This window comes from Rhodococcus pyridinivorans (genome assembly GCF_900105195.1).
GTDB lineage: Bacteria > Actinomycetota > Actinomycetes > Mycobacteriales > Mycobacteriaceae > Rhodococcus > Rhodococcus pyridinivorans.
The window spans coordinates 1,712,106-1,825,949 of the sequence record NZ_FNRX01000002.1 but is presented as its reverse complement, the minus strand read 5'-3'; the positions used below and the strand labels follow the sequence as shown (position 1 = coordinate 1,825,949).

Genomic DNA, 113,844 nt, shown 5'->3' with positions numbered 1-113,844 from the left:
GCGCGGAGCGTCGCGGCGAGCGCGGCCGTCCGGCGTTCGAGTTCGGACCAGCAGACCTCGCGCCGGCGTCCCTCCTCGTCGAGGTGGACGATGGCGGCCTCGTCCGGGGGACGCTCCCGGAAGACGTACTCGGCGAAGTTCAGTCGCGCGCCCGGGAACCACACGGCACCGGGCATGGAGGCGTCGGCCAGAGCCGGGCCGGGGTCGGTGTGGGAGACGACGTCGAAGGCGTCCCACACTGCCTGCCAGAATGCGCCGGGCTCGTCGACGGACCACTGCCACAACGCCCGGTAGCCGGGCAGGTCGAGTCCGTGTCTCTCCTCGACGAACCGGGTGAATCCGGTGACGTTCGCCTGCTCGATGTCGACGTCCGTCGGAGTCCATTGCGGTTCCACCACAGTTCACCTCCCGGTCCGGGACCGTACCTGAACACGGACGAAGGCCCGCCCGGACCGGCCGGGAACCGTCGTGCACGGACGGACTGCCCGTGCACGACGTCCGAGACGTCCGAAACGGAGCCTCGCGCGAGGACTCTCGGCTACCGCCGCTCGCGCGTCGCAGACGTGTAGATGAGGGTGAGCACCACAGCGACGGCGATGGAGATGATCCAGCGGATCCAGTCGATGCCGGAGGTGTTCTCGTTCCCCTCGGACGAGATCAGACCCCAGATCCAGTAACCGATCAGCGCACCGATGATGCCGATGACGATGGTGATGAGCATCCCCATCGCCTGCTTACCGGGGATCACCAACCTGGCGAGGATACCGATGACTGCGCCGAAGATGATCGTGCCGATGATCTGTCCCATGGTGAGCCTCTCTGTTCGGCGCCGCACCCGGGGCGGCGCAACCTCGACGACCATGTACCCCATCAGTGTCGATCATGAACCCCTCACACGAGGCGGATTCGACGTGCCTGTCGAGTGAACATCCTTCTCCGGCAGGGCCGTGGTCTCACCGGCCCCCGTCCGCTCGTGTCGCCTCGAGCAAGGCGATCGCCTGCTCGCGCATCTCCACCTTGCGGACCTTCCCGGTCACCGTCATCGGGAACTCCTCGACCACGTGCACATAGCGCGGGATCTTGTAGTGGGCGAGCTTGCCGGTGCAGAACGTCCGGAGCGAATCGGCGTCGAGCGGTTCGGCGCCCTCGCGCATCCGGATCCACGCCATGAGTTCCTCGCCGTACTTCGTGTCGGGCACGCCGACGACCTGGGCGTCGAGGATGTCCGGGTGGGTGTAGAGGAATTCCTCGATCTCGCGGGGGTAGATGTTCTCCCCACCCCGGATGACCATGTCCTTGATCCGGCCGGTCACCGAGACGTACCCGTCCTCGTCCATGACGCCGATGTCGCCGGTGTGCATCCATCGGGCCGCGTCGATCGCCTCGGCGGTCTTGTCGGGCTGATCCCAGTAGCCGAGCATCACCGAGTAACCGCGGGTGCATAGTTCGCCGGGTTCGCCGCGCGGCACCGTCAGTCCGGTGACGGGGTCGACGACCTTCACCTCGAGATGCGGGCCGACACGACCGACGGTGCTCACGCGCCGCTCGATGCTGTCGTCGCTGCGGGTCTGCGTCGAGACCGGGGAGGTCTCGGTCATGCCGTAGCAGATGGAGACCTCGCTCATGCCCATCCGGTCGATCACCTGCTTCATCACCTCCACCGGACACGGTGATCCCGCCATGATTCCGGTCCGCAGACTCGACAGGTCGTAGTTGTCGAATCCGGGGTCGGCCAGTTCGGCGATGAACATCGTCGGCACGCCGTACAGCGACGTGCACTTCTCCTCGGCGACCGCACCGAGCGTCGCAGCGGGGTCGAATCCCGGCGCCGGCAACACGATGGTCGCGCCGTGACTCGTGCACGCGAGGTTGCCCATCGTCATCCCGAAGCAGTGGTACAGCGGGACGGGGATGCAGACCCGGTCGCGTTCGGTGTAGTGGCACAGCTCGCCGACGAAGAAACCGTTGTTGAGCACGTTGTGGTGACTGAGGGTGGCGCCCTTGGGGAAACCGGTGGTGCCCGAGGTGTACTGGATGTTGATCGGATCGTCGGGCGACAACGAGGCCTGGGCCGCGTCGAGCGGTGCCCGGTCCTCGGTGAGCGCGGCGCGGCCGGAGTCGACGAGTTCGTCCCACCGCGGCGAGTCGAGCAGGACGACGTCCTCGAGATCGGGGCAGTTGGGCCGGACGGTCTCGATCATCTGCGCGTAGTCGGAGGTCTTGAACGTCGGGGCGGACACCAGCATCCGCACACCGGCCTGCTCGAGGACGTACTGCAGCTCGTGCGAGCGGTAGGCGGGGTTGATGTTGACGAGGATCGCCCCGATCTTCGCGGTCGCGTACTGCACGAGCACCCACTGCCAGCAGTTGGGTGCCCAGATTCCGACGCGGTCACCCTTGGTGATGCCCGCCCGCAGCATACCGAGCGCGAGCACGTCGATGTCCGCGGCGAATTCGGTGTAACTCCAGCGCTTTCCGGCGGCAGAATCGACGAGCGCCTCACGGTCGCCGAAGCGGGCGGCGGTGCGGTCGAGGTTGTCGCCGATGGTGTCGCCGAGCAGCGGGACGTCCCAGGCACCCTGGGTATAGCTGGGCAGACGGTCGACGTCGAGGCCGGACATCGCATTCTCCTTCACGAGGCGGGGAAACGGCTGTGGTGGCGGTCGTCGGGCTGCTGCCGGACGACCGCCACCGGGGGTGGATCGGTGGGGCGGTGGATCAGAGGGCCCGGTCGCGGGTCTCCACGAGCGCCGCGGTGCAGACCAGGCTCACGAGGCCGATTCCGGCCAGCATGATCCCGATCGCGATACCGCCGTAGGAGGCGGCGAGCGGTGCGGCGATCATCGGCGGGATGGCGCCGCCGAGGACACCGGCGAAGTTGTAGCCCAGACCGGCACCGGTGTAGCGGTAGCGGGTCGCGAACATCTCGGGCAGCAGTGCTCCGCACGGCCCGTAGGCGATACCGAAGATCGCGAGGGTGATCATCATTCCGAGCACGAACGCAATCGGTGAGCCGGTGTCGAGGAGCGGGAACAACACCAGTGCCCAGACCACGGAGAAGGCGCACGAGACCATGATGACCTTCTTGCGCCCGAAGCGGTCGGAATACAGCGCGGACAGCACGATCGCGAGACCGAAGACGAGCGACGAGGCGATGCCCACCACCAGGACGAACGGCCGGTCGAATCCCAGCTCGGACGTCGCGTAGCTGGTCAGGTAGGCCGTGCCCATGTAGAAGAAGGCGAACATGATGGCCAGCGCGCCGCCGGCAAGGAAGATCTCCTTGGCCTGGTAGCGCAACGCGTCGAGGAAGGGCAGCCGGCGCGGGGCCTCGATCTCGGCGGCCGGGGCACTACGGCGGGCTTCCTGCTCCGCACGAAAGACAGGAGTCTCTTCGATGGCGAGGCGCATGTAGAGGCCGATGCCGACGAGAACGATGCTGAGCAGGAACGGGATCCGCCAGCCGTAGTTCAGGAAGGCGTCGTTGGTGTCGCCGAGGGCGAGACCGGTGAACAGGAAGGTTCCGCTCGACAGGGCGAATGCGATGGCGGGACCGAGCTGCGGGAACATCGCGTACAGACCGCGTTGGCCTGGTGGCGCGTATTCGGCGGTGAGCAGGGTCGCACCGGCCCACTCACCGCCCACTGCGAAGCCCTGGGCGAATCGCAGCAGCACGAGGATGATCGGGGCGGCGACACCGATGGTCTCGGCGCCGGGCAGGAGGCCGATGAGCAGGGTGGAGATACCCATCAGCAGCAGCGTGGAGATCAGCGTCTTCTTGCGTCCGATGCGATCGCCGAAGTGCCCGAACAGCATTGCGCCCACGGGGCGGGCGATGAAGGCGACGGCGAAGGTCGCGAAGGAGGCGACGGTACCTGCGGTCGATCCGAGCGCGGGGAAGAAGACCGTCGGGAAGACGAGCGCTGCGGCGGTGCCGTAGATGAAGAAGTCGTAGAACTCGATCGTCGTGCCCATGCAGCTGGCGACGGCGACGCGCCGGATACCGGGCCCTTCCTTCGAGGGGCCCGCGTGGCGGGGTGTGGATGGATCGGGACGCGAACGTCCCACCGGTCCGGCGACGGGGGGTTCGGCAGCCCCCGGGGTCGACACACTGGTCACGTGAGTCCTCCGTTGTCCGTTCGAACCGCGGGCGTGATCGCCTCGGCGGATGAACGAAACGTAGTGATGCCGGTCACCCCCGCACCACCCCCGAAAGGGGGGTAGAGGTGACCGGCATCACATAGTGCGCCGAACGAACGAAATTGTCAGCGGCCGGCGGCGCCCGCGATCTCCTGGCGCATCTCGCCCCACACGGAGGCGTAGGAGTCGATGTTGGCGGCCGTGGCCCACGCCAGCGAGCCGCCCTTGATCTTCTCCAGGGCCTCGGCGAACAGGTCCTGGTAGCGCGACAGGCGCGGCACGAACGCCGACACGTCGTCGAACAGACTCTGCGCCCGGCGGTCGAGGTCGATGAGGCCGTCGACGAATCCGTCGGCGTCCGCGTTCTCGAGGAGCGTGTTCAGCTCCTCGTCGAGCGGGAGGAACTGGTCGTAGAGCTCCGAGATCGAATCCTCGTCGATGGAGACCCGTTCGGCATCGAGCTGATCGTTCAGCTCGGAGGTGCCCTTGTCGGTGAGGCTGATGCCGCCGCCGTTCTCCGACGCCTTGCCCTGTTCGAGGAGCGCGGCCACCGCAGCCTGGCCGGCCGCCACCGACACACCGAGGTGCGCGGCGATCACCTCGGCAGTGACCTGCTTCTTCAGGCGCACCGTCTGCAGCAGTGCCAGTTCGTCCACGTTGCCTGCGAAGGCCATGCCCACTCCTCGTCGCACCCGCCGGGCGCCCACGTCGTCGTCCGGAATCCGGACGGATTCCGTCCCGATTCTGACGCACACCGGCAACCGGCAGGCGAGTCACCCTCCTCCCGATGGGATCACGCAGATGGGATCACGGGGACAGGCCGGGTACCGGGCACGCGTCGGCGGCCTCGGCGACCACGGTGGGCACATCGGACACGGCGGGCTCCACGCCGGCCTCCCGGTCCCGCCCGGTGAGTGGCCGGTGGGCTTCCAGGAGAGCCATTTCGTCGGAAGTGAACGCGCGCCCCCTGCTGAGGAACCGCACCCCCTCCGGACTCTCGAGGCTGAACCCGGAGCCGCGCCCGGGCACCACGTCGAGGACGAGACAGGTGTGCTTCCACGCCTCGAACTGCGAACCGGAGATCCACACCGGCACGGCGTCCGCGCCGACCGGCGGATCGGAGCGGGTCTCCCCTGCCCCGAGGCGCAGGTCGAGGACTCCGAGGAGCACGTCGCAGTCGCCGACGACGAAATCGCCGTCGGGATAACACATCGGCGCGGAGCCGTCGCAGCATCCGCCGGACTGATGCATCATGAGCGGTCCGTTGCGCTGCGCGAGGCGGCGCAGCAGGGCGACGGCATCGACGGTCGCCACGATTCGCGGGACGGTCACAGGCCTGCCTTTCCGTTGGGGTGCACGGTGTTCCGAGCGTATGGCAACGGCGCCTGCCACGTCGTGCGGACGTGACAGGCGCCGAAGTTCGGATCAGAAGAAGCCCTGTGCCTTGGGGGCGTAGGACACCAGGAGGTTCTTCGTCTGCTGGTAGTGGTCGAGCATCATGTGGTGGTTCTCGCGGCCGATGCCGGACTGCTTGTAACCACCGAAGGCCGCGTGCGCGGGGTACTGGTGGTAGGTGTTCGTCCACACCCGGCCGGCCTGGATGGCGCGACCGGCACGGTAGGCGACGCCACCGTCGCGGGACCACACACCGGCACCGAGACCGTAGAGGGTGTCGTTGGCGATCGAGATCGCATCGTCGAAATCGCTGAAGGACGTCACGGACACGACCGGGCCGAAGATCTCCTCCTGGAAGATGCGCATCTTGTTGTTGCCCTGGAAGATCGTCGGCTGCACGTAGTAGCCGCCCGAGAGGTCGCCGCCGAGATCGGCGCGCTCACCACCGGTGATGACCTTGGCACCCTCGCTCTTGCCGATCTCGATGTACGACAGGATCTTCTCGAGCTGGTCGTTCGAGGCCTGAGCGCCGATCATCGTGTCGGTGTCGAGCGGATCGCCCTGGCGGACGGCCTTGGTGCGGACCGCGGCGAGCGAGAGGAAGTCGTCGAAGATGTCCTGCTGGATCAGCGCACGCGACGGGCACGTGCACACCTCACCCTGGTTGAGGGCGAACATCGTGAAGCCTTCGAGCGCCTTGTCCTGGTAGTCGTCGTTCGCCGACAGCACGTCGGAGAAGAAGATGTTCGGGCTCTTGCCACCGAGTTCGAGGGTGACCGGGATCAGGTTCTGCGAGGCGTACTGCATGATCAGCCGGCCGGTGGTGGTCTCACCGGTGAACGCGATCTTGCGGATGCGCGGGCTCGACGCGAGCGGCTTGCCCGCCTCCACACCGAAACCGTTGACGATGTTGACCACGCCGGGCGGCAGCAGGTCGCCGATGATCGAGATCAGGTGCAGGATCGACGCCGGTGTCTGCTCGGCGGGCTTGAGGACCACCGCGTTGCCGGCGGCCAGGGCCGGCGCGAGCTTCCACACGGCCATGAGGATCGGGAAGTTCCACGGGATGATCTGGCCGACGACGCCGAGCGGCTCGTGGAAGTGGTAGGCGACCGTCTCGGAGTTGATCTCGGAGATCGAACCCTCCTGCGCGCGGATGGCTCCCGCGAAGTAGCGGAAGTGGTCGATCGCGAGCGGGATGTCGGCGTTGAGGGTCTCGCGGATGGGCTTGCCGTTGTCCCACGACTCGGCGAGGGCGATCGACTCGAGGTTCTCCTCGATGCGGTCGGCGATCTTGTTGAGGATCACAGCGCGTTCGGCGGGCGAGGTCTTCCCCCAGGCCGGCGCGGCGGCGTGGGCTGCGTCGAGCGCGAGTTCGATGTCTTCCTCGGTGCCGCGAGCGACCTCGGTGAACACCTGGCCGGTGACGGGGGTGACGTTCTCGAAGTACTCCCCCTTCACCGGGGGCACCCACTGGCCGCCGATCCAGTTGTCGTACCGGGACTGGAAGGACATGTGGGCGTCGGGCGAACCGGGGCGGGCGTACACGGTCATGTGCATCTCCTGCAGCGTCGAGCGGTCGGTATGTGATCCGAAACACTACGAACGCGAGGGTTGCAACTACGTTGCGAGCTGCCTGTCCAATCGGGTCAATGTGGCGTCGACCTGCGCGAAGCGGGGCGAACGGGGATCGATCGATGCCCGGTAGGCCGCCCAGGCGGTGATGTCCTCGCGGCCGTGGACGGACGCGGTCCATTGCGCGAGCAGATGCTCCTCGCCGCAGCGCAACAGCGCCGCCCGCACGCCCGAGCGGAGTTCGTCGCGGATCTCCTCGATGCCCGGCGCCACCGATCCGGGCAGGATCTCCCCGGTACAGAGGCGGACCGCCGAGGCCACGTCGCCGCGGTCGAGTGCGCGGCGCACGTCCGCGACATCGGTGTCGAGCGTGGTGAGCAGCCGGTAGGGCCGCGATCCGAGGTGTTCGGCCCCGAGCACCTTGCGCAGGCGCGACATCTCGGCGCGGATGGTCACCGAGTCGAGTTCGTTCTCGTCGAGCAGCATCGCGAGCCTGTCGGAGCTCAGGCCTTCGGGGTGATCGGCGAGGATCAGCAGGATCTCGGCGTGCCGGCGGGACAGGCCGACGCGTTCGCCTCCGCGGTGCAGGGCGGGCCGCCCGGCGCCGATCGTCTCGATGCGCGGCGTCGCCGACGGGAACAACGGGCGGCCGCTCAGGGCATGCAACCGCAGTTCGGCCTCCGCCGCCGCGACCGTCGCGCGGACGAGTTGCAGGACCTCGGGCGCGGCGACGCGGTGCCCACCGGTGATGTCGATGGCACCGAGGACCCGGCCGCTGGTGGGGTCGTGCACGGGAGCGGCCGAACAACTCCATTCGTGCACCGTGCGGTTGAAATGCTCGGCGCCGAAGATCTGCACCGAATGATCCACGGCGAGAGCCGTTCCCGGAGCGTTCGTGCCGACGCGGTCCTCACTCCAGTCGGCCCCTTCGACGAAGCTCATCGACAGGGCGCGGTCGCGCGCGGCGTGATCGCCCTCGACCCACAGCAGCCGTCCCTGTCCGTCGGTGATGGCGACGAGCAGTCCACTGTCGTCGGCGTCCTCGACGAGGAGCTTGCGCACCACCGGGCGGATCAGCGACATGGGGTGGCCGGCGCGGTACTCCTCGAGGTCGTGCCCGGAGAGCAGTGCGGGTTGTTCGACGACGTCGGGATCGATGCCGCGCTGCAGGCTCCGGCTCCACGAGTCGCGGACCACCGAGCGCACCCCGTCGAGCCGATCCTTGCCGCGGGCGGAGACGAACGTGCCGTGCGCGCGCAGTACCGCACGTGCGTGCGCGGCCACGTCCGCTCCCGGGTCGAGTGCCACCCAGGGGTTGGTCGTCGCGATTCCACGATCCGTCATGTACCGGCGCCTCCTCCCCCGACACTGTAGTCGGGATCACACCGTGTGGGGCAGGGCATCCCTCGCGGTCGCGGCGATGCGGTGGGCGAGCATCACCGCGGTGGCGTGCGGCCCACGGCTGGGGACCTGCGGAAACACCGAGGTGTCGACGACGCTCAACCCCTCGATCCCGCGCACGCGGCACCACTCGTCGACCACGGCGTGCTCGTCGTCGCCCATCCGGCACGTGCCGGACAGGTGCAGGGACGTTCCGAGCCTGCCGCCGCGCGCGTCCACGCTGCCGGCCTCGACGACGCCGGTGGTCGCGGCGAGGAGGTCGGCGGCGAGCCGGACACCCTCCTCCAGAGCTTGCCGGTCGGCCGGGTCGGTCAGGTATCGATAGTCGAGCAGAGGTGGACGTCGCGGGTCACGTTCGTCGAGCACGATGCGTCCGCGACTGCGTGGGCGCGTCAGGACGACGCCGAGCACCGGATCGGCGACACCGCTGCCGGGGATCGCCGCACCGAATGCCGCGGTGTACGGGCGCAGTTCGAGGTTCTCGGTGTGCAGGACCGTCTCGAGCAGCAGCGTGTGCGACGGGAGGCCCGGGCGGAATCGGTACGGGACGGCGAACTCCGGATGGTCGGAGAAATCGCGGCCCACCCCGGGAAGGTCGTGCAGCGGATCGACGCCGAGCCGGCGCAGTTCGTCGGCCGGTCCGATCCCGGAGAGCATCAGCAACTGCGGGGACCTCACTGCGCCTGCGGCGACGATCACGTGTCCGGCCGAGATAGTTCGTGGTCCGTCGGGTCCGGCGATCTCGACACCCACCGCGCGACCGCCCGTCATCACGACTCGGGTCGCGCTCACCCCGCCGGCGACCGTCAGATTCGGCCGGTCCAGGACGGGTGCCAGGTACGCGAGGAACGGACCCACTCTCGTGCCGTCGCGCATGTTCGACGGAACCGCACCCACCCCGTCGGGTCCGGGAGCGTTGAGGTCGGCGACCGGTGCGAATCCCGCACTTTCGGAGGCGTCGACGAAGGCACGCGAGAGCGGATGCATCCGTTCGCGCGGCACCCTGGCGACCGGTATCGGGCCGGAACTTCCGTGCAGGTCGCCGGGGACATCCGTGTCGGTCTCGACGGCCCGGAAGGACGGCAGCACCTCCTCGTACGACCACGAGGCGGGCCACGACGCGAAGTCGTCCGGCCGCGCACGCACGAAGTACGCGCCGTTGACCGCGCCGGAGCCCCCGAGCACCCGGCCCCGCGTCACGGTCGCCTGGACGTCCGAGGTCAACCGTCCGGGAAAGTCCGCCGTCCACGGGCTCTCCGGACCAACCGGAAGGACGGCAGCGTCACGGATCTCGCGCGGAACAGCGGACGCCGACCCGAACGCCGTGCCCTCCTCGAGCAGCAGCACGGTGCGGTCCGGATCGTCGCTGAGCCCGGCGGCGAGAACGCAGCCACAACTTCCCCCGCCGACGATCACCACATCGGCGTGCGCCGGGATCATGTCACTTCCGGATGTCGGGTACGAGCGCGGCCGCCGTGCGGGCGTCGAGCGCACCCTTCCACAGCCCCGCGCCGTAGGCGAGGTCGTCGAGGCGCTTGTAGAGCAGGTACCGGACGGGATCGAGGCCGCCGCTCTCGCGGTGCGTCTTCCAGTCCCAGATGCCTTCGGCCACAGCGCAAGCCAGAACCGCCCGCCGAACCTTGCGGGAGAACACCGCTGCGACGACCGTGACCGGCCAGTAGTGCCGGCACACCGCCGACGCCACCTGCCACAGACCACCGGCGAATCCCTGGGCGGTGAGCAGCGCGGCGATGCGGTCGGGCCGGTCGAGTTCGGAGAACATCCGCCGCAACCGCACGAAGGTGACCACCTGGGTGAGCACCGCTGCGATCACCCCGACGCGGGTGAAGGTCGCGATCGCGACGCACGCGAGGAGCGTCCAGATCGACATCACCATCGGTGGGACGGAACCCGGATGCCGCTCGGCGAGCGGAGCCGCACCGGTTCCGTAGAATGCCTTGCGCGTCAACCACGTCCGGAAGCGGGTGCGATGGTCGTGCGCGACCCGCGAGATGGGCTCGTACCGCAACCGCCACCCCGAGGTCTGCAGTCGCCGGCACAGATCGACGTCCTCGGCCACGTGCATCGTCTCGTCGAAACCACCGCAGGCGACGAGCGCGTCGCGACGGACGAGCAGCGCCGCGCTCGGCACGTACGAGACGGGACCACCCGCGACCACAGCGGATTCCCGGCTGCCGAGGTCGAGCGACGAGCGTGCGTGCTCGTACTTCGCGAGCGCGCTGCTGTCGGGTTCGAGGGCCACGACGCGCGGCGCGACGAGTGCGACCGCAGGATCGGTGAAGTGCCCCAGTGATCGTTCGAGCCAGCCCAGCTGCGGCACCACATCGGAATCGAGGAAGGCGACGAATTCCGTTGCCACCTGCTGCAATCCGGTGTTGCGGGCCGCCGCCGGCCCGCGTGCGGTCTCGTGCCGGATCACCCGGACGCGACCACGTTCCGGCGCCTCGACCGGTTTCTCGGAACCGTCGTCGACGACCACGACCTCGTGCCCTTCGACAGCGGCGAGGAGACGGGCGAGGCCGGACGGATTGTCCTTGACCGGGACGACGACGGTGACGGCGGAACTCGGCGGCAGCTTCGTCGGCCGGGGGTTTCCGATGCCCGAGTCGAGCAGGCGTCGCGCGACCGCGGCGCTCTGCGCGTCCACCACCTCGACGAAGTCCTCGTCGATCATCGCTACGGCGGCGGGGGCAAGTGTGAGCATGCGCGTGGGCGATCCTCCGACGAGGACGCGTCCTCCGGCGAAGCTGCGCACCCGCGCGTCGATGCGCACACCGAAACCGTCGGGGAGCCGGGTCGCCGAGGGCTGCGCCGCCTCCGGGGACGTCGCCTGTGGAGTGATCGCCCGACTCACCGAAGCCTTCCTTCCGTTCCCGGCTGCCACCGGGCGACCTGTGCACTCGCCCGCTCGACCAGACTCGCGAACAGGCGCGCGCCGAGTTCTGCGGTGGCCTCGGTGGGGTCTCCCAGCACTCCGTTCGCGGACACCGAGACGATACCGGCTTCGCGCAGTCGTGGCATCAGTGCTCCGATCGGTTCCGTTGCGCCGACCGCGGCCCGCGTCATGTCGACCGCCCCGGGCGCCAGGTGCAGCAGCAGACTCGTCTCGGTGACACCGGCGTGGGCATCGGATCCGGGCACCGCGCACGGAAGCCAGGCAGCGTCGCGGCCTTCGTATCGCAGGAGGCTCACCGCCTCGATCAGCGGATAGGCGTTGCCGCCGTGCCCGTTGACGAAGACGACCCGCTTCGCCCATCGGCACACCGACCTGCCGTATTCGACGATCAGCGCCTTCGTCACCTCGGCTCCGATCGAGACGGTGCCGGCGAAACCTTCGTGTTCCCCGCTGGCTCCGTAGGGCAGGGGTGGCGCGAGGACCACCTCGGGCAGCTCGGCGGCGACAGCAGTCGCGATCCGGGTGTCGGTGTCGAGGGGAAGGTGTGGGCCGTGTTGTTCGAACGCACCGATCGGGACGGCCACCGTCACCCGGTCGGGTTCGATGTCCGTCCAACAGGCGTCGGCGAGCTCCCGCATCACCGCTCCGATGCTAAGGGTTTCGCGGGCGTGCACGAAACCCGGAGGTCTCGGTGGGTCCGCCCGGACGCCGAGATCCGGTCGGTACGCTTTCCCGGTGCTGATCGAACCTCGTCCGCTGGACGATCCGGACGTGCAGGACCTCATCGGCGAGGTCCAACTCGAATACGTGCGGAGGTACGGCGGACCCGACGACACCGAACTGGCGCCGCACGAATTCGACCCTCCGCGCGGGGTGTTCCTCCTGGCGGTGGCCGACGGGGTTCCGGCCGGGATCGGCGGCTGGCGTGCACCGGAGCATGCTCATCGAGGGGTGCGCGACGATGATGCCGAGATCAAGCGGATGTACGTGCGGGCGAGCATGCGGCGACGTGGTGTGGCAGCACGGGTGCTGGGTGCGCTGGAGCGCACGGCGACCGATGCCGGTCGCCGTCGCATGATCCTCGAGACGGGCAGCGAGCAACCCGAGGCGATCGCGCTGTACGCGAAGGCCGGGTACGTGCCGATGACCGAGCGCTTCGGGCTCTACGCAGAATCACCGACGGCGATGTACTACTGCAAGGAACTGCCCCCGATCCGTCCGGCGACCGACGACGACCTGCCGGTGCTGCAGGAGATCGAACGCGCGGCGGGCAAGCCCTTCGCCGAGATCGGGATGGCGTTCGTCGCCGACGACGATCCTCCGTCCGTCGAGGAGTTGCGCGCTCACCGGGACGCGGGCCGCTGCTGGGCGTGGTTCGACGAGCAGGGACGAGCGGTCGCGTATCTCGTGGCCGACCTCGTCGACAACGGTGTCCACATCGAGCAGGTGTCGGTGCATCCCGATCACGCGCGTCGCGGGATCGGCCGCAAGCTGATCGACCATGTCGCGGGGTGGGCTCGGGACGCCGGGTTCGGATCGCTGACGCTGACCACCTACCGCGACGTGCCGTGGAACGGCCCGTACTACGCCCGTCTCGGCTTTCACACGGTCGCGGACGATGCCCTCTCCCCAGTTCTCACCCGGATCCGCGCGGAGGAACGGAAGCACGGCCTCGACCGTTGGCCGCGCATCGTCATGCGCCGCGGGCTGGAGGCGTAGGAGCCAGGTCCCTGGCGGCCCGCTCCCCCTCGACGATCGCGGCGTGCAGGCGGCGTGGCGTCACCGCGTCGCCCACACGGATCACTCTCGTGCCGGATGCCGAAAGCTCCTGCCACAGCTCGTCGACGGGATCCTGATGGGTGGCGACGACGACCGCGTCCACCGCGAGCGTCGCCGGTTCGCCGGTCGCGTGGTGGATCAGGGTGACCTCGGCGCCGTCCGGCAGGTCCACGACACCGCCGACGGCGACGCCGGTGAGTCGCTCGATCCGCTTGTCGTGGGCGCGGCGCAACCAGCCGTCGAGCTCGAGCGTCAGGCCGAGGTCCTGGCCCACGCGCATTCCCGGCGTGCACACTGTCACCGCACTCCCCCGGTCGGCCAGTAGTTCGGCGACCGAGGTCGCCTGGTGGAAACCGAGATCGTCGACGACGAGGACGCGGCCGGAGGGTGCGGTGCGACCGGTGAGCACGTCGCGCACGTCGCTCACCCGCGCCGACGAACCCGCCCAGGCGGGCCGGTGTGGGCGCGCGCCCGTCGCGACGACCACGACGTCGGGCGCGAGCGCGTGCAGCGTCGCGGCATCGGCGGTCACACCGGTACGCACCTCCACTCCCCTGCGGCGGCACTCGGCGTCGAGGTGGGTCACCGCACCGAGCAGTTCGGCACGGTGCGGGGCTGCAGCCGCCTCACGGATCTGGCCGCCGGTGCACCGGTTCCGTTCGAGCAAGGTGACCGAATGTCCTTCTCCGGCAGCCGTTACCGCCGCCTGCAGGCCCGCGGGTCCGCCGCCGACGATGACGACCCGGTGCGGTACGGCGGGCGCGGCAGGAGCGTCGGATTCGTACCCGGCCTGGGGATTGACCGCGCACGCGATGGGACGGTTGAGCCCGACCCGTCCGATGCATTCCTGGTTGCAGCCGGTGCACGGCCGTATCTCGTCGTCGCGGCCGGAGAGAGTCTTGTTCGTGAAGTCCGGGTCGGCAATCTGAGCACGCACGGCACCGACCAGATCGCACACTCCGTCGGCGAGCGCGGCACCGACCTGTTCGGGTCGGGTGAAGCGCCCGACCCCGACGACCGGCAGCGACACCGCTGCCCGGATCGCGTCGGGGACGAACAGGGAATAACCGTGCGGGGTGGACATCGGCGCTTCGACCAGATGCAGCGTCTCGGTCGCGACGCCCACGGACGTGTTGAGGTAGTCGACGTCGCCGCTCGCCTCGAGCATCCGCGCGACCTGCACGGCGTCGTCGATACCGACACCGCCGTCGGTGCCGTCGTGACCGGTCAGTCGCACGCCCACGACACGGTCGCGCCCGACGGCCGCCCGTACCGCGGACACGACCTCGAGCAGCAGACGGGCCCGCCCGGCGAGATCCCCGCCGTAGCGGTCCGTGCGACGGTTCGTCGCGGATGCGAGAAAAGCGCGCAGGACGGATGCCTGGGAGCACTGGATCTCGACACCGTCGAAGCCGCCCTCGGCACAGCGGCGGGCGACGTCGGCGTAGCCCGCGACGAGTTCGGCGATGTCGGATTCCGTCATCACGCGTGGGACCTCGCGGAAGAGCGGGTCGGGTTCGGGGCTCGGCGCCCACAGCGGTTGCCCCGTGTACATCGAGGTGCCCTGCGCGCCGTTGTGGTTGAGCTGCGCGAGGATCCGCGTGCCGTGTCGGTGGACGGCGTCGGTGAGGCGGCGGTAACCGGTGACGATGTCCGGGTCCCAGCCCCGGATCAGTTTCTCGTAGGGCCGGTCCGAGGGGTGCACGGTGTGCTCCTCGGTGACGATCATCGACGCGCCGCCTCGTGCTCTGGCTTCGTAGTACGCGATGTGGCGGTCGGTGACGGTGCCGTCGACCGAGAAGTTGGTCAGGTGCGCCGGGAAGACGATGCGGTTGCGCAGGGTGACCGGACCGATCCGCAACGACGCGTGCGGAACGGTGCCGGTCGCCGTGCGCGTCACCGTCAGACCTTCGAGTTGCCCTGGTCGATGGCCATCTGGCTGCCGGTGATCGTGGAGGCCCGATCGCTCGCGAGGAACAACACGGTCTCCGAGATGTCGTCGGGGTCGGCCGCAGGCTTCTCGGTGAGGATGGGGACGAAGTTCGGTCCCCACGACGGGTTCTTCTCGAACAGCTTCAGGACGCTGACGTCGGTGCCCATCGGGGTGTTCACGCCGTAGGGGTGGATGGAGTTGACCCGGATACGGTACGGGCCGAGTTCCTTCGCCGCTGCCTGCGTGATACCGACGAGGCCGAATTTCGCTGCCGCGTAGTTGATCTGGCCTGGCATCGCCTTGAGGCCCGCCACCGAGCTGACGACGATGATCGATCCGCCGTTCCCGGCCTCGATCATCGCGGGGGCAGCGGCCTTGAGGGTCTTGAAGACACCGGTGAGGTTGATGTCGATCAGCTCTTCGAACTGGTCGTCGGGCATTTCCCAGAAGCGGTTCCAGCTGCAGATGCCGGCATTGGCGACCACCACGTCGAGTCGCCCGAACTGGGCGACGCCCTCGTCGACGACGGCCTTCAGTGCGGCGCTGTCGCGCACGTCCGCGACACGGGCGAGGATCTTCCCGCCGGCCTGCTCCACGAGGCGGACCGTCTCGTGGAAGTCGTCCTCGGTGGCCTGCTCGTAGGTCACGTACTCCGATACCGGGGCCGCGATGTCGACGCCGATGACGGACGCGCCCTCACGCGCGAACCGGATGGCGTGGTTGCGGCCCTGCCCGCGCGCGATCCCGGTGATGAAGACGACCTTGCCGTCGAAATCTCCCATGTCGGCCCTTCCGTAGACCCAAATTAGAACGCGTTTCAGTGTGCCCCACGTTACAGCGCCGTGGCCACCCGGTATCCCTCTCGGACGGCCTCGCGCACGGTCCTCGGGGCCACCTGGTCGCCGATCGACCGCGATCCCGGCCACTCGGACACTTCTGCCGGTAACGGGGGTGCGCAGTCGACCAGGACAGCGTCCGCCACCGGCGTGGATTCCCCGGACACCCGGTCGACGAGCACGACGCCGTCGGCATCGACCGAACCGACCCGGCACCCGAGATGTCTCGCCACGCCCGCCCGCTGCATGCGGACGTCGAAGGCGACGAAGTCCCCCGTCGGCGCAAGTCGTGATCCGGCGACCGGGTCACCCGTCGCATAGTGGACCTCCGCGCCGCGCTCCACGAAACGGTCGACGACGGCACTCGCCACCGGACCACCCGTCGGATCCCACACGACCATCCGGGACGCAGGCGGCCGAATCCCCGACAGCACCTCCGCGGCGGTCGCGTACCGCTCGGGCTCGGTCACCGGAAAGGAGGGTGGACGTGGAAACCCGCCGGTGGCCTGCACGACCTCCGTACCCGCAGCGAGCGCACTCTCGATCTCGGCAGCGCTCACTTCCGTGCCGGTACGGATGTCGACGCCGGACTCCAGGCACTGCTGTTCGAGCCAGTCGACGAGCGCAGCGAAGTCGGGCCGGCCACCGCGCGAGACGGCGGCGATCGTCCCACCGACCCGTTCGTCCGCCTCGACCAGGACGACACGGTGACCGCGCGTCGCTGCCACGCGCGCTGCTTCCAGACCGGCGGGTCCAGCACCCACCACGAGTACGTCGCGTGCGGAGTCCACCGGTCCGGGAGAGCTCCGTGTCTCGTCGCCGGCCTCCGGGTTCGCGATGCACCCCACGATCGGGTTGTGGAAGTCGTCGACGAGGCACGCCTGGTTGCAGCGCACGCAGGGACGCGGCCGACGACCGCGACGGACGGCGACGACGAGGTCGGGGTCGGCGATCTGCGCGCGGGTCATCTCGACCAGGTCACACGCACCGTCGGAGAGGGCCCGCTGCGCGTGGCCGGCGTCGACGATGCTGCCCTGCAGAGCGATCGGGACCGATCCGGAGATCTCGTCCCGGATGCGGCGGCACAGGTCGTCGTTGAATCCGGCGGGGACATGTGCGTCGGGCCGATACGACTCGGGTGAGAACAATCCACCGCGCACCACGGTGAGCAGGTGGACCGATGATGCGATCGCGCGGACGTATCCGGCGGCGACGTCGGGTGTGATGCCCGCCCACGGCGCGTTCTCGTCGCACGAGAGTCTCAGTGCAACAATGTGATCCGAGCCGATTTGCGCGCGAACGGCGGCGATCGCCTCACGCAGCAGCCGCAGGCGTTCGGTGCCGTATGCGTCGTCGCGACGGTTGGTCAGCCCGGAGAGGAACTGCCGCAGCAGCGAGGTCGGTCCGGCGTCGAGTTCCACTCCGTCGAGACCCGCTTCCGCGGCGACGACGGCAGCACGGGCGAAGGACTCGACGAGCTCGGCGATTTCACGCTCGGTCGCCTCGGCAGGCAGTTCGCGTGTCACCGGATCCGGCACGCGCGAGGGTGCCCACAGCGGTGCCCGGGTCCACGCGCTCGAACCCTGCAGGCCGCGATGACCGAGGCCGGCGAGCACGAGTGTGCCATGCGGACGGCAGGCCTCGACGATCCGCCGGTAGCCGTCCCCGCAGCACTCGGCCAGCGGTGCGCGTTCGTAAGGGTGGTCGGACGGGTGCACCGACGCCGTCTCCGTGACGACGATCCCGCACCCACCCTGCGCACGTCGCGCGTAGTACGCGACGTGACGGTCCGAGAACGACCGGCCGTCACCGAGATTGGTGACGTGCGGACCGAAGATCACCCTCGACGGAGCGGTGCGTCCGGCGAGGGTGATCGGTTCGGTGAGCGCGGGGCTCATATCGTCGGTTCGGTCAGATGCCGAGATCGCGGCGGAAGCCGTCCGGCACGAAGACGTCGTCGGGGGTGAGCTCGTGGATCGAGTTCTTGCCCAGACCCATGAGGGCGGAACCGATTCCGCCGGAAAGGATGTCGAGGACGTTCTCCACGCCTGCCTGACCGTTCGCGGCCAGACCCCACAGGTACGCGCGGCCGATGAGCACGGCCCTGGCGCCGAGCGCGATCGCCTTGACGACGTCGCTGCCGCGGCGGATACCGCCGTCGAGCAGCACCTCGACGTCCTTGCCCACCGCTTCGGCGATCGCCGGCAGGGCCCGGATCGGCGCCGGGGTGCCGTCGAGGTTGTTGCCACCGTGGTTGGACACCGAGATGGCGGTGACCCCGGCATCGACGGCGCGCTTGGCGTCGTCGACGCGCATGACGCCCTTGAGCATGAACGGTGCATCGCCCCACTGCTCACGCAGCCACGCGACGTCCTCCCAGGTGGGCAGGGGCGTGGTCATCCACTCGCCGTAGGCGCCGAAGAAGGTCGGGGCCTGGCCGTCCGGCGGTGTGAGGTTGGGGGTGGTCAGATCCGGCACGGCACCGGTCTTCGCCCATTCGAGGAGCCACTTGGGCCGGGTGATGCCCTCGGGGGCGAACTTGACCATCGCCTCGAGGTTCATCCGCTCCGGGATGGCGGGGCTGCCCCAGTCTCGACCGTTGGAGAACGACCAGTCCAGGGTCATGATCAGACCCTTCGCGCCCGCAGCGCGGGCACGTTCCATGCGTTGGATCAGCGTGTCGCGGCTGCCGACCCAGTACATCTGGAAGAAGGTCTTGTCGTTGACCGCCGCGACTTCCTCGATGGACTTGCTCGCGAACGACGACAGACCCATCGCGGTGCCGCGGGCGGCGGCCGCGCGGGCCACGGCGACCTCACCGTCCGGGTGCACGGCCTGCACACCGGTCGGCGAGATCATCACGGGCAGGGACACATCCTGTCCCATGATGGTCGTAGACATCTCCCGCTTGTCCGACAGTCCCGCGACGTGCGGGGCGAACCCGAGTTCGCGGAAGGCGGTGGTGTTGTCGTCGGCCGTGATGCCGGCCTCGGATCCGGCGACGAGTGCGCCGTAGACGGACTTGGGCAGGCGTTTACGGGCGCGCTGCTGTGCGATTGCGACGGTCTCGAACCATGGGTCCTGGGCCCACGGATTCTTCAACCAGGAAGGCTTGGCCATCGTCGGTCGTCTCCTCGGAAGGTCTAGAGCCCTGCGAGCGGATTCTCGTCGCAGAACTTGGCGGGGGGCTTGGTGAGCAGGGTCAGCGGTACCGGTGCGGCCGGGGTGCGCCGTTCGGCGCGCTTGCCGGTGCGCGAGTGGTCGACGCTCGACTGCGGCACGGTGCGCTCGGCTTCGAGCGCGGACTGCCCGTAGCCCTGCACGCACTCGGGATCGGGTCCGTCCATCGGCAGGCCGGTGAAGAACTTCGCGGCCATACAGCCGCCGCGGCACGCGTCGAAGAAGTTGCACGAGCCGCACGCACCGGCGGACTGCGGTTCGCGCAGTTCGCGGAACAGCTCGGAGTTCTTCCACACCGACGCGAAACCACCGTCGGTGAGGATGTTTCCGGCGTGGAAGTTCTCGTGGATCGCGAACGGGCACGCGTAGACGTCGCCGACCGGGTCGATCAGGCACACCACGCGTCCCGCACCGCACAGGTTCAGTCCGGGCAGCGAGCCGCCGCCCTCGCCGCCGAAGGCGGACAGGTGGAAGAACGAGTCGCCGGTGAGCACGCCCTCGCCGTGGGCGACGAGCCAGTCGTAGAGCTGCCGCTGCTGCTCATGGGTGGGATGCAGGTCGTCCCACACGTCCACGGCGCGGCCGGACGGGCGCAGTCGCGTGATGCGCAGGGTCGCGCCGTAACGGTCGGCGAGAGCCTTGAATTCGTCGAGCTGGTCGACATTCTGGCGGGTGACGACGACGGAGATCTTCGCGTCGCGGAAGCCCGCCTCGGACAGGTTCTCCAGGGCACGCACGGCCATCGCGAACGAACCCGGCCCGCGCACGGCGTCGTTGACCTCGGCGGTGGCGCCGTCGAGGGAGATCTGCACGTCGACATAGTCGGAGGCGGCCAGCCGGGCGGCGACCTTCTTGTCGATGCGCACACCGTTGGTCGAGAACTTCACGCCCACCTGGTGTTCGGTGGCGTAGTCGACGAGTTCCCAGAAATCGGATCGCACGGTGGGTTCGCCGCCGCCGATGTTGACGTAGAAGACCTGCATGCGCTGCAGCTCGTCGATGATCGCCTTGCACTGTTCGGTCGACAGTTCACGCGGGTCGCGCTTGCCCGACGAGGACAGGCAGTGCACACATGAAAGGTTGCAGGCGTAGGTGAGCTCCCAGGTCAGGCAGATCGGGGCGTCGAGGCCCTTCTCGAACTGGTCGACGAGGCGACCGACCTTCGGTGGGGCGGAGGTTGTGGGCGGTTCGAGCAGCGAGGTCATGGGCTGGTCCTTACAGACGTCAGACAGGAACGATCATGTGCGAATCGGCCAGGGTGCCCAGGGCACGCACGTAGGGCCGCTCGGCGTTCTCGTCGATCCCGTGCGCTCGCAACGCGTCTCGCACCGACCCGTGGTCGCCGAGGGATCGGACGACGTCGACGATGACGGTGTTCTTCAGGAACGACAACTTGCGGGTGCCGAAGTGGTAGAGCAACGCCCCGAACGGCTCGGGGCGAAGCGCTACCTGCGGGTGGAGCCGCCAGCCGGCACCCGGATCGAACATCTCGGTGTCCGTTGCTGTCTCGGTGTCCATTGCCAGGGGGGACACGTCGGTGGCTCCGGGCGCGGTCATGTCAGTACACGCCGCACATGCCGTCGATGGAGACCTCTTCGACGAGGGACTCCTCGATCAGATCGGATTCGATCACGGCGTTGTCACGATCGGACATGTTTCCTCCTCGGTTTCTTCTCCTGGATCGGAGCCGGTCGTCACAGTGGGACTTGCGCTGTGAGACAGTTCACCACTGTAATGGCATCGAGTGCAGAATGTCACGCCTTCGGGAGGAAGAATGACGCGTAGTCGCGGGAAACCGTCCGCTCGGATAGGTCGCCGCCCGTCCACCACGAAGGAGGAACTCGCCGCAATCGGCATCGAGCTGTTCATGGAGGCGGGCTTCGACGAGACGAGCATCGACGACATCGCCGAGGAGGCCGACATCGCGCGACGCACCTTCTTCCGCTACTTCCCGTCGAAGAACGAGGTGGCCTGGGGAAACTTCGACGAACACCTCGCCGGCATGCGCGCGAGCCTCGAAACGATCCCCGAGGACGTTCCGCTCTCGGAAGCGCTGACCACCGCCCTGCACGACTTCAACACCTTCCCCGACAGTGAGGCCGAACGACACCGCGCGCGGATGGGTCTCATCCTGCACACGCCCGCGCTGCAGGGCTATTCGTCGGTGATGTACCAGGGCTGGAGACGTGTCGTCGCCGAGTTCGTCGCCCGTCGCATCGGGGCCGATCCCGACGACCACATCCCCCGCACCGTCGGCTATCTGCTGCTCGGTGTCGCGATCTCCGCCTACGAGGCGTGGCTCGACGAACCCGGATCGGATCTGCACGACTTACTGGCCACCGGGATGGGGACACTGACGGCCGGTCTCGACTACAGTGACCCGCACTCCCCTTCCACACCGCCCCCTTCCACACCTCCGAAAAAGGTTGCGAAACAATGACCCTGCTCGATTCGCTCGCTCCCTGCAGCCCGGGCCGGTGGACACACGATCACGTGACGGTCGAACGCGTACCCGCCGGGCCGCTGAACGTCCGGCGCGAGGACGACCGACTCCACGTCACGCATTCCCTCACGGCCGAGCAGATCAGCGAGCGACTCGTCGCCGAGGTCACCGCCTCGATCCAGGACATCGAGTTCGGTCAGGACGAGTTCGAGCTGACGATGGTGGGACTCGTCCGCTCCACGGTGCCCGGCGCCCTCGACTCGTGGGTCACCTACTACCGCAACTCGCTCGGCGAACTGCTCGACGGTACAGCCGATTTCGCGCCCATCCATAATCGGGCCGCCGAACTCGTGCGTGGGAGCGTGCTCGACCTGGGGTCGTGTTTCGGCTTCCTGCCGCTGCGGCTCGCCGCCGCCGGCACCACCGTCACCGCCACCGACATCCTGCCCGGCACGATGCGCCTGCTCGATGCGGTCGCACCGCGGCTCGGGCTGCACGTCGACACGCTCGTGTGCGACGCGGCGAACGTCCCGGTGCCCGACGGCAGCGCCGACACAGTCACCGCGATCCACCTGCTCGAGCACGTCGACGACGCCCTCGGTGCCACGATCCTCGCCGAGGCGCTGCGGATCGCCCGGCAGCGGGTGGTGGTCGCGGTGCCGTTCGAGGACGAGGCGACGGCCTGCCACGGACACGTGCGCACCTTCGACCTGCCCGCACTCGAGGAACTGGGCCGCAGTACGGGGCGTCCCTTCGAGGTGTTCGAACACCACGGTGGGTGGCTCGTCATCGGGTGATCCACCCGGGCCATCCGCCTGCCCGCCCATCCGTTTCCCGTCCGGCGACGAATACCCGGTATGTACGGAAGGAGGTGGCGTGATGGACCACATCGTCGAGAGCCACTTCGGCTGGACGACTCGTCGCGTCGTCCTTCCCCACCCCGGCGCATCGCGGGACATGTCGTGCGGAGTGGTGACGGACTGTCGGCCGCTCCCCGAGCGACCGGACGTGCGGCTGCTCGTCTTCCACGACGATGCGGACGACTCCGACTACGACGCCGTGGCGATCGGAAAGACCGAGGGCGCGAACGACATTCCGGTACTGACCACCGTCGAGGAGTGTCTGCTCGTCACCGCGACCCGGCCCGGTTCCGGTCCCGCGATCGTGCTCGCCGCGCCGCCGGGTGAGGACGAGGGCCGACGGGTCCGGGAGATCACCCGGCAGCTTCTCCGAGGCGGACCGCTACTGCGCCTGATCCTGTATACCGGCGCACTGTCGGTACTCGTGCCATTGCACTCGCCTGCTCCGACCGGACGCTGACGCGGTGTGGACGTCGGGTCCGTACCCGCCAGTCCCCCGTCGCCGTATTTGCGGACGCGGCCACGCTCGTCGCGGACACCGAACGCGAAACCGTTGGCCGTCGCCGCGTGGCTCGACGACTGGGGTGCGGCCTACAGCAGCAAGCTCACCGCGCAGAGCTGAGCCGCGGAAGGGGCCAGGCGGTCAGATCAGCCCCTGCTTGCTGGCGGCGTAGACCGCCTCGGCCCGGCGGCTCACCCCTAGCTTGCGCATGATGTTGCTGACGTGGAACTTCACGGTGGTGGCCGAGATGAAAAGCTGCTCACCGATCTTCACGTTCGACATGCCGGCGGCGAGAAGCTTCAGCACCTCGAGTTCCCGGCCGGTCAACTGTTCGGCGGATGTGCCCTGCCCGTTGAGCGAACGCACGACCGCCGCCGCGCTGCGCGAGTCGAAGGCGCTCTCACCGCGAGAGACCGCCCGGATGGCGCGCACCAGTTCGGTGGTGTCGACGTCCTTGACGACGTAACCACGCGCGCCCGCGTGCACCGCCCGCACGACGAGTTGTTCGTCGAGGAAGGTGGTGAGCACGAGCAGACCGATGCCCGGGTGCGCCGAGGACAGCCGCCCGCACAATCCCAGTCCCTCGAAGTCCGACCCGGCCGAGAGCTTGAGATCGAGCAGCACGATGTCGGGGCGCATGCGGTCGACGAGCGCGAGCGCCTCCACGTCCGTCGAGGCCTCCCCCACCACTTCGAGATCCGGTTCGCGATCGAGGATCGAGCGGAGTCCCTGACGGAGGATCGCGTGGTCGTCGACGAGTGCGATGCGCACCGTGCCGGGCCGCGCCCGCGGGGTCATCCGAGGCGGCGTGACGGTCATGACGGTTCTCCCACCTGTTGAGCTACAGCATTGTCCTGCAACGGGATACGGGCCGCGATTCGCACTCCACCGAACCGGGAACGACGCACCTCGAGGGTGCCACCGAGTTCGCGGGCGCGGGCCTGCATGTTCGCGAGACCGCGATGGCTCCCGTCGAGGTCGTTGGCGGCGAGTCGCAGCATCACCCGCAGACGTGCCGGGTCGCCGTCGCCGTCGTCAGCGACCGACAGCAGGACCGCATCGCGTCCATAACTGAGCCGCAGCACCACGCGACTCGCGTTGGCGTGCACCGCCGCGTTGAACAACGCTTCGCCGGCGATCCGGAGCAGGGCGTGCTCGGCCTCGCCGCTCAACTCGACCGGTGTGCCACCCATTCTCGTCTTGACCTCGAGTTCGCCCGGCATGTGGGCCACGCTGAGCTGTTCGAGCATCTCCGGCAACGACATCCGTTCGGAATCGGACGGCCGGTTCAGCGCGTAGATCGCGGATCGCAACTGCTCGACGGCACCGCGGGTGAGTTCCTTGGCGAGGTCGAGTCGTTCGCTGCGTTCGGCGTCGGGAATGTCGCTGCGGCACACCTCGATCTGCATGCCCGCCGAGAGCACGGCCTGCGTGACGCTGTCGTGGAGCTCGCGCGCGATGCGGTGGCGTTCCTCGTCGAGCGCCTGGTTCCGGTGGGCGACGCCCAGCTGCCGCTGCGTGAGAGCGAGTTTCTTCAGGGTCGCTTCGAGTTCCTCGTTGCGTGCCTGCAGATCGGCGGCGGAGCGGTTCGCTTCGCGGTAGGCCTGCTCGGCGCGTTCGAGCAGGAGTTGTCCGCGTTGGTAGAGCGCGGAGTTCTGCAGCGCGACCGCGGTCTGGCTGGCGAGGATCGACAGAACGGCGCGGTCAGTGGTGTCGAGGACGCGGCGGTCCGGCGTCCACGCGGCGATGGCACCGGCGACTCCCCCGTCCAGGACGATGGGGACGAACGCGTGGTGGTTCTCGACCAGCTCGCGACGTTCGACAGCACCGGTACGCACGGCGTCGAGCAGGGCCACGACCTCGTCGGGCAGGGGCGGTCCCTCGACGTTGTCGACGAGGAAGGGAGTGGCGTCGGGGCCGAGCACGAGCCTGCGCGGCCCGGCATCGGGAAGGACACCGTCGGCGAGGGCGAAGGCAACCCACGTCGCGCTCAGGTGCGCGCGAGCGGCTTCGGCGACGGCGCAGATAAGCGTCTCGGGCCCCTCGACCGTGCGCACCAACGCCCTGGAGATCAGTTCGAGTGCGTGGACGACGCGTTCGAGCCGTTCGGCGGCGCCGCGGTACTGCGGATAGAAGGTCGACTTCCCGGAGCGGAGTCCGGTCAGTGCCGACAGGTCGGGAGCACTCACAGCGCCGTCCGGAACAACTCGATCATCTGGTCGCGGGTCGCGGTGCGCGGATTCGTCGACATGCACGCGTCGCGCAGTGCTCCCTCGGCGAGTCGCGGCAGGTCTTCCTCCCGCACGCCGAGTTGGCGCAGTCCGCGCGGCACACCCACCTGACGGGCGAGGGCGTCGATGCGCGACGCGACGGCATCGACGGCCTCGGGCGCGGCACCGCGCGCCTCCTCCAGACCGAGGGTCGCGGCGACCTGGACGAACGGCTCGGGATCGTCGGCACCGTTGAACCGGATGACGTGCGGCAGCAGCACGCCGTTGATGACCCCGTGCGGCAGGTCGAGCAGACCGCCGACCTGATGGCTCATCGCGTGGGCTGCACCGAGGATCGCGTTGGTGAACGCGAGTCCGGCCTCGAGACTGGCCTGGGCCATGCTGGCGCGAGCGGGCATGTAGGTCGGGTCGTCGATCGTGCGCACGAGCGTGCCGGTGACCATGCCGACCGCCCGCAGTGCGTGATGGTCGGTGAGGGGGTTGTGGGCGCGGGAGACGAACGCCTCGATGCCGTGGGTGAGGGCGTCGAGTCCGGTGGCGGCGTTGAGGTCGTCGGGCATGGTGGTGAGCAGTCGCGGATCGATCACCGTGAGGTCGGGGACGAGCGACCGGCCGATGATGGTGATCTTGCTGCCGCGCGCGGTGTCGGTGACCACGCAGAACTGGGAGACGTCGGCTCCCGTCCCGGACGTCGACGGCACCATGACCATCGGCGGGATGGGCAACGGCGCTCGGTCGACGCCCTCGTAGTCGAGGATGTTGCCGCCGTTGGCGGCGAGGATCGCGACGCCCTTCGCGGCGTCGATCACCGAGCCACCGCCCAGCGCGACGAGGACGTCGCAGCCCCGCGACCGGTACACCTCGTGGCCGGTCGCGACCTCGTGGTCCTTCGGATTGGGGGTGAGACCGGCCCACACGGTGGCGTCGACCCCCTGATCACGCAGGTGCTGCAGGAGTTCGTCGACCCAGCCGGCTTCGATCAGTCCCGGGTCGGTGACGAGCATGGGGCGGACACCGCCGAGCCGGACGGCGGCGTGGGCCGCTTCGACGAGCGAGCCCTCCCCGAAGACGATCTCGGGGGCGTGGAACTTGACCAGGGCCGGCCCCGAAGCGGGGTGGCCGTCCCGAGGGGGCGCGGAAGCACGGGGATGGGTCGTGTTCTGGTGTCCCGGCATGACGACGGCCACTGTTCACTCCTGACGATCCGCACGATCCGCGCACCTGTGTGATCCAGCTTACGGTGCGCGGGTTGTCGGGCGCAGCGGGCACGGGACGCACCGGACCGATGGTGAGGTCGGCACCTATTCGACAGGGTAGGTCACGGGCGTCGATCCGCGCTCGACGGATATAGGGCGCCGATCGTCACTGCCCGCCGGTATCACCCATCACGGCGCCCTCGCGTCGGGGGTCGGCGCCACCGATCCATCCCTCCCCCTGACGCAGCAGCGCGCTCAGTCCACTGGACTGCGGGGCGACGGACACCTCGTGGCCCCTGTCGCGGAGCTGCTGCACGAGTGGATCGGTCGCTCCGTCGTCGGCACCGTCGATCGCCGGATGCTCGCCGCCGACCCCTGTGACGGGGGTGTTCGCAGCGCCGAACGACACGGCCGAGACGGCCTGCTGCGGGTCGAGTCCCCAGTCGAGAGTGTTCACGAGTGTCTTGACGACGAACTGGATGATCACCGAGCCGCCCGGCGACCCGACCACCATCCGGATGTCGCCGCGACCGCCGTCGGAGGTGCGATCGAAGACGAGCGTCGGGGCCATCGAGCTGCGCGGCCGCTTGCCGGGTTCGACGCGGTTGGCGACGGGCAGCCCCTCCTCGTCGACCGGTTCGGCCGAGAAGTCCGTGAGCTGATTGTTGAGGAGGACGCCGTCGGTCATGTGGAACGAGCCGAAGGCCGACTCGATGGTGGTCGTCATGGATGCGACGTTGCCGTAGCTGTCCGCGACCGAGATGTGGCTGGTGCCGTGTTCGGGGCTCTGCGGCGGCATGCCGAGCGGGACCGGACCGAAGTCGCCGGGCTGCGCCTCGCCCATGCTCTTGCCGGGGTCGATCAGCCCTGCGCGTTCGGACAGGTAGTCCGGGTTCACCAGGGTCTCGAGCGAGCCACCCGGCAGGGGCACGAAATCGGCGTCGGCGACGTACTTGTCGCGATCGGCGTAGGCGAGTCGTTCGGCTTCGGAGATCAGGTGCACCGCATCCGCGTCGGGGACGCCACCGTCGGCATCGACATCACCCGGCGGCAGCGACGCGAGGTCGAAGTTCTCGAGGATGCCGAGCGTCGCCGCGACCGCCATGCCACCCGAGGACGGGTTGGGCATCCCGCAGATCTCGTACTCGCGGTAGGGGGTGCACAGCGGTTGCCGTTCCTTCGCCTCGTAGACGGCGAGATCGTCGAGGGTCATCGTTCCGGGTGTACGCCCGCCCGAATCGGTGCCGGTGGACTCGACGATGCCGGCCGCGATGTCACCGGTGTAGAAGGCGTCGGCGCCGTCGGTGGCGATCGCCGAGAGCGTCTTGGACATCGCCGGATTCGTGAGGATCTCACCTTCGGGCTTGGGCGAGCCGTCGGCCTGCAGGAAGTAGGCGCGGGCCTCGTCGTCGACGGCGAGCTGTTCGGCGGAATCGGCGATCGACTGCGCCAGACGGTCGCTGATCACGATGCCCTGATCGGCGAGATCGATCGCGGGGCGGAACAATTCGCCCCAGGCGGCACTCCCGTGCTTCGCGTGGACGGTTTCGAGCATCCGCACGACGCCGGGCACGCCGATCGAGCGGCCGCTCGCACGCGCGTCGGGGCGGGGTTCGGTGCGATCGGTGTCGCTGGTCCAGCGCAGATAGTTCTCGGTCGCGGACATCGGTGCCGTCTCGCGGCCGTCGTATGCCTTCACCTCACCGGACTCGGCGTCGTAGTACACCAGGAACGCTCCGCCGCCGATACCCGACGACTGGGGTTCGACCAGACCGAGGACCATCTGGGCGGCGACGAGTGCGTCGGCCGCGGTCCCGCCGTCGCGCAGGACCTCGCATGCCGCTTCGGTGGATGCGGGATTGGCCGTCGACACGGCGAAGGAGGAGGTGGTCACCGCGGTCATGCCGGCGCGGTAACCGGTCGCGATCTCGGGGTTCGTGGAGATGTCGCGATCCCCGGTCTCCGTCGCCGGCTGCGTCTCGGCGATCGGGGTGCCGTTGGGTTCGGCGGTGCAGGTCGCGGCTGCCGCGGTCTCCTGCACGTCAGCCGTACCGCCCGACTCCATATCGTCCGACGCGGACGTACACGCGCCGAGGAGGGTGATCGAGACGGCCGCGGCGAAGGCCGCGCGGACACCGGACCGGGCTCTCGAGGGCAGGACCATTCACTGACCGTAGCCGGGCACGTGAGTGCCCGTAGGGAATTCGACCGCGATCCGTTTGCGCACGCGCGACGCCCAGCGCCGGCCCGTCCACCTGAAGCCCGCACGGCTGGAGATGCTGACCTCCTGGATCGACCGCTACCGGTTGGTGAAGGAACAGCAGTTCCGCGGTCTCGACGCCGTCGCGCAGTGGCTCGGCCCGCGCGGCCTGGAGATGAAGATCGAGGAGTACGACCTCCGCACCGGTGGGTCGTACCGCTACGAACACTCCGACGACAGCGGCAGCTACCGCTTCGCTGGTGTCTTCCACACCGTCCGCGAGAACGAGTTCATCGTCCAGACCTTCGAATATCTCGGGTTCCCTGATGTGGTGAGCCTCGAGACGCTCACCTTCGTCGACCTCGGGAACGTCCCTGCAAGCTGGTCGGCCATTCCGTGTACCCGAGACAGGAGGCCCGCGACGGCATGGCGGAAGCGGGTATGGAGACCGGCCTGACCGAGGGCTTCGAACGACTCGAGGAACTGCTTGCCGGGTCCGCGACGCGGTGAGCGCCGTTCACCGCAGGGCGTGGCCGAGTTCGGCGGCGCGCGCGAGCAGTTGCGCGCCGTCGCGGGCGACGACCACCTCGTCGCACAGTTCGGCGTAGCCGGGCATCGCGCAGGTCGCCTGCGTCCAGTACCGCTCGGGTTCGGGCGTGATCCACGCGAGGCGGTGCACGCGGCGACGGAGTTCCTCGAGCCGATCGGTGCGCGGGGGCAGGCCGTTGCAGCGCCCGTCCCCCACGACCAGCACCGACGTCCGGCCGTCGATCGATCCGGAGTGCTCGGTGAGCAGTTCGTCGAACATCCTTCCGTAGTCGCTGCTCGCCTCGAGATCGACGGCAGGATGGGCGAGTACGGCGGCCAGGGCACCGTCACCGCCGGCGGCGAGCAACTGTGTCGTCACGTCCACCGGACGATCGACGAAGGCGACCACCCGGCACCGGTGCGCCCGCCCGTGCATCGCCTGGGCGAGCCGGAGCGTGAACGATGTGATCGGGCGGACCGACAGCGAGACGTCGGCGAGGACGAGCAGCCGCACCCGGTCGGGGCGGGGTGCGCGGACGACGAGCCGGAACGGCACACCGTCGGTCCGCATCCCCGCCCGGGCGGTCCTGCGCATGTCGAGCCGTCCGCGGGTCCGCTCACGCGGATGGGGCCGGACCGGTCCGCGCATGCGGCGCAGCACCTCGTGGCACGCGAGCTCGATCTCGGCGCGATCGATGCCGGCGGCGTCGTGCGATTCGGGCGCCTCGACACCCTCGGCGCCCGGCACCGCGGCGGCGAGTGAGGCGACGAACGCCTCGACCGCGTCCACGAGTCGCGCGAGTTGCGATGCGGAGAGGGGTTCGTCGAGGACCTCTCCCCCGTAGGTGCGGTGCGGGTCGTAGGCGTCGAGCCACGCGAGGATCGACGCCGGGTCGTCCCACGACAGCGATCCGACGACCGCGGCACCCGGTTCACCGGACAGATCACCCACCGTCGTGGTCGCCGCATTCTCGACGTCGACGGTGTAGGTGACGCCGCGACGGCCCGAGTCCGCACCCGTGTCCACCGACAGATCGGCATCGGACGACGTCATCGACACATCGTCGTCGTCCTTGTGCGGGTTGAACCCCTTGCGGGCCTCCGGGGTGTCGAAGTGGTCGCCGACCTCGGCTGCGCGGTCGTTGTACTCGGCGTAGCGCGCGATGCTCGGGTCGTCGCCGATCTCGAGCGCCGCCGGCAGGGATTCGGCGAACTGCGCCCGGGCGGGACCGCCGCCGCTCGCGGCGACGGCGGCGTCGACCGCACCGAACAACTCGTCGAAAGCGCGCTCGAAACCGGCCCGCTCGTGCGGGTACTTGGCGCACACCGCCCGCAGGCACGAGCGCAGTGAATCCCGCTCGCGGACGGAGACCAGGTCGAGCACCCGGCGCACCTCGATGCTCTCGGCCGGTGACGCCGCGACACCGTGGCGTCGCAGGAGCAGGCCGAACACCGCCGCTACCACGTCGAGCACGTAGCGGGGGCGACGCTCGTCGAGCGCGGTCACCTGTGTGACCCGGGATGCGTGCATTGCGGGGTCACCCCCGCAGTCCGCTGCCCGCGGCGTCGCGACCGCCACCACCGCGTCCCCGGAAGACGGCCGTCGTGGTGTTCGCCGGTCGCGATGCGACCGTCACGCGTTCACGCGACGAAACAGATTCGTTCACAACAGCTTCGGGCGCACTCGCTTCGGGTGCGATCGGTTCGGACACCGCGGCTGCCGGTGCCGCACCGCCGAGCCGGGTCTTCGCGAGGTCGACGTCGCCGGTGTACTTGAGCAGCGTCGCCAGCAGCACGTCGCGCATGCCGCCCAGCGAATCCGGGTCGTCGGCGTCGTGTCCCATCACCGTCGCCGCACGTGCGGCGTCGATGACCTCCGAGATCGAGGGACTCTTGCGTAGCGGCAGATCGCGCAGGGTCCGGGACAGGTCGACGATCTGGTGAGCCGTTCCCGGGCGCACGTCCGGCACCCGCGCGGTGACGATCTCGCGTTCACGCTCGGGTGTCGGGTATCCGACGTGGTAGTGCAGGCAGCGACGCTTGAGCGCGGGTGACAACTCGCGAGTGTCGTTGGAGGTCAGGATCACCCACGGTGTGGACCGGGCCGTGAACGTGCCGACCTCGGGGATCGTCACCTGCCGTTCGGCGAGCACCTCGAGCAACAGTGCCTCCATGGATTCCTCGGTGCGGTCCACCTCGTCGACGAGCAGGACCACCGGCTCCTCCGAGAGCACGGCCTCGAGCAGCGGACGGACCGACAGGAAGGTCTCCGAGTACAGTCCGAAGTCCTGCTGCGCGAGGAACTTCGACGCGTCCGCGAGGTCGGCGCGACCGGCGAGCAGTTCGCCGATGCGGTCGCGCAGCATCTGCACGTGCAGCAGCTGTTTGGCGTAGTCCCACTCGTAGAGGGCGCGGCTGTCGTCGAGCCCTTCGTAGCACTGCAGTCGAACCAGTTTCCGGCCGCCGACCGCGGCGAGCGCCTTGGCCAGTTCGGTCTTGCCGACCCCGGCGGGGCCTTCGAGCAGTAGGGGCCGCTCGAGTGCGGTGGCGAGGTGCACGACGGTCGCGAACTCGTCGTCGGCGATGTAGTCGTGCCGGCGCAGCGCATCCTTCAACTCGGCGCCCGAGGCGAACGGGGTCATCCGGGGTCTCCTTCTGTGGCGTGGTCGCAGCGGAGCAGGGCGCTCCCGGGGCGCAGGGGACGCCCCGGGAGCGCGGGTTCTCAGTAGGACCGGTTGATGCAGTGGTCGACGACCGGGATCATCGAGTCGACGGTGACCTCGCGGGGGTTGCCCGGGGTGCACCAGTCGTCCTGGATGTGCTCGGAGATCGCCCGGACGGTCTTCTCGTCGCCGCGGATCGCGTCTCCGCGACCCGCATACTTCTTGGTGTTCATCTGGTTCTTCTCGTACGAGTCGGTGCGCACCTGCCCGAAGTTGTCGGGGATGCCGACGTCCTTCGCGAGCCGGATCGCCGCTTCGACGGCCGCGTCGGCGGCCTGGACGGTGGTCATGTTGCGGGTGTCCACGCCCATCGCGGTGGCGATGCGGGCGTAATGCTCGTAGCGGGAGGGCAGGTTGTACTCCCACACGCGCGGTAGGGCGATGGCGTTGTTGAGGCCGTGGTGGCTGTCGAAGAAGGCCGAGACGGCGTGCGAGATGGAGTGCACGATGCCGAGGCCGCCGGAGTTGAAGGCCTGCGCGGCGATGTACTGGGCGTTCATCATGCCTTCGCGGGCCTTGAGGTTGCGCGGCTCGAAGACCGCTTCACGCAGGTGCTTCGCGACGAGCTCGATCGAGTACAGGGCGTTGCCGAGCGACGGGGCGAAGTCCAGCCGGGAGACGTACGGCTCGGAGCCGTGGGCGAGGACGTCGAAACCGCAGTAGGCGGTGAAGTGCTGGGGGCAGCTGTAGTAGAGCAGCGGGTCGTCGATCGCGAGGGTGACGATCGTGGCCTCGTCGAAGCCGACCCACTTGTGTGGGTGGTCCATGTCGGAGGTGTCGGTGATGACGTAGGCCCAAGACGTCTCGGAGCCGGTACCGGCGGTCGTGGAGACGGCGATGTGCGGCGGGTTCTCCTTGTTGGTGGACTTCGCGAAGCCCTCGAACTCGTTGATGTTGCGGCCGTCGTGGGCGATCACGACGCGGGCGCCCTTCGCGGCGTCGTGGCTCGATCCGCCCCCGACGGAGATGATCGAGTCGCACTTCTCCTTCTGGTAGAGCGCCGCGGCCTCCATGACGTTGTAGTCCTTGGGGTTGGACTCGACCTTGTCGTAGAGGACGACCTCGACGCCCTGGTACTCGATCTTGCCGATGAGCTCCTCGATGATCCCCGATCCGCGCAGGCCGGTGGTCATCAGCAGGGCGCGCTTGAAGCCGAGGTTCTTCGCCTCGACGCCGAGGATGTCGTGGGCGCCGACACCCATCAGCGCGCGGGGGAAGGGGTGGAATTCCTTGATCGGGAAGTCCCAGATCTGATTGAGCTCGATTGCCATGGTGTATCTCCTCGCAGAGGGGGTGTACCGGATCGGGAGTGTGATGTGGACCTCATCCGCGATTCACCATCGACCAGAGCTGCGAGGCGTGAAAGACGCAGCGGCCGAAACCGTCCGGTCGCCGCGGGGGCACCACCCGTTCGGGTAGGGCACCTCCCGCTGACCGGGTGGGCGCCGCACCCGCCCGAGCAGTGCCGGTACCGTTTTCCTCATCCCATGTGCGCTGGTAACCTGAATTAGAACACGTTCTAGATTCGGTCGTGCGCGGCCATCTTTGCAGGAGAGGACGAGACCCACCCATGACGACTGTCGAGGTGCCCCACGGCTCACGCTCGGTGATCCTCACCGTGTCCGCCGTCGTCGAGGAGACCGCCGACACGCGGTCGATCGTGTTCGCCGTCCCGGACGAGCTGCGCGACAAATTCGCCTACCGGCCCGGCCAGTTCCTCACCCTGCGCATCCCGAGCGACCGGACGGGCTCGGTGGCCCGCTGCTACTCGCTCGCGAGCTCGCCGTTCACCGACGACGCCCCCAAGGTCACCGTCAAGCGCACCTCCGACGGCTACGGATCCAACTGGCTGTGCGACAACATCGCGGCCGGACAGACCCTCGAGGTGCTCCCTCCCGCGGGCGTCTTCACCCCGAAGTCGCTCGACCACGACTTCCTGCTGTTCGGCGCCGGCAGCGGCATCACCCCGGTGATCTCGATCCTCAAGTCCGCGCTCACCCAGGGCGGCGGCACGGTGGTGCTGGTCTACGCCAACCGCGACGAGAAGTCCGTCATCTTCGCCGAGGAGCTGCGGGCTCTCGCGGAGAAGTACCCGACGCGCCTGACCGTCGTGCACTGGCTCGAGTCCGTCCAGGGTCTGCCCACCGCCGACCAGCTCGCGGCGATCGCAACGCCCTACGAGTCGTACGAGGCGTTCATGTGCGGCCCCGGACCGTTCATGGACACGGTCCACCAGGCACTGAACACCGTGGGCATGCCCCGCGCCCGCGTGCACGCCGAGGTCTTCAACTCGCTGTCGGGCGACCCGTTCGCCGACCAGGCGCCGGTCGAGGTCAGCGACGAGGACGCCGCCGACGCCGCGACCGTCGAGGTCGAACTCGACGGCGAGGTCCACAAGCTCTCGTGGCCGCGTACGCAGACCCTCGTCGACATCATGCTCGCGAAGGGCATCGACGTGCCGTATTCGTGTCAGGAGGGCGAATGCGGATCGTGCGCGTGCACCGTGCTCGAGGGCAAGGTCGAGATGGAGAACTGCGACGTGCTCGACCCCGAGGACATCGAGGCGGGCTACATCCTCGGTTGCCAGGCCCGGCCGGTGACCGACCACCTCAAGATCGAGTTCTGAGCCGGCGGGTTCACGCCCCGCTGATCCCGCTCTCTGCGGAAGTGCCCGGCCCCTACGAACGGGCGGGGACGGGCACTTCCCGCATCCCGGCGGAGTCGGGCTTCGGCTTTCGCACGAGCACGCCGACCCCGGCCACGAGCGCCAGCACGGCGACGACCACGCCGTAGCCGACGGCGGTGGACATCAGGCCGAACGATCCGGCCGCCGCCCCGGCGGCCATCGCGGGCACCGAGAACGCGAAGTAGCAGACGACGAAGGTCGTTGCGAATATCCGGCCGCGCTCGTGGGGTCGGCCGAGCGAGCCGACCACGCCCATGGCCGCGACGAAGGTCGAACCCCAGCCGAAGCCGGCGACCGCGGTACCCGCGTAGTACGCCGCGACCCATCCCGTGAGGAGCGCGGTGATCACCGCGGCCAGTCCCGTCGCGAGCAACACGGCCCCGAGGATCACGATGCGATGGGGGTCGCGGCGGGCCGTGGTGGTCGCCGCGACCGTGCCCGCCGTGAACAGCGTGCCGATCGCCAGACCCGCGGCGAGGCGGTTGTCGATACCGAACACCGAGTCGACGATCGAGGGCCCCAGCGACATGTACAGCCCGCCGAGTGCCCACGCCGACATCAGACTGGGCAGGATGAGCAGATAGCGGCCCCGGACCTCACGGGGCACCGACGCGCTCGGCACCAGGCTCCGCAGGGCGTCGCGTCGCGACGGGAAACCCACCGACGGCGAGGTCTCCGGCACGAAGATCAGCGCGATCGCCAGCACGACGGCGAGAACGCCGACGACCGCATAGCTCAGGACCGTGGGGAGCGGCGCGAACTGTACGAGTACGCCGGCTCCCGCCGCGCCGAGCGCGAGGCCGAGCGACGGCGCCGCGGTGTTGATCAGCGGACCGATGTGCCTGTTCGGCTGCATCTCGATCACGGCCGCCGCCAGCGCGCTCGTCGCCGCGCCCACCGCGAGACCCTGCAGGATCCGCGCGACGATCAGCCACCCCACCCCCGGGGAGGCGATGAAGACCACCATGCTCGCCGCGAGCAACAGCAGGGCCGTCACGATCACGGGTCTGCGCCCGACGTGGTCGGACAGCGACCCCACCGTCACGAGCGCCGCGAGCAGTGCGAGCACGTAGACCGCGAACACCACCGTGAGCATCGCCGCGGAGAACCCCCACATCTGCTGGTAGACGGGATACAGCGGTGACGGTGCCGACGACGACGCGGTGAGGGTGAACGCTCCCAGGCCGACCACGGCGAAACCGAACGAGCGGATACGGCCGCGGGGCTGGACGGGAGCAGTCATCGAACCTCCAGAAGGTGATCGGCGCGTTCCACGCGAGAGACGAACGGCGTGTCCCACGCGGAAACGAACGAGCGCCTCCGCGCGAATTGGTGAACACCCCTTCAGCAACATACTTCGCTCGACGAAGTATTCCTCCGGCCATCCACCCGACGGCTCGGACACTCAGAGGGAGGTGGCGTCCTCGACGTCCTCGTCCCGCATGTCGCCGGGCGCCGCGAGCAGGGCGCGACCGGCAGCGAAGACCGTCGCTGCCAGCGGCAACTCTCCGGGCACACCGCTGCGGAAGACTTCGACACGGCCCGAACCCGAGGCGGGTCGCCCGAGCGCATCGATCCGGCGCAGCGTCTGCCGTGCGACGGCCTCGGCGCTGTCGAACAGGCGCACTCCGGCCGGCAGGTGTTCGATGATGGTGTCGGCGACAAGCGGATAGTGGGTGCAACCGAGAACCACACCCTGGACATCCCGAGGGGTGCGCTCGGCCGCGGAGGCGACCGCTGCGGCGACGGCCCCCCGATCACCCGCATCGATGGCGTCGGCAAGTCCGTGACACGCCACGCCGACGACCTCGGACCCGTTCGCGAACTGGTCGATCAGATTCGCCTGGTACCTGCTCGCGGTGGTCGCCGCGGTGGCCCAGATCGCCACCGAATCGCACGCCGCGGCCGCGGGCTTGACCGCGGGGACCGTGCCCACCACGGGCACCGCCGGACCGAGATCGGCCCGGACGTGTTCGAGGGCGGTCACCGATGCGGTGTTGCATGGGAGCACGACCACCTCGGCGCCCCGAGCGACGGCGCGACGGGCGGTGGTGACGACCCGGTCGATCACCCAGTCCGGAGACTTCGGGCCCCACGGGGCGCCGTCGGGATCCGTCGACAACATGAGGTCGAGATCGGGACGCAACCGTCGCAGCCACGCGGACGTCGGCAACAGCCCGAGACCCGAGTCGATGAGCGCAACGATCACCCTACGAATCTAGCGGGTCGCGCACGGCCGGCCCGACGGCGGTCGTTCCGGCGCGCAGCTCACTCCCCTAGACCGCCGCCGTGAGCAGCTCGTCGATCGGGGCGCCCGCAGCGATCTTCGCGCGCGACTTCATGACCAGCGCGGGCAGGCCGCCGCCCACAGCGCCGACGAACCTGCCGTCGCGCTCGTAGTACGCGAGGAACTTGCGGCCGTCGTCGCGCACGACGTGCACCGTGTCGTCGGCGGTGACCGCACCGAGGCCCTGGATCTTGATGTCGTACTGGTCGCTCCAGAAGTAGGGCACCTGTGCGGCGGCCCCGGCCTCGACGCCCATGATGGTCTTCGCCAGGACGGATGCCTGCTCGCCGGCGTTCGTCCAGTGCTCGATGCGCCTGCGCCCACCGGCCGGTACTTGCCAGGACGCGACATCGCCGACGGCCCACACGTGCGGGGTGGAGGTGCGGCCCGTGCCGTCGCACACGACACCGTTCTCGACTTCGACACCCGATCCCTCGAGCCACTCGGTGGCCGGGATCGAACCGATGCCCAGCACGACGAGGTCGACGTCGATCTCGCTGCCGTCGCCGAGGACGGCGGAGGTGACACGGCCGTCGCCGAGGACGGCGGAGGTGACACGGCCGTCGCCGCGGATCTCCGACAATCCGACGCCGGCACGCACGTCGACGCCCTCGGCGGTGTGCAGGCGGGTGACGAGAGCACCGACCTCGGCACCGAGCACCGATGCGAGCGGGGTGGGCTGCGGTTCGACCAGCACGACCTCCACCTCGCGCGCCCGCAGGCTCGCCGCGACCTCGCACCCGATGAACCCGGCACCGACGACGAGCGCGCGGGCACCCGGAACGATCGCCTCGCGCAGGGCGCGGCTGTCCTCGAGCGACCGCAGGACGTGGACCCCCGCCAGATCCGGCAGACCGGGGATGCGGCGGGGCCGCAGACCCGTGGCGACGACGAGTTCGTCGTAGCCGAGTTCGGTGCCGTCGCTGAGCGTGAGGATGCGCGACGCGGTGTCGACCGAGCGAGCCGCGGCACCGAGCATCAACTCGATGCGGTTCTCGCCGAAGAACTCGCTCGGCCGAAGAGTCGTGTCGTCGCGGTCGCCGCGCAGGACCTCCTTCGACAGGGGCGGGCGGTCGTAGGGCAGGTGCGTCTCGTCGCCGACGAGCACGAGTTCGCCCTCGTATCCGGCCCGGCGCAGCTCTTCGGCGGTACGCACCGCCGCCAGGCCGGCGCCCACGACCACGACGCGCTCCGGCGTACTCTCGGTCTCCCGCTCGTTCGACACCCTCGGCCCATCCTTCGCTTCGTCTGTTGTGACACGCATGCGCGTTCCGCGCGGTAGTGATGCATCCCACTCCGCGTCCCACGTTCTTACCAAACAGCGACGACGGGTGACAGACCTACGTCGGCCGTTAGAGTTCGAGGCACCGTGAGGACAATGGGATCCAGCACAGGATCGAGCACGGAACACGACCGGTACACCTACCTGGGAGCCCCTCATGACCAGCGACAGCGGCGCAGGTATCAGCCGCATACAGTTCGGCGCCGGAACCTCCTCCGGATCCGCCGACCCGCAGGGCCGCACGATCATCGCGGACGCGGTGGTGGCCAAGATCGCGGGGCTCGCGACCCGCGAGATCAGCGGCGTCATCGAGGTGGGCGCCGGCACCGCCCGCGTCGTGGGCGCACTGCGCGACCGCATCCCCGGTGCGCGCATCAACCACGGACAGGGTGTCGCCGTCGAGGTCGGTGAACGTCAGGCCGCGATCGACATCGGCATCGTCGCCGAATACGGCGTCGCGCTGCACGAACTCGCCGTCGCCATCCGGCACAACGTCATCGCTGCGGTCGAACGCATGACGGGACTCGAGGTCACCGAGGTCAACATCACGGTCTTCGACGTGATGCTCCACGAAGAGGCCGCGGCCCTCACCGACGACGCCAAACCCCGCGTGCAGTGAACCCCGGATCAGCAGCGCAGGCGAATGCGGCCGACCTGGTGGCGGACGCCGCGCTGTCCGTTCCCGGCGTCGTGGGTCTGCACCGCGGCGCATTCGGGGAGGTCGCCACCTATCTGCCCGGCCGACGGGTCGAAGGTGTGCGGCTGACCGATCAGCTGTGCGCGGTGCACATCGTCGTGCGGATCCCCGCCGATCTCCCGGCCGTCGCCGACGCCGTCCGCGTCCGGGTGTCCCCGCTGGTGGACGTCCCCGTCCAAGTGACCATCGAAGATGTCCACGCCGGTGAACGAGAAGGAGCCCCATCGTGAACCACACACCCGTCAGCAACACCGTCGTCGGACTCCTCGCGGGGCTGCTCCTGGCCCTCGCCGGCATCATCGGCGGGTTCAGCGGTCTGCTGTTCGCCGTGCTGCTCGGCGCGCTCGGTGCCGCGATCGGCGCCCATCGCGACGGCCACCTCGACCTCGGCGCCCTGTTGAGGAGTCGGGGCCGTGGCTGATCCCACCGCGTCCGACGTCGGGACATCCGACGACACCGGGACCGGGGTCGTTCCCCCGGGCGAACGCGGCAGCCTTGTCGTCAAGGACCGTGCGATCGAACGCATCGCCGCGGCTGCCGCGCTCGGCGTTCCCGGTGTGGTGCGGCACAGCGGAGGTGGGATCCTGCGTCTCACCGGCCGCGACCTGCCCCGGGCCGACGTCACCACCGGCGCGAAGGCCGTCGCGGTGAATCTCTACATCGCCGCCGAATGGCCGTACGACGCGGCGATGCTCACCCGCCGGGTCCACGACGCGGTCGAACGCCAGCTGAACGACCTGACGGGCATGCGGATCAGCGAACTCAACGTGCTCATCGTCGCGACCGCGCTCGTCGAGGACGGCGAGACCGACGAGGCGCAGCCACCCGTCGAGTACCTGGAATCCGACATCGTCGCGGCGCGGACCACTCCGCATCCCGACATCCCCACCGTCGCTCCCCTGCCACCGCTGGCGCCGCCCGCGGCCGCACCCGCCGCCGCGATCGTGGCGATCGCGGCGCTCGCCCTGTCGTTCGTCGCCGCCCGGGAACTGCTCATCGTCAACGGGACGTACGGCGGTGCCCCGTGGCTGCGCAACTCCTTCGAGTGGTTCGGCCGTCTGCACTGGCACACCTGGCTCGCACCCGTCGCGGGCGTCTGCCTCGTCCTCGGGATCGTCCTGATCGTCGTCGCCCTCAAACCCCGCCGCCGGACGCATGTGCCGCTGCAGGTCGCGGGGCCGGTGCCCACGGTGTGGATGCGGCGCACGGACGTCGCACGCATGTGCAGCGCTCACGCGTCCGCGCTCACCGGCGTGCGCACGGCCCGCACGGTCGTCGACCGTCGCCGTGCCGTGGTGCGCATCTCGATCGAGGACGAGACACCGGTCGACGAGATCACCGCGTCCGTGCGCGGCGCGGTCGCCCCGAACCTCGCGGCGCTCGCCGACCCCGTCGAACTCGTGGTGGAGGTGGCGCGGTGAAACTCCGTACCGTGCTGGCGAATCGGCTCGTCACCTTCCTGGCGGGCCTCGCCCTCGCCGGTGCCGGCGCATTCGCCCTGGCGTGGGTGTGGCAGGTTCCCCTAGCTCGAGAGCAACTCTCGCGTCTCGACCGTCCCCGCGTGACCGACGTCCCGGACCAGTCGTGGTGGACACCGGCCCTGTGGTCGGTCTTCGCGGGCGGACTCGTGCTCGGCATCGCGTTGCTCGCTGTCAACCTGTCGCGCCGGCGCACGTCGACCGTGCAGCTCTACGACCAGGTCACCGACGCCACCCTCGGTGTCGAACTCGGTCCCGTCGTCGACGGTGTGGCAGCCGAACTCGCCGCCCTGCCGGGCGTGCGGGCCGTGCGCGGACGCGCGGTCGTCGAACGCCACCTGCCGACGCTCTCGGTGGTGGTGCACGCCGACCCGACCATCGATGTCACCGAGCTGACGGAAGCTGCGGAGGATGCCGCCCAGCGGGTCGCGCGCGCTCTCGGCGGGGCGCACGTGGCGACGCAGGTCCTGGTACATCTCGACCCGGCTGTGGACGTCCACTGAGCCCACCCACCCCGGGCCGGAACCCATCCGGCCCGGGGCGGCTCAGCTTCGGGCCGCGTCCACGAGGTCGTGCTCGACGCTGTAGTCCACGCGCATCCGGTCCATCGCCACGTCGCGCACCTTGTACGCCCGCTGTGTGGTGCGTTCGAGGTCCGGATAGCGGAATTCCTGGACGCGGTCGACGAGCGCGAGCAGCGGCCCGACGCGTCCGAGGACGTGCTTGAGCGGGCTGTCGGGGATGTGCAGGGCGTCGGCGTCGGCGTCGCCGATGAACACCCGCTGCAGCGAGTGCATCACCGTGCGGGCGACCGTCGTCCGGATCGGTGCGGTGCCCGGCAGCAGGTTGGCCAGCTCCGGGACGAGATACTGCTCGGTCAGCGCGGTGACGAAATCCCGGTCCTCGTCGCTGGGGCCGGGCGAGGTGAGCCGGTACAGGTCCTCGACCGCGATGTGATCGCGTTCGGTGCGCAGGCCCAGTTCCTCGCCTATCCCGATCACGTGCCCGACGTAGCGCCACAGGTGGTAGATGTCGTCGAGTTCGCGATCGGTGAAGCGCACCCCGAGGATCTGCATCGCCTCGACCGCGATGTGCCCGAACTCGGCCATCGTGAGCGCCATGTACGACTGCGGGATCGGCACTCCCCAGGCGTCCTCGTCCCACACCCCGCTCGCGAGAATGCCCTTGCGCACGTGGGCGTGGATCAGGCGCACCCGCACCGTGAACGCGAATCCGCCTCCGTCGCGGCGCATTCCGCCGCGAGTGAGGACGTGCCGTAACCACTCCCCGACCTCGACCGACCGCACGGCCGGCTGACTCACATAGCGGCCCGTCAGTGCGAGAGGCTTTCCGGCGATGAAGTTTCCGGCACCGCGCAGCAGCGAGGCAGCACCGAGCACCATGCCGAGGATCGGCGTGTGCCGAACGAGCGCGTCGGCGGCGTTGTCGATGCGGTCGTGGTCTACCCAGGCGGGTTCGTCGTCGAGGAAGGCGAACAGCTCTCGCAGGGATTCGGGTGCGTCGGGGACCGCCTCGACACCGTGGGTGAGTGCGACGCGCACGGCAGCCGTCGCGGAGTTCGGACCGAAGTCGTCGTTCACCACGGCGTCGGCCGGCGGGTCGGCCTGCCACATGCCGTCGAGCCAGCGCTCGCCGAGATCTGCGTATCGGCGCACCGCAAGGTCGGCGTTGACGAGATCACGTGGGATGTGTCGCTCCATGCATCCATGGAAACACGAGGAATCCTCACTTACTATTCACTTTTCATGAGCTCCCCGCGCGGCAACAGAACCGCAGGCAGAATCCCTCGAAAGCGTCCTGTGCAGCAGCGAAGTCACGACACCCGCAAGTTGCTCCTCACCTCTGCGTACGAGTTGCTCGAGCGCAGCCCCACCGCGCGGATCAGCACCACGGCACTCGCCGAGCACGCCCACGTGAGCATCGGAACGGTCTACCGATACTTCCCCGACGTCGACGCCGTGCTCGACGAACTCCGCATGACCGCCGTCCACGCGATCACCACCTCGCTGTCCACCGCCATCGGGCGGGCGATGGACCAGCAGCCGGAGGACGCCATGGCGACGGTCGTGGAAAGCCTCACCGCCGCGTTCGAGAAACACGCCGCGGTGCTCCGGGTGTCGTACACCTCCGAGGAGATCGAGTTCGGACTCGCGTGGGCCGAGGTCGAAGGTCCGCTGCGGCCGCTCGGACGCATCATCCCGGCGCGGCTGCGACCCGATCTCGACGACGCAGCACTCGACGATCTCGTGTTCATCGTGATGGGAGCGACGGCGAGCCTGTGTTCACGGATCGCCCTCTTGCGGCCCCGGAGATCCGATCGGACCCGGATGATCGCGGTGACGGCGCGGATGCTCCTCGCCGCGATCGAGAGCGCCTGACGCACGGCGCATCGTGTACGACGCGCTCATCTCCGGGTTCGAAAAACAGACCCGACGTCCTGCCGAACGGCACATACTGATCACTGCCGTTCTCACACCGTCGTCTCGACCGAGGAGAGTGCTGTGCGTCGACTACCGATCGTGTTGTCCGCCGTGATCCTCACCGTCGCGGCCGCCTGCGGCAACGACACCTCGAGCGAATCACCGCTCGCCGCAACGTCCGAAGCGACCGCGACCGATGCGACCGCTACCGGCGCGGCGCCCGCCGACGAATTCCAGGACGTGCTCGACCGCGTCCGCGAGGAAGTCGGCTTTCCGGGAGTCGTTGCGCGCGTGGTCACCCCGGAATACGAGTGGACCGGTTCGTCCGGCACGATCGGTGCGGATCGATCGGAGGAACCCGGCCCGGACGACCACACCCGCATCGGCAGCATCACGAAGACGATGACGATCACCGCTCTACTGCAACTGGCGGAGGACGACCGCCTGTCGCTGGAGGATCCGATCGGCGGCTATGTGCCGGGCCTGCCGAACGGCGACGTCGCCACCCTGGGTCAGCTGGCCTCGATGGTGAGCGGCATCCCCAGCTACACCTTCGACGAGGAATTCCAGCAGCAACTCTTCGACGATCCGGAGGCACCGTGGACCCCGGACGAACTCCTCGACTACGTACGCGGTGACGCACCGAACTTCGCTCCCGGGGAGCGGTTCGAGTACTCCAACACCAACACGATCGCGCTCGGGCTGGTCGTCGAGCAGGTTTCCGGGCAGAGCCTGCACGAGTACTTCCGGGCGAACATCTTCGAGCCCCTGGGCATGGCCGACACCGTCATGCCCACCGACGCGGCCATCGCGTCACCGCACCTGTACGGGATCACCGAACAGGGACAGCCGGACGGGCAGACGGCCGATGCGACCGGTTGGAACCCGTCGTGGGGATGGTCGGCCGGCGCGGTGATCTCCACCGTCGACGACCTCGAACTGTGGGGCACGGCCCTCGGGACGGGCGAGGGCATCCTCTCCCCCGAGATGCAGCAGCTCCGTCTCGACTCGTTCCTGTTCGACGTCCCCGGTGCGACCGACACGCGCGCCTACGGCCTCGGGCTCGGTATCGAGAACGGCTGGCTCGGCCACACGGGCGAACTCCCCGGTTTCAACACCTACGTGGGATATCTGCCCGAGCGCCGGGCCGTGGTCGTCGCCGCCGTGAACAGCGACATCCCGACGGCCGACGGGGAGGAACCGGTGACCCCCGTGGCAAACCAGCTGAAGGAGATCGTCGGCTGATCGCTTGTGATCCAGAAACGCCGAACGGCGCCCACCCGGAGGGTGGACGCCGTTCGAGCGTCAGTGAGGACTAGCTCACTTGATGATCCCGTAGGCGGTGCCTACTTGATGATCCCGTAGGCGGTGCCTACTTGATGATCTTCGTGACGCGACCGGCGCCGACGGTGCGGCCACCCTCGCGGATCGCGAAGCGGAGGCCCTCGTCCATGGCGACCGGCTGGATCAGCTTGACGGACATCTCGGTGTTGTCACCGGGCATGACCATCTCGGTGCCCTCGGGGAGGGTCACAACGCCCGTCACGTCCGTGGTACGGAAGTAGAACTGCGGGCGGTAGTTGTTGAAGAACGGCGTGTGGCGGCCGCCCTCCTCCTTGTTGAGGATGTAGGCCTGGCCCTCGAACTCCGTGTGGGGAGTCGTGGTGCCCGGCTTGACGACAACCTGGCCACGCTCGACGTCCTCGCGCTTGATGCCGCGGACGAGGAGACCGACGTTGTCGCCGGCCTGGCCCTGGTCGAGCAGCTTGCGGAACATCTCGATGCCGGTGACCGTGGTCTTGGTCGAATCGGGGCGGATGCCGACGATCTCGACCTCTTCGTTGACGTTGATCACGCCACGCTCGATACGGCCGGTGACGACAGTGCCACGACCCGTGATGGTGAAGACGTCCTCGACGGGCATGAGGAACGGCTTGTCGGTCTCACGGACCGGGTCCGGGATGGAGTCGTCGACGGCCTGCATGAGGTCGACGATCGACTGGACCCACTTCTCGTCACCCTCGAGAGCCTTGAGAGCGGAGATCGGGACGACCGGAGCGTTCTCGTCGAACTCCTGCGAAGCGAGGAGCTCGCGCACCTCCATCTCGACGAGCTCGAGGATTTCCTCGTCGTCGACCATGTCGGCCTTGTTCAGGGCGACGAGGATGTAGGGAACGCCGACCTGGCGAGCGAGCAGCACGTGCTCACGCGTCTGGGGCATCGGGCCGTCGGTGGCCGCCACGACCAGGATCGCGCCGTCCATCTGGGCGGCACCGGTGATCATGTTCTTGATGTAGTCCGCGTGACCCGGGGCGTCGACGTGCGCGTAGTGGCGCTTGTCGGTCTGGTACTCGACGTGGGAGATGTTGATCGTGATACCACGAGCCTTCTCCTCAGGTGCCTTGTCGATCTGATCGAAAGCGAAGCTCTCGTTCAGGTCGGGGAACTTGTCGGCAAGCACCTTGGTGATCGCAGCCGTGGTGGTGGTCTTGCCGTGGTCGACGTGACCGATGGTGCCGATGTTCACGTGCGGCTTGGTCCGCTCGAACTTCGCCTTCGCCACTGGATGTCCTCCTGGACTGTTGTTGCTTGCTGTATGCAGCAGTGCGGTTTGTATTACTTGGTCGTGCAGGTGACCGAGGGATAACCCGGAGGCTACTCGCCGGTCGCCTTGGCGATGATTTCCTTCGCGACGTTCGAGGGAACCTCTGCGTAGGAATCGAACACCATGGAGAAGTTCGCACGACCCTGGGTCTTCGACCGCAGATCGCCGATGTAACCGAACATCTCCGAGAGCGGAACCAGCGCCTTCACGACACGGGCACCACTGCGTTCCTCCATGGCCTGGATCTGGCCACGGCGGGAGTTCAGGTCGCCGATCACTTCACCCATGTAGTCCTCGGGCGTGGTGACCTCGACCGCCATGAGGGGCTCGAGGATCACCGGGGCGGCCTTGCGGGCCGCTTCCTTCAGTGCCTGCGAACCGGCGATCTTGAACGCCATTTCGGACGAGTCGACGTCGTGGTACGCACCGTCGATGAGGGTGACCTTCAGGTTCACCAGCGGGTAGCCGGCGAGCACGCCGTACTGCATGGCGTCCTGGGCACCCGCGTCGACCGACGGGATGTACTCGCGCGGGATGCGACCGCCGGTGACCTTGTTCTCGAACTCGTAGGTCGCGCCGTCCTCGCCGACGAACGGCGAGAGGCCGATGATGACCTTTGCGAACTGGCCCGAGCCACCGGTCTGCTTCTTGTGCGTGAACTCGAGCTTCTCGACCGGCTTGGTGATCGTCTCGCGGTACGCGACCTGCGGCTTGCCGACGTTGGCCTCGACCTTGAACTCGCGCTTCATGCGGTCGACGAGGATATCGAGGTGGAGCTCGCCCATACCGCCGATGACGGTCTGGCCGGTCTCGTCGTCGAGCTCGACCGAGAAGGTCGGGTCCTCTTCGGCGAGCTTCTGGATGGCCGTCGACAGCTTCTCCTGGTCGGCCTTCGACTTCGGCTCGATGGAGACCTGGATGACCGGGTCCGGGAAGGTCATCGACTCGAGGACGATCGGGGCGTCCTGCGCGCACAGGGTGTCGCCGGTCGTGGTGTCCTTCAGGCCGATCATCGCGTAGATGTGGCCAGCGACCGCCTCGTCGACCGGGTTCTCCTTGTTGGCGTGCATCTGGAACAGCTTGCCGACGCGCTCCTTCTTGCCCTTGGTCGAGTTGAGCACCTGGGTGCCCGAGTCGATCCGGCCGGAGTACACGCGGACGAAGGTCAGCTTGCCGAAGAAGGGGTGCGCAGCGATCTTGAAGGCGAGAGCCGAGAAGGGCTCCTCCTTCGAGGGCTTACGACGCAGCTCCTCTTCTTCGTTCCCGACCTGATGGCCGATGACGTCGCCGATGTCGAGCGGGTTCGGCAGGTAGTCGATGACCGCGTCGAGCATGGGCTGGATGCCCTTGTTCTTGAAGGCGGAGCCGCACAGCACCGGGTAGAGCTCGGAGTTGACGGTCATCTTGCGGATGGCCGCCTTGATCTCGGCGACGGTGAGTTCCTCGCCGCCGAAGTACTTCTCCATGAGCTCTTCGTCGGACTCGGCGACCGTCTCGAGCAGCTTCTCGCGGTACTCGGCAGCCTTGTCGGCGAGGTCGGCCGGGATCTCCTCGACCGTGGCCTCGGTGCCGATGTCGGTGGTGCCACGCCAGGTGAGCGCCTTCATCTCGACGAGGTCGACGACGCCGTCGAAGGCATCCTCGGCACCGATGGGGAGCTGGAGGACCAGCGGCTTCGCGCCCAGGCGATCGATGATCGTCTGCACGGTGAAGTAGAAGTCCGCGCCCATCTTGTCCATCTTGTTGACGAAGCAGATGCGCGGCACGTCGTACTTGGCCGCCTGCCGCCAGACCTGCTCGGACTGGGGCTCGACGCCCTCCTTGCCGTCGAACACGGCGACTGCGCCGTCGAGGACGCGCAGCGACCGCTCGACCTCGACCGTGAAGTCGACGTGGCCGGGAGTGTCGATGATGTTGATCTGGTTCTTGTTCCAGAAGCAGGTCACAGCAGCGGAGGTGATGGTGATACCACGCTCCTTCTCCTGCTCCATCCAGTCGGTGGTCGAGGCACCGTCGTGCGTCTCACCGATCTTGTAGTTGACACCGGTGTAGAAGAGGATGCGCTCGGTGGTGGTGGTCTTGCCGGCATCGATGTGCGCCATGATGCCGATGTTGCGGACCTTGTTCAGGTCGGTCAGCACTTCCTGTGCCACAGGTAACCCCGCTCGTAGCTCGTGTCGGTCCTTGGGTGCGGACCACATGTTCTTGTGTTGTCAGCCGGCCTTTACGGGACCGACACAGTTGTGCGAGCAGCCGACCGGGAGGTCCGTGATGACGGCATCTCCCGGTCGGCGACGACTCACCAGCGGTAGTGCGCGAACGCCTTGTTGGCTTCAGCCATCTTGTGCGTGTCCTCGCGGCGCTTCACGGAGGCGCCGAGGCCGTTGCTCGCGTCGAGGAGCTCGTTGGCGAGCCGCTCGACCATGGTCTTCTCGCGACGCTGACGCGAGAACGTCACCAGCCAGCGCAGCGCGAGCGTGGTGGAACGACCGGGGCGAACCTCGACCGGCACCTGGTAGGTGGCACCACCGACGCGACGGCTGCGGACCTCGAGGGCGGGCTTGACGTTGTCGAGCGCGCGCTTGAGGGTGACGACCGGATCGGTACCGGTCTTCTCGCGAGCCTGCTCGAGCGCCTGGTACACGATGCGCTCGGCGGTGGACTTCTTGCCGTCCAGCAGGATCTTGTTGACCAGCTGGGTGACCAGCGGCGAACCGTAGACCGGATCGGCGATCAGCGGACGCTTGGGAGCGGGACCCTTACGTGGCATCAGCCCTTCTCCTTCTTCGCTCCGTAGCGGCTGCGGGCCTGCTTGCGGTTCTTGACACCCTGGGTGTCGAGCGAGCCGCGGATGATCTTGTAGCGCACACCCGGGAGGTCCTTCACACGACCGCCACGCACGAGCACCATCGAGTGCTCCTGGAGGTTGTGGCCCTCACCGGGGATGTAGGCGGTGACCTCGACCTGGGAGGTCAGGCGCACACGGGCGACCTTACGGAGAGCCGAGTTCGGCTTCTTCGGGGTGGTGGTGTACACGCGAGTGCACACACCGCGACGCTGGGGGCTGCCCTTGAGCGCCGCGCTCTTGACCTTGGCGGCCTTGTCGCGGCGGCCCTTGCGGACCAGCTGATTGATGGTTGGCATTAACCGGCTTTCTTCGTTGTCTGAAGCTGCTCACTTCGAGCAACCTCGGCTGTTCTGAAATTAGGGATCCATCGGTTGGGGCAAGAAAGCTGCTGCCCCGCACTCGCCCCTCGTGTGCACACGAGGTCGGGTGTGTCGCGTACCCCCACACAGGCAGCCGGGGGCTCGCTCCTGCAGATATCCACAGACCGCGCGCACGGCACTACCTCGCATAGGCACACAGACCGGCCCGGGCATGCCGGACACGACCCACAACGATACCCGGCGTGCGCGCATGAGGTCAAAGTGAGAAGCGCGCACCCTCCCGAGGATCCGCACACACCGTCAACTGCTGAGGTTCAGTGTGAGCCGGGCCAACGTAGCAGCAGCTTCACACGGGTCCGCTCCCCCGGAGGTGTACTGCACCCACCAGCCGAAGATGCCGGTCGTCGACGCCCCGGAACTGACCCCGCACGACAGCGGATCGCCGGGTCGGCGCATCTGCAGTGCCCGCCGGCCCTCGATGGTCGTGTTCTCGATCTCGTAACCGAGCCCCTCGGCGGCGGCGCGTTCGTGGTCGAGGGAACCGGTCTCGAACCAGTTGAAGGTGACCTTCACTACTCCCGTGGGTCCCTCACCGTCCCAGCGGCAGATCGCACCGAAGAATCCGCGATAGACGTAGTCCGCGCCCACGGCCTCGGCGATCTTCTCGTCGGCGACGGCATCGCACTCGGTGAGCAGCCGGGTGAACTCGGCGCCCGTGCCGCCGCCGATCCCCTCCGGGACGGCCCGCCCCTCGATGGTGCGGGTACATCCGGTGAGCAGAGCACCCGTCGTGAGGACGGTCGCGAATGCGGCGCACCAGCGGCGGGCGTTCACTTCTGCACCCTTTCCACACTCGTGGTGGCCAGGCCGCGAGCGACGACGCAGGCGTCGGCGACGGGCGTGAGGTTCGAGTACGAGACCGACCAGTGGACGAAGTCGCCGCCGAACTCCACGCCGATCTCGCACAGCGTCGTCTGCCCCAGGTCGTTCTGATAGGACCCCATGAAGCCGGACCGTCCCCCGATCTCGACGTCGGCGGCGGGCCGGCCGATGAGATCGGAGCCGGCGCGTTCGCGACCGATGGGACTTCCCCGGTACCACGAGAAGCTCACACTGGGGCCGCCGACGTAGATCTCCCACTCGCAGCCCACCGAGTTGCGCGTCACCGTCGTGAAACTGCCGAGACCGAAAGCCGCCGCCACCTCGTCGTCGGACATCGCGCCGCACTCGTCGAACAGCGGGCCGGGGTCGGTGACGGACGCGGTCGGCGAGGTCTCGACCTGTCCGGCGTCGTCGGAGTTCCCGCACGCCGCCGCACCGAGACCCACGAGACCGGCCGTCGCCACGGCAGCCGCCGTCCTTCCGATGCGCGGGAGAGGCATGGCGGGAAGACTACCGAGCCGGGCCCGCCTGTGTGCGACGACCCGAGGACTCCCGGAGCACCTCGTCGAGCTGCGCGGCCCAGTGCCGGACGATCTCCCGCCGGCGGGCCGAGTCGTCCGTCAGCACGTCGGCCAGGCCGAGGCCGCGCGCGAGATCCAGGGTCGCCTGCACCGTCCGGTGCACGACCGGGTCGGTGTCGTCGGCACCGAGCTGCTCGACGGCCACCGCGTGCGAGACACGGCCGAACTTCTCCTCGAGCGGCAGGAGCATCTCGCGCAGAGCCGGATCGGCCGCCGCGGCCGTCCACACCTGCAGGGCGGCCTTGAACATGTTGCCGGTGCATTGGTCGACGATGCGCTCGACCACCGCCTCCGTGCGGCCGACGCCCTCGGGCACGTCGAACGGTTCGGTGCGGACCCGCTCGATGCGACTGTCGAACATGAACTCGAGCGATGCGGTGATGAGATCCTCCCGGGTCGGGAAGTGATGCTGGGCGGCCCCGCGCGACACTCCTGCCCGCTCGGCGACCACACTCACCGTGGTTGCGGCCCAACCGGATTCGACGAGGCAGTCGATCGTCGCCTCGAGCAGTCGCCGCCGCGTGGCGCGGCTGCGGTCCTGCTTCGGTTCTCGCGCCATCGGGACTCCTGTTCCTGCCTGTCCTGTCACGACCCCGTGGTCACGACCGTTCCGTCACGACTGATCTTCCGCCGAACGGGTATTCGTGCGACCCCGAGACCGTACGCAAAGGTCATCATCCGTACACTCGTATAACAGGTCGGGGGGAAAGGGGAGCACCACGTGGCGACCACCGTCAGGCGCGAGGACTACTTCGACGCCGCGCTGGCCATCCTGGCCACCAACGACCATGCCGGACTCAAGCAGGCACGGTTGTGCAGTCACCTCGAGGTGACGACCGGCTCGTTCTACAACTATTTCGAGAGCTGGGCGCAGTTCAAGACCGAATTCCTCCAGCACTGGCTCGAGAGCCAGACGCTCCAGCTCGCCGCCGCGGCGCGCCTCGAGGGTTCGATGACCCGGCGGCTCCGGTTGCTCGTCGAATTCGCGTGCAGCCTCCCCCACTCCGCCGAGTCCGCCATCCGCGGTTGGTCGCACAGCGACTCCGGCGTCCACGAGGTGCAGAGCGAGGTCGACGACCTGCGGTACGCGGTGGTGGCCGAAGCGGTGGCCCAGTACCTCGGTTCGAGGGACCAGGCCGAGCGGTTCGCGCGGCTGGCCCTGTACACGCTCGTGGGCTACCAGCAGACCGTGCCGCTGCAGGACGTGAGCTCGTTGCGGTGGTCCCTCGCCTATCTGCTGGGGACGCTGCTCCCAGCGGAGGAGGCGACCGGTCTCTTCCCGCCGGATTCCTTCCCGCCGAACAACGGAACCTCCGGGTTCGAGGTGTCGAACCCCGAAACCTCGAACCCGGAAGCATCCGACTCGGAAGCGTCGGCCTAGTACGACTTCGGCAGGCCCAGCGAGTGCTGGGCCACGAAGTTGAGGATCATCTCCCGGCTGACCGGCGCCACGCGTGCGATGCGCGCGGCGCCGAGCATCGCCGCGAGGCCGTACTCCCGAGTGAGGCCGGCACCGCCGTGGGTCTGGATCGCCTGGTCCAGCGAGGCGATCGCAGCCTCACCCGCGGCGTACTTGGCCATGTTCGCGGCCTCGGCGGCCCCGAAGTCGTCGCCGCTGTCGTAGAGGACGGCGGCCTTCTGCATCATGAGCTTGGCGAGTTCGAGCTCGATCCGGCGCTGCGCCAGCGGGTGCGCGATGCCCTGGTGCGCACCGATGGGCTGCTTCCAGACGGTCCGCTCGTTGGCGTAGCGCACCGCGGCGTCGAGGGCGTACCGGCCCATACCCACTGCCATCGCCGCGCCCATGATCCGTTCGGGGTTCAGTCCGGCGAACAGCTGCATGAGCGCGGCCTCCGGCTCACCGACGAGTGCGTCGGCGGGAAGTCGGACGTCGTCGAAGAACAGGGAGAACTGGTAGTCCGGCTCGAGGATGTCCATCTCCATGGGCGTCTTCGTGAAGCCCGGGGCATCGGTCGGCACGATGAACAGGGCCGGACGGAGCTTGCCGGTCTTCGCGTCCTCGGTGCGGGAGACGACGAGCACGGCGTCGGCCTGGTCGACACCGGAGATGTAGACCTTGCTGCCGGAGAGGATCCAGTCGTCACCGTCGCGGCGCGCGATCGTGGTGATGTTGTGCGAGTTGGATCCGGCGTCGGCCTCGGTGATGCCGAAGGCCATGATGCAAGAGCCGTCGGCGAGGCCGGGCAGCCATTCCTGCTTCTGAGCGTCGGTGCCGTACTTGGAGATGATGGTGCCGCAGATCGCCGGTGAAACCACGACGAGCAGCAGCCCGGCGCCCTTCGCGGAGAGCTCCTCCTGCACCAGCGCGAGTTCGTAGATGCCGGCGCCGCCGCCTCCGTACTGCTCCGGAAGGTTCACACCGAGGAAGCCGAGCTTGGCCGCCTCCGCCCACAATTCGGTGAGCGGCTCGTGCGCGCGCGACTTGGGAAGTACGTAGTCGACGTAGTTGTAGCGCTCGGCCAGAGCCGCCACCGCAGCGCGTAGTTCCTTCTGTTCTTCGGTCTCGATGATGCTCACGGGGATGCCTTCCGGGTCGGGTGAGAGGACGCGCGGCCGTGGACGGTCGCATGAGGGAACAGGTGGGTCAGGCGCCGTAACCCAGCCGCTTGGCGGCGAGTTCGGTGAGGATCTCTGTGGTGCCACCACCGATGCCGAGGATGCGCATGTCGCGGTACTGCCGTTCGACCTCCGATTCGGCCATGTACCCGAGGCCGCCGAACAACTGAACCGCCTGGTCGGCGACCCATTCGCCGGCCTCGACCGCGGTGTTCTTCGCGAAACACACCTCGGCGATCAGGTCGGTCTCTCCCGCCACGGCGCGCTCGGTGACGTGCCGCGTGTAGACGCGCGCGACGTCGACGCGACGCGCCATCTCGGACAGGGTGCGCTGCACGGCCTGGCGGGTGATCAGCGGCCGGCCGAAGGTCTCGCGGTCGCGGCACCACGCGACGGTCAGGTCCAGGCACCGCTGCGCACCCGAATAGGCCTGGGCGGCGAGGGCGATCCGCTCGGAGACGAAACCCTGTGCGATCTGCCAGAATCCGGTGTTCTCCGCGCCGACGAGGTTGGTGACCGGTACGCGGACGTCGGCGAAGGACAACTCGGCGGTGTCCGACGCGCGCCATCCCATCTTGTCGAGCTTGCGGGAGACGGTGAAACCCGTTGTGCCCTTCTCGATCACGAGCAACGAGACTCCCCCGGCGCCGGGACCTCCGGTGCGGACGGCGGTGACCACGAAGTCGGCGCGGCATCCCGAGGTGATGTAGGTCTTCGCGCCGTTGACGACGTAGTGGTCGCCGTCGCGCACCGCGGTGGTGGTCAGATGACCGACGTCCGATCCGCCGCCCGGTTCGGTGATCGCGAGGGACCCGACGAGTTCGCCTGCGAGAGTGGGCCGTACCCACTTGTCGATCTGATCGGGATCGCCGGCCGCGATGAGGTGCGGCAGGGCGATGCCGCACGTGAACAGTGATGCGAACGCGCCGCCCGAGGCCCCCGCCTCGTGGAACGCCTCGCACACGGTGAGCGTGTCGGCGCCGTCGCCACCGGAACCGCCGACCTCCTCGGGGAATCCGGCGCCGAGCAGGCCGATCTTCGCGGCCTCGACGTGCAGTTCGCGGGGCAGTTCGCCGGCGCGCTCCCAGTCGTCGAGGTGGGGCAGGATCTCACGCTTCACGAAACCGGTGACGGTCTCGCGGAGGGCGAGACGCTCGGGGGTGGTCCACATGCTCACGATGTCTCCGATGGTGTTTTCGGTCGAGGATGGTGTTTCGGTCGAAGATGTCTCGGCCGGAGGTGTCTCGACTGTGGGGCGGGCGGTCTCAGGTGGCGGACGAGCCGGGCTCGCGCCCGGCGCCGGGGGCACCGGCGAAGGCCTGCGCGAGGCCGAGCCATTCCTCCGCGTCCGGGCCGTCGGCGACGAGGGCGGTGTCGTCGCGGTGGATGCGCTGGGTGACGAGCAGGCAGAAGTCCAGGGCCGGGCCGGTGACCGACTGCGCGGCGTCCTCCGGACCCCATTCCCAGCTGTCCCCGTCGGGGGCGGTAAGCACGACGCGGAACGGCTCGGCCGGGGGCTTCCGGTCGCGGATGACGTACGCGAAGTCGCGCGTCCGCACCCCCAGGTGCGCGACGTTCTTCAGGCGCGCGGTGGGCGTGCGGGTGACACCGAGGGCGTCGGCGACGTCACCCCCGTGCGCCCAGGTCTCCATGAGCCGCGCGGTCGCCATCGACGCCGGCGACATCGGCGGTCCGAACCACAGGATCTTCGTACCCCGCGGGAGTTCGGCGAGCGCGTCGGCGAGTTCGCGGCGGGTGTCGCGCCAGTCGGCGAGCAACTCCGCGGGCGGCCGCCCCGCCTGTTCCTCGGCACCGACGTCGACGAATCCCAGCGGGTCGCCGAATGCCGCTTCGACCATCTTCACGAAGGCGTCCGGGTCGCGCACGGCGGTGAGCGCCGCCCGGTCGGTCCACAACAGGTGACCGATCTGGTGAGCGATGGTCCAGCCCTCCGCCGGGGTGGGCAGTGCCCAACTCCCGTCGGGCAGGGTCGCGACGAGAGCGTCGAGATCGTCGCCCTCCGCGCGGAGATCGTCGAGCACGATGTACAGATCGGACATGCGGCAAGCGTCACACGCCACAGCCCCAAAATCAAGCACGTGTGATTGTTTTTTGCGGCAGGCGTCGTTCGTGCTCGTCGGACAGACTGACGAGATGGCCGACGATTCCCGCACGCACACCGTCGGCCCTGTCGTCGCGGTCCTCACCGCGGTGCTGTCGATGCAGTTCGGGGCGGCCTTCGCCGCGACCCTGTTCGACCGGGCTGGTGCTCTCGGCACGGTGACCCTGCGCCTGCTGTTCGCCGCCGTGATCCTCTGCGCGTTCACCCGGCCCCGGCCGTGGACGTGGACACCGGAACAGTGGCGGGCGGTGGTGACACTGGGCGCGAGTCTCGCGCTGATGAACACGGCGTTCTACGGAGCGTTGACGCGACTGCCGCTCGCCGCGACCGTCACCATCGAGTTCCTCGGCCCTCTCGGGCTGGCCGCGATCCTGTCCCGACGTATGCGCGACGCCCTGTGGGTGGTGCTCGCGCTGGGCGGGGTGGTCCTGCTCGGCGTCGGCGACGGTGCCGGGCTGTCCACCGGTCCCGATCCGCTCGGAGTCGCCTTCGCGCTGGTCGCCGCATCGGGGTGGGCCTGGTACATCGTGGCGGGCTCACGTGTGGCGACGACCCTGCCCGGATCGGCGGGGCTGGCCGGGGCGACGACGATCGCGGCCGTCGTCGTCCTGCCGTTCGGCGCGGCGACGGCCGGCACCGAGCTCCTCCGGCCCGGCCTCGTCCTCGCAGGACTCGCCGTGGCGCTGCTGTCGTCGGCGATCCCGTACACCCTCGAGATCCGTGCCCTGCGCGACCTGCCGAAGAAGGTGTTCGCGATCCTCATCGCGCTCGAACCCGCCGCCGCAGCGCTCGCCGGCGCTCTGGTGCTGAGGCAGGTCGTCGAACCTCTCGCCCTCGCGGGTATCGCACTCGTGGTGGTCGCGGGGGCTGGTGCGTTGCAGCACTCGCGCGCGTGACCCGGCGCCGGATGTAAGCCAGGTCAGCGGGTACGGGTGATCAGTCGGACCAACTCCCCCGCCGGACCGGACAACACCCGCGGCGGCCTCCAGACCGCGCGGAGCACACGCTGCAGGTCGAGTCCGTCCACCGCGACCGCGACGAGCCGGCCGGAGTCCAGATACTCCTCCACCGCCAGGGTGCTCAGCACCGCCGGGCCCGTGCCCCCGAGCACACTCGTGCGGACCGCGGCTCCGCTCCCGAGTTCGAGCAGCGGTGCGGCCCGGTCGTACTCCTGCAACGCGAGGTCGAGGGTGCGGCGGGTACCGGACCCCTCCTCGCGGACGACCAGTGGTGTCGCCGCGAATTCGGCCACGGTGAGCGGGCGCCGCCGCCGTGCCCACGGATGCTGCGGCGGGACGACCACGACCAGGCGGTCGCGTGCCACCGCGACACTGTGCAGTCCCTCCGGAACCGTCGGCCCCTCGACGAACCCGACGTCGCATCCGCCCTCGGCGACGACGTCACACACCCGCATCGAGTTGTGGACCTGCAACTGGATCTGGACGTCGTCGCGGAGCGTGCGGAAGGCGCCGAGCCACCGCGGGATGAGGTGTTCGGCGACCGTCATCGACGCCGCGACCACCAGTTCGGGTTGCTGTTCGACGCGCAGTGCTGCAGCGGCGTCGAGGAGGCGTTCCGCGTCGGCCAGGACCTCCCGCGCCCAGTGCGCGACCACCGTGCCCTCCGGGGTGAGCACCGAACCCGTGCGGCCCCGCCGCACGAGGACCGCGCCGAGTTGCCGTTCGAGTCGGCGCAGCATGCGGGTCGCGTTGGGTTGGGCGAGACCGGCCGCGCGGGCCGCGGCGCCGAGCCCGCCCCGGTCGTCGACCCCGACGAGCAGTTCCAGAGCGACGAGATCCGGCCAGCTGGTCATGCACGAACGATATGCCGCACTCGCCACTCATATCCATTCGATATGAGCTCATGTCCGATCGACGGCTGGTGCGGACACCGCTGCGGCGGAAGAGTCGAGGCATGCTCACCGTCCACGCGCCCGTGTCCCGGCCCACCGTCGTCCCGGGTCTCCTCGTGGCCGCGGCGGGCGCGGTCGTCGCACTGGGAGCGGCGCACCTGATCCCCGGGACGAGCCCGTTGCTCGTCGCGATCGTCCTGGGTGTGGTCGTGGCGAATATCGGTCTGCCCGCACCGGTGGTCGGCCTTCTGGAGCCGGGCCTGGGTACGGCGTCGAAGCGTCTCCTCCGAGTGGGCGTCGCTCTTCTCGGCGTGCAGCTCGCGGTCTCCGATCTCGTCGACCTCGGGTGGGGCACAGCGGTCGTCGCGGCGACCGTCGTCGTCGCGGGTATCGGCGGGTCGCTCGCCTTCGGCCGGTGGCTCGGGGTGGGCTGGACCCAGCGCCTGCTCATCGCGTGCGGTTTCTCGATCTGCGGAGCCGCGGCCGCGGCGGCGGTCGACGGTGTGATCGATTCGCGCAAACGCGAACTCGTCACCACCGTCGCATTGGTGGTCGTCTTCGGCACCGCGATGATCCCGCTCGTTCCGCTCGCCGCCGGGATGCTCGGGCTGACTCCCGGGACCGCCGGTCTGTGGGCGGGTGCGGCGATCCACGAGGTCGCCCAGGTGGTCGCGACCGGCACCGCCCTCGAGGCCACCGCCGGTGGGGTGCTCGCCGCGGCGGTGACGGTCAAGCTCGCACGGGTGGCACTGCTGGCCCCGGTCGTGGCGGTCGTCGGGGTCGTCGCTCGGCGGCGCGGTGAGGACCGCCGCGACGAGCGCACTCCCCCGATCGTGCCGGTCTTCCTGCTGGGTTTCCTCGCGTGCGTCGCACTGCGCTCGACCGGACTGCTCGATCCGATCGTGGTGGAGGCTGCGGGGACGGTGCAGCGCACGCTGCTGACCGTCGCGATGTTCGCCCTGGGCGCGGGGGTGCGCCGGGAAGTGCTCCGCGGCGTCGGATGGCGTCCGATCGCGCTCGCGGCAGCGGCGACCGTCTGGGTCGCGGCGATAGCCCTGATCGGCGTGTTGTCACTCAGCGGGCGGTGACGATCAGGACGGCCGACGAGATCGCGAGCACCACGACCGTGGCGGAGACCGCGACGTTGCGCCACCAGAAATAGGGCGCGCGACCCGCGACCAGACCGCGCACTCGCGCGCGGTGACCGATCCGGGAGGCGAGCAGCACCGCCAGCACGGGCACGAGGCAGATCAGGCCGATCGACGCGACCACGGCACCCGGGCCCGGCACGAACCGCATGAATCCGAGCACCACCGCACCGAGCACCGAGGCGGTGCGCAGCCACGCCAGACTCGTCCGTTCGGGCTGCAGACCGACGTCGCCGTGCCGCAGATCGTCCCGGCTCACGGTGCGGCTCGTCTCACCGGGCGATCGCGACGGCGAGCACGACCCCCGAGACCCCGAGGGCCACGGCGAGCAGATAGGCCACCCACGGCACCGGGAGTGCCCGTCCGGTGCGCATCGCGTGCTCGACGCGGTGCCAGCGGATCAGCGCGAACACCGTGAGCACAGCGGCGAATCCGAGCAACACGCACGCCAGCACCGTGCGGAGCCCCTCCGACACGATGCCGCCCGCGAAGGTCTCCAGCGCGACCGCCGCGGCGATGACGCCGAGCGCGGTCCGCACCCACGCGAGGAAGGTGCGCTCGTTGGCCAGCGTGAAACGAGGGTCCGGGTCCGTACCGTCACGCAGCGCCTTCGGGCGCCAACCGTGCAGCGCCTTCGGGCGCCGGCCTCCGCTGGTCTCCACGGAGCGGACTCTATCCCCGGACCGATCAGCCCACGACGAGATCGGACCCGCGGGCCGCCACGGGACGGGTCTTCAGCGGCCGCTTCGCCGGTCCTTCGACCGGCGCGCCGTCGAGGTCGTACCGGCTGCCGTGGCACGGGCAGATGATGCGATCGTCCTCGACACCGCTGAGATTGCAGCCCTGATGGGTGCAGATCGCGATGAACGCGCGGAAGTCGCCCTCTGCGGGCTGGGTGACGACGAGCCTCTTCGATTCGAGCATGACGCCTCCGCCGACCGGCACGTCCGCGACGGCGGCGACGACCTCCGCATCGGGTCCGGGAGGCGCCGTCGTGGTCGGTGCGGGCACCGCCGATCGCGCCTCGCCGGTGTCGCCGGACGATCCGCAGGCTGTAAGGGCCGCGCCGGCCGCCACCACACCGGCGCCGCCGATGAGGGTGCGGCGCGTGAGCGCCGTGCGGTCGAGGTTGTCGCTGCTCATGCACATGTCCGTTCGGGTCGGGATTCGGTTCTCCCGAGCCTATCGACGAACGTCCGGGCAGGCCGCGACCTGCGTCACCCGCGGCTGTGTCAACGACGCAACGAGGCGAGCAGCGGAAGACGGCGTCGGCGACGACCGAGTTCGACGAGGCTCTCGCGATCGGTGATCTTGACGCGCGGCCGACCCTGGGCTCGTCCGGCCTGCCGCTCGGCGGCGTCGATGGTCTTCCAGCCGTCCAGGTCCACCCGATCGGGCCTGCGCTGTGCGAGCAACCGGTTCAGCGCACGACGGTCGCCGCGGGGAGCGGCGAGTGCACCGGAGTCGAAGTCGGCCAGCAGCGCGGCGACGGTCTCCTTCGCGCATCCCTTGTTGGTGCCGATGACGCCGCTCGGGCCGCGCTTGGCCCACCCGGTGACGTAGACGCCGGCGTCCACACGACCGCCGGTGTTGGGAACGACCCCGCGGACGTCGTCGAAGGGCACACCCGGCAGGGGAACGCCGCGATAGCCGATCGACCGGAGTACGAGCGTGGCGGGCAGGTCCTCGAAACGGCCGGTGGGTCGGGCGGAGAGACGACCACTATCGTCGACGAGTTCGGTGCGTTCGATCCGCACGCCGGTCACGTGGTCGTCGCCGAGCAGGTCGCTCGGCGCGGCGAGGTACCGGAAGACGATGCGGCGGTGCCCGGGACGGACGGGCCGGCCGGCGTACTCGCTGGCGAGACGGACGCGCAGCGCGGTCGCCGCGTCCTCCTCCACGGCCCGGGCGCTCACCGGATCGAGTTCGAGGTCGGCGTCGTCGACGACGACGTCGACTCCGGTGAGGTCGCCGAGGGCGAGGAACTCCGGATTGCTGTACGCGGCCTGGGCCGGGCCGCGCCGGCCGAGCAGGACGACCTCGCGGATGTTGCTCTTCCGCAACGCCGTCAGGGCGTGGTCGGCGATGTCGGTGCGCGCGAGTTCGTCGACGTCCATGGTGAGTATCCGCGCGACGTCGAGGGCGACGTTGCCGTTGCCGACGATGACGGCGCGTTCCCCGGACAGATCGAAAGTGCGGTCGGCGTAGTCGGGGTGGCCGTTGTACCAGGCGACGAACTCGGTGGCAGCGTGGCTGCCGGGCAGGTCCTCACCGGCGACCCCGAGGCGGCGGTCGGACGACGCACCGGTCGCGTAGATCACGGCGTGGTGGTGCTCGAGCAGTTCGGCGTGGGTGATGTCGCGACCGACCTCGGTGGCAAGGTGCAGGGCGAACTCCTCGCGCCGGAACGACCATTCGAACGATTCCGTGACCGCCTTGGTCCCCGGATGATCGGGGGCGACACCGGCGCGCACGAGGCCGAAGGGAGTCGGGAGCCGGTCGAACATCTCGACCTCGACTTCGGAACGTTCGAGCAGTTCCTGGGCGGCGTAGCAGGCCGCGGGGCCGGCGCCGACGATCGCGACCCGCAGCGTTCCACGATCGCGCGGAGGCGCCGGGGTGGGCACGAGGGGCTTCCACCCCTCCGGCGCCGGGTGGTCCTCGTACCAGGCCGCGTTGATCTCGGCGAACCGCATCTGGGAGGGATCGAGCTTGTCGTCGGGCAGGATCGCCTCGACCGGGCACGCGTCGGCGCAGGCGCCGCAGTCGATGCAGGTCTTCGGATCGATGTGCAGCATCTCGGCGGTGGCGAACTCGGGCTCGCCCGGCGAGGGGTGGATGCAGTTCACGGGGCAGACTGCGACGCAGCTCGCGTCGTTGCAGCAGGTCTGGGTGATCACATAGGCCATGGGAAGGGTCCTCGGCAGCCGGGCGGAGCGTCCGCAAATTTCATGTAACGATCCGTAACAGTTAATTCGACTGTAGCGGCTGTCGCCGTGGGTTCGCAAGAGAACCTGCGACCGCCCACCGAAACTGCGAGAATCGCACGATCGGACATCCGACCCGGGGGGGACACATGGCCACGTCGACGCCGAGCACCGATCTGCCTCGGACGCGACCGCTCACGGAACTGCCCGAGCAGGCGAACCCCTTCTCCACCGAGCGCACCGTCCGCACCGGCGACGTCGACACCGATAAGCGACTGCGGCTCGACGGCATCGCCCGCTATCTCCAGGACATCGGCACCGACAACCTCGCCGCCGTCGGCGCGTCCGAGACCGACCCGCTCTGGATCGTCCGGCGCACGATCGTCGACGTGCACCGCCCCGCCGAGTACGGCCGCACGCTCCGGCTGCGACGTTGGTGCGACGCCCTGTCGACGCGGTGGGCGAACGTGCGGGTCCGCTTCGACGACCCCGGCGACGCCCCGGACGGCCCGCTGATCGAGACCGCGGCGTTCTGGATCGACATCGGTCCCACCACCGGCGCCCCCACCCGGATCAGCGACGGCCTGTTCGAGCACATGGCCCGCTACGCGCACGACACACGCCTGAAGTGGACGGCGTGGCTGCCCGCTCGCGCACCCGACGAGGTCGACGACGAACGCGTCTTCCCCCTACGCGCCACCGACCTCGACCCGTTCGGGCACGTCAACAACGCCGTCTACTGGCACGGCCTCGAGGAGCTCCTGCCCCTCCGGCCGGACATCCCGGACGCGCCGTACCGGGCGGTGATCGAACACCTGCGCCCCGTCGCCGCCGGCGAGACCCTCACACTGCGGACGACCCTGCGAGAGGACGGACTGACGGTCTGGTTCACGGTCGAGGATCACACTCGCGCGGTCGCGTGGATCGGCCGGAAACCGGACGCTCTACGGTGGACCCCATGACCCGTACCCTGATCTTGCTGCGCCACGGCAAGTCCGCGTACCCGGACGACGTGGACGATCACGAGCGTCCCCTCTCCCCCCGCGGACGCCGCGAGGCCGGACTCGCCGGTCGCTGGATCCGGGCGAACCTGCCCGAAGTGGACGCCGTTCTGTGCTCCACCGCGACCCGGACGCGCAAGACACTCGCCGAAGCAGCCGTGGAGGCTCCCGTCGAGTACCGCGACAGCCTGTACCACGCCGATCCGGAATCCCTGGTCGCCGAGATCCGGGGAACGGCCGACGACGTGCACACCCTGCTCGTCATCGGGCACGAGCCGACCCTCTCCGCGACCGTCCTCGGGCTCATCACGGATCACAGCACCGACGCTGCCCATCAGGTGGCCGAGAAGTTCCCCACCTCCGCGATCGCGGTCCTCACGGTGAGCGGATCCTGGTCCGAACTGTCGCGAGGCACCGCCGAACTCGTGGACTTCCACATCCCGCGCTGACCCGCGTCCCGAGCGACCCACCCCGAGCGGAACTGCCACGGGACGCTCGCACGCACGCCGTGACGGCATCACCGTCGAGAACAAATGACGAAGGTCCCGCCCCCGAAGAGAAGAGGGCGGGACCTTCGTCGTCTACTACGGCAGCGAACTACCGGTAGTCGTTGGAGTAACCGTAGTCATCCAGCGGCACTGCAGCGCCGGTGTTCTGGCCGAAGCCGTCCGGCGAGTAGTACTGGTCGTCGTACGCCGGGATGGCGTACGCGGCCGCACGGGCCTCCTCGGTCGGCTGGACCTCGATGTTCCGGTACTTGTTGATACCGGTACCGGCGGGGATCAGCTTACCGATGATCACGTTCTCCTTGAGACCGATCAGCTTGTCCGAGCGGCAGTTGATCGCCGCGTCGGTGAGCACGCGAGTGGTCTCCTGGAAGGACGCCGCCGACAGCCACGAGTCGGTGGCCAGCGACGCCTTCGTGATACCCATGAGGACCGGACGGCCGGCAGCCGGCTCGCCACCCTCCTGAACCACACGGCGGTTCGCAGCCTCGAACTCGCTGCGCTCGACGAGCGAACCGGGCAGGAACTCCGTCGAGCCCGAGTCGATGATCGTCACGCGACGCAGCATCTGACGCACGATGACCTCGATGTGCTTGTCGTGGATCGACACGCCCTGGCTCCGGTAGACCTCCTGGACCTCGTGGACCAGGTGGACCTGAACCTGACGCGGGCCCATCACGCGCAGCACCTCGTGCGGATCGGCAGAGCCCTCGAGGAGCTGCTGACCGACCTCCACGTGATCGCCGTCCGCGAGCACGCCCTCGGTGCCGTCGGCCTTGCGGATGACGTGCAGACGCTGACGCTTGGACAGCTTGTCGTACACGACCTCCTCGCCACCGTCGTCGGGGATGATCGTGATCTTGTAGAAACGATCGTCGTCCTCGAGACGGATGCGACCGGAGACGTCGGCGATCGGGGCCTTGCCCTTGGGGACGCGAGCCTCGAACAGCTCCTGGACGCGGGGCAGACCACCGGTGATGTCCTCACCGACGCCACCCTGGTGGAAGGTACGCATCGTCAGCTGCGTACCGGGCTCACCGATCGACTGGGCGGCGACGATACCGACGGCCTCGCCGATGTCGACGAGCTTGCCCGTCGCCATCGAACGGCCGTAGCAGGTCGCGCACACGCCGGTGCCGGTGTCGCAGGTCAGGACCGAGCGGACCTTGACCTTCTGGATACCGGCCTCGAGCAGCGCCTCGATCGCCGGGTCGCCGAGGTCGGAACCACGCTCGACGACGACGTTGCCGTTCGCGTCGACCGCGTCCGTCGCCAGCGTGCGAGCGTAGGTGCTGGTCTCGATGTGAGCGTCGCGCACGAGCTCACCGGTCGGCTGACCGGTCGCGTCGCGTGCGAGCTCGGCGATGGTCATCTCGATGCCGCGCGGCGTGCCGCAGTCGACCTCGCGGACGATGACGTCCTGCGAGACGTCGACCAGACGACGGGTCAGGTAACCCGAGTCGGCGGTACGGAGAGCGGTGTCGGCCAGACCCTTACGCGCGCCGTGCGTGTTGATGAAGTACTCGGCGACGGTCAGGCCCTCACGGAAGGAGGACTTGATCGGGCGCGGGATGAACTCGCCCTTCGGGTTCGTCACCAGACCCTTCATGCCCGCCAGCGAACGGATCTGGGTCATGTTGCCCGCAGCACCGGACTTGACGATCGTGGGGATCGGGTTGTCGTCCGGGTAGTGCGCCTCCATGACCTGACCGACCTCTTCGGTCGCTTCCTGCCACAGCTTGACGAGCGAGTCGCGACGCTCGTCCTCCGAGAGCTTGCCTCGGTCGTACTGCCGCTGGATGGCGTCGGCCTGGGTCTCGTACCGCTCGAGGATGTCCTTCTTCTCCGGCGGAACGAGCACGTCCGCCATCGAGATGGTGACACCCGAACGCGTGGCCCAGTAGAAGCCGGCGTCCTTGAGCTTGTCGACGGTCTGCGCGACAACGATCATCGGGTACCGCTCGGCCAGGTCGTTGATGATCGCGGCCTGGCGCTTCTTCGGCATGATGTCGTTGACGAACGCGTAGTTCGTCGGCAGCAGCTCGTTGAACAGCACGCGACCGAGGGTGGTCTGCGTGGTCCACGGCTCACCGAACTTCCAACCCTCCGGGAACAGCTCGTTCTCGACGTCGCGCGGCGGACGCAGCTGGGTCAGGCGCACCTTGATCGGAGCCTGGACCGACAGCACGCCACGGTCGACGGCCATCTGGGCCTCGGCCGGCGACGAGTAGACGCCCTGCTCGGGCTCGTCGGCGGTCGCGGCCGTGTAGGCGCCGGGGGCGTCCTCGACCAGACGGGTCAGGTGGAACAGACCCGTCACCATGTCCAGACGCGGCATGGCGAGCGGGCGGCCCGATGCCGGCGACAGGATGTTGTTCGACGACAGCATCAGGATGCGGGCCTCGGCCTGCGCCTCCGCGGACAGCGGGAGGTGCACGGCCATCTGGTCGCCGTCGAAGTCGGCGTTGAAGGCCTCACACACGAGGGGGTGCAGCTGAATGGCCTTGCCCTCGACGAGCTGCGGCTCGAACGCCTGGATACCGAGGCGGTGCAGCGTGGGAGCACGGTTCAGCAGAACCGGGTGCTCGTTGATGACCTCTTCGAGGACGTCCCACACCTGCGGGCGCTGACGCTCGACCATGCGCTTGGCGGACTTGATGTTCTGCGCGTGGTTGAGGTCAACGAGACGCTTCATCACGAACGGCTTGAACAGCTCGAGCGCCATCAGCTTCGGCAGACCGCACTGGTGCAGCTTGAGCTGCGGACCGACGACGATGACCGAACGGCCCGAGTAGTCGACGCGCTTACCGAGCAGGTTCTGACGGAAGCGGCCCTGCTTGCCCTTGAGCAGATCGGACAGCGACTTGAGCGGCCGGTTACCGGGACCGGTGACCGGCCGGCCACGACGGCCATTGTCGAACAGGGCGTCGACCGACTCCTGCAGCATCCGCTTCTCGTTGTTGACGATGATCTCGGGGGCACCGAGGTCGATCAGTCGCTTGAGGCGGTTGTTGCGGTTGATGACGCGGCGGTACAGGTCGTTGAGGTCGGAGGTCGCGAAGCGGCCACCGTCGAGCTGCACCATCGGACGCAGTTCCGGCGGGATCACCGGCACGGCGTCGAGAACCATGCCCATGGGCGAGTTGCCGGACTGCTGGAACGCCGCCACGACCTTCAGGCGCTTGAGAGCACGGAGCTTCTTCTGGCCCTTGCCGCTGCGGATGGTCTCGCGCAGCGACTCGGCCTCGGCATCGATGTCGAAGTTCTCGATGAGCTTCTGGATCGCCTCGGCACCCATGGCACCGGTGAAGTACTCGCCGTAGCGGTCCTGGAGCTCGCGGTAGATCATCTCGTCGACGATCAGGTCCTTCGGCTTCAGCTTCGTGAAGGTCGTCCAGATCTCGTCGAGGCGGTCGAGCTCGCGCTGCGCACGGTCGCGGAGCTGACGCATCTCGCGCTCGCCGCCGTCCTTGACCTTGCGGCGGACGTCGGACTTGGCGCCCTCGGCCTCGAGTTCGGCGAGGTCGGCTTCGAGCTTCTGTGCACGGGCCTCGAGGTCGGCGTCGCGCTGGTCGGCGACCGACTTCTTCTCGACCTCCATCTCGGCTTCGAGAGTGGAGAGCTCGTTGTGGCGCAGCTCGTCATCGACCGACGTGATGACGTACGCGGCGAAGTAGATGATCTTCTCGAGATCCTTCGGCGCGAGGTCGAGCAGGTAGCCGAGGCGGCTCGGCACACCCTTGAAGTACCAGATGTGCGTCACCGGAGCGGCGAGCTCGATGTGGCCCATACGCTCACGGCGGACCTTGGCGCGGGTCACCTCGACGCCGCAGCGCTCGCAGATGATGCCCTTGAAGCGGACACGCTTGTACTTGCCGCAGTAGCACTCCCAGTCCCGGGTGGGACCGAAGATCTTCTCGCAGAACAAGCCGTCCTTCTCGGGCTTGAGCGTGCGGTAGTTGATGGTCTCGGGCTTCTTGACCTCGCCGTACGACCAGTTACGGATGTCCTCGGCGGTGGCCAGGCCGATCCGGAGTTCATCGAAGAAGTTGACGTCGAGCACGTAACTTCCTTTCCCCTGTGCGGGTTGTATTGCTGCTAGTTGTCGCTATCGCTGCCGGGGCCCGACGCGGTACGCGCCCAGTGGTGTCGGGGTGCGTACCGCGTCGGCTCGGCTCCTAGTTCGCGAGGTCGTCGACCGTGGCCGACTCGTTGCGGGAAAGGTTGATGCCCAGGTTGGCGGCCGCCCGCTCGAGGTCCTCGTCGTCGCCGTCGGCCATCGCGATGGCCGCGCCGTCGCTGGAGAGGACCTCCACGTTCAGGCACAGCGACTGGAGTTCCTTGAGGAGCACCTTGAACGACTCGGGGATACCCGGCTCGGGGATGTTCTCGCCCTTGACGATCGCCTCGTAGACCTTGACGCGACCGACCACGTCGTCGGACTTGATCGTGAGCAGCTCCTGGAGGGTGTAGGCGGCGCCGTAGGCCTGCATGGCCCAGCACTCCATCTCACCGAAGCGCTGACCACCGAACTGTGCCTTACCACCGAGCGGCTGCTGCGTGATCATCGAGTACGGACCGGTCGAACGCGCGTGAATCTTGTCGTCGACCAGGTGGTGCAGCTTGATGATGTACATGTAGCCGACCGACACCGGGTACGGGAACGGCTCGCCGGAGCGACCGTCGAACAGCGTCGCCTTGCCGTCGGGGCCGACCATGACCTCGCCGTCGCGGTTCGGCAGCGTCGAGGACAGCAGACCCGTCAGCTCCTCCTCGCGGGCACCGTCGAACACCGGCGTGGCGATGTTGGTGTCGGGCTCGGCGGCGAGCATCTCATCGGAGAGGTTCTGCGCCCACTCGGGACGGCTGCCGTCGTCGGCCACCTGGATCTGCCAGCCGGCCTTGCCGATCCAGCCCAGGTGCGTCTCGAGGACCTGGCCGATGTTCATACGACGCGGAACACCGTGGGTGTTCAGGATGATGTCGACCGGGGTGCCGTCGGGCAGGAACGGCATGTCCTCCTGAGGGAGGATCTTGCCGATGACGCCCTTGTTGCCGTGGCGGCCGGCGAGCTTGTCGCCGTCCTGGATCTTGCGCTTCTGCGCCACATACACGCGGACGAGCTCGTTGACACCCGGAGGCAGATCGTCGTCGTCCTCGCGCGAGAACACGCGAACACCGATGACCTTGCCGTTCTCGCCGTGGGGCACCTTCAGCGAGGTGTCGCGGACCTCGCGCGCCTTCTCACCGAAGATCGCGCGGAGCAGGCGCTCCTCGGGGGTCAGCTCGGTCTCGCCCTTCGGCGTGACCTTGCCGACGAGGATGTCGCCGTCGCGGACCTCGGCGCCGATGCGGACGATGCCACGCTCGTCGAGGTCGGCGAGGACCTCGTCGGAGACGTTCGGGATGTCGCGGGTGATCTCCTCGGCACCGAGCTTGGTGTCGCGAGCGTCGATCTCGTGCTCCTCGATGTGGATCGAGGTGAGCACGTCCTCCTCCACGAGGCGCTGCGACAGGATGATCGCGTCCTCGTAGTTGTGGCCTTCCCACGGCATGATCGCCACGAGCAGGTTCTTGCCGAGCGCCATCTCACCGTTCTCGGTGCAGGGGCCGTCGGCGAGGACCTGGCCGGACTCGACGCGCTGTCCTTCGTCCACGATCGGACGCTGGTTCGAGCAAGTGCCCTGGTTCGAACGGTCGAACTTGCGCAGACGGTAGGTCTTGCGGGTTCCATCGTCGGCCATGACGGTGATGAAGTCGGCGGAGACCTCTTCGATCACGCCGCTCTTCTCGGTGACGATGACGTCGCCGGCGTCGACGGCGGCACGCAGCTCCATGCCGGTACCGACGATCGGCGACTCGCTGCGCACCAGCGGCACGGCCTGACGCTGCATGTTCGCGCCCATGAGGGCACGGTTGGCGTCGTCGTGCTCGAGGAACGGGATCATGGCGGTCGCGACCGACACCATCTGGCGCGGCGAGACGTCCATGTACTCGACCTGGTCGGCGGAGACGTACTCGATCTCCGCGCCCTTCTTACGGACGAGCACACGCTCGTCCGAGAAGCGGTTGTCGGAACCGATCGGCGAGTTGGCCTGCGCGATGAGGTAGCGGTCCTCCTCGTCGGCGGTGAGGTACTCGACCTCATCGGTGACGACACCGTCGACGACCTTGCGGTAGGGCGTCTCGATGAAGCCGAACGGGTTGACCCGCGCGTACACCGACAGCGAGCCGATCAGGCCGATGTTCGGACCTTCCGGGGTCTCGATCGGGCACATGCGGCCGTAGTGGGACGGGTGGACATCGCGGACCTCGAGGCCGGCGCGCTCACGCGACAGACCGCCGGGGCCCAGCGCCGACAGGCGACGCTTGTGGGTCAGGCCCGAGAGCGGGTTGTTCTGGTCCATGAACTGCGACAGCTGGGAGGTTCCGAAGAACTCCTTGATCGCGGCCACGACCGGACGGATATTGATCAGGGTCTGCGGCGTGATCGCCTCGACGTCCTGGGTGGTCATGCGCTCACGGACCACGCGCTCCATGCGGGACAGGCCCACGCGGATCTGGTTCTGGATGAGCTCGCCGACCGTGCGCAGACGACGGTTGCCGAAGTGGTCGATGTCGTCGACCTCGACGGGAACCTCGACGCCGCCGGGGACGGTCATCTTGTTCTCGCCCGCGTGCAGGCGCACGAGGTACTCGATCGTGGCGACGATGTCTTCCTCGGTGAGGGTGGACGCCTCGATCGGCTGGCCCGTGTTCAGGCCGAGCTTCTTGTTGATCTTGTAACGGCCCACGCGCGCCAGGTCGTAGCGCTTGTCCTTGAAGAAGAGGTTCTCCAGCAGGGTCTGCGCGCTCTCCTTGGTCGGCGGCTCGCCCGGACGGAGCTTGCGGTAGATGTCGAGGAGCGCCTCGTCGGTGCCCGCCGTGTTGTCCTTCTCGAGCGTCGACATCATGATCTCGGAGAACCCGAAACGCTCGACGATCTGCTCGGTGGACCAGCCCAGCGCCTTGAGCAGCACGGTGACCGGCTGACGACGCTTGCGGTCGATACGCACGCCGACGGTGTCGCGCTTGTCGACGTCGAACTCGAGCCAGGCACCGCGACCCGGGATGACCTTGACGCTGTGCAGGTCCTTCTCGGTGCTCTTGTCGACGTTCTTGTCGAAGTACACACCGGGCGAACGCACGAGCTGCGACACCACGACACGCTCGGTGCCGTTGATGATGAAGGTGCCCTTGTCGGTCATCATCGGGAAATCACCCATGAAGACCGTCTGGCTCTTGATCTCACCGGTGTTGTTGTTGATGAACTCGGCGGTGACGAACAGCGGAGCCGCGTACGTCATGTCCTTGTCCTTGCACTCCTCGACGGAGGCCTTGACCTCGTCGAAGCGCGGATCGGAGAAGGACAGGGACATCGAACCCGAGAAGTCCTCGATGGGCGAGAGCTCGTCGAGGATTTCTTCCAGGCCACCGACGACGTGACCGTCGCCGCGCTCGGCAGCCTTCGCGCGCCAGCGCTCCGAGCCGATCAACCATTCGAACGAATCGGTCTGTAGATCGAGGAGCCCGGGAACTTCGAGGGGTTCGCGAATCTTCGCGAACGACACCCTCGTCGGGGCTCCGGGGATTCCGGCTACTGCCTTGGTCTGGCTAGAGACTGCCAAGATGCGTCCTTCCAGCACCTCACGCGGGCCGCTCCAACCGGTGCGACCGCCGCTGTACCTGCTTCTTCATGTGGGGCGTTTTCGCTGGTCGCAACCCGAACGAGAACCCCACCGACGCACCGAAACGGTCTCGCTCGAAAGAGCGAATTCCGACTCGACGATCAGAAGGTGAACAGGAGGCAGCCAGCGCAAAGAACTAACCTACACCTGAGTAGGCGAAATGTCCACAGGGGTGCCTCAAAGAAACCTGGCAAACGACCTCGAGCGGCTCACGAGGAAGCCTTCAGTCGAACAGGCGTACCGATAGAGTGACCGCTCGCGTCGCCTGCGTCAAGACTGCGCGTCCGGAACGATCCGCGCGTCGCGGCCGCGGACGCCCCCGGTGAGGGGGCGATCCGCAGCCGTCGTCACCGGTCGCGGATCTCCGAGACCAGCCATCGTCCGTCCGACTTCTCCATCCTCACCAGCAGCGGTGCGGCCGCACTTCCCTGGGCGATCCCGTCGCCGGTGGCGCTGACGTTGATGTAGGCGGCGACCTCGGCGCGGGTGTCGTCGATCATCGTCACGCCGATGTGCTCGACCATCACCTCGGTGACCGTGCGGGTGTCGATCGCGGCCTTCTTGGTGACGTCCGCGGTCGAGTCGAACTCCTCGAGCCGCTCCGGGGTCAGCAACTCCCGGATCCGGCCGAAGTCCTCGTCGATGGTGCGGTAGTCGTAGCCGTGCATGGTCTCGATCGCGACCTTCGCGGCCTCGGTCACCTCGCGTGTCTCCGCGGTGTCGACCCACGCGACGTTCGAGATCTCGGCGCCGGGGCGGAAGGCTGCGACCGCGGCGATCACCGCGAGCACCACCGCCACCGCACCGACGACGATCACCGGACGCCACCCACCGGAGGCACGCGACCTGCCGGCGTCACCGGCGGGAGGCTCGGGCGGATCAACCGGCTCGGCCGGAGACTCCGTCGGGTGCTCTGCGGGAGTTCCGTCGCCGGCCGCCGGGGCCGGCTTCTCCTGCTTCTCGTCCTGCTTGTCGAGCGTCACCTCGGAGGGTCGTGACTGCTCGGCAGAAGTTTCCTCGGCAGAGTTTTGCTCTGCCCGGGTCGGGCGTTCGTCCTCTGCCCGGGTCGGGCGTTCGTCCTCTGCCCGGGTCGGGCGTTCGTCCTCTGCAGGGGTCGCCCGAGGCGGTCGGGACGTGCCGGCGACCTTCGGCCGACGGCGCGGGGGCCCACTGGGGCCGGTCTTCCGTCGCTGCGGGGGCACTACACGTTCTCCTTCGTCGACTTGCCGAACATCACGGGCCCGCCTCGCCCTCGGGCGCGGGCGCCCCGGAACCCTCGGGCGCGGGCGCCCCGGAACCCTCGGGCGCGGGCGCCCCGTCCGGTGCGGGCTGCGCGCCGGGATCGGGAGCCGGAGCACCGGGGACCGGTCCCGACTCCATCTCGACGGAGGCGAGCGGTTCGATGGTCTCGGCCTTCCACACGTCACCGTCCTTGCGCAGCGACACGAGCACCGGGACCTTGTTGGTCACGAAGTACTCGGGAGTCTGGGTGCGCACGGCCAGGACGACGAGCGCCTTGCCCAGGTCGTCGTCGGTGTTGAGTTCGGTGAGCGTTCCGAACAGCACCTCGGCCGACATGCTGGTGCCGGTCTCCGCGACCCGGGCCCGGATGTCCTCTTCGGTCGCCGCGAGATCGTTGCGCAGGGCGTCGCCGGTGATCGACGACCGCATGTTCTCGATCGACAGGTCGACGTCGTTCGCGTCGACGCTGTTCAGGTTGACGGCCGCCTGCATGGCTCCCGAGAGCGCGGCGTCGCGCGCCTCGGCAGCCGAACGGTCCACCAGGAGCGCGCGCCCCCAGCCGTAGCCGAACCACACCGCCGCCGCGAGGGCGACGACGGCGAGCACCGAGACGACGGCGAGGGCCGCCCTGCGTGCCCCGCCCGGCCCCCGCCCGTCCGCGGACGAGTTGCCGTCGGCGGAGGGGGGCGGGGTGGGCGGAGCGTCGGAGGAAATTGGTGCACTCACTCCACAAACCTACTAACTGCTCACTTCGGGGTGACTCCGAGCAACGGCGCGAGCTGCGTCGCGATCGGATTCAGGTTGAGCTTGTCGGGGTCCTTCTTCGGCTTGAAATCCCAGGGCTGGATCGTGTTCGGATCGGCGAAGACGATGCGGTTCGCGCTGCGCACGCCGGTGACACTGCCCTGCGGCACCTCGCACGAGGCGTTCGTGTTGAACGGGAAGTCCTGCTGGGTCTCGTCGAAGTTCGGATCCTGCGCGCGCATCTGCGCGAGGATCTCCTGCGTCCCCTCGTACCCGATGGTGCACGAAGGCGGATTGTTGGTCTCGAGCACGATGCCCTGACGCACCGCGCCGTCGCCCGGAGCGACCGTACTCGCACTGCCCGCGACGGCGGGAAGGAAGGCCAGCAGCGGCTGCAGAGCGATCGACTGCGGGGCTGCCGCTTCCGCCACCGCCGCGAGGTTGGCGAGGTCGGTGGTCAGGCCCGGGCCGGAGCCCTCGATCAGCTGGGAGAGCTGGTCGCTCGCGTCGGTGCCGGTGTCGATCAGGCGCCGCAGGTCGGGGTCGCTGTCGCGGAGCTGCGCGGTCACCAGATCCAGATCCGAGCTGAACTGCTGGATCGCCGACGACTGGGCGGACTGCGTGTCGAGCACCGTGAGGCTGTCGCGGATGAGCGTAACGGTCTGCGGCAGGTATTCGGTGCCCTTCTCGCTGAGACCGGCGAGCGCGTCGACGAGCACCTGCAGGTCGTCGCCGCGGCCGTCGAAGGCCGCGCCGAGCTCGGTGACGACGGTGCGCAGCGGCTCGAGCGGAACCGAGTACACGAGGTCGTTCGTGCTCAACAGCAGGTCTTCGACCGGCGTGGGCAGATCGTCCTCGGTGCCCTCGATGATGGAGCCCTGTTCGAGATAGGGGCCCTCGTCGTTCGGCGGCTGCAGATCGACGTACTGCTCACCGATCGCCGACCGGTTCGCCACGACGGGACGCGCCGACGCCGGGATCTGCGGTCCGCCGTTGTCGAGGCGCAGTTCGACGTTGATTCCGTCGTCCGTGAGGCTGAGCGCCCCGACTCGACCGACGGGCACCCCACGGTAGGTGACCTCGGCGTTCGGGAAGATGCCACCGCCGGTGGGGAACCGCGCGTCGACGGTGTACTGGCCGAAGCCCATGAGGTTGTCGAGCCGCACGTACCGGGCACCGACGAACACGATGCCGAGCAGGGCGATGACCACGAACAGCGCGAGCTGCACTTTCACCAGGCGCGATCTCACTGCCCACCCCCGAGTCCGAGCTGATTCAGCAAACCTTCCAGCGGCCCCGGCGGCGGGGCCTCGTCACCGTCGGTGCCGGTGCTGGTGCCGGTATCGGTGTCCGTACCGGCCTCGGTGACCCCCGGGATCTCGATGCCGTCGGGCAGCGACACCCCTTCGGGCAGGGTCACACCGGGCAGACGCGGAGTAGGAAGCACCGGCAGCAACGACACGGTGGGCCAGCCCGGGGCAGGTCCGTTCCCGTCGTAGTACGGGTTGGACGGGTCGACGAGCGGCTTCGGATTGCCGAACTTCGGCTGGCGGTAGACCGGGTCGCCCTGGCCCACACCGAGCGCGGCCAGCGCATCGCCGATCTGCAGGTCGACGAGGAGGAAGAGGTTCACCGAGTTGCCCAGCGCGACCTTCTCGACACCGTCCGGGAACGGCACCGTGGGCACGAAGGAGAGCGCCTCGACGAGATCGTCGCCCGACGCCGCGAGTGCCTGGAGGGTCGGGCGCAGCGCCAGGAGATCGGCGATCAGATCCTCCTTGGACTGATCGAGGACGTCGACACCTGCGGTGCCGAGCCGGTCGAGCTGGCCGAGCAGCTGGGTCAGCTGCGGCCGCTGTTGCTCGAGCACCTCGGTCGCGACCGGCAGTTCGTCGAGCACGGCGGCGATCTTGTCGTTCTGCTCCGCGACCCGCACCGTGAGCTCGTCGAGTCCGTCGAGCGCCCGGGTGATGTCGTCGCGTTGCTGTTCGAGACCGGTGATCAGGGTCTCGGCCTGCTCGATGAGGCTGCGCGTGGTTCCCTCGCGGCCGTCGAAGGCCGTCGACAATTCGTTGACGATCGGCGCGAGCTGGCCGACACCGCCACCGTTGAGCAGCAGCGACAGCGCGCCGAGCACCGGTTCGAGTTCGGTGGCGTGCCGGGTGCGGTCGAGCGGGATCACGTCGCCGTCGGCGAGCCGGCCCGTCGGGGGCTCGTCCTCCGGAGGCGTGAGCTGCACGAACTTCTCACCGAGCAGACTCGACTGTTCGACGCTCGCGAGCGCGTTCGCCGGCAGGTCGACGCTCGAGTCGAGCACGATGCCGACGTCGGCGGTCCATCCGAAATCGGATGCGACCGAGATCGATTCGACGCGCCCGACCGGCACACCGTCGACCTTCACGCTCGACTGCGGAACCAGGTCGAGCACGTCGTCGAACTGGATGGACAGACGGATCGGATCGCTACCCACGTCGGCGCCGCCGGGCAACGGGACGTCGGACAGACCTCCGCACCCCGTGACCGTCACCGCGACCACGCACGCGGCCGCTCCGAAGACACCTGTGCGGCCCATCCTCTTCGCGCCGCTCACCGATCTCCTCCCCGGAGGTCGAGCCGAGGCGAGACCACGCCGGGCACCGTGCCCGGGGTGACCTGCCGCTGGATGTTCTCACCGCTCAGGACACCGAACGGCAGGATCAGATCCGGGGACCGCTGGTCCTCGGTGATCTGCGTGGCGACGTCGCGGCACCGGTCGATCAGCGGCTGCATCTGCCGGCCGAGCTGCTCGAAACGCTCGTCGCCGGGCACGAGATTGCCGAGATCGATGAGCTTGCACACCGCTCCCGCAGGGTCCTGCAGGTCGGGCAGCACGAGCCGCGATGCGAGCACACCTGCTTCGGCGTCGTACGAGTTGACGAGGTTGCTCACCGCGAGCGGGAGCAGCGTCAGCGAATTCACGAGTTCCTGCCGGCGGTTAGCCAGGGTCTCCGTGATCGGCACGAGTGCGTCGACGTTGTCCTTCACGGCCGCCTGGTTGTCGCGCACGAACGTCGCGACGTCGCCGAGCGTGACCGACAGTGTGTTCAGCGCCTCACCGAGGTTCTGCCGCTCCCCCGCCAGGAATCCCGACAGGTCCGAGAGCTGCGCATTGAACTGGCGCACCTGCTCGTCGTTGGCCGCGAGAGCACTGACGAACACCTGTAGGTTCTCGATCGTGCCGTAGAGGTCGTCGCGCGACTGGTCGAGCGTGCGCGCGGCGGCCGACAGGTTCTCGATGCTCTGCCCGAGGGCCTCACCGTTGCCGGCGAGGTTCTCCGCACCGACTTCGACGAAGTCGGTCAGCGCGCCCTCGCGGTTCGCGCCGTCGGGACCGAGCGCGCGGGAGAGCTCGTCGATGCTCGCGTAGAGCTCGTCGACCTCCACAGGGGTGGCGGTGCGCTCGCGGTCGATCACCGCACCGCTGCTCATCGTGTCGCCACCGGTGTAGGCAGGGGTGAGCTGTACGTAACGGTCGGCGACGACCGACGGGGTGATCTGCACGGCGCGGGCGTCGGCCGGGATGTCGACGCCGCGGTTCACCCGCAGACCGACCTTCACGAGGTCGCCCTGCGGTTCGACGGAGGTCACCTTCCCCACCTCGACGCCGAGCACCCGCACGTCGGAGCCCTCGTAGATGCCGACGGCATTGTCGAAGTAAGCGGTGATCTCGGTGGTGCCCAGTCGGGCGAACATCCACCAGCCCGCTCCGGCCAGGGCCACCACGCCCGCGACGACGGCTGCGAGCAGCGCGATGCGCCCGCGATTGCTGCGGGACTCGCCGTTCTCGGCGTGTGCCATCAGTTGCCCCCTTCCAGGCGGCGACCGGGCTCGCGGTAACCGGGGATCTCCGGTAGGCCCGGCGGGGTCAGGTTCACGACGACCTGGTCGAACCACCGGCCGTTGCCGACGACGTTGGTGTAGACACGCACGAACGGCTCGTACAGCTCCATGGCCCGATCGAGGTTGTCGTTGTTTTCCTGGAGGACGTCGACGACGCCGCGCAACTGTTGCAGGGCGGGACCGATGGTCTCGCGGTTCTCCTCGACGAGCCCGGAGAGCTCGGCCGACAACCGCTTGGTGCCATCGAGCAACTGGGAGATCGCCTCCTGCCGATTGTTCAGTTCCGCGACGAGCAGCGCACCGTCGGAGAGCAACCGGTTGAACTCGGCGTTGCGGTCGGCGAGCACCTTCGAGACATTGCCGGTCGCGTCGAGGAGCTTCTTCAGCTCCTGGTCACGACTCGCGACGGTCTCGGACAGGCGGCTGATGCCGTCGAGCGAGGCCCGGATGTCGTCGGGTGTCTCCGAGAACGCCTTCGACAGGGTCTGGAAGCCGGTCGCGAGCTGCTCGGAATCGATCTCGCCGAGGGTCGTGGCCGCCGACGAGAACGCTTCGATCACGTCGTACGGCGCGACCGTCCGGTCGAGCGGGATCCGGTCGTCCGGGTCGAGCACCTCCGTACCCCGCGGCTCGAGTGCCAGATACTTCTGTCCGAGGATCGTCTTGATCTGGATGGAGGCCGCCGTGTCGTTCCCGACCCACGCGTCCTGGACCTTGAACGAGACGATCACGCGGTCGCCCTCGAGGTCGACTCCGGTGACCTTGCCGACCTTCACGCCGGCGATACGCACCTCGTTGGTGGGTTTGAGACCCGCGGCCTCGCTGAACTCGGCCTCGTAGGTCGCGCCCGCCCCGATAATGGGCAGTTCGTCGAGGAAAAAGGCGGACAGTGTCCCCAGCAGCACCACGACGATGCCCAGGGCACCGGCGGCGGCCGGACTGCGACGTTTGCTCATCGTCCCTGCAACTCCTGCATCCCCTCTTGCGAGCAACGCTTCGCCGCATTCGTGTAGATGGGTTGGTTCACGGTGGGCAGCCCCGTCGGCAGATTCAGATACGGGACCGAACCGGGACCTGCGATGATGTCGATACCGCACAGGTAGAACTGGAACCACGAACCGGAGCTGGCCACGCGCCCGAGCTTGTCGAGCTTGACCGGCAACGTCTCGAGGACGCGGTCGACCTCGTCGCGGTTCGCGTTGAGATTCGAAGTGACCTGTTCGAGCGCCGTGATCGACTGTGCGATCGACGGGCGGGTGGGCTCGAGGACGTCGGAGACCGCGTCGGTCAGCCCCGCCATCGACGCCACGGCCGAACCGACGGTCGCCCGGTCGGCCGACAACCCGCTGACGAGTGCCTGCGTGTTGACCAGCAGCGAATCGAGCTGCTCGTCGCGCTGGTCGATCGTGGCCAGGACGGTGTTGAGGTTGTCGATCACCGCACCGATCACGCGGTCCTTGTCGGCGATGGTGTTGGTCAGCGACGCGGTGCTGCGCACCAGATCGTCGATCGTTCCGGCCTCACCCTGGAAGACCTGGATGATCTGGAACGAGAGCTTGTTGACGTCGTCGGCGCTCAGCGTCTGGAACAACGGCCGGAAGCCGTCGAAGAGCGTCGTGAGGTTCACCGCCGGCTTCGTACGCTCGATCGGGATCGTATCGCCGCCCGTGATCTTCTCGCCCTGCGCGCCCTCACCCTGACCGAGCGCGATGTAACGCTGGCCGACGAGATTGCGGAACCGGATGGTCGCGGTGGCACCGGCCGGGAGCCAGTCGCGCTCCTCGAGCGAGAAGGTGACCCGCGCCTGCCGTTCGTCGAAGACCGAGATCTCCTCGACCTGCCCCACGCGGACACCCGCGATGCGGATGTCGTCGCCCTTGTTGAGTGAGGTGACGTCGGAAAAGATCGCGTGGAACTTCGTTCCTCCCCCACCGCCGACATTGGCGATGGTCGCGGCGAGGACACCGGTCGCGAGGACGGTGACCACGGCGAACACGATGAGTTTGATCAGGGGTGCTGCGAGACCTCTCACTGGAAGCTCACCTCCGTACCGCGGATCGCCGGAGCGCCGAGCCGGGTGGTCCAGGACGGGACCTCCTCGGGGTCGACACCGGTGGCCTGTCCGTAGATGACGTCGAGCGTGTCCTGTTCCAGACGCGAGCCGGCGTACGAGACGGGAGTCGCGCCGCCGTCCGAGGTGCCGATGATCTCACCGACGTCGTCGGGGACGCCGGATCCTGCCGGGGCAGGGAAGAAATCGATGGTCTCGGGGCCGGGATTACGCGACGGCACCTGGTACGAACCGTCGTTGATCGAACCGCCCGGATACTGCGGGAAGTTGCGGCCGGGCGCGGTCACGTCGTCGTAGCAGGCCGGTCCGCGATCGTCGAGCAGACGCGGTTCGTCCTGGTTCGGCAGGTAGCGGCCCTTCGGGTTCGTGAACTGGATGTTCGCGCGCACACCCGGGAACGGATCGTCGGCCGCGAGCAGATCGACGGCGGCCGGCTTCGCGTCGGCGAATCCCTCGAAGGTGCACGGGAAGGACGGCGAGTAACGGGCGAGCAGCTGCAGCGCCTCCTTCGAATCGGCGGACAGCGTGATGATCGAGTTCGAGTTCTGCTCGATGAAATCGGCCGTCTGCGACGACGCTCCCGTCGCGCTCGCAAGCAGCGTGCGGATCTGGTTCTGCTGTTCGACGACCGTGCCACCCGTCGTGCGCAGGTTGTTCAGCGCCTCGACGAGATCCGGTGCGGCCTCGGAGTAGGTCTGCGAGAAATCGGCGAGTCCGCGCAGATCCTCCTGCAGTGTGGGCAGTTCGCCGTTCACCTCGCGGAGGATCTGTTCGAGGTCGTCGACCGTCTGTCCCAGCTTCTCGCCGCGTCCGCTCAGTCCCTGGGCCAGGGCGCCGAGCGTGTTGGCGAGGTCCTGCGGCGGGACGGCCTCGAGGAGCGGGAGCAGCCCGTCGAGCACGTCGCCGAGTTCGACGGTGCGCTCGCTCGTGTCCTGCACCAGCACATCGCCGTTCGTGACGGGACGCCCCGGATCGTCGGGGATGATCAGCGAGACGTAGCGCTCACCGAAGAGGGTCTTCGGCAGCAGCTGTGCGGTGGCGTTGACCGGGATCAGTTCGGCCTTGTCGGGGTCGAGCGCAAGATGCGCGGTGACGTCGCCGCCTTCCGCGCTCGTTCCGCGGACCTCGCCGACGAGCACACCGCGTGCCTTGACGTCGGCGTTGAGCGGCAGGGCGTTGCCGATGCTGTCGGTGCGGAGGTCGACCTTCACGACCTTCGTGAACGTCTTGTTGTACATCGCGATCGTGACGTACAGGAACAGCGCCAGCACCACGAAGAAGATCAATCCCAGGGTGCGGCGACGCAAGGGCGAAGTGGTCGTGTCGCTCATCCGGCCACCCTCACCGTGGTCGTCGTGCCCCAGATCGCGAGGCTGAGGAAGAAGTCGAGGATCGCGATCGTCACGATCGCGGTACGTACCGCGCGGCCCACGGCCACCCCGACGCCGGCGGGACCGCCGCTGGCGTGGAAACCGTAGTAGCAGTGGATGAGGATGACCACGAACGCGAAGACCAGCACTTTCGCGAACGAATACAACACATCCTCCGGTGGGAGGAACAGATAGAAGTAGTGGTCGTACGATCCGCTCGACTGGCCGTTGAACAGCGTGCTGATCGTGCGGGTCGCGAGATAGGCCGCGAGGAGACCGATGATGTACAGCGGGATCACGGCGACGAAGCCGGCGATCATCCGGGAGGTCACCAGGAACGGCAGCGACGGCACGGCCATCACCTCGAGGGCGTCGATCTCCTCGCTGATCCTCATGGCACCGAGCTGTGCCGTGAAGCCGCAGCCCACGGTCGCCGACAACGCGAGCGCCGCGACGATCGGGGCCAGTTCACGGGTGTTGACGTAGGCCGAGAGGAAGCCGGTGAGCACCGACGAGCCGAGCTGCTCGAGCGCGGCGTAACCCTGCAGACCCACAACGACGCCGGTGAAACCGGACATCATCGCGATGACGCCGATGGTGCCACCGATCACGGCGAGTGCACCGCTGCCGAAGGTGACCTCGGCGAGCAACCGCAGGACTTCCTTGCGGTAGTGGGTGAGGGTTCGCGGGGTCCACGCGACGGCGCGCGCGTAGAAGGACATCTGGTCCCCCGCGCGGTCGAGCACGTTCAGCGGTGCGCGCACCGCTCGGCGACCCCGGAGAAGAACGAGATCTCCGCGGCCTCTGGAGACTGTCATCTGGTCAGGATCCCTTCGCAGGAACGATCTGCAGGTACACCATCGTCAGGATCAGGTTCGCGAAGAAGAGCAGCAGGAACGTGATGACGACAGTCTGGTTCACGGCCTCCCCCACGCCCTTCGGGCCTGCACCGGGGTGCAGCCCCTTGTAGGACGCGACGACGCCGGCGATCAACCCGAAGATCGCAGCCTTGAGTTCGGCGACGTAGAGGTCGGGTAGCTGCGCCAGGGCGGAGAAGGAGGCGAGGTAGGCGCCGGGGGTACCGCCCTGCAGCACCACGTTGAAGAAGTAGCCGCCGGCGATGCCGATCACGGAGACGAGACCGTTGAGCAGGAGCGCGACGAGCACCATCGCCAGTACTCGCGGGACGACGAGGCGCTGGATGGGATTGATGCCCAGCACCTCCATCGCGTCGATCTCCTCGCGGATCGTCCGCGATCCGAGGTCGGCGGTGACCGCGGAGCCGGCGGCACCGGCGATCAGCAGAGCCGTCACGATCGGACTGCCCTGCTGGATGACCGCCAGGACGCTCGCGGCACCGGTGAACGATTCGGCGCCGAGCTGCTTGATCAGCGAGCCGGTCTGCAGCGACACGACGGCGCCGAACGGGATCGCGACGAGCGCCGTCGGAAGAATCGTGACACTGGCGATGAACCACGCCTGTTCGATGAATTCCCGGAACTGGAACGGTCGGCGGAAGGTGTTCCGCACGACGTCGACGAACAGTTCGACGATGTTGCCGGCCTGGGTGAGTGCGCCGTGAACCGGCCGCACGAGCGAGCTGCCCGCCCCCATCTACTCTCCTACTTCTCCAGCCTGCGGCTGTACCACTGCTGACGCTGTACCACTGCTGCGGCTGGTGCTACTGCTGGGCCTGCTGCTCGTATCTCTCTCCGGTATATGCGGGAATGATCTGGGTGTCGTCGTCGGCATAGCCCCGGGCTGTGTGGGGCGCGCCGTTGTGATCGAGCGACTCGAGGATGGCGCTCTGGGCGGCCGGGGGCAGGTTGTGCAGGATCGACCGCACCCGCTCCTGCCGACGCGCCACCGCCTGCCGCTCCGGCATCCCCGGAGTCGCCTGCATCTGCGGCACGATCCCCTCGACGTCGTCCACACCACCGGCATGATGACCCGCCTCGACGAGCGCCTGCTCGTGCGCCATCGTCGCCTCGTCCTTCTCCTCCGACATCCCGATCGGACCGATCATCGTGCCGTTGAGGAACTGCTTGACCACCGGCTCATCCGAAGTCAGCAACACCTCACGCGGACCGAACATCACCAACTGCCGGCGGAACAACATCCCGATGTTGTCCGGCACCGTGCGCGCCAGATTGATGTTGTGCGACACGATCAGGATCGTCGCATCGATCTCCGCATTGATATCGATCAACGTCTGCGAAATATAGGTCGTGCGCACCGGATCGAGACCCGAATCCGGCTCGTCCACCAGAATGATCTCCGGATCCAACACCAACGCCCGCGCCAGACCGGCGCGCTTCCGCATCCCCCCGGAGATCTCCCCGGGCAACTTGTCCTCGGCGCCGAGCAGACCGACGAGCTCGAGCTTGCTCATCACGATCTGCCGGATCTCCGACTCGGACTTGCGGGTGTGCTCACGCAACGGGAAGGCGACATTGTCGTAGAGGTTCATCGACCCGAACAACGCACCGTCCTGGAACAGCACCCCGAACAACTTGCGGATCTCGTAGAGCTCCTTCGAGGAGCACTGCAGGATGTCGGTGCCGTCGATGACGATCGAGCCCTCCTCCGGGCGCAGCAGACCGATCAACGACTTGAGGAACACCGACTTACCGGTACCCGACGGCCCGAGCAACGCGGACACCTCACCGGCCGGCAACGTCAACGTCACGTCCTGCCAGATACGTTGCGAGCCGAAGGACTTGGTCAGTCCCTCGACGGAAACCTCGACTCCCACGATCACCTCCGCTGTCCGATACCGTCGCCCCCGTGTGCGTTGGGCCACTCTATCGCATGGATAGTGGTACCTGTGACACGCGATCCTACTCATGAGTAAGGACGTTGTACAAGGGGGTACGCGTGTCTCGACTTACGCCGTGACCTGCATGAACACGGCGTAGATGTCGATTTCTGCCGATAACGGACATATCACTCGGCATTCATGCCCGAAATGCAGAAGGGCCGTTTCCGCGAAATGAATTCGCGGAAACGGCCCTGTGCGGAACCGTTCCGGAGAGCGTCGGAACGCTCGACGGAAAGTTCGGAAACCGTCTTACTTGACGGTGACCTTGGCGCCGGCCTCTTCGAGCTTGGCCTTGGCAGCGTCGGCAGCATCCTTGGCGACCTTCTCGAGGATCGGCTTCGGAGCACCCTCGACGAGGTCCTTGGCTTCCTTCAGGCCCAGGCCGGAGACGATCTCGCGAACGACCTTGATGACCTGGATCTTCTTGTCGCCGGCACCCTCGAGGATGACGTCGAACTCGTCCTGCTCGGACTCGGCCTCGGCAGCAGCGGCCGGAGCACCGGCGGCAGCGACGGCAACCGGAGCAGCAGCGGTGACCTCGAAGGTCTCCTCGAATGCCTTGACGAACTCCGAGAGCTCGAGCAGGGTCAGTTCCTTGAACGCGTCGAGCAGCTCTTCGGTGGTGAGCTTCGCCATGGTGGCGGTCCTTCCTGATAAGTCCCATGTCGCTGATCCGCGACCGGATGGGATGGTGCGTGCCGGAGCACGCGTGGATGTATCTTTCGCGGTGATGCAGATTCGCAGTGATGCGGATCAGCGTCAGGCGGCTTCTTCGCCCGCCTTCTTCTCCTGCAGAGCGGCCGCGAGGCGGGCCACCTGCGAAGCGGGGGCGTTGAACAGGCCTGCGGCCTTTGCCAAGTTGCCCTTCATCGCGCCGGCGAGCTTGGCCAACAGCACCTCGCGGGACTCGAGGTCCGCGATCTGGTTGACCTGCTCCACGGACAGCGCAGCGCCGTCCATGTAGCCGCCCTTGATGACGAGAGCCTTGTTGTCCTTCGCGAAGTTCTTCAGAGCCTTCGCAGCATCCACCGCTTCGCCCTTGACGAACGCGATGGCGGTCGGACCGACGAACAGATCGTCGAGACCCTCGACGCCCGCCTCAGCGGCGGCACGCTTGACCAGGGTGTTCTTGGCGACGGAGTAGGTGGCACCCTCTCCGAGAGCGCGACGCAGCTCGGTCAGACTTCCCACCGACAGACCACGATATTCCGTGATCACGGCAGCGGTGGAGGTCTTGAACTGCTCGGTGATCTCCGCAACTGCGGAAACCTTCTCGGGCTTTGCCATACTTCGCCTCCTCTCAGTAACAGTCGTTTTCCCGGTGTCCCGAGTGGGACGCCCCACCGGACGACCGCCGGGACCGGAAAACGACGAACGCCCCGGCGCAGGGCACACGGGGCATACAAGGAGGAGGAACTCGAATGCACCCGGAAGGCACATCGCGGTTCGTATCTCCCCTAACCTCGTCCTCCTGCGTGGGCCGCCGGACAACTCCGGACCTTCAACCGATCCGCACGCGGATTCGGTGACCAACGGTCTTGGGTAGAACATGATCGGGGTGAAGATCGGCGCACGCCGAACTACCCCACCACTGTAGCGGACGATGTGCACGAGATGCAAAACGGCCGGCACAGCGATGCTGTACCGGCCGCTTCAGGACGCACATCCACTGCGTGCAGTGCGAATTACTCCGCGGTCTCGAGGAGGTTGCGGGTGCGCTGCGGATCCACCGGGATGCCCGGGCCGGTGGTCGTAGCGATCGTGACCTTCTTGATGTAGCGGCCCTTCGCGCTGGACGGCTTGGCGCGGAGCACCTCGTCCAGAGCAGCAGCGTAGTTCTCGACCAGCTTGGTCTCGTCGAACGAGGCCTTGCCGATCACGAAGTGCAGGTTGGCGTTCTTGTCGACGCGGAAGCTGATCTTGCCACCCTTGATGTCGGTGACGGCCTTCGCGACGTCCGGGGTGACCGTGCCCGTCTTCGGGTTCGGCATCAGACCACGGGGACCGAGGACGCGGGCGATACGACCGACCTTCGCCATCTGGTCGGGGGTCGCGATCGCGGCGTCGAAGTCCAGCCAGCCGCCCTGGATGCGCTCGATCAGATCCTCGGCGCCCACGACGTCGGCACCTGCGGCCTCGGCCTCGGCAGCCTTCTCGCCCACCGCGAAGACGATGACGCGAGCGGTCTTACCCGTGCCGTGCGGCAGGTTGACCGTGCCGCGCACCATCTGGTCCGCCTTGCGGGGATCCACACCGAGTCGCATGGCGACCTCGACGGTGGCGTCGTAGTTCTTCGAGCTGGTCTCCTTCGCGAGCTTCGCAGCTGCGAGGGGGCTGTACAGGTTGTCCGAGTCGATCTTCTCGGCCGCGGCGAGGTATGCCTTGCTGCGCTTTGCCATGTTCTTTCCTAACTTCTCACCGGCAGGTGAATGGTTCGGGCGTGGTAGCGGGCCTGGCCGGCCCTCCCACGAGTGCTATGCAAGCCCGGGGACGGAGCCCCGGAACAGCGAGGGGCTCAGCCCTCGACCGTGATGCCCATCGACCGAGCGGTGCCGGCGATGATCTTCGCGGCAGCCTCGATGTCGTTGGCGTTCAGGTCTTCCTGCTTGGTCTTGGCGATCTCGCGCACCTGATCCATGGTCACCTTGGCGACCTTGGTCTTGTGCGGCTCGCCGGAGCCCTTCTGCACGCCTGCGGCCTTGAGCAGGAGCTTCGCGGCCGGCGGAGTCTTCAGCTTGAAGTCGAACGAACGGTCCTCGTAGACCGTGATCTCGACCGGCACGACGTTGCCACGCTGCGACTCGGTCGCCGCGTTGTACGCCTTGCAGAACTCCATGATATTGACGCCGTGCTGACCCAGCGCGGGGCCGACCGGCGGAGCCGGGTTGGCCTGGCCGGCCTGGATCTGGAGCTTGATGAGCCCGGCGATCTTCTTCTTCTTGGGGGGCATCTCTATTCCTAGTTTCGTGCTCGGTGTGGTTCTTGCGTACTGCTACTGCAAGCTTGTGCGCGCCGGATGCCGGCGCCGTCGGATCCTGGGGATCGTCAGATCTTCGACACCTGGTTGAACGACAACTCCACGGGAGTCTCACGGCCGAAGATCGACACCAGGACCTTGAGCTTCTGCTGCTCGGCGTTGACCTCACTGATGGAGGCGGGCAGCGTCGCGAACGGGCCGTCCATCACGGTGACCGACTCGCCGACCTCGAAGTCCACCTCGATGGCGGGCTTCGCAGCGGCGGCGGGAGCCTGCTCGCCTGCGGTCGAAGCACCGGCCGCCGGCTTCTTCTTCGCCTGCTGCGGGAGGAGGAACTTCACGACCTCCTTGATCGTCAGCGGCGACGGACGCGACGTGGCTCCGACGAAGCCGGTCACGCCGGGGGTGTTCCGGACGGCGCCCCACGACTCGTCGTTGAGTTCCATCCGGACGAGGATGTAGCCGGGCAGGACCTTGCGGTTGACCTGCTTGCGCTGACCGTTCTTGATCTCGGTGACCTCTTCGGTCGGCACCTCGACCTGGAAGATGTACTCGGTGAGGTCGAGGTTCTGGACGCGGGTTTCGAGGTTGGTCTTGACCTTGTTCTCGTAGCCGGCGTAGGAGTGCACGACGTACCAGTCGCCGGGCTCGCGCCGCAGTTGCTTCTCGAGGGCCTCGGCCGGGTCGACCTCGTCCTCTTCGGCGGCGGCGTCGTCGGTGCCCTCCGCTGCGTCGGAGACCTCGACATCGGTCTCGGCATCGGTGCCGGACTCGACAGCAGCGTCGGACTCGGAGACCTCGGTGTCCGCATCCGCCGACTCGGCCGTCACGTCGTCAACCAAGGCCTCGTCCGAAACGTGCTCCTCGGCCGAAGCCTCGTACGAGTCGTTCTCGGGGGTGCTCACCGGGCACTTTCCTCTCGTCGATCACATTTTTCGTCTCGCGCGGACAGGCGCTAACCGAACAACCAGCTGACGCCCTGTACGAACGCCAGATCCAATCCGAAGATGAACGCCGTCATGACGGTCACGAACGCAAGGACCACGAGCGTGTAGGTGGTCAACTGCTTGCGGTTGGGCCAGATCACCTTGCGGAGCTCGGCGATGACCTCACGGAAGAAGCGCACGAGTCGCTTGAAGATGTTCTCGGACTTCGCGGCGGGACGATCGCTCACGGCCGTGGCCGAACGCGACGTCTTCTTCATGGACACAGCACTCGTCGTGGATGCCGAGGGATCGGCTGCACCACGACGGGTGGCCCGCTTGCCGGTCGGCCGAGCAGCCGCGGAAGAACCGTCGGGGGTCGCGCCGGTAGCCGTTCCAGCGTCGCCGGGAATGTTCCCTGCGGTGCCGCTGTGGCGCTGACCGCGCTCCTCGCTCACATCGTTCCTCTCGGTCGCTGGCAGTCCGGGGGCAGGGGCGACAGGACTTGAACCTGCAACCTGCGGTTTTGGAGACCGCTGCTCTGCCAATTGAGCTACGCCCCTCTGGTCGGACATCCACACTCGTACGAAGCGAGTGTCCGGAACCGACCCATCTGCGACCACATGACACGCGCGCTACCCCGTCGGGCCGTTACGGCCTTCGTAGAGCAGCGCGCTGCTATGCGATCCCAGAAGCCTAAGTGTACTGCATTGCCCCGGGACAAACCCAATCCGCTCGGCCGTCAGGCCAAACGGACCGTTGCCGTGGCGCGACCGAAGATCTTACGACCGTCGGACTTCGCCACGATAGCGACCACTGCTGTCTTGCTCTCCGCGTCCACCGACTTGATCTTGCCGGTGAACTCGATCTCGGCGGCCTTGACGGCCTCCACATATACCGGACTGGTGAACCGAACATTGTATTCGGTCACCGCGCCGGGGTCTCCCAGCCACTCCGTGACGAAGCCGGCCGCGATGCCCATCGAGAGCATGCCGTGCCCGACGACGTCGCGCAAGCCGGCCAGTTCGGCCACCTTGTCGCTCCAGTGGATCGGGTTGGGATCACCCGACACACCTGCATAGTTGACCAGATTTCCGCGCGTGAGCGTGACGACCTTCGACGGAAGCTCGTCCCCTACCGCGACATCCGCGAAGCTACGGAGTGTCACTGTGCATCACCACATCCTTGACCGCGTGCGCGATGTTGTCGTCGACCTCGCCACCGGAACGGGCGACGAGCGTCGTCCAGGAGGTGAGCACGAGATTGTCGTACTGATCCGTGATCACGTTCTTGGTGGTGATGATGTCGCTGCCGGCAGCTTGCCGGAAATCGTCGAGGTAGACGTCGCAGAACAGCCTGTCGCCGGCCTGGATCGGGCGGTGGTAGACCATCCGCTGGTCGGTCTGCATGATCTGGCTCAGGTCGTAGCCGGTGACGACCTCTTCGAACAGCTTGCGCTGCGCGATCATGCCGACGATCGAGACGAAGGTCAGCGGCGCGATCACTCCGTCATATCCCAGCCCCCGGGCTGCGTCGTCGTCGTGATGGGCCGGATGCGAATCGCGCACGGCACGGGCGTACTCGCGGATCTTCTCGCGACCGACCTCGTAGTAGTCGCCCACCCGGTAGTGGTGACCGACCATGGACTTGGCGTGCGCGGCGGCATCGAACGGGATCCCGGCCTGTTCGGTCGCGTCCACCGATTCCTGGTTCTCGAGTATGTTCGTCATACGCAAAACCTCCGCAATTCCGACGACGCCAACTGGCACGGTCGGTATTGCGGAGACCTTATGCGTCGACGTCGTTGCGACCGGCTACTTGGACTCGCGGTGCGACTGGTGCGTACCGCAGTTCGGGCAGAACTTCTTCAGCTCGAGCCGGTCGGGGTCGTTGCGACGGTTCTTCTTCGTGATGTAGTTGCGGTGCTTGCACACCTCGCAGGCCAAGGTGATCTTCGGCCGAACGTCAGTAGAGGAGGCCACGGGATGCCTTCTTTCGCGTCAATCCGATCAGTATCGATCAGGGTGGATCAATGAACTTTTGGTAGCGGTGACCGGACTTGAACCGGCGACGCAACGATTATGAGTCGTTTGCTCTACCAACTGAGCTACACCGCCTCGGTGCCGAGTGTCGCTACGAAGGCGGCACCTCAATCCAGCGAGCCCCCTGACGGAATCGAACCGTCGACCTTTTCCTTACCATGGAAACGCTCTGCCGACTGAGCTAAGGGGGCGTGGCCTCCGGAGCATCTCTGCTCGCTGCGGCCTCCAAAAGATTACACACACTCGGTCCTGGTGCAAAATCCGCTGGTAGAGGCGCATAAACGCCGCTCCTCTCCGACCTCTGCCCACCCGCACCCACCCGTGCCCACACATACGCGCGCGGCGGGCCGGCGGGAGGCATCGGGCGCGAGGCGGAACGGCACCGCGTGCCGAGCCGCCCGGAACCTCGGGGAGAGCAGGACCCACACTCCGGAGCCCGCACCGAAGGGCCCCGGAATGCAGAACAGCCCCGGTTCCGAAGAACCGGGGCCGTTCCGGTGGCAGGTGTAGGATTCGAACCTACGTAGGCGTAAGCCGACGGATTTACAGTCCGCTCCCATTGGCCGCTCGGGCAACCTGCCGGGGTGCGATCGGGACCGCGTCCTCGATGCGTTTGGAAGAATACAACGCATACCCCCCCGAAACGCAAACCGAGTGGTCACAGCTCCGCGCGACCCGATAGCGTCGGGTGGACAGAACCCTTACAGACCGACCCCGAAGTGGAGTGAGACGTGGCTGATTCGTCGTTCGATGTGGTGAGCAAGGTCGACCGCCAGGAAGTGGACAACGCGCTGAACCAGGCGGCGAAGGAGATCGCCAACCGCTTCGATTTCCGGAACACCGGGGCGCACATCGAGTGGTCGGGCGACGAGGCCATCACGATCTCGGCCGAGACCGAGGACCGCGCGCTCGCCGCGCTCGAGGTCTTCAAGGAGAAGCTGATCCGCCGCGACCTGTCCCTCAAGTCCTTCGACGCCGGCGAGCCGACGCAGTCCGGCAAGGTCTACAAGATCACCGGCACGCTGGTGCAGGGCATCAGCCAGGAGAATGCCAAGAAGATCTCCAAGCTCATCCGTGACGAGGGCCCGAAGGGCGTCAAGGCGCAGATCCAGGGCGAGGAGCTGCGCGTGAGCAGCAAGAAGCGCGACGACCTGCAGGCCGTCATCTCGCTGCTCAAGAACGCCGACCTCGACATCGCCCTGCAGTTCGTCAACTACCGCTAGTACGTCGACCACTGCCGACGACGCCCTCTCCTACGACTCCGCCCGCGACCGTCGTCGCGGGCGGAGTCGTCTGGGATGTCGTCTGTGGGGTGCCGTCCGGTCAGCGGATCCCGGCCATGCGCTCGAGCCGTTCGATGCGGTCGGCCATCGGCGGGTGCGTCGAGAACAGCCGGCTCATCTTGTCGCCCGCCCGGAACGGGTTGGCGATCATCAGGTGCGACTGGGCCGCGAGTTTCGGTTCGGGTGGCAGCGGCGCGGCCTGCGTGCCGAGAGCGAGCTTGCGCAGCGCCGACGCGAGGGCCAGCGGGTCGCCGGTGAGCTCGGCACCGGACTGGTCGGCCTGGTACTCGCGCGACCTCGACACAGCGAGTTTGACGACCGACGCCGCGATGGGGCCGAGCAGGGAAACCAGCAGCAGCGCCAGTGGGTTCGCGCCACCCTCCCGGTTGCCGAAGGCCGAGGCGAAGAACGCGAAGTTCGCCAGGCCCGAGATGACGGCAGCCATCGCGCCGGCGACCGACGAGATGAGGATGTCGCGGTTGTAGACGTGGGCGAGTTCGTGGCCGAGCACCGCGCGCAGTTCCCGTTCGTTCAGGATCTCCAGGATGCCCGTCGTGCAGCACACGGCGGCGTTTCGCGGGTTACGACCCGTGGCGAACGCGTTGGGGGCGTTGGTGGGGCTGATGTAGAGCCGCGGCATGGGCTGGTGCGCCGCGGTCGCGAGTTCACGCACGATCCGGTACATCGCCGGTGCCTGCACCTCGGTGACCGGCTGGGCGTGCATCGCCCGCAGGGCGAGCTTGTCGCTGTTGAAGTACGCGTAGCCGTTCATGCCGACGGCGAGCACGATCGATATCAGCAGGATCGTCGAATTGCCGAACAACGCTCCGACGAACACGATCAGCGCGGACATTCCGATCAACAGACCGGCCGTCTTGAGACGGTTCGAGTATCCGTGCACGTCGCACCCCTTCCGCACCACGATTTCCCACTCATTCGTCCAACGAACGAGCGAACGGCGCGGTTCCCGCCCCGACCGGGGCGGGACGACACGACGGTCCGTCAGCCGACGCGGGCGACGGTGAAGTCCACGAGGCGACGCAGCGCCTCGTTCGCCGACCCCTGCGGCAGGGCATCGAGTTCGGCGTGAGCGCGGGCGGCGTAGGTCGCGAGAGTCGCCTTCGCCGCATCCATCCCCGGCGAGCGGACGAGCAGTTCGAGCGCCTCCGCGACGTGTGCTTCGTCCTCGATGGGACCGACGAGCAGTTCACGCAGACGATCCGCCTCCGGTCCGGTCTCCCGCAGCGCGTAGAGCACCGGCAGGGTGTACACACCCTCGCGGAGATCGGTTCCGGGGGTCTTGCCCGACTCCGTGGTGTCGGACGCGATGTCGATGATGTCGTCGACGATCTGGAAAGCGGTGCCGACGGCGTCACCGAGCCGTTCGAGACGCTCTACATGTTCCGGATCAGCGCCCGAGAACGTACCGCCGAAGCGACCGCTGGCGGCGATCAGCGAACCGGTCTTCTCCCAGATCACCCGCAGGTAGTGCTCGACCGGGTCGTCGTTGGTACGCACACCGATGGTTTCGCGCATCTGACCGGTGACCAGCTCGGCGAACGTCTCCGCGATGATCTGCACGGCCGACGGACCCAGCGTCGACACCAACCGCGAGGCGTGCGCGAACAGATAGTCGCCGGCGAGGATCGCGACGCTGTTGCCCCAGCGCACGTTGGCGCTCGGGGCGCCGCGACGCATCGTCGCCTCGTCCATCACGTCGTCGTGATAGAGCGTCGCGAGGTGCACGAGCTCGACGACGGTCGCCGCCGTCACCACGGCGGGATCGGTGGGCTTCGGCCCGAGCTGCGCGGTGAGGATAGTGAACAGCGGCCGGAACCGCTTGCCACCCGCCTTAGCAAGGTGCAGTGCGGCCTCCGTCAGGAAGTCCTCACCGTCGGACAGTTCCTCGACCAGGAGTTTCTCGACGCTCGCGAGGCCGTCCCCGACTGTCGCGGCGAGGACCGGATCGCCGAGTTCCACACCGGCCACGACGGTGCTCGGCGCCGCATCGGCCGAACCAGCGGTCCGAGCCGCCCCCTCAGTGCTCACGATGACGTACCCATCCTGTTCTGTCGCCTCGACTTCACCGTAGTGAACCTAGCCGTTCGTTCCCCGATCCACCTCGTCGAGGCGGCCGATCGCGGCCTGAGAAGATGGAGCGGTGGTGGCCGAACACTCCGCGCGAGATCCGCGGCAATCCCAGTCCTGCGTTCCCGACAGTACCGATGTTCTCGTCGTCGGTGCCGGTCCAGCCGGTTCCGCCGCCGCCGCGTGGGCTGCCCGCGCCGGTCGCGAGGTGTTGCTCGTCGATGCCGCGACCTTCCCTCGCGACAAGACCTGCGGTGACGGATTGACCCCGCGTGCCGTCGCCGAACTCGACGAACTCGGCCTCGGCGACTGGCTGCGCACCCGCACCGTCAACCGCGGTCTGCGTCTCGAGGGCTTCGGTGGCCGCTTCGAACTCCCCTGGCCCGACTCGTCGTTCCCGGTCGTGGGCAGCGCCGTGCCGCGCACCGAACTCGACGCCCGGATCCGGCAGGCCGCGCTCGACTCGGGTGCCCGCGCCGTGGACGGAACGAAGGCCGTCGACGTCGAACGCGACGGCGACCGGGTCTCGGCCGTGATCTTCCGCACCGCCGACGGACCGCGGACCGTCCGCTGCCGCACGGTGATCGTCGCCGACGGGGTGCGTTCTCCCCTCGGCAAGGTGCTCGGTCGTCGCTGGCACCGCGACACCACCTACGGCGTGGCCGCGCGGGCCTACGCCACCTCCCCGCGCAGCGACGATCCGTGGATCACCTCGCACCTCGAACTGCGCGACGACGCGGGGGCCGTCCAGCCGGGCTACGGCTGGGTGTTCCCGCTCGGCACCGGCGAGGTGAACCTGGGAGTGGGGACCCTCGCGACCGCCTCGCGACCGGCGAGTGGATCGCTGCGGCATCTCATCGACCTCTACGCGCGGCAGCGCCGCAAGGAATGGGAACTCGGCGAGGTGACGCGTGTGGCGTCGGCGCTGCTGCCCATGGGCGGAGCCGTGTCGGGGGTCGCGGGCAGGAACTGGGCGCTGATCGGCGACGCCGCGGCGTGCGTCAATCCGCTCAACGGCGAGGGCATCGACTACGGACTCGAAGGCGGTCGGTTGCTCGCCGGGCTGCTCGACTCCGACGACCTCACCGACCTGTGGCCGGCGACGCTGCGCTCCCACTACGGCCGGGCGTTCTCCACCGCGCGTCGCCTCGCGAGCCTGCTCACGATCCCGAAGTTCCTGCCGGCGACCGGCCCGATCGCGATGCGGTCGCGGACGATGATGTCGGTCGCGGTGCGGGTGATGGGCAATCTCGTCACCGACGAGGACGCCGACTTCGTGGCCCGGGTGTGGCGGACGAGCGGTCATCTCTCGATGCGCTGGGATCGGCAGCCGCTCTTCGCCTGAGCGCCGATACAGCGCCGCGCGGCAATTTGCGTACCGCGCGGTGCCGATGCGCCCGGCTACTTGCGTACCGCGCGGTGCAGGGCGGTGATGCCCCCGGTGAGATTGCGCCACTTCACGTCGCTCCAGCCCGCGGCCTCGATGCGCCGGGCGAGCTGCTCTTGATCGGGCCAGGCCCGGATCGATTCGGCGAGGTAGACGTAGGCGTCGGGATTGCTGCTGACCGCCCGCGCGACCCGCGGCAGCGTCCGCATCAGGTACTCCATGTAGACGGTGCGTAGCGGTTCCCGCACGGGTGTGGAGAACTCGCACACCACGAGGCGTCCACCCGGCTTGACCACCCGGGCGATCTCGCGCAGTCCCTCGTCCGGGTCGGCGACGTTGCGCAGGCCGAAGGAGATGGTCGCGGCGTCGAAGACCGCGTCGGCGAACGGCAGTTTCATCGCGTCGCCTGCGACCATCGGGACGTTGCGGAACTCACCGGCGTGCAGCATGCCCTTGGAGAAGTCGGTGGCGACGACCCACGCGCCGGACCGTCCGAGTTCGACGGTGGAGACCCCGGTGCCGGCGGCCAGGTCGAGCACCCGCTCGCCGGGCTTCAGGTCGAGAGCCGCACGGGTCGCGCGACGCCACCCGCGGTCCTGCCCGAACGACAGGACGGTGTTGGTCAGGTCGTAGCGTGCAGCGACCCCGTCGAACATGGACGCGACCTCACGCGGGTCCTTGTCGAGCGACGCGCGTGATCCGTGAGTTGTTGCCACGGCCGAAACGTTACCCGCTCCCCTAGTGGACGCCGGCGCTCATGCGGCGCGGCGGAGCGCGTGCGCGGGAAGGCCCTGCACCCGCCGGTAATGGGCGAACAACTCGTCGCACAGCACGGGCCAGGTGCGGCCGAGCACTCCACTGCGTGCCGCACCACCGAACTCGTCCCGGACCCCAGGAGCGAGCAGCGCATCGACGGCTCGGGGCAGCAATTCGACGAAGCGGTCCACCGGCAAGCGGTAACCGTTGCGGCAGTGGGCGACGAGGTCGCGTGGTCCGCCCGCGTCCGGCACGATCGCCGGGACCCCGCTCGCCAGGGCTTCCTGCACGGCCTGGCAGAAGGTCTCGTGTTCGCCGGGATGGACGAAGACGTCGAGGCTCGCGTGGGCGCGGGCCAGTTCCTCACCCCCCAGCTGCCCGGTGAACACGGCCGACGGCAGCTGACGTTCGAGCCGCGACCGTTCGGGACCGTCGCCGACGACGACGAGCTGCAGCCGCGGGTCGTGGGCGAGGATCGCGAGCCGCTCGACGTGCTTCTCGGGCGCGAGGCGTCCCACGAAACCGACGATCGGACGGCCGTCCGGCGACCAGCAGGAGCGCAGGTCCTCGTCCCGCCGGGACGGCGCGAAGCGGTCGGTGTCGACGCCCCGCGACCAGCGCCGCACGCGCGGGATGCCGTGGGCCACGAGGTCGTCCACGGCGGAGGTCGAGGGAGCGAGGGTGAGATCGCAGCCGCGGTGCAGGCGCCGAGTCCACCGCCAGGACGCACGCGCGGCGAGGCCGAGCCCGTAGCTGGAGGCGAATCCGGCCACGTCCGTCTGATAGATCGCGACCGTCGGAATGTCGAGGCGTCCCGCGGCGGCGAGACCGCCGGCACCGAGCACGAACGGGGACGCGAGGTGCACCACGTCCGGCGCGAAAGTGCGCAACACCGGAAGGAGTTCCGGGCCGGGCACGCCCACCGGGAGGGAGCTGATCCTCGGTACGCGCACCGCCGGTACGCGGTGGACGGGTGTCCCGTGATGGTCGGACGGAGCAGGTGGCCTGCCTGCGACCGTGTCGGGTGCGACGACCAACGCGTCGTGTCCGGTGCGGTCGAGGTGCTCGAGGACGCGGAGCACCGAGTTGGTGACGCCGTTGACGTTCGGGAGGAAGGATTCCGCGACGATGGCTACTCGCACGCCGACAGCGTGGCGAGCCTGCGAGTCGAGCAGGTGCGAGCTCGGTGACCGATGGACGAAGTCGCGACGAACGTTTCGTTCGTCACACCTGCAGCTGTCGATCCTTCACGTCGGGAGCGACAGCGGGTGCGGCGGTCGCCCTCCGCCGCAGCCAGATCAGCACCGGCGTGGCGATCAACCATGTGACGACGATCACCGATCCGGCCGGGATCAGGGCGACGCGGGCGTCGCGACCGGTCACACGAACGAGATCGGGATCACTCCGGGCGTACTCGACGGCGATCCGCTGCCCGGTGGTCAGCCCCGTCGGGTACAGAACGCCGAGCTCCGGATTGTGCGTCACACCGTCAGGAGTGACGAAACTCACGGCGGACCGCACGGAGCCAGCCGAGAGCACCTCCGCGACGGCCGTGCCCGTGTCGGAGCGGATGGTGAGGTCGTTGCGGAGGGCGCCGAGCAACAGGATCACCGCGAGGGCGGAAATCGCCGCCGCGACCATGAGAACCGCGCGCCGCGCGCGCTCGGGTCCGCTCACAGCTGCGCCCGCACCGCCGCGTGCAATTCGCGCAGCCCGGCCCGATCGGTGGTGACCTCGACCACACGGATGCCCGCGGGTGGCGCCGTGTCGTTCGAGAGGGCGAGCGCGAGTCCCTGCAGATCCACCAGCTCGTGCGGGACGCGGTAGGCCGCACACAGTGCCGCGAGGTCCATACCGTGCGGGGTGCCGAAGACACGCTCGAAAACACCCGCGTACTGCGGGTCGCCCTGTTCGAGCAGTTCGAAGATTCCGCCGCCGTCGTCGTTCGCGACGACGATGGTGAGGTTCTGCGGCCGCGGCTCCGACGGCCCGATGAGCAGGCCCGACGCGTCGTGCAGGAAGGTCAGGTCGCCGAGCAGCGCGACGGTCCGTCCCTGCTCGTAGGCGAGTGCGGCACCGACGGCGGTGGAGACCGTACCGTCGATCCCGGCGACACCCCGGTTGGACAGCACCTTCACGTCGGGTTTCGGGTAGCTCACGAGCGCCGCGTCGCGCACCGGGTTCGACGCCCCGAGCAGCAGCTGGTCGCAGGGCTTCAGCGAGTCCGTCACGACCGCCGCGACGTGCAGTCCGGTGGCCTTCGGATGCCCGTCGAGCTGGGCGCGCACGGCCTTGTCGGTGTGTGCCGACAGCTGGCGGCATCGTTCGAGCCACGCCTCGTCGGGTGTTCCCGACACCACGGCGCGGGTGCCTGTCGCGATGACGTTGCCCGACACGTCGGGCCAGCGCGGGCCGGTGGTCAGCGCGTACACGGTGACGGCGGGGTCGGCGAGCAGGTTCGACACCGGCCGGTGCAGCGTGGGCCGTCCGGTGATGATCGCCTGGCGCGGCTTCAGGTGCGGCAGCGCCATCGGATGCACCGGGATGCCGTGCAACGGTGCGGTGGGTTCGGCGACGGTCGGCAGCCCGGACAATTCGGGGCGGTGGGCGGAACCGTGACCGGAGACGACGATCGTGTCGGGGGTCAGGTCGATCTCGAGCGGGACGTCGAGGGTGGCGTTCACCGTGGTGGTCCAGGCATTGCCGTCGGGGCGGCCCTCGGGCACCGGGCCCTTCGCGTCGAGCTCGGGCACGAGCGGTTCGCGCAGCGGGATGTCGAAGTGGACCGGGCCGGCGTTGCCCGATCGGGTTCCGCGGGCGGCAGCGAGAACCCGGGAGACAGCCGAACGCCACTGGCTGTTCTGCTCGATGCCTTCGGCGAGGCCGAGACTGATGGTGGCGCGCACCTGGCTGCCGAACAACCCGAGCTGTTCGACGGTTTGGTTCGCACCGGATCCGAGCAGTTCGTAGGGGCGATTGGCGCTGAGCACGACCAGCGGGACGCGGGCGTAGTTCGCCTCGAGCACAGCGGGCGCGAGGTTGGCCACGGCGGTACCGGAGGTCATGACGACCGGGACGGGACGCCCCGATGCGAGGGCCAGGCCGATCGCGAGGAATCCGGCGGTGCGCTCGTCGATACGCATGTGCAGGCGCAAACGTCCTGCGCTGTCGGCGGCCTGGAGCGCGAAGGCGAGCGGCGCGTTGCGCGAGCCCGGGCACAGCACGACGTCCCGAACACCGCCCCGGGCGAGTTCGTCGACGACAGCAGTGGCCTGGGCAGTGGACGGATTCACGGAGTCCAGGGTAATTGCGCCGGAAGTGTGGCCGGGTACAGGTGCGGTCAGAATGGAGGCCGTGCGCACAGTCTTCGATCCCGCCGAGTCGAGTCCCGGCCGCTTCTACCGCCTTCTCACCGCGACAATCGTGCCGAGACCGATCGCGTGGGTGTCCACCGAGGCCGAGGACGGTGTGTTCAATCTCGCTCCCTACAGCTTCTTCACGGTGGCGAGTACGGCCCCGCCGGTCGTGCAGTTCACCTCCGTGGGCCGGAAGGACAGTCTGCGGAACATCGAGCAGACGGGCGAGTTCGTGATCAACATCGCGACCGTGCCGTTGATGGAGAAGGTCAACGCCTCGTCGGCGGCGTTCCCGCACCACATCGACGAGTTCACCGAGGTGGGGTTGCACGCCGAGCCGAGCGAGCGGGTGCGGCCCCCGCGGGTCGCGGAGGCACCCGCCTCGATCGAGTGCCGGTTGCACCGTGTGATCGAGATCGGCGACTCGTTCGTCGTGATGGGCGACGTCCTCGCCGTGACGGTCGATCCGGAGGTGCTGGCGGAGGACGGTGCCCCCGACTTCGCCGCGCTCGGCGCGGTGAGCCGGTTGGGGCGGACCGAATGGGGACTGACGCCCGCGGTGCGGAGACTGCAGCGGCCCGGCACTCCCGGGTGACGACACAGGTTAGGCTCCGCTGAACGATCGTCGGGATGCTGCACGTCGTCAGTGGTGGCATCCGAGCAACCTCGGAGGGCCGTATGGCGAAGAGCACCGGAACCGCACGGCGCAATCCCTATCTCAAGCCCGAGTCGCGGCGGATGGTGCGCGCGCAGGTACTCGCCGCCCAACGCATCAGCCGGACCTTCGTGCGCATCACCGTGGGCGGCGACGACGTCGACTCGATCGCACCGATGGGCTTCGACCACTGGTTCCGCATGTTCTTCCCCACCCCGGATCAGCAGGAGCTGACCCTTCCCGGCGCGACCGACGACCGTTGGTGGCCCGAATACCAGGAACTGCCCGAGGAGCGGCGTCCGGCGTTGCGGAACTACACGTTCCGCCGTGTGCGACCTGCGGGCACCGGGCTGTTCGGTCCGACCTCAGAGATCGAGATCGATTTCGCGTCGCACGGCGATCTGGGTCCGGCTTCGGCGTGGGCGGAGCGGGCACAGCCCGGCGACGAGATCGGCATCCTCGACGAGGGCATCAGCAACCTGCCCCTCGACGAAGCACGGTCGTGGCTGCTCGTCGGCGACGAGAGCGCGGTGCCCGCCGTGGTCGGCATCCTCGACTCGATTCTTGCCCTCGACCCGTTCGCGGCCGTGGAGGTCTTCGTCGAGGTTCCGCACCCGGACGATCTCAGCGCCCAGAATCTGCCGACGGGCGAGAACGTGCTGGTGCACCCGGTGATCAGGACGGATGGCGAGGCGGTTCCGGGCAGTCTCGTCGTCGACGCGGTGCGGGAGTCGACGCCCTCGTCGGATTCGGCCCACGCGTTCGTCGCAGGCGAGTCGTCGCTCGCGACCGGCGTGCGCCGCCATCTCGTGCGCGAGTGCGGCTGGGACCGTGCGGCGGTGACCTTCATCGGCTACTGGAAGTACGGGGAGCCCGTCTACTGACGGACCCCTCGAACGACCCCCTCGAACGACGAACGTCGCGGTACCGAACGACGAACGTCGCGGTACCGACCGGCGAACCGGTTCGGGACCGCGACGTCCGGATGTCGCTGGTGTCGGCTCAGCCGGCGTGCTTCTGGATGAGATCACCCAGGCGCGGCAGGGCCTCGACGACGTGCTTCTTGGCCGAGGGGCGCAGCGAGTCGTAGACCTTCTTGACGCCGGACTTCGACGTGCCGGCGATGCGCTCGTCGGTCACGCCGAGGAGAGCGTCGGCGACGACCTCGCCGCGGGCGACCAGGAAGTCCGCGAACGAACCGTTGCCTGCGTACTCCACCCAGAACGGCTGGAGCTTCTCGACGAATTCGGGCAGCAGACCTTCGACGGCACCCGGCACGATGCCCGGGCCGACCTTCTTCACTGCTGCGTAGCCACCCTTGAGGGCGAGACCGGACGCACCCTTCTTGTCCGACACCTCAGCATCGATCAGGGCTTCGACGTCTGCCTTGACCGCCGGGAACTTGTCGGCGCCGAGGAGGGCATCGCCCAGAGCTGCAACCACTTTCACTGCCTCCGTAGATGTGACACTTGTGACCGTTGGGACGCGGGGAACGATATACGACGATTCCGTGCCGTCACAGTCCGCGTCCGGCGAGGTCGTCACAGTCCGCGTCCGGCGAGCACCGTACGGCACCGACGCACCCGCTCGCACCACCACTCGACTCGATCGGGATCGGCCCGCAGCGCGTCGAGCCGCTCGGGTTCGGGCTCGACCACGACGACATCGAGCGCTCCGTCGGACATGTGCAGAGCCGGCGCGACGTCGGCGTCGAAGAAGCCACCCGTGCCCAGCCCGCAGGCGTACGGGAGGTCGGGCAGGGCGGCTGCCGCCGCGAGACCGGTGGCGATCCCCACCGCGGAGTCGAGGGCGCTCGAGACGACCACCTCGACGCCGTGCCCGGCGAGTTCGTCGGCGAGCGCGACGAGGCGTCGGACCCCACCGAGCGGCGAGACCTTCACGACGGCGACGTCCGCTCCCCCGGCCCGCACGACCCGCAGGGGATCCTCGGCGCGGCGGATGCTCTCGTCCGCCGCGATGCGCACCCCGGGCAGTCGCCGGCGCACCTCGACGAGTTCGGGGACGGTCGCGCACGGCTGCTCGGCGTATTCGAGCGGACCGTCGGCGGTGAACGCCGTGAGGGCGCGGACGGCCTCGTCCACGCTCCAGCCGCCGTTCGCGTCGATCCGGACGTGGGGCACGTGTTCGCGCACGGCCCGGACGCGAGCGACATCCTGCGCGAGATCCTGGCCCGTTTCGGCGACCTTCACCTTCGCGGTGCGCGCGCCGGGGAACCGGGTGAGCACCTCGGGGACGCGCTCCGGGCCGATGGCGGGCACGGTCGCGTTGACCGCGATCCGGGAGCGGCGCGGAGCCGGATGGCCCTGCCAGGCGGCTTCGATCGCCGACTGCAACCAGTGCGCCGCCTCGTCGTCGCCGTATTCGGGGAACGGTCCGAACTCGCCCCACCCGGCGGGTCCGCGCAGCAGCAGCACCTCGCGTTCGGTGATGCCGCGGAACCGGACGCGCATGGGCAGCGAGACGACGACTGCCCCGTCGAGCAACTCGTCCGCGGACGGGAGGGGCAGCGCGGACGGGAGGGGCAGGGAGGTCACGGCTGGCCCGGCAGCAACTGGACCATCAGCGCCTCGCAGTCGGCGAGGAGGTTGCCGTCGACATCGCGCAGTTCGGCCTTGCAGAAGGCCTTGCGACCGTCCACGCGGTCCACCCAGCCGTCGACGACGAGTTCGGTCTCGATCGGAGTGATCCTGCGGTAGTCGACGTGGAGATAGGCGGTGCGGGCGATCGGGCGGCCGTTGGCGTGGATGACCATGCCGAACAGGTCGTCGAACAGCAGTGGCAGCGTGCCGCCGTGCGCGGCCCCGTTGCCTCCGAGGTGGTAGCGGCGGAAGACGCCGCGCTCACGGACACCGTCCGGTCCGTACTTCTCGATCGTCCACGGCAGCAGCAGCGCGCTGCCGCGTCCGGGCAGGTCGACGTTGAATCCGGCGGGCGAGCGGCCCTCGGGCACGGCGTGCTCGGCGAGCAGGCCGACGAGTGCCTCGGTCTGCTCGATCGCGCGGTCGACGACCTCGTCCGGCGGGTTCGTGGAGACCATCAGATCCTGCAGACGCCGGAAGGTCTCGACGAGGCGACCGTAGTTCGGCCCCGCCTTCACCGGTTCGTAGACCGGGAATCCGCCGTGGTGTTCGTAGTCGTCGCGGGGATCGGTCTGCTCGGTCATGGTTGTGCACGTTATCGGGCGGCAGCGCACGTCGCCGAGATGTCCGGCCCTTTATGGTGACGAGGTGACCTTCGATCCAGAATTGTGGCGCCCGGTACCCGGGTTCGAGAACCTCACCGACATCACCTATCACCGACACGTCACGCAGGGCACGGTCCGCGTCGCGTTCGATCGTCCCGAGGTGCGCAACGCCTTCCGTCCGCACACCGTCGACGAGCTCTACCGCGTGCTCGATCATGCGCGGACCACCTCCGACGTGGGCGTCGTGCTGCTCACGGGCAACGGCCCGAGCCCGAAGGACGGCGGGTGGGCGTTCTGCTCCGGCGGCGACCAGCGGATCCGTGGCCGCAGCGGCTACCAGTACGCGAGCGGCGAGACCGCCGACACCGTCGACAAGGCCCGCGCGGGCCGGTTGCACATCCTCGAGGTCCAGCGGCTGATCCGGTTCATGCCGAAGGTCGTCATCGCTCTGGTCAACGGCTGGGCCGCCGGTGGCGGTCACAGCCTGCACGTCACGTGCGACCTGACGCTCGCCTCCCGCGAGCACGCCCGCTTCAAGCAGACCGATGCCGACGTGGGCAGCTTCGACGGGGGCTACGGCAGCGCCTACCTCGCCAAGATGGTCGGCCAGAAGTTCGCGCGGGAGATCTTCTTCCTCGGCGACACCTATACGGCCGAGGAGATGCACCACATGGGTGCGGTGAACAAGGTCGTCGACCACGACGAGCTCGAGAACGTCGCGCTGGAGTGGGCGCAGAAGATCAACGGCAAGTCGCCGCAGGCGCAGCGCATGCTCAAGTACGCCTTCAACCTGCAGGACGACGGCCTCGTCGGTCAGCAGTTGTTCGCGGGCGAGGCCACGCGTCTGGCCTACATGACCGACGAAGCGATCGAGGGTCGCGACGCTTTTCTCGAGAAGCGCGAGCCCGACTGGTCGCCCTACCCGCACTACTACTGATCCTGACGCGACGAACCGGCTTCGCCCCTGCTACAGCAGGTGCAAAGCCCGGTTCGCCGCGCAGGGAGGGGTCGTCCGACGGAAGGTCAGACGCAGTCGCGGCAGTAGGCCTGCTCGCCGGCGCTCGTCGCGCGACGGCTGTGGTGCTGGACGAGGAAGCAGCCCATGCAGGTGAACTCGTCCGACTGCTTCGGCAGGACCTGCACCGAGAGCTCCTCCGCCGACAGTGCCGAGAGGTCGGCGCCGGGCAGGTCGAGGGTCTCGAGGATCTCGCCCTCGTCGGTGTCGGCGGCCGCGGTGGGCTTGATGTCCAGCTCGTCCAGGGCAGTGCCACCGCCGCCCAGGATGTCGGTGGTGCGGGGAGCGTCGTAGTCGGTCGCCATGGCAGTTCTCCTCACTCGTTGTCGGCGGTGCCGCGCAGCCGCGGTAACGGCTGCGTCGGATCCGCTGTGGCAGGCCGGCGCTGTCATGGGCACCGTTGCCGTCAGTAATGTCCCATCGAAAGCTTCGTCAAACACATATGTTCAGTTACGTTCGAACCGTGTGCTCTCGGGCACACTGTGGGACATGACCGATCGCCAGAGTCCGCGAACCGCCCACACCCGCCCGGAAAGCGTCTCCGACGCCACTGTGAAAGCGACCGGCAAACTGTCCGAGGCCCTCGAGACCGTCGAGCAGGCGCGAGGCCATCTCTATGCCTTCCACCAGCTGATGGGCCGCGCCGATCTGCTCACCGGCGACGCCGAGGAGTTGTTCCGCGAGGCCGGGCACGACGAGATCGCCGAGCGGCTCGGCACCGAGATCATCGGACGCAACATCGCCGAGGGTCGCTGGACCTTCCAGCTCGTCGAGGAGTTCGACGACGGCTACTGGTCGGACTTCCGCACGTTCGAGAAGCAGGTGCGCGACGAACTCGTGGAGGGCCGGCGCCATCTGTTCGAGGCCGAGATGAAGGAATCGCGGCGCACGCACGGCCGCCGCCATCACGAGGCCTGCCCGGCCGAGGAGCAGTGACCGTGGAGATCCTCAGCAGCCGCACCATCCTCCGTCCGCGCGACCCCGAGGCCGCCCTCGAGTTCTACGGTTCGACGCTGGGACTGGCGATCGCCCGCGAGTATCCCGGCGGAACCGTCTTCTTCGCGGGGCAGTCGCTCATCGAGATCGCCGCGCACGGCCGATCCGACGACAGCGACGAAATGTTCCACGGCGCCCTGTGGCTCCAGGTGCGCGACGTCTACGACGCCGAGGCCGAACTGGCGCTGAAGGGCGTGCGCATCGTCCGGGGTGCGAAGCAGGAGCCGTGGGGACTGCGCGAGCTGTGGATCGCGGATCCCGAGGGGATCCCGATCGTCCTGGTGCAGATCCCCGAGGACCATCCCTTGCGGCGCGACCTCCGTTGACGAACGGAGGTACCCGGGCACGGCCGGAGGCAGTCGCGCGGCGCCGGTGATCTTGCACACAAGCCGTGCGGTCTGCTCTGCACTCCGCTCATGGTCGGAGTCCGAAAGAACCGGTCGGGTGTGACGGCGAGACGCAGAATTCACATCCCCGTCGCTGTACATTCACCTGCCCGCTACCCCACAATCGACAGACGTGACCGCAGAGTTCGTCGTGCTCCTGGTGGTGGTCGTCACTGCCCTCGCTTTCGATTTCACCAACGGCTTCCACGACACCGGCAATGCCATGGCGACATCCATCGCCACCGGCGCCCTCAAACCCAAGACCGCGGTCACTTTGTCCGCGACTCTCAACCTCGTCGGCGCCTTCCTGTCCGTGGAAGTCGCCGCGACCGTCGCGAAGGGTGTCGTCGACCTCGACACCGTCGGCGGTACCGATCTGTTGCTCATCGTCTTCGCCGGTCTGGTCGGAGCGATCCTCTGGAACATCTCGACCTGGCTGTTCGGCCTGCCGTCCAGCTCGTCGCACGCTCTGTTCGGCGGTCTCGTCGGCGCTGCACTGGCGTCGATCGGTGTCCAGGGCGTCGTGTGGGACGGAGTCCTGGGCAAGGTCCTGATCCCCGCCGTGCTTGCGCCCGTCATCGCGGCGCTCGTGTCCACGGTGGGCATCTGGTCGATTCACCGCCTGACCCGATCCGTCTCCACCGAGCACCGCGACCGCGGCTTCCGGCTGGGACAGATCGGCACGGCGTCCCTGATGTCCCTCGCGCACGGCACCAACGACGCGCAGAAGACGATGGGCGTGATCTTCCTGGCCCTCGTCGCCCACGGCACCATCACCGCCGACACCGAGATGCCGTTCTGGGTGAAGGTCGCCTGTGCCGTCGCGATCGCACTCGGCACCTATCTCGGTGGCTGGCGCATCATCCGCACGCTGGGCAAGGGCCTCGTCGAGATCGCCCCGCCGCAGGGCCTGGCCGCCGAGTCGTCGTCGGCCGCCATCATCCTCACCTCGAGCCATTTCGGTCTGCCGCTGTCGACCACGCACGTCGCCACGGGGTCGATCCTCGGAACGGGTCTGGGCACCAAGGGCGCCGAGGTGCGCTGGTCGGTGGCGCGACGGATGGTCGTCGCGTGGGTCATCACCCTGCCGTGCGCCGCGGTCGTCGGAGCGATCTGCTGGGCGCTCGCCCACCTCATCGGCGGCATGTCCGGCGTGCTCGTCGTGTTCGCGATCCTGTGCGCCCTGGCCCTGTTCATGTGGGTGCGCTCGCGCCGGCAGCCCGTCGACGCCTCCAATGTCACCGCCGACTGGGACGACAAGCTGGCCCCGGCGCCGGGTGCCTCCGCAACGGTCAGCGGGGAAGGACGCTCGTGAACCTGTTGACGCACACCCTCGATTCCCTGTGGCAGGTCGTTCTCGTGGGCCTGCTGCTCGGCGCCGGCCTGCCCTCCCTGTTCGCCCTGGGGGTCCGCGCGCTCGACACCGGTCGGGGCAGCGACGGCCTACCGACTCCCGTGGCGCGGACCGCCGCGGTGTTGTGCTTCGCCGTGGTCGCCTGCGCGATCCTGGCGGGAATCCTCTTGCTGGCGTCCGATTTCCTCGCCGGAACGTTCGGCATCGACATCTTCTGATCGGAGTGACGGGTGGCTCTCCCGCCGTTTCTCGCTTCCATCGTCGAGTGGCTCCGCGCCGGTTACCCCGAAGGGGTACCGGAACAGGACTACGTACCCCTGTTCGCACTGCTCGCGCGGCGCCTGTCCGACGAGGAGGTCGCCCAGGTCGCCGACACCTTGGTCGAGGACGGTGACCTGTCGATCAACCGCATCGACATCGCGGTCCTGATCAGCAAGATCACCAACAACATGCCGTCGCCCGACGATGTGGACCGGGTCCGCCGCCAGCTCGAGGCAGGCGGATGGGACACGACACAATACGATCTGTGACCACACTCGAGCTCCTGCCCGTCCCTGCCGGGTCCGCCGTCCGCTCCGTGCTGCCCACCCTGCAGCGCATGCTCGACGGTGACGGACCGGCGCTGCTCCCCGTCCCCGCCGGGGACGAGCGGGAGACGCTCCGACTCACCGCAGCACTGAGCCCCGGTGAACCCGTCGCGGACGGTGTGGGACTGGTGGTCGCGACCTCCGGCACGACCGGGACCCCGAAGGGTGCCATGTTGTCCGCGCAGGCGCTGCGCGCGAGCGGCGACGCCACCCACGCCCGGCTGGGCGGGACGGGCTCGTGGCTCCTGGCCCTGCCCGCCCATCACATCGCGGGCATGCAGGTGCTGCTGCGCAGTCTGCTCTCCGGAACCGAACCCGTCGTCGTCGACGTGTCCGCCGGTTTCGATCCTGCGGATCTGCCGGCGGCGGTGGACGCCGTGCCGGGCCCCCGCCGGTACAGCTCGATGGTTCCCACGCAGCTGATCAAGGCCCTCGACCATCCCGACGCCACCGCGGCGCTTGCCCGCCTCGACGCGATCCTGCTCGGTGGGGCCGCGACTCCCGTGCCAATCCTCGACCGCGCCCGCGCGGCCGGCATCACCGTCGTGCGCACTTACGGCATGAGCGAGACCTGCGGCGGCTGCGTCTACGACGGCGTGTCGCTCGACGGCGTGTACGTGCGCGTCGACGGGGACTCGCGGGTGTGGCTCGGCGGCGCCACGCTCGCCTCGGGCTACCGGAACCTGCCCGACCATCCTGCCTTCGCCGAACCCGGCTGGTTCCGCACCGACGACGCGGGCCTGCTCGACGACGGGGTCCTGCGCATCCTGGGACGGCTCGACGAGGCCATCTCGACCGGTGGGCTCACCGTGGTCCCCCAGGTGGTCGAGGCCGTGCTCGTCGAGCACCCGGCCGTTCGGGAGGTCGCGGTGGTGGGTCTGCCCGACGCCCGGCTCGGTCAGCGCGTCGCGGCGGTCGTCGTGCCCGTCCCCGGCGCGACGCCGACGCTCGCCGAACTCCGCGACCACGTCGAGGCCACGCTCGATCCCACTGCTGCGCCGCGTGAGCTGCAGGTCGTCGACACGCTGCCGCTGCGTGGACCGGGCAAGGTCGATCGCCGCGCCCTCGTCTCGCGCTTCTCCTGACGGGGTGCGCACGACGCGGCAGGCAGGCCCGGGTGCGAAGATCGATCCATGGCAACGGCTGGTCAATGGCTCGAAGGCGCTCGTCCGCGCACCCTCCCCAACGCGATCGCACCCGTCCTGGCGGGCACGGGCGCTGCGGCGTGGCTCGGTGAGGCCGTGTGGTGGAAGGCGCTGCTGGCACTGGTCGTCGCGCTCGGACTGATCATCGGCGTGAACTTCGCCAACGACTACTCCGACGGCATCCGCGGCACCGACGACGAGCGGGTCGGCCCGATGCGGCTCGTGGGTTCGGGGGCGGCGAGCCCCGGCGCCGTCAAGCGCGCGGCGTTCGTGTGCTTCGGCATCGCGGCCGTCGCGGGACTCGCTCTCGCCGTCACGACCGCCTGGTGGCTCGTGCTCGTCGGCGCGGTCTGCATCGCCGGGGCCTGGTACTACACCGGCGGAAAGAACCCGTACGGCTACAGCGGCTTCGGTGAGATCGGCGTCTTCGTGTTCTTCGGGCTGGTCGCGGTGCTCGGCACCCAGTTCGTTCAGGCCGGTCGCGTCGACTGGGTGGGTCTGGCCTGCGCGGTCGCCGTCGGCTCGATCTCGACGGCCGTCCTGGTGACGAACAATCTCCGCGACATCGCCACCGACGCGGAGACCGGCAAGCGGACCCTGGCGGTCAAGCTGGGCGACCCGAGGACCCGCACGCTCCACCTGGTGCTGGTCGTCGTGCCGTTCGTGATGTCGCTCGTGCTGGTCGCGGCGACGCCGTGGGCGCTCGCCGGCTTCCTCGCCGCACCGTTCGCGGTCCGCGCGCACAAACCGGTGCGGGCCGGTGCCCTCGGTCTCGCGCTGATCCCGGCGCTCAGCGATTCGGGTGTCGCGATGCTCGTGTGGGCGGTAGCCACCGCGCCCGCGCTGGCCTTCGGCTGACCATGACGCGGGCGCGGCGGACCGGGTCGCGGGCGGACGGGATCAGTCGCGGTCCGGGACGACCAGGCCGAGGACGAAGTTGACGATCGCGATGATCACGCCGCCCCACAGCGCCGCCCAGAAACCGTCGATCGTGAGGCCGTATTCGGTGAATCCGCTCAGCCACGCAGTGAGCATGAGCATCAGCGCGTTGACGACGAGCAGGAAGAGCCCGAGGGTGAGGATCACCAGCGGCAGCGACAGCAGCTTCACCAGCGGCTTCACGAGTGCGTTGACGACGGTGAAAATGGCGGCCAGCACGACGAGCGAGATGACCTTGCGGGTCGTGTCGGAGGTGCCTGCGGGATCGGTGAAGTCGATCCCGTCGACCAGCTCGACCGCGAGCCACAGACCGACCGCGTTGATGATCAACCGCAGTATCAGAGAAATCATGGTGCCACTGTGGCACACCGAACTCGGTCTCGTAACGGGCAAATCGGGCCCATCCGGGATCGCCCCTCCCCCTCAGGGGCCTCTCAGCGACGGACGGTAGCGTCGGCCGGCGTGCGTTCACGTCTTCTCCCCCTGCTTCTCGCTGTAGCCGGTCTGCTCCTCGTGGGCACGGGTTCGGTCTTCGCCTGGCTCGACCGCCCCCAGACGACGGTCGCGACCGTCTCGGAAGAGCCGAGTCCCTCTGCGGACGGCGTCGACGAGGCGCGGAGCAATCTGCAGCGGGCCGGACTGCCGCTGTCGGTGCTCGACGGCGGGGTCGGTCAGCTGACGGAGGGCAGCACCCAGCTCGACGACGGTGCCCACCAGCTCTCCGACGGTCTCCGGCAGGCCCGTGACGGCGGGGAGCAGCTCGCCGACGGTCTCGGACAACTCGACGGCGGTGTCGACATGCTCGGCGACGGTGCCCGCCAGGTGAGCGGTGGCGTCGACGAGGTGGTCGACCGGCTCTCCGGTTTCGGGGAGATGCAGGGCGACGTCACCGCGCAACTCGCAGCTGTCGCCGACACGCTCGGTGCGTCTGCAGATCCGGTCTCGCAGGGCGCGGCCGGCCGACTGCGCGGGCTCGTCGAGACCCTCGACACGCAGGGCCTCGGACCGGACACCCTCGCCCAGCTCGGGCAGTTGCGCGACGGCGCACGGCAGCTCGCCTACGAACTCACCGATCCGAACGCGCAGTTCGTCGCGGGTATGGCGCAGGCCGCCGACGGCTCGCGACAGCTCCGCGACGGCCTCGTTCTCCTCGACGACGGTGGCCGAGCCCTGACGGACGGCACCGGACAGCTGGTCGACGGTGTGGGGCCGGTGGCCGACGTCGTCGGTGGCATCGCCGACAACGTCCGGTCGGCCACCGAAGCGCTGCCGCGCACCGCGCCGGCCGCTACGGACACGCAGGCTGCGGAGGTCACGGCGACATCGGATCGTCAGTGGTGGCCGTTCGCGACGATCGCGGTCGGCACGCTGCTGCTCGTCGCGGCGACGGTCGTCCCGCTCGTCGCCGGGCGTCCGCTCGCCGTCGCCCCCGCGCAGCCGACCCGGTAACCACCCGAAGGCTCGACGACGTCAGGCAGCGGCGTCGAGGTGGCCGCTCAGGCGCTGACGGAGCTGCGCGCGCGGCACGTGCGCTTCCACGAGGGCGCCGGTCGCCGGATCGTCGCTGCGCAGCAGTCCGAGCAGGATGTGCTCGGGACGGATGACCCGTTCGCGGCGTGCGATGGCCTCCCGCAGCGCGAGTTCGAGCGACTTCTTCGCCGCCCGGTCGAACGGGATGTGACCGAGCCGGTTCGCGACGCCCCGCCGATCGGCGTTCTTCCCGTCGAGCACCCCCTTGCCGAAGGCCGCTTCGAGACGGCTCCGGACCTCGTCGAGATCGATCCCGATCGCTTCGAGCGCCGCGGCGTCCTCGTCACCGAGCGGGGCGTCGGCGGTGCGGGCGGCCCGGTCGGAGCGGAGCCCGTCGACCGTGAGACCTTCCTCCGCGAGCAGGACCCGCAGCGGTTCGTCCGCAGCGACAGCGGCCCCGATGAGCAGGTGCGACGCCTCGATCCGGGGATCGCACACCCGGATCGCCTCCTGTTGCGCTGCGACAACGGCGGATCTGGCACCGTCGGCGAATCGTTCGAACATGTCGATCACCTGCGCTTCCGATTGTGCTTCTGATGGACCGCCTGGCGGCTGACACCGAGCTCGTCGGCGATGGCCTGCCAGGACCAACCTCGCTCACGGGCATTCGTGACCTGGACCTCCTCGAGCCGTTCCAGCAGCCGGCGCAGGGCACGCACGGCGCGCAGGCCCACTGCGGGATCGGAGCTCGCGGCGGCAGCGGCGAGGGTGGTGGCTTCACTCATGTTGTCAATATAGGTTGACACCGAGGGCGCGTCAACGACGATTGACAGAAACGGAATCTGCGCAGGTGGTGAAGGCTCTACCGGCGCCAGCCGCCGGTGGTCGCGAACTTCTCCAGCACCGCGAGCGGCCCTGCGAGGTCCATCCCCTCGGCAGCGACCCACTCGTCGGAGAAATAAGTGTCGGCGTAGCGCTCGCCGCCATCGCACAGCAACGTCACGACGCTGCCCTCACGGCCCTTCGCGAGCATCTCGGCGATCAGGCCGAAGGCTCCCCAGAGGTTCGTGCCGGTCGAGCCGCCCACCCGACGTCCGAGCACGGTGCTCGCGTGCCGCATGGCGGCGATGGACGCCGCGTCGGGCACCCGCACCATTCGGTCGACGACCTCGGGCACGAAGGACGGCTCGACGCGCGGACGTCCGATCCCCTCGATACGCGAGGGCATGCCGGTCGTGTAGTCGGCCGATCCCGTCTCGAACCCGCCGAAGAACGCCGAGTTCTCCGGGTCGACGACCGCCAGCCGTGTCCGGTGACGGCGATAGCGGATGTAGCGGCCGAGGGTCGCGCTCGTGCCGCCGGTTCCGGCGCCGACGACGATCCACTCCGGCACGGGATGACGCTCGAGACGCATCTGCGAGTAGATGCTCTCGGCGATGTTGTTGTTGCCCCGCCAGTCGGTGACCCGCTCGGCGTTCGTGAACTGGTCCATGAAGCAGCCCCCGAGCTCGTCGGCGAGCCGCTGAGCCTCGGTGTAGATCTCGGGCGGGCGGTCGATGTAGTGGCACCGGCCGCCCTGCGCCTCGATGAGCGCGACCTTCGCCGGTGAGGTGCGGCGCGGTACGACGGCGACGAAGTCGAGGCCGAGGAGTCGCGCGAAGTACGCCTCACTGACCGCGGTGGACCCGGACGACGCCTCGATGATCGGGGTCCCTTCACGGATCCAGCCGTTGCACAGGGCGTAGAGGAACAACGAGCGCGCGAGACGGTGCTTGAGGCTGCCCGTGATGTGCGTCGACTCGTCCTTCAAGTACAGGTCGATGCCCCAGTCCGCGGGGAGGGGGTAGCGGAGCAGGTGGGTGTCGGCGCTGCGCTGGGCGTCGGCCTCGATGAGCCGGACCGCGTTGTCGACCCAGTCCCGGGGTGCGCTGCGGTCGACGACCGCACCGGTCGCCGTCACCGCCCGTTCTCGCCGCGCATGCGCTTCTCGAGGTCCGCGCGTTCGGTGCGCCGACGCTCATCGACCGCGGCGATGCCCACGTTGACGCGACGCCGAAGCGACGCGAAGAGCACGAGCGAGACGGGCAGGGCGATGAGCACGGCGAACAGGGCCGCGACGAGGAGGGGGATTTCCACCCCGAATGCCCGAGGAACGTAGAGAATGAGCAGAGTGAGCACGACCACGAGGGCGAGTCGGGCCACCGAGTACAACGCGACGTCCCGGATCAGAGACCCGGCCCCCGCCTGACCGTCGGCGGCCGTGGCGCCCTCACCGTGAGGGTGTGGAGTGGGCTGGGAGGGGGTATCCGAGGGTTCGTTCCGGCGTTCGTCGTTCACCACTCCAGGTTAACCGGCCGCCCGGACGACGAGCTCCGCGTCGATTTCCGTAAGTCGGACATCCGTCCGTTTTGTCTATTACTTCCGCTTTACCAACCGTAGACCGTTCGAGCAACCAGGGGTATCGGTGCCACCATGGGCTTGGACATCCCGATCGAACAACTCGATCGCGTCGAACAACACGATCACGACAACCGGGAGGACATTCGCAATGAGCGCACCCACTTTCAACGGCGCGAAGGAATCCCTGCTGACCCCGGGCCAGGTGGCGGCACTGTTCCATGTGGATCCCAAGACCGTCACCCGGTGGGCCCACGCCGGCCGATTGGGCTCGCTGCGGACCCCCGGTGGCCATCGGCGCTTCCGTGAGTCCGAGGTCCTGGCGCTTCTCCGCTCCCTCACGACCGAAGCGACACGCTGATCCGGGACAGCAGAATCCGCACCTCCGGCGTACACCTGCCGGATCTCGGCCGACCACCCGCGGAACCCACGTGCCGGACCGGGTTCCTCCCACCTAGAATGTGGACGAACCGGTCTGCGGTCGCCGCGGCCCGGAGGTGCACGGCGAGGGCACGTCCTCGTCCGGCACCACCACGGTCAGGAGGTGCAACGTGCTCTATCTGTTGGCACTCATCGGTGCGGTGACACTCGCCGTCCTGCTGTGGAAGGCGTACGGTCCCACATCTCGTCCGCCGTCCCGCGTGATGGGGCCGGACGACGATCCCGACTTCCTGTGGAAGGTCGATCGCGAGGTGCACCGCCGCCGGAGTGGCGACGGCACCGGCGAGTCCGATCAGGAGCGGGGCGACTGACCGTTCGCGTTACGCCGAGCGGTCTGTCACCGCGCGGCGAAACCGTCGGTGATATCCGCGGCGAGTCCGAGCAGGGCGCGCCGCGTACCCGACTGCAGCCGGTCCAGGTCGATCTCCGCCCCTTCTTCGAGGTGGGGATCGAAGGGCAGGACGTGGACCGCGCGGCACCGCTGTTCGAAGTGTCGCACCACGAGGTCGAGGTCGACCTTGCCCGACCTCGGCCGCACCGCGTTGACGACGGCCAACGACCGTTCGACGAGTTCGCGATAGCCGTGCGCGTCGAGCCAGTCGAGCGTGGCCGATGCGCTGCGGGCGCCGTCCACCGAACCGGAACTGATGACGACCAGCGTGTCGGCGTTCTCGAGGATCGCGGTCATAGCGGAGTGCATGAGCCCGGTCCCGCAATCCGTGAGCACGATGCTGTAGAACCGCTCGAGAAGACCCAACGTCCGTTCGTAGTCGTCGGCGCTGAAGGCCTCCGAGACCGCCGGATCGGTGTCCGAGGCGAGCACCTCGAGACGATGCGTGTTCTGCGAGGTGTAGGCGCGCACGTCCGCATATGTCTCGAGCAGCGACTGATCGCGCAGCAGCGTGCGCACCGTGGCCGGCGTCTGTTCGGCCACCTTCTGACTCAACGTCCCGCGGTCCGGATTCGCATCGACCGCGACGATCCGATCGCCACGCAGCTCCGCGAAGGTCGAGCCGAGCGTGACCGTGGTGGTCGTCTTGCCCACCCCGCCCTTGAGACTCAGCAGGGCGATCCGATGGCAGCCGTGCAGCGGTGCACGCACCCGCTCGGCCGATTCCTCCTTGCGTTGCTGCCGGGAACTCTCCCCCACGTGCACGCGACCACCGGTCGCCCGGTAGACGACCCGCCGCCAGCCCTTCCGCGGCGGCGCGGCGACCGGACGTACAAGTAGCGACGAGTCCAGCGCCGTCGCGTCCAATGCGTGTCCGTCGAGCCCCGACGACCCGTTACCGGCCCCATTCACCGCGTTCTCCCCCCGTCGACTGTCACGGACGACGGCGCGACGATAGCAGCCTCAGTTGAGCCCGGCGTACGAGTGCAGGCCCGACACGACCATGTTGATGATGAACAGGTTGAACAGCACCGTGACGAAGCCGACGATGTTGATCCACGCTGCGCGGGTGTTCCGCCAGCCGGAGGTCGCACGCGCATGCAGATAGGCGGCGTAGATGACCCACGAGATGAACGAGACCGTCTCTTTCGGGTCCCAGCCCCAGAAGCGTCCCCACGCCGCCTCGGCCCAGATTGCCCCGAGGATGATGCCGGCGCCGAACAGCGGGAAGCCGATGATCGTGGTGCGGTAGGCGAGCCGGTCGAGGGTCTGAGCGTCGGGCAGCCGCTCGGCGATCGCCGCGAACACACCGCTGCGCTCCTCGCCCTTCGGGAAGCGGATGCGCAGCAGGAACAGCACGCTCGCGACACCCGAGACGAGGAAGATGCCGCTGCCGACGCTGATGATCGTCACGTGGATCGGCAGCCAGAACGATCGGAGGGCCGGCACCACGGGAGCGGCGTCGGCATACAACACCGTCGCCGCGAGGAACATGAGGATCAATACGGGGACCACCAGGTACACCCACATGATCCGGTAGGCCGGCTTGCGGAGGACGATCAGCCCGAAGATCACCGCGGCGGTGCACGCCATCGAGACGAACTCGTACATGTTGCCGAGCGGGAACCGCTCGGTGGCCAGCCCACGCAGGACGATCGAGGCGAGCTGCAGGCCCGCGACCACGACGACGAGCGCGCGTCCCATGTTGCCGAGACGCTGCGACACGGTGCGCTTCGGCGTCTGGTCGATCCGTCCCGGCCCGGTCGCGCGCTCGGCGGGGGCCTGCTGCCTTCCGGCGGCCACGAGTTCGCGCTCCCGTTCCGCCACGACGTCGGCCCGGTGGGTCGCGTACTCGGCGATGAGCAGCAGCAGAGCCAGCACGAGCACCGCGAACGCCGATTCGAAGGCCCAGTCGCTGTACTGCGCGAGGGTGTCGTTCTCTGTCATCAGTTCTTCTTCTCCTGTGCCGCCGGGGCGGAGGGTGCATCGTCGCCGAGAAGGCGCTCGACCAGTCGGTCGAACTCGTCTCCCCATCCGGCCTGATCGGTTCGTGCGAGACCGCCGAGCTCTACTACGGTCCGTCGTTCGCCGTCGCTCACTGTACCGTCCGGGTACGCG

General features: G+C 68.4%; 117 protein-coding genes, 4 tRNA genes and 1 pseudogene (2 of these 122 running past the window's edge). 34 read left to right on the top strand and 88 right to left on the bottom strand.

Annotation, left to right across the window (positions count from 1 at the left end; genetic code table 11):
- The 11 genes from BLV31_RS09060 to mftE form a co-directional block, all read right to left on the bottom strand.
- Positions 1-395, bottom strand: the beginning of a protein-coding gene (locus tag BLV31_RS09060) for an acetoacetate--CoA ligase (RefSeq protein ID WP_064060473.1). Its footprint begins 1,567 nt before the window's first position; only the first 395 of its 1,962 coding nucleotides appear in the window; its start codon is at positions 393-395; its stop codon lies beyond the left edge, outside the window.
- A gap of 143 nt (positions 396-538) precedes the next feature.
- The gene (locus tag BLV31_RS09055) at positions 539-808 is read right to left on the bottom strand and encodes a GlsB/YeaQ/YmgE family stress response membrane protein (protein WP_016932945.1); all 270 of its coding nucleotides are present in this window, start codon (positions 806-808) and stop codon (positions 539-541) included.
- A gap of 145 nt (positions 809-953) precedes the next feature.
- Entirely contained in the window at positions 954-2,621 is a 1,668-nt protein-coding gene (locus BLV31_RS09050; protein WP_039584744.1) for an AMP-binding protein, read from the bottom strand.
- 97 nt (positions 2,622-2,718) lie between these two features.
- Positions 2,719-4,119, bottom strand: coding sequence for an MFS transporter (locus BLV31_RS09045; RefSeq protein WP_006553529.1), 1,401 nt, complete (start codon positions 4,117-4,119; stop codon positions 2,719-2,721).
- Positions 4,120-4,265: 146 nt separating this feature from the next.
- A complete protein-coding gene (locus BLV31_RS09040) occupies positions 4,266-4,814 on the bottom strand; it encodes a hypothetical protein (RefSeq protein ID WP_006553530.1) in 549 nt (182 codons plus the stop codon).
- Positions 4,815-4,947: 133 nt separating this feature from the next.
- Complete coding sequence (locus tag BLV31_RS09035; RefSeq protein WP_006553531.1) at positions 4,948-5,472, bottom strand: DUF779 domain-containing protein; 525 nt, start codon at positions 5,470-5,472, stop codon at positions 4,948-4,950.
- A 93-nt stretch (positions 5,473-5,565) separates the two neighbouring features.
- A complete protein-coding gene (gene adh, locus BLV31_RS09030) occupies positions 5,566-7,089 on the bottom strand; it encodes an aldehyde dehydrogenase (protein ID WP_006553532.1) in 1,524 nt (507 codons plus the stop codon).
- A 66-nt stretch (positions 7,090-7,155) separates the two neighbouring features.
- On the bottom strand, positions 7,156-8,454 hold the full coding sequence (locus tag BLV31_RS09025; protein WP_064060472.1) for a GAF domain-containing protein: 1,299 nt from the start codon (positions 8,452-8,454) through the stop codon (positions 7,156-7,158).
- Positions 8,455-8,490: 36 nt separating this feature from the next.
- The gene (mftG, locus tag BLV31_RS09020; protein WP_019291274.1) at positions 8,491-9,951 is read right to left on the bottom strand and encodes a mycofactocin dehydrogenase MftG; all 1,461 of its coding nucleotides are present in this window, start codon (positions 9,949-9,951) and stop codon (positions 8,491-8,493) included.
- Between the two features lies 1 nt (position 9,952).
- Positions 9,953-11,386, bottom strand: coding sequence for a mycofactocin biosynthesis glycosyltransferase MftF (mftF, locus tag BLV31_RS09015; RefSeq protein WP_064060471.1), 1,434 nt, complete (start codon positions 11,384-11,386; stop codon positions 9,953-9,955).
- Entirely contained in the window at positions 11,383-12,066 is a 684-nt protein-coding gene (mftE, locus tag BLV31_RS09010; RefSeq protein ID WP_019291273.1) for a mycofactocin biosynthesis peptidyl-dipeptidase MftE, read from the bottom strand. Before mftE ends, mftF begins: the two co-directional genes overlap by 4 nt.
- A gap of 97 nt (positions 12,067-12,163) precedes the next feature.
- On the opposite strand from mftE, the gene BLV31_RS09005 reads away from it, so the two are divergent.
- On the top strand, positions 12,164-13,147 hold the full coding sequence (locus BLV31_RS09005) for a GNAT family N-acetyltransferase (RefSeq protein ID WP_064060470.1): 984 nt from the start codon (positions 12,164-12,166) through the stop codon (positions 13,145-13,147).
- Here BLV31_RS09005 and BLV31_RS09000 read toward each other — a convergent pair.
- The 7 genes from BLV31_RS09000 to mftA are packed head-to-tail and all read right to left on the bottom strand — an operon-like array spanning position 13,122 to position 20,810.
- Positions 13,122-15,107 carry a mycofactocin system FadH/OYE family oxidoreductase 2 gene (locus tag BLV31_RS09000; protein ID WP_139192945.1) on the bottom strand — a complete coding sequence of 662 codons (1,986 nt, stop codon included), beginning with the start codon at positions 15,105-15,107 and terminating at the stop codon, positions 13,122-13,124. The two genes, BLV31_RS09005 and BLV31_RS09000, sit on opposite strands and share 26 nt — an antisense overlap.
- A gap of 2 nt (positions 15,108-15,109) precedes the next feature.
- On the bottom strand, positions 15,110-15,922 hold the full coding sequence (locus BLV31_RS08995) for a mycofactocin-coupled SDR family oxidoreductase (protein ID WP_039585332.1): 813 nt from the start codon (positions 15,920-15,922) through the stop codon (positions 15,110-15,112).
- 50 nt (positions 15,923-15,972) lie between these two features.
- The gene (locus tag BLV31_RS08990) at positions 15,973-17,874 is read right to left on the bottom strand and encodes a mycofactocin system FadH/OYE family oxidoreductase 1 (RefSeq protein WP_064060469.1); all 1,902 of its coding nucleotides are present in this window, start codon (positions 17,872-17,874) and stop codon (positions 15,973-15,975) included.
- Between the two features lie 13 nt (positions 17,875-17,887).
- Positions 17,888-19,096, bottom strand: coding sequence for a pre-mycofactocin synthase MftD (mftD, locus tag BLV31_RS08985; protein ID WP_006553543.1), 1,209 nt, complete (start codon positions 19,094-19,096; stop codon positions 17,888-17,890).
- 23 nt (positions 19,097-19,119) lie between these two features.
- The gene (mftC, locus tag BLV31_RS08980) at positions 19,120-20,361 is read right to left on the bottom strand and encodes a mycofactocin radical SAM maturase (protein WP_019291268.1); all 1,242 of its coding nucleotides are present in this window, start codon (positions 20,359-20,361) and stop codon (positions 19,120-19,122) included.
- A gap of 19 nt (positions 20,362-20,380) precedes the next feature.
- Positions 20,381-20,674 carry a mycofactocin biosynthesis chaperone MftB gene (gene mftB / locus BLV31_RS08975; protein WP_006553545.1) on the bottom strand — a complete coding sequence of 98 codons (294 nt, stop codon included), beginning with the start codon at positions 20,672-20,674 and terminating at the stop codon, positions 20,381-20,383.
- 40 nt (positions 20,675-20,714) lie between these two features.
- On the bottom strand, positions 20,715-20,810 hold the full coding sequence (gene mftA, locus BLV31_RS08970) for a mycofactocin precursor MftA (protein ID WP_006553546.1): 96 nt from the start codon (positions 20,808-20,810) through the stop codon (positions 20,715-20,717).
- Positions 20,811-20,930: 120 nt separating this feature from the next.
- On the opposite strand from mftA, the gene mftR reads away from it, so the two are divergent.
- The 3 genes from mftR (at position 20,931) to BLV31_RS08955 (ending at position 22,919) form a co-directional block, all read left to right on the top strand.
- A complete protein-coding gene (gene mftR / locus BLV31_RS08965) occupies positions 20,931-21,596 on the top strand; it encodes a mycofactocin system transcriptional regulator MftR (protein ID WP_006553547.1) in 666 nt (221 codons plus the stop codon).
- Entirely contained in the window at positions 21,593-22,396 is an 804-nt protein-coding gene (gene mftM, locus BLV31_RS08960; RefSeq protein WP_006553548.1) for a mycofactocin oligosaccharide methyltransferase MftM, read from the top strand. The genes mftR and mftM overlap by 4 nt, the downstream gene beginning before the upstream one ends.
- 82 nt (positions 22,397-22,478) lie before the next feature.
- A complete protein-coding gene (locus tag BLV31_RS08955) occupies positions 22,479-22,919 on the top strand; it encodes a hypothetical protein (RefSeq protein ID WP_064060468.1) in 441 nt (146 codons plus the stop codon).
- A gap of 183 nt (positions 22,920-23,102) precedes the next feature.
- Here BLV31_RS08955 and BLV31_RS08950 read toward each other — a convergent pair whose 3' ends face one another.
- The 4 genes from BLV31_RS08950 to ggt form a co-directional block, all read right to left on the bottom strand.
- Positions 23,103-23,780: a MadR family response regulator transcription factor gene (locus BLV31_RS08950; protein ID WP_006553550.1), complete on the bottom strand. Its 678-nt coding sequence runs from the start codon at positions 23,778-23,780 to the stop codon at positions 23,103-23,105.
- Complete coding sequence (locus BLV31_RS08945) at positions 23,777-25,150, bottom strand: MadS family sensor histidine kinase (RefSeq protein ID WP_024101651.1); 1,374 nt, start codon at positions 25,148-25,150, stop codon at positions 23,777-23,779. Before BLV31_RS08945 ends, BLV31_RS08950 begins: the two co-directional genes overlap by 4 nt.
- On the bottom strand, positions 25,147-26,379 hold the full coding sequence (locus BLV31_RS08940; RefSeq protein WP_064060467.1) for an iron-containing alcohol dehydrogenase: 1,233 nt from the start codon (positions 26,377-26,379) through the stop codon (positions 25,147-25,149). The genes BLV31_RS08945 and BLV31_RS08940 overlap by 4 nt, the downstream gene beginning before the upstream one ends.
- Before the next feature lie 175 nt (positions 26,380-26,554).
- Complete coding sequence (gene ggt, locus BLV31_RS08935) at positions 26,555-28,552, bottom strand: gamma-glutamyltransferase (RefSeq protein WP_064060466.1); 1,998 nt, start codon at positions 28,550-28,552, stop codon at positions 26,555-26,557.
- Positions 28,553-28,610: 58 nt separating this feature from the next.
- On the opposite strand from ggt, the pseudogene BLV31_RS24995 reads away from it, so the two are divergent.
- Positions 28,611-28,730: pseudogene (locus BLV31_RS24995) on the top strand (ArsR/SmtB family transcription factor); the annotation flags it as partial.
- 33 nt (positions 28,731-28,763) lie between these two features.
- Positions 28,764-29,045, top strand: a complete 282-nt coding sequence (locus BLV31_RS08930; RefSeq protein WP_248690851.1) for an SRPBCC domain-containing protein — start codon at positions 28,764-28,766, stop codon at positions 29,043-29,045.
- A gap of 60 nt (positions 29,046-29,105) precedes the next feature.
- Here the strand turns inward: BLV31_RS08930 and madC are convergent, their stop codons facing one another.
- The 3 genes from madC to mdo form a co-directional block, all read right to left on the bottom strand.
- On the bottom strand, positions 29,106-30,647 hold the full coding sequence (madC, locus tag BLV31_RS08925) for a MadC family VWA domain-containing protein (RefSeq protein ID WP_064060477.1): 1,542 nt from the start codon (positions 30,645-30,647) through the stop codon (positions 29,106-29,108).
- Positions 30,648-30,654: 7 nt separating this feature from the next.
- Entirely contained in the window at positions 30,655-31,758 is a 1,104-nt protein-coding gene (locus tag BLV31_RS08920; protein ID WP_006553556.1) for a MadB family AAA-type ATPase, read from the bottom strand.
- 80 nt (positions 31,759-31,838) lie between these two features.
- Positions 31,839-33,110 carry an NDMA-dependent methanol dehydrogenase gene (gene mdo / locus BLV31_RS08915; protein ID WP_024101655.1) on the bottom strand — a complete coding sequence of 424 codons (1,272 nt, stop codon included), beginning with the start codon at positions 33,108-33,110 and terminating at the stop codon, positions 31,839-31,841.
- A 299-nt stretch (positions 33,111-33,409) separates the two neighbouring features.
- Between mdo and BLV31_RS08910 the strand changes: the two genes are divergently transcribed.
- Positions 33,410-34,465, top strand: coding sequence for a ferredoxin--NADP reductase (locus BLV31_RS08910; RefSeq protein WP_019291258.1), 1,056 nt, complete (start codon positions 33,410-33,412; stop codon positions 34,463-34,465).
- 52 nt (positions 34,466-34,517) lie between these two features.
- Here BLV31_RS08910 and BLV31_RS08905 read toward each other — a convergent pair whose 3' ends face one another.
- The 3 genes from BLV31_RS08905 to BLV31_RS08895 form a co-directional block, all read right to left on the bottom strand.
- Entirely contained in the window at positions 34,518-35,768 is a 1,251-nt protein-coding gene (locus BLV31_RS08905) for an MFS transporter (RefSeq protein WP_024101657.1), read from the bottom strand.
- A 162-nt stretch (positions 35,769-35,930) separates the two neighbouring features.
- Complete coding sequence (locus tag BLV31_RS08900; RefSeq protein WP_064060465.1) at positions 35,931-36,734, bottom strand: glutamate racemase; 804 nt, start codon at positions 36,732-36,734, stop codon at positions 35,931-35,933.
- Between the two features lie 67 nt (positions 36,735-36,801).
- Entirely contained in the window at positions 36,802-38,037 is a 1,236-nt protein-coding gene (locus tag BLV31_RS08895) for an NAD(P)/FAD-dependent oxidoreductase (RefSeq protein ID WP_064060464.1), read from the bottom strand.
- A gap of 214 nt (positions 38,038-38,251) precedes the next feature.
- Between BLV31_RS08895 and BLV31_RS08890 the strand changes: the two genes are divergently transcribed.
- From BLV31_RS08890 to BLV31_RS08870, 5 genes are read left to right on the top strand one after another with little or no spacing between them, the layout of a single operon-like run.
- Positions 38,252-38,713, top strand: coding sequence for an Asp23/Gls24 family envelope stress response protein (locus BLV31_RS08890; protein ID WP_006552246.1), 462 nt, complete (start codon positions 38,252-38,254; stop codon positions 38,711-38,713).
- Positions 38,710-39,021, top strand: a complete 312-nt coding sequence (locus BLV31_RS08885; RefSeq protein ID WP_006552247.1) for a hypothetical protein — start codon at positions 38,710-38,712, stop codon at positions 39,019-39,021. Before BLV31_RS08890 ends, BLV31_RS08885 begins: the two co-directional genes overlap by 4 nt.
- On the top strand, positions 39,018-39,212 hold the full coding sequence (locus BLV31_RS08880; RefSeq protein ID WP_006552248.1) for a hypothetical protein: 195 nt from the start codon (positions 39,018-39,020) through the stop codon (positions 39,210-39,212). Before BLV31_RS08885 ends, BLV31_RS08880 begins: the two co-directional genes overlap by 4 nt.
- The gene (locus tag BLV31_RS08875) at positions 39,205-40,212 is read left to right on the top strand and encodes a DUF6286 domain-containing Asp23/Gls24 family envelope stress response protein (protein WP_006552249.1); all 1,008 of its coding nucleotides are present in this window, start codon (positions 39,205-39,207) and stop codon (positions 40,210-40,212) included. The genes BLV31_RS08880 and BLV31_RS08875 overlap by 8 nt, the downstream gene beginning before the upstream one ends.
- The gene (locus tag BLV31_RS08870; protein ID WP_006552251.1) at positions 40,209-40,772 is read left to right on the top strand and encodes a hypothetical protein; all 564 of its coding nucleotides are present in this window, start codon (positions 40,209-40,211) and stop codon (positions 40,770-40,772) included. The genes BLV31_RS08875 and BLV31_RS08870 overlap by 4 nt, the downstream gene beginning before the upstream one ends.
- Positions 40,773-40,814: 42 nt before the next feature.
- Here BLV31_RS08870 and BLV31_RS08865 read toward each other — a convergent pair whose 3' ends face one another.
- Positions 40,815-41,990, bottom strand: coding sequence for an oxygenase MpaB family protein (locus BLV31_RS08865; RefSeq protein WP_064060463.1), 1,176 nt, complete (start codon positions 41,988-41,990; stop codon positions 40,815-40,817).
- Between the two features lie 99 nt (positions 41,991-42,089).
- On the opposite strand from BLV31_RS08865, the gene BLV31_RS08860 reads away from it, so the two are divergent.
- Together BLV31_RS08860 and BLV31_RS08855 are read left to right on the top strand one after the other, a co-directional pair.
- The gene (locus tag BLV31_RS08860; RefSeq protein ID WP_024101661.1) at positions 42,090-42,668 is read left to right on the top strand and encodes a TetR/AcrR family transcriptional regulator; all 579 of its coding nucleotides are present in this window, start codon (positions 42,090-42,092) and stop codon (positions 42,666-42,668) included.
- 123 nt (positions 42,669-42,791) lie between these two features.
- On the top strand, positions 42,792-43,955 hold the full coding sequence (locus tag BLV31_RS08855) for a serine hydrolase domain-containing protein (RefSeq protein ID WP_064060462.1): 1,164 nt from the start codon (positions 42,792-42,794) through the stop codon (positions 43,953-43,955).
- Between the two features lie 127 nt (positions 43,956-44,082).
- Here BLV31_RS08855 and tuf read toward each other — a convergent pair whose 3' ends face one another.
- The 7 genes from tuf to BLV31_RS08820 form a co-directional block, all read right to left on the bottom strand.
- The gene (tuf, locus tag BLV31_RS08850) at positions 44,083-45,273 is read right to left on the bottom strand and encodes an elongation factor Tu (RefSeq protein ID WP_064060461.1); all 1,191 of its coding nucleotides are present in this window, start codon (positions 45,271-45,273) and stop codon (positions 44,083-44,085) included.
- A gap of 92 nt (positions 45,274-45,365) precedes the next feature.
- The gene (gene fusA, locus BLV31_RS08845) at positions 45,366-47,468 is read right to left on the bottom strand and encodes an elongation factor G (RefSeq protein WP_024101663.1); all 2,103 of its coding nucleotides are present in this window, start codon (positions 47,466-47,468) and stop codon (positions 45,366-45,368) included.
- 146 nt (positions 47,469-47,614) lie between these two features.
- Positions 47,615-48,085 carry a 30S ribosomal protein S7 gene (gene rpsG, locus BLV31_RS08840; RefSeq protein WP_006552257.1) on the bottom strand — a complete coding sequence of 157 codons (471 nt, stop codon included), beginning with the start codon at positions 48,083-48,085 and terminating at the stop codon, positions 47,615-47,617.
- Entirely contained in the window at positions 48,085-48,459 is a 375-nt protein-coding gene (gene rpsL / locus BLV31_RS08835) for a 30S ribosomal protein S12 (protein ID WP_006552258.1), read from the bottom strand. Before rpsL ends, rpsG begins: the two co-directional genes overlap by 1 nt.
- A 324-nt stretch (positions 48,460-48,783) precedes the next feature.
- Positions 48,784-49,317, bottom strand: coding sequence for a DUF3558 domain-containing protein (locus tag BLV31_RS08830; RefSeq protein ID WP_064060460.1), 534 nt, complete (start codon positions 49,315-49,317; stop codon positions 48,784-48,786).
- Positions 49,314-49,865, bottom strand: a complete 552-nt coding sequence (locus tag BLV31_RS08825) for a DUF3558 domain-containing protein (protein ID WP_064060459.1) — start codon at positions 49,863-49,865, stop codon at positions 49,314-49,316. Before BLV31_RS08825 ends, BLV31_RS08830 begins: the two co-directional genes overlap by 4 nt.
- Before the next feature lie 10 nt (positions 49,866-49,875).
- Positions 49,876-50,505 (bottom strand): TetR/AcrR family transcriptional regulator, encoded by a 630-nt coding sequence (locus BLV31_RS08820; protein WP_064060458.1) that lies wholly within the window; start codon positions 50,503-50,505, stop codon positions 49,876-49,878.
- Between the two features lie 162 nt (positions 50,506-50,667).
- Between BLV31_RS08820 and BLV31_RS08815 the strand changes: the two genes are divergently transcribed.
- Positions 50,668-51,327: a TetR/AcrR family transcriptional regulator gene (locus BLV31_RS08815; RefSeq protein WP_064060457.1), complete on the top strand. Its 660-nt coding sequence runs from the start codon at positions 50,668-50,670 to the stop codon at positions 51,325-51,327.
- On the opposite strand, the gene BLV31_RS08810 is transcribed toward BLV31_RS08815, so the two are convergent.
- The 3 genes from BLV31_RS08810 to BLV31_RS08800 form a co-directional block, all read right to left on the bottom strand.
- On the bottom strand, positions 51,324-52,484 hold the full coding sequence (locus tag BLV31_RS08810) for an acyl-CoA dehydrogenase family protein (RefSeq protein WP_006552263.1): 1,161 nt from the start codon (positions 52,482-52,484) through the stop codon (positions 51,324-51,326). The genes BLV31_RS08815 and BLV31_RS08810 overlap by 4 nt on opposite strands.
- 67 nt (positions 52,485-52,551) lie before the next feature.
- The gene (locus BLV31_RS08805) at positions 52,552-53,700 is read right to left on the bottom strand and encodes an acyl-CoA dehydrogenase family protein (RefSeq protein ID WP_037218035.1); all 1,149 of its coding nucleotides are present in this window, start codon (positions 53,698-53,700) and stop codon (positions 52,552-52,554) included.
- An 88-nt stretch (positions 53,701-53,788) separates the two neighbouring features.
- Entirely contained in the window at positions 53,789-54,583 is a 795-nt protein-coding gene (locus BLV31_RS08800) for a TIGR03084 family metal-binding protein (protein WP_064060456.1), read from the bottom strand.
- 94 nt (positions 54,584-54,677) lie between these two features.
- Between BLV31_RS08800 and BLV31_RS08795 the strand changes: the two genes are divergently transcribed.
- On the top strand, positions 54,678-55,541 hold the full coding sequence (locus tag BLV31_RS08795; RefSeq protein WP_064060476.1) for an EamA family transporter: 864 nt from the start codon (positions 54,678-54,680) through the stop codon (positions 55,539-55,541).
- A 23-nt stretch (positions 55,542-55,564) separates the two neighbouring features.
- On the opposite strand, the gene BLV31_RS08790 is transcribed toward BLV31_RS08795, so the two are convergent.
- Complete coding sequence (locus tag BLV31_RS08790) at positions 55,565-56,458, bottom strand: LysR family transcriptional regulator (RefSeq protein WP_019291245.1); 894 nt, start codon at positions 56,456-56,458, stop codon at positions 55,565-55,567.
- 101 nt (positions 56,459-56,559) lie between these two features.
- Between BLV31_RS08790 and BLV31_RS08785 the strand changes: the two genes are divergently transcribed.
- Complete coding sequence (locus BLV31_RS08785) at positions 56,560-57,585, top strand: YeiH family protein (protein WP_006552268.1); 1,026 nt, start codon at positions 56,560-56,562, stop codon at positions 57,583-57,585.
- Here BLV31_RS08785 and BLV31_RS08780 read toward each other — a convergent pair.
- The 4 genes from BLV31_RS08780 to BLV31_RS08765 all read right to left on the bottom strand — a co-directional run bounded on the left by BLV31_RS08780 (position 57,572) and on the right by BLV31_RS08765 (position 60,554).
- Entirely contained in the window at positions 57,572-57,904 is a 333-nt protein-coding gene (locus tag BLV31_RS08780) for a DUF202 domain-containing protein (RefSeq protein ID WP_006552269.1), read from the bottom strand. The genes BLV31_RS08785 and BLV31_RS08780 overlap by 14 nt on opposite strands.
- Before the next feature lie 13 nt (positions 57,905-57,917).
- Positions 57,918-58,307 (bottom strand): YidH family protein, encoded by a 390-nt coding sequence (locus tag BLV31_RS08775; protein ID WP_174556260.1) that lies wholly within the window; start codon positions 58,305-58,307, stop codon positions 57,918-57,920.
- Between the two features lie 25 nt (positions 58,308-58,332).
- A complete protein-coding gene (locus BLV31_RS08770; protein WP_006552271.1) occupies positions 58,333-58,788 on the bottom strand; it encodes a Rieske (2Fe-2S) protein in 456 nt (151 codons plus the stop codon).
- 89 nt (positions 58,789-58,877) lie between these two features.
- Positions 58,878-60,554 carry an FAD-dependent oxidoreductase gene (locus BLV31_RS08765; RefSeq protein ID WP_064060455.1) on the bottom strand — a complete coding sequence of 559 codons (1,677 nt, stop codon included), beginning with the start codon at positions 60,552-60,554 and terminating at the stop codon, positions 58,878-58,880.
- 167 nt (positions 60,555-60,721) lie between these two features.
- Here BLV31_RS08765 and BLV31_RS08760 point away from each other — a divergent pair, with 167 nt between their 5' ends.
- Both BLV31_RS08760 and BLV31_RS08755 read left to right on the top strand, forming a co-directional pair.
- Positions 60,722-61,534 (top strand): acyl-[acyl-carrier-protein] thioesterase, encoded by an 813-nt coding sequence (locus BLV31_RS08760; RefSeq protein WP_064060454.1) that lies wholly within the window; start codon positions 60,722-60,724, stop codon positions 61,532-61,534.
- The gene (locus tag BLV31_RS08755) at positions 61,531-62,022 is read left to right on the top strand and encodes a SixA phosphatase family protein (RefSeq protein WP_059383303.1); all 492 of its coding nucleotides are present in this window, start codon (positions 61,531-61,533) and stop codon (positions 62,020-62,022) included. The genes BLV31_RS08760 and BLV31_RS08755 overlap by 4 nt, the downstream gene beginning before the upstream one ends.
- A 148-nt stretch (positions 62,023-62,170) precedes the next feature.
- Here the strand turns inward: BLV31_RS08755 and BLV31_RS08750 are convergent, their stop codons facing one another.
- The 26 genes from BLV31_RS08750 to BLV31_RS08625 form a co-directional block, all read right to left on the bottom strand.
- Positions 62,171-66,142, bottom strand: coding sequence for a DNA-directed RNA polymerase subunit beta' (locus BLV31_RS08750; RefSeq protein ID WP_006552275.1), 3,972 nt, complete (start codon positions 66,140-66,142; stop codon positions 62,171-62,173).
- 115 nt (positions 66,143-66,257) lie between these two features.
- On the bottom strand, positions 66,258-69,764 hold the full coding sequence (gene rpoB / locus BLV31_RS08745; protein ID WP_006552276.1) for a DNA-directed RNA polymerase subunit beta: 3,507 nt from the start codon (positions 69,762-69,764) through the stop codon (positions 66,258-66,260).
- A 389-nt stretch (positions 69,765-70,153) separates the two neighbouring features.
- Positions 70,154-70,789 (bottom strand): hypothetical protein, encoded by a 636-nt coding sequence (locus BLV31_RS08740; RefSeq protein WP_174556261.1) that lies wholly within the window; start codon positions 70,787-70,789, stop codon positions 70,154-70,156.
- Between the two features lie 250 nt (positions 70,790-71,039).
- A complete protein-coding gene (locus tag BLV31_RS08735; protein ID WP_024101678.1) occupies positions 71,040-71,654 on the bottom strand; it encodes a hypothetical protein in 615 nt (204 codons plus the stop codon).
- 140 nt (positions 71,655-71,794) lie between these two features.
- Positions 71,795-73,042 carry an MCE family protein gene (locus BLV31_RS08730; RefSeq protein WP_072740473.1) on the bottom strand — a complete coding sequence of 416 codons (1,248 nt, stop codon included), beginning with the start codon at positions 73,040-73,042 and terminating at the stop codon, positions 71,795-71,797.
- Positions 73,039-74,364 carry an MCE family protein gene (locus BLV31_RS08725; RefSeq protein WP_064062027.1) on the bottom strand — a complete coding sequence of 442 codons (1,326 nt, stop codon included), beginning with the start codon at positions 74,362-74,364 and terminating at the stop codon, positions 73,039-73,041. Before BLV31_RS08725 ends, BLV31_RS08730 begins: the two co-directional genes overlap by 4 nt.
- A gap of 14 nt (positions 74,365-74,378) precedes the next feature.
- Complete coding sequence (locus BLV31_RS08720; protein ID WP_064062022.1) at positions 74,379-75,629, bottom strand: MCE family protein; 1,251 nt, start codon at positions 75,627-75,629, stop codon at positions 74,379-74,381.
- Positions 75,629-76,627 (bottom strand): MCE family protein, encoded by a 999-nt coding sequence (locus BLV31_RS08715; RefSeq protein WP_064062021.1) that lies wholly within the window; start codon positions 76,625-76,627, stop codon positions 75,629-75,631. Before BLV31_RS08715 ends, BLV31_RS08720 begins: the two co-directional genes overlap by 1 nt.
- A complete protein-coding gene (locus BLV31_RS08710; RefSeq protein ID WP_024101683.1) occupies positions 76,624-77,703 on the bottom strand; it encodes an MCE family protein in 1,080 nt (359 codons plus the stop codon). Before BLV31_RS08710 ends, BLV31_RS08715 begins: the two co-directional genes overlap by 4 nt.
- A complete protein-coding gene (locus BLV31_RS08705; RefSeq protein WP_064062020.1) occupies positions 77,700-79,073 on the bottom strand; it encodes an MCE family protein in 1,374 nt (457 codons plus the stop codon). Before BLV31_RS08705 ends, BLV31_RS08710 begins: the two co-directional genes overlap by 4 nt.
- Positions 79,070-79,930 carry an MlaE family ABC transporter permease gene (locus BLV31_RS08700; protein ID WP_024101684.1) on the bottom strand — a complete coding sequence of 287 codons (861 nt, stop codon included), beginning with the start codon at positions 79,928-79,930 and terminating at the stop codon, positions 79,070-79,072. The genes BLV31_RS08705 and BLV31_RS08700 overlap by 4 nt, the downstream gene beginning before the upstream one ends.
- Before the next feature lie 4 nt (positions 79,931-79,934).
- Positions 79,935-80,726, bottom strand: a complete 792-nt coding sequence (locus tag BLV31_RS08695; protein ID WP_006552286.1) for an MlaE family ABC transporter permease — start codon at positions 80,724-80,726, stop codon at positions 79,935-79,937.
- 67 nt (positions 80,727-80,793) lie between these two features.
- Complete coding sequence (locus BLV31_RS08690) at positions 80,794-81,870, bottom strand: ABC transporter ATP-binding protein (protein ID WP_041803793.1); 1,077 nt, start codon at positions 81,868-81,870, stop codon at positions 80,794-80,796.
- A 312-nt stretch (positions 81,871-82,182) separates the two neighbouring features.
- Positions 82,183-82,569: a 50S ribosomal protein L7/L12 gene (rplL, locus tag BLV31_RS08685; protein ID WP_003937621.1), complete on the bottom strand. Its 387-nt coding sequence runs from the start codon at positions 82,567-82,569 to the stop codon at positions 82,183-82,185.
- 123 nt (positions 82,570-82,692) lie between these two features.
- Positions 82,693-83,220 (bottom strand): 50S ribosomal protein L10, encoded by a 528-nt coding sequence (gene rplJ, locus BLV31_RS08680; RefSeq protein WP_006552288.1) that lies wholly within the window; start codon positions 83,218-83,220, stop codon positions 82,693-82,695.
- A gap of 398 nt (positions 83,221-83,618) precedes the next feature.
- Entirely contained in the window at positions 83,619-84,332 is a 714-nt protein-coding gene (gene rplA, locus BLV31_RS08675; protein WP_006552289.1) for a 50S ribosomal protein L1, read from the bottom strand.
- Between the two features lie 116 nt (positions 84,333-84,448).
- Positions 84,449-84,883 (bottom strand): 50S ribosomal protein L11, encoded by a 435-nt coding sequence (gene rplK, locus BLV31_RS08670; RefSeq protein ID WP_006552290.1) that lies wholly within the window; start codon positions 84,881-84,883, stop codon positions 84,449-84,451.
- Positions 84,884-84,978: 95 nt separating this feature from the next.
- Entirely contained in the window at positions 84,979-85,815 is an 837-nt protein-coding gene (nusG, locus tag BLV31_RS08665) for a transcription termination/antitermination protein NusG (RefSeq protein ID WP_006552291.1), read from the bottom strand.
- A gap of 50 nt (positions 85,816-85,865) precedes the next feature.
- A complete protein-coding gene (secE, locus tag BLV31_RS24650) occupies positions 85,866-86,291 on the bottom strand; it encodes a preprotein translocase subunit SecE (RefSeq protein ID WP_024101687.1) in 426 nt (141 codons plus the stop codon).
- A gap of 32 nt (positions 86,292-86,323) precedes the next feature.
- Positions 86,324-86,396 (bottom strand) — tRNA-Trp (locus tag BLV31_RS08655).
- Between the two features lie 179 nt (positions 86,397-86,575).
- A complete protein-coding gene (gene hadB, locus BLV31_RS08650) occupies positions 86,576-87,001 on the bottom strand; it encodes a (3R)-hydroxyacyl-ACP dehydratase subunit HadB (protein ID WP_064062019.1) in 426 nt (141 codons plus the stop codon).
- On the bottom strand, positions 86,988-87,563 hold the full coding sequence (gene hadA / locus BLV31_RS08645) for a (3R)-hydroxyacyl-ACP dehydratase subunit HadA (RefSeq protein ID WP_006552294.1): 576 nt from the start codon (positions 87,561-87,563) through the stop codon (positions 86,988-86,990). The genes hadB and hadA overlap by 14 nt, the downstream gene beginning before the upstream one ends.
- An 84-nt stretch (positions 87,564-87,647) precedes the next feature.
- Entirely contained in the window at positions 87,648-87,815 is a 168-nt protein-coding gene (gene rpmG, locus BLV31_RS08640; RefSeq protein ID WP_003941903.1) for a 50S ribosomal protein L33, read from the bottom strand.
- A gap of 59 nt (positions 87,816-87,874) precedes the next feature.
- Positions 87,875-87,950 (bottom strand) — tRNA-Met (locus tag BLV31_RS08635).
- Positions 87,951-87,993: 43 nt separating this feature from the next.
- Positions 87,994-88,066: transfer RNA gene (locus BLV31_RS08630), tRNA-Thr, on the bottom strand.
- A gap of 307 nt (positions 88,067-88,373) precedes the next feature.
- A tRNA-Tyr gene (locus BLV31_RS08625) sits at positions 88,374-88,456 on the bottom strand.
- Between the two features lie 150 nt (positions 88,457-88,606).
- Between BLV31_RS08625 and BLV31_RS08620 the strand changes: the two genes are divergently transcribed.
- Entirely contained in the window at positions 88,607-89,098 is a 492-nt protein-coding gene (locus tag BLV31_RS08620) for a YajQ family cyclic di-GMP-binding protein (RefSeq protein WP_006552295.1), read from the top strand.
- Positions 89,099-89,198: 100 nt separating this feature from the next.
- Here BLV31_RS08620 and htpX read toward each other — a convergent pair whose 3' ends face one another.
- Positions 89,199-90,059, bottom strand: a complete 861-nt coding sequence (gene htpX / locus BLV31_RS08615; protein ID WP_024101689.1) for a zinc metalloprotease HtpX — start codon at positions 90,057-90,059, stop codon at positions 89,199-89,201.
- Positions 90,060-90,160: 101 nt separating this feature from the next.
- A complete protein-coding gene (locus BLV31_RS08610; RefSeq protein WP_006552298.1) occupies positions 90,161-91,207 on the bottom strand; it encodes a polyprenyl synthetase family protein in 1,047 nt (348 codons plus the stop codon).
- A 112-nt stretch (positions 91,208-91,319) separates the two neighbouring features.
- Here BLV31_RS08610 and BLV31_RS08605 point away from each other — a divergent pair, with 112 nt between their 5' ends.
- Positions 91,320-92,591, top strand: coding sequence for a geranylgeranyl reductase family protein (locus tag BLV31_RS08605; protein WP_064062018.1), 1,272 nt, complete (start codon positions 91,320-91,322; stop codon positions 92,589-92,591).
- 56 nt (positions 92,592-92,647) lie between these two features.
- Here BLV31_RS08605 and BLV31_RS08600 read toward each other — a convergent pair whose 3' ends face one another.
- The 4 genes from BLV31_RS08600 to menD all read right to left on the bottom strand — a co-directional run bounded on the left by BLV31_RS08600 (position 92,648) and on the right by menD (position 96,682).
- On the bottom strand, positions 92,648-93,349 hold the full coding sequence (locus tag BLV31_RS08600) for a demethylmenaquinone methyltransferase (RefSeq protein ID WP_071935515.1): 702 nt from the start codon (positions 93,347-93,349) through the stop codon (positions 92,648-92,650).
- 39 nt (positions 93,350-93,388) lie between these two features.
- A complete protein-coding gene (locus BLV31_RS08595) occupies positions 93,389-94,531 on the bottom strand; it encodes a glycosyltransferase family 4 protein (RefSeq protein WP_006552301.1) in 1,143 nt (380 codons plus the stop codon).
- 82 nt (positions 94,532-94,613) lie between these two features.
- Positions 94,614-95,066, bottom strand: coding sequence for a DUF3592 domain-containing protein (locus BLV31_RS08590; protein WP_064062017.1), 453 nt, complete (start codon positions 95,064-95,066; stop codon positions 94,614-94,616).
- Positions 95,063-96,682, bottom strand: coding sequence for a 2-succinyl-5-enolpyruvyl-6-hydroxy-3-cyclohexene-1-carboxylic-acid synthase (gene menD, locus BLV31_RS08585; RefSeq protein WP_064062026.1), 1,620 nt, complete (start codon positions 96,680-96,682; stop codon positions 95,063-95,065). The genes BLV31_RS08590 and menD overlap by 4 nt, the downstream gene beginning before the upstream one ends.
- A gap of 52 nt (positions 96,683-96,734) precedes the next feature.
- On the opposite strand from menD, the gene BLV31_RS08580 reads away from it, so the two are divergent.
- Positions 96,735-97,340: a flavin reductase family protein gene (locus BLV31_RS08580; RefSeq protein WP_039585385.1), complete on the top strand. Its 606-nt coding sequence runs from the start codon at positions 96,735-96,737 to the stop codon at positions 97,338-97,340.
- Between the two features lie 35 nt (positions 97,341-97,375).
- Positions 97,376-98,284, top strand: coding sequence for a siderophore-interacting protein (locus BLV31_RS08575; RefSeq protein WP_081263537.1), 909 nt, complete (start codon positions 97,376-97,378; stop codon positions 98,282-98,284).
- A 118-nt stretch (positions 98,285-98,402) separates the two neighbouring features.
- Here BLV31_RS08575 and BLV31_RS08570 read toward each other — a convergent pair whose 3' ends face one another.
- The 3 genes from BLV31_RS08570 to BLV31_RS08560 all read right to left on the bottom strand — a co-directional run bounded on the left by BLV31_RS08570 (position 98,403) and on the right by BLV31_RS08560 (position 100,584).
- Positions 98,403-98,843 (bottom strand): DUF6918 family protein, encoded by a 441-nt coding sequence (locus BLV31_RS08570; protein WP_006552306.1) that lies wholly within the window; start codon positions 98,841-98,843, stop codon positions 98,403-98,405.
- Between the two features lie 98 nt (positions 98,844-98,941).
- Entirely contained in the window at positions 98,942-99,946 is a 1,005-nt protein-coding gene (locus BLV31_RS08565) for an o-succinylbenzoate synthase (RefSeq protein WP_072740493.1), read from the bottom strand.
- A gap of 5 nt (positions 99,947-99,951) precedes the next feature.
- On the bottom strand, positions 99,952-100,584 hold the full coding sequence (locus tag BLV31_RS08560; protein WP_006552307.1) for a PaaI family thioesterase: 633 nt from the start codon (positions 100,582-100,584) through the stop codon (positions 99,952-99,954).
- A gap of 64 nt (positions 100,585-100,648) precedes the next feature.
- On the opposite strand from BLV31_RS08560, the gene BLV31_RS08555 reads away from it, so the two are divergent.
- Complete coding sequence (locus BLV31_RS08555) at positions 100,649-101,542, top strand: 1,4-dihydroxy-2-naphthoyl-CoA synthase (RefSeq protein ID WP_024101698.1); 894 nt, start codon at positions 100,649-100,651, stop codon at positions 101,540-101,542.
- 86 nt (positions 101,543-101,628) lie between these two features.
- Here BLV31_RS08555 and BLV31_RS08550 read toward each other — a convergent pair whose 3' ends face one another.
- Positions 101,629-101,925 (bottom strand): DUF4193 domain-containing protein, encoded by a 297-nt coding sequence (locus BLV31_RS08550; RefSeq protein WP_064062016.1) that lies wholly within the window; start codon positions 101,923-101,925, stop codon positions 101,629-101,631.
- A 184-nt stretch (positions 101,926-102,109) separates the two neighbouring features.
- Here BLV31_RS08550 and BLV31_RS08545 point away from each other — a divergent pair, with 184 nt between their 5' ends.
- The 7 genes from BLV31_RS08545 (at position 102,110) to BLV31_RS08515 (ending at position 106,946) form a co-directional block, all read left to right on the top strand.
- Positions 102,110-102,556 (top strand): hypothetical protein, encoded by a 447-nt coding sequence (locus BLV31_RS08545; protein WP_024101700.1) that lies wholly within the window; start codon positions 102,110-102,112, stop codon positions 102,554-102,556.
- A 2-nt stretch (positions 102,557-102,558) separates the two neighbouring features.
- Entirely contained in the window at positions 102,559-102,942 is a 384-nt protein-coding gene (locus BLV31_RS08540) for a VOC family protein (RefSeq protein ID WP_024101701.1), read from the top strand.
- Between the two features lie 193 nt (positions 102,943-103,135).
- Positions 103,136-104,317 carry an inorganic phosphate transporter gene (locus tag BLV31_RS08535; RefSeq protein ID WP_064062015.1) on the top strand — a complete coding sequence of 394 codons (1,182 nt, stop codon included), beginning with the start codon at positions 103,136-103,138 and terminating at the stop codon, positions 104,315-104,317.
- The gene (locus BLV31_RS08530) at positions 104,314-104,574 is read left to right on the top strand and encodes a hypothetical protein (RefSeq protein ID WP_024101703.1); all 261 of its coding nucleotides are present in this window, start codon (positions 104,314-104,316) and stop codon (positions 104,572-104,574) included. Before BLV31_RS08535 ends, BLV31_RS08530 begins: the two co-directional genes overlap by 4 nt.
- Before the next feature lie 12 nt (positions 104,575-104,586).
- On the top strand, positions 104,587-104,886 hold the full coding sequence (locus tag BLV31_RS08525; RefSeq protein WP_006552314.1) for a DUF3349 domain-containing protein: 300 nt from the start codon (positions 104,587-104,589) through the stop codon (positions 104,884-104,886).
- Complete coding sequence (gene menE / locus BLV31_RS08520; protein ID WP_064062014.1) at positions 104,883-106,028, top strand: o-succinylbenzoate--CoA ligase; 1,146 nt, start codon at positions 104,883-104,885, stop codon at positions 106,026-106,028. Before BLV31_RS08525 ends, menE begins: the two co-directional genes overlap by 4 nt.
- Positions 106,029-106,076: 48 nt before the next feature.
- On the top strand, positions 106,077-106,946 hold the full coding sequence (locus BLV31_RS08515) for a 1,4-dihydroxy-2-naphthoate polyprenyltransferase (RefSeq protein ID WP_006552316.1): 870 nt from the start codon (positions 106,077-106,079) through the stop codon (positions 106,944-106,946).
- 42 nt (positions 106,947-106,988) lie between these two features.
- Here BLV31_RS08515 and BLV31_RS08510 read toward each other — a convergent pair whose 3' ends face one another.
- Positions 106,989-107,378, bottom strand: coding sequence for a phage holin family protein (locus tag BLV31_RS08510; protein ID WP_033096110.1), 390 nt, complete (start codon positions 107,376-107,378; stop codon positions 106,989-106,991).
- Between the two features lie 111 nt (positions 107,379-107,489).
- On the opposite strand from BLV31_RS08510, the gene BLV31_RS08505 reads away from it, so the two are divergent.
- Positions 107,490-108,476, top strand: a complete 987-nt coding sequence (locus BLV31_RS08505) for a membrane protein (protein WP_033096111.1) — start codon at positions 107,490-107,492, stop codon at positions 108,474-108,476.
- Positions 108,477-108,497: 21 nt separating this feature from the next.
- On the opposite strand, the gene BLV31_RS08500 is transcribed toward BLV31_RS08505, so the two are convergent.
- The 4 genes from BLV31_RS08500 to BLV31_RS08485 form a co-directional block, all read right to left on the bottom strand.
- Complete coding sequence (locus BLV31_RS08500) at positions 108,498-109,061, bottom strand: Clp protease N-terminal domain-containing protein (RefSeq protein ID WP_033096353.1); 564 nt, start codon at positions 109,059-109,061, stop codon at positions 108,498-108,500.
- Positions 109,062-109,066: 5 nt separating this feature from the next.
- Positions 109,067-109,282 carry an HTH domain-containing protein gene (locus BLV31_RS08495; protein ID WP_006552320.1) on the bottom strand — a complete coding sequence of 72 codons (216 nt, stop codon included), beginning with the start codon at positions 109,280-109,282 and terminating at the stop codon, positions 109,067-109,069.
- A 77-nt stretch (positions 109,283-109,359) separates the two neighbouring features.
- Positions 109,360-110,457 (bottom strand): L-cysteine desulfhydrase Cds1, encoded by a 1,098-nt coding sequence (gene cds1 / locus BLV31_RS08490; RefSeq protein ID WP_064061973.1) that lies wholly within the window; start codon positions 110,455-110,457, stop codon positions 109,360-109,362.
- Positions 110,454-110,837: a DUF4229 domain-containing protein gene (locus tag BLV31_RS08485; RefSeq protein ID WP_064061974.1), complete on the bottom strand. Its 384-nt coding sequence runs from the start codon at positions 110,835-110,837 to the stop codon at positions 110,454-110,456. The genes cds1 and BLV31_RS08485 overlap by 4 nt, the downstream gene beginning before the upstream one ends.
- Before the next feature lie 208 nt (positions 110,838-111,045).
- On the opposite strand from BLV31_RS08485, the gene BLV31_RS08480 reads away from it, so the two are divergent.
- Positions 111,046-111,255 (top strand): BldC family transcriptional regulator, encoded by a 210-nt coding sequence (locus BLV31_RS08480; protein ID WP_006552323.1) that lies wholly within the window; start codon positions 111,046-111,048, stop codon positions 111,253-111,255.
- A 190-nt stretch (positions 111,256-111,445) separates the two neighbouring features.
- A complete protein-coding gene (locus BLV31_RS08475) occupies positions 111,446-111,646 on the top strand; it encodes a hypothetical protein (RefSeq protein ID WP_024101710.1) in 201 nt (66 codons plus the stop codon).
- Positions 111,647-111,672: 26 nt separating this feature from the next.
- Here the strand turns inward: BLV31_RS08475 and BLV31_RS08470 are convergent, their stop codons facing one another.
- The 3 genes in view from BLV31_RS08470 to resB are tightly spaced (at most 51 nt apart) and all read right to left on the bottom strand, a layout consistent with a single transcriptional unit that may run on beyond the window.
- Positions 111,673-112,638, bottom strand: coding sequence for a MinD/ParA family ATP-binding protein (locus BLV31_RS08470; protein ID WP_064061975.1), 966 nt, complete (start codon positions 112,636-112,638; stop codon positions 111,673-111,675).
- 51 nt (positions 112,639-112,689) lie between these two features.
- Complete coding sequence (gene ccsB, locus BLV31_RS08465) at positions 112,690-113,673, bottom strand: c-type cytochrome biogenesis protein CcsB (RefSeq protein ID WP_006552326.1); 984 nt, start codon at positions 113,671-113,673, stop codon at positions 112,690-112,692.
- Positions 113,673-113,844, bottom strand: the final stretch of a protein-coding gene (resB, locus tag BLV31_RS08460) for a cytochrome c biogenesis protein ResB (RefSeq protein ID WP_019291208.1). 1,496 nt of this gene lie beyond the right edge of the window; only the last 172 of its 1,668 coding nucleotides appear in the window; its start codon lies off the right edge, out of view; it ends in the stop codon at positions 113,673-113,675. Before resB ends, ccsB begins: the two co-directional genes overlap by 1 nt.

Bases quoted from the DNA above. Each gene is read 5' to 3' on its own strand.
- BLV31_RS08995 (WP_039585332.1), bottom strand. From the start codon at position 15,922: ATGGGAGATTTCGACGGCAAGGTCGTCTTCATCACCGGGATCGCGCGC.
- BLV31_RS08705 (WP_064062020.1), bottom strand. From the start codon at position 79,073: ATGAGCGACACGACCACTTCGCCCTTGCGTCGCCGCACCCTGGGATTG.
- mftR (WP_006553547.1), top strand. From the start codon at position 20,931: ATGACGCGTAGTCGCGGGAAACCGTCCGCTCGGATAGGTCGCCGCCCG.
- BLV31_RS08955 (WP_064060468.1), top strand. From the start codon at position 22,479: ATGGACCACATCGTCGAGAGCCACTTCGGCTGGACGACTCGTCGCGTC.
- BLV31_RS08545 (WP_024101700.1), top strand. From the start codon at position 102,110: ATGACCGATCGCCAGAGTCCGCGAACCGCCCACACCCGCCCGGAAAGC.
- rpsG (WP_006552257.1), bottom strand. From the start codon at position 48,085: ATGCCACGTAAGGGTCCCGCTCCCAAGCGTCCGCTGATCGCCGATCCG.
- ccsB (WP_006552326.1), bottom strand. From the start codon at position 113,673: ATGACAGAGAACGACACCCTCGCGCAGTACAGCGACTGGGCCTTCGAA.
- BLV31_RS08865 (WP_064060463.1), bottom strand. From the start codon at position 41,990: ATGGAGCGACACATCCCACGTGATCTCGTCAACGCCGACCTTGCGGTG.
- BLV31_RS08550 (WP_064062016.1), bottom strand. From the start codon at position 101,925: ATGGCGACCGACTACGACGCTCCCCGCACCACCGACATCCTGGGCGGC.
- BLV31_RS08500 (WP_033096353.1), bottom strand. From the start codon at position 109,061: ATGTTCGAACGATTCGCCGACGGTGCCAGATCCGCCGTTGTCGCAGCG.
- BLV31_RS08720 (WP_064062022.1), bottom strand. From the start codon at position 75,629: ATGGCACACGCCGAGAACGGCGAGTCCCGCAGCAATCGCGGGCGCATC.
- BLV31_RS08790 (WP_019291245.1), bottom strand. From the start codon at position 56,458: ATGACCAGCTGGCCGGATCTCGTCGCTCTGGAACTGCTCGTCGGGGTC.
- rpsL (WP_006552258.1), bottom strand. From the start codon at position 48,459: ATGCCAACCATCAATCAGCTGGTCCGCAAGGGCCGCCGCGACAAGGCC.
- BLV31_RS08480 (WP_006552323.1), top strand. From the start codon at position 111,046: ATGAGCGCACCCACTTTCAACGGCGCGAAGGAATCCCTGCTGACCCCG.
- mftD (WP_006553543.1), bottom strand. From the start codon at position 19,096: ATGGCCAAGCCTTCCTGGTTGAAGAATCCGTGGGCCCAGGACCCATGG.
- rplA (WP_006552289.1), bottom strand. From the start codon at position 84,332: ATGGCAAAGCGCAGCAAGGCATACCTCGCCGCGGCCGAGAAGATCGAC.
- mftG (WP_019291274.1), bottom strand. From the start codon at position 9,951: ATGATCCCGGCGCACGCCGATGTGGTGATCGTCGGCGGGGGAAGTTGT.
- BLV31_RS09025 (WP_064060472.1), bottom strand. From the start codon at position 8,454: ATGACGGATCGTGGAATCGCGACGACCAACCCCTGGGTGGCACTCGAC.
- BLV31_RS08580 (WP_039585385.1), top strand. From the start codon at position 96,735: ATGGAGGCCGTGCGCACAGTCTTCGATCCCGCCGAGTCGAGTCCCGGC.
- BLV31_RS08920 (WP_006553556.1), bottom strand. From the start codon at position 31,758: ATGACCCCGTTCGCCTCGGGCGCCGAGTTGAAGGATGCGCTGCGCCGG.
- BLV31_RS08760 (WP_064060454.1), top strand. From the start codon at position 60,722: ATGGCCACGTCGACGCCGAGCACCGATCTGCCTCGGACGCGACCGCTC.
- mftM (WP_006553548.1), top strand. From the start codon at position 21,593: ATGACCCTGCTCGATTCGCTCGCTCCCTGCAGCCCGGGCCGGTGGACA.
- rplJ (WP_006552288.1), bottom strand. From the start codon at position 83,220: ATGGCAAAGCCCGAGAAGGTTTCCGCAGTTGCGGAGATCACCGAGCAG.
- BLV31_RS08755 (WP_059383303.1), top strand. From the start codon at position 61,531: ATGACCCGTACCCTGATCTTGCTGCGCCACGGCAAGTCCGCGTACCCG.
- mdo (WP_024101655.1), bottom strand. From the start codon at position 33,110: ATGGCAATCGAGCTCAATCAGATCTGGGACTTCCCGATCAAGGAATTC.
- mftA (WP_006553546.1), bottom strand. From the start codon at position 20,810: ATGTCCGATCGTGACAACGCCGTGATCGAATCCGATCTGATCGAGGAG.
- adh (WP_006553532.1), bottom strand. From the start codon at position 7,089: ATGACCGTGTACGCCCGCCCCGGTTCGCCCGACGCCCACATGTCCTTC.
- BLV31_RS08715 (WP_064062021.1), bottom strand. From the start codon at position 76,627: ATGAGCAAACGTCGCAGTCCGGCCGCCGCCGGTGCCCTGGGCATCGTC.
- BLV31_RS08950 (WP_006553550.1), bottom strand. From the start codon at position 23,780: ATGACCGTCACGCCGCCTCGGATGACCCCGCGGGCGCGGCCCGGCACG.
- mftC (WP_019291268.1), bottom strand. From the start codon at position 20,361: ATGACCTCGCTGCTCGAACCGCCCACAACCTCCGCCCCACCGAAGGTC.
- BLV31_RS08510 (WP_033096110.1), bottom strand. From the start codon at position 107,378: ATGATTTCTCTGATACTGCGGTTGATCATCAACGCGGTCGGTCTGTGG.
- BLV31_RS08890 (WP_006552246.1), top strand. From the start codon at position 38,252: ATGACCAGCGACAGCGGCGCAGGTATCAGCCGCATACAGTTCGGCGCC.
- BLV31_RS08575 (WP_081263537.1), top strand. From the start codon at position 97,376: ATGCTGCACGTCGTCAGTGGTGGCATCCGAGCAACCTCGGAGGGCCGT.
- BLV31_RS08515 (WP_006552316.1), top strand. From the start codon at position 106,077: ATGGCAACGGCTGGTCAATGGCTCGAAGGCGCTCGTCCGCGCACCCTC.
- BLV31_RS08800 (WP_064060456.1), bottom strand. From the start codon at position 54,583: ATGTCCGATCTGTACATCGTGCTCGACGATCTCCGCGCGGAGGGCGAC.
- hadA (WP_006552294.1), bottom strand. From the start codon at position 87,563: ATGACGAACATACTCGAGAACCAGGAATCGGTGGACGCGACCGAACAG.
- BLV31_RS08930 (WP_248690851.1), top strand. From the start codon at position 28,764: ATGAAGATCGAGGAGTACGACCTCCGCACCGGTGGGTCGTACCGCTAC.
- madC (WP_064060477.1), bottom strand. From the start codon at position 30,647: ATGCACGCATCCCGGGTCACACAGGTGACCGCGCTCGACGAGCGTCGC.
- BLV31_RS08765 (WP_064060455.1), bottom strand. From the start codon at position 60,554: ATGGCCTATGTGATCACCCAGACCTGCTGCAACGACGCGAGCTGCGTC.
- BLV31_RS08990 (WP_064060469.1), bottom strand. From the start codon at position 17,874: ATGAGCCCCGCGCTCACCGAACCGATCACCCTCGCCGGACGCACCGCT.
- BLV31_RS08795 (WP_064060476.1), top strand. From the start codon at position 54,678: ATGGCCGACGATTCCCGCACGCACACCGTCGGCCCTGTCGTCGCGGTC.
- mftE (WP_019291273.1), bottom strand. From the start codon at position 12,066: ATGCGGGAGCTCGCCGACGCCTGTTGGACGGACATCGAACCCGACCGG.
- BLV31_RS09040 (WP_006553530.1), bottom strand. From the start codon at position 4,814: ATGGCCTTCGCAGGCAACGTGGACGAACTGGCACTGCTGCAGACGGTG.
- rplK (WP_006552290.1), bottom strand. From the start codon at position 84,883: ATGCCCCCCAAGAAGAAGAAGATCGCCGGGCTCATCAAGCTCCAGATC.
- BLV31_RS08770 (WP_006552271.1), bottom strand. From the start codon at position 58,788: ATGAGCAGCGACAACCTCGACCGCACGGCGCTCACGCGCCGCACCCTC.
- BLV31_RS08560 (WP_006552307.1), bottom strand. From the start codon at position 100,584: ATGACCGAGCAGACCGATCCCCGCGACGACTACGAACACCACGGCGGA.
- BLV31_RS08910 (WP_019291258.1), top strand. From the start codon at position 33,410: ATGACGACTGTCGAGGTGCCCCACGGCTCACGCTCGGTGATCCTCACC.
- BLV31_RS08700 (WP_024101684.1), bottom strand. From the start codon at position 79,930: ATGACAGTCTCCAGAGGCCGCGGAGATCTCGTTCTTCTCCGGGGTCGC.
- rplL (WP_003937621.1), bottom strand. From the start codon at position 82,569: ATGGCGAAGCTCACCACCGAAGAGCTGCTCGACGCGTTCAAGGAACTG.
- BLV31_RS08785 (WP_006552268.1), top strand. From the start codon at position 56,560: ATGCTCACCGTCCACGCGCCCGTGTCCCGGCCCACCGTCGTCCCGGGT.
- mftB (WP_006553545.1), bottom strand. From the start codon at position 20,674: ATGGACACCGAGACAGCAACGGACACCGAGATGTTCGATCCGGGTGCC.
- BLV31_RS09055 (WP_016932945.1), bottom strand. From the start codon at position 808: ATGGGACAGATCATCGGCACGATCATCTTCGGCGCAGTCATCGGTATC.
- BLV31_RS08695 (WP_006552286.1), bottom strand. From the start codon at position 80,726: ATGGGGGCGGGCAGCTCGCTCGTGCGGCCGGTTCACGGCGCACTCACC.
- BLV31_RS08825 (WP_064060459.1), bottom strand. From the start codon at position 49,865: ATGCCTCTCCCGCGCATCGGAAGGACGGCGGCTGCCGTGGCGACGGCC.
- BLV31_RS08495 (WP_006552320.1), bottom strand. From the start codon at position 109,282: ATGAGTGAAGCCACCACCCTCGCCGCTGCCGCCGCGAGCTCCGATCCC.
- BLV31_RS09050 (WP_039584744.1), bottom strand. From the start codon at position 2,621: ATGTCCGGCCTCGACGTCGACCGTCTGCCCAGCTATACCCAGGGTGCC.
- ggt (WP_064060466.1), bottom strand. From the start codon at position 28,552: ATGGTCCTGCCCTCGAGAGCCCGGTCCGGTGTCCGCGCGGCCTTCGCC.
- BLV31_RS08905 (WP_024101657.1), bottom strand. From the start codon at position 35,768: ATGACTGCTCCCGTCCAGCCCCGCGGCCGTATCCGCTCGTTCGGTTTC.
- BLV31_RS08725 (WP_064062027.1), bottom strand. From the start codon at position 74,364: ATGGGCCGCACAGGTGTCTTCGGAGCGGCCGCGTGCGTGGTCGCGGTG.
- BLV31_RS08820 (WP_064060458.1), bottom strand. From the start codon at position 50,505: ATGGCGCGAGAACCGAAGCAGGACCGCAGCCGCGCCACGCGGCGGCGA.